The organism is Mycobacterium sp. URHB0044 (assembly GCF_000620625.1).
GTDB lineage: Bacteria > Actinomycetota > Actinomycetes > Mycobacteriales > Mycobacteriaceae > Mycobacterium.
The window spans coordinates 1-89406 of the sequence record NZ_JIAW01000027.1 but is presented as its reverse complement, the minus strand read 5'-3'; the positions used below and the strand labels follow the sequence as shown (position 1 = coordinate 89406).

Annotated in this window: 93 protein-coding genes; 42 read left to right on the top strand and 51 right to left on the bottom strand. The window is 67.9% G+C overall.

The window, feature by feature from the left end; translation table 11 throughout:
- From N536_RS0133395 to N536_RS40240, 6 genes are all read left to right on the top strand, one after another.
- Positions 1-526 (top strand): GntR family transcriptional regulator (locus tag N536_RS0133395; protein WP_029117587.1); only part of this gene is annotated, 526 nt, incomplete at its 5' end.
- Complete coding sequence (locus N536_RS0133390; RefSeq protein ID WP_029117586.1) at positions 523-960, top strand: heme-binding protein; 438 nt, start codon at positions 523-525, stop codon at positions 958-960. The genes N536_RS0133395 and N536_RS0133390, both read left to right, overlap by 4 nt.
- Positions 961-2688 (top strand): CocE/NonD family hydrolase, encoded by a 1728-nt coding sequence (locus tag N536_RS40245; protein WP_036438505.1) that lies wholly within the window; start codon positions 961-963, stop codon positions 2686-2688. It begins immediately after the preceding gene.
- A 68-nt stretch (positions 2689-2756) separates the two neighbouring features.
- Positions 2757-3866 (top strand): LLM class flavin-dependent oxidoreductase, encoded by a 1110-nt coding sequence (locus N536_RS0133380; protein WP_029117585.1) that lies wholly within the window; start codon positions 2757-2759, stop codon positions 3864-3866.
- A 66-nt stretch (positions 3867-3932) separates the two neighbouring features.
- Positions 3933-5003 (top strand): alkene reductase, encoded by a 1071-nt coding sequence (locus N536_RS0133375; RefSeq protein WP_029117584.1) that lies wholly within the window; start codon positions 3933-3935, stop codon positions 5001-5003.
- The gene (locus tag N536_RS40240) at positions 5000-5899 is read left to right on the top strand and encodes an NAD-dependent epimerase/dehydratase family protein (protein ID WP_197040288.1); all 900 of its coding nucleotides are present in this window, start codon (positions 5000-5002) and stop codon (positions 5897-5899) included. The genes N536_RS0133375 and N536_RS40240 overlap by 4 nt, the downstream gene beginning before the upstream one ends.
- A 44-nt stretch (positions 5900-5943) precedes the next feature.
- Here N536_RS40240 and N536_RS0133365 read toward each other — a convergent pair whose 3' ends face one another.
- Both N536_RS0133365 and N536_RS0133360 read right to left on the bottom strand, forming a co-directional pair.
- Entirely contained in the window at positions 5944-6858 is a 915-nt protein-coding gene (locus N536_RS0133365; RefSeq protein WP_029117582.1) for a fumarylacetoacetate hydrolase family protein, read from the bottom strand.
- On the bottom strand, positions 6855-8459 hold the full coding sequence (locus tag N536_RS0133360; protein ID WP_029117581.1) for a long-chain fatty acid--CoA ligase: 1605 nt from the start codon (positions 8457-8459) through the stop codon (positions 6855-6857). Before N536_RS0133360 ends, N536_RS0133365 begins: the two co-directional genes overlap by 4 nt.
- Positions 8460-8580: 121 nt before the next feature.
- Here N536_RS0133360 and N536_RS0133355 point away from each other — a divergent pair, with 121 nt between their 5' ends.
- Genes N536_RS0133355 through N536_RS0133345 form a run of 3 tightly spaced genes read left to right on the top strand, consistent with a single transcriptional unit; the run spans position 8581 to position 11061 of the window.
- Positions 8581-10209 carry an FAD-dependent monooxygenase gene (locus N536_RS0133355; protein ID WP_051574953.1) on the top strand — a complete coding sequence of 543 codons (1629 nt, stop codon included), beginning with the start codon at positions 8581-8583 and terminating at the stop codon, positions 10207-10209.
- A gap of 35 nt (positions 10210-10244) precedes the next feature.
- Positions 10245-10595: a DoxX family protein gene (locus N536_RS0133350; RefSeq protein ID WP_029117579.1), complete on the top strand. Its 351-nt coding sequence runs from the start codon at positions 10245-10247 to the stop codon at positions 10593-10595.
- A gap of 13 nt (positions 10596-10608) precedes the next feature.
- Complete coding sequence (locus N536_RS0133345) at positions 10609-11061, top strand: MaoC family dehydratase (RefSeq protein WP_029117578.1); 453 nt, start codon at positions 10609-10611, stop codon at positions 11059-11061.
- A gap of 51 nt (positions 11062-11112) precedes the next feature.
- On the opposite strand, the gene N536_RS43210 is transcribed toward N536_RS0133345, so the two are convergent.
- Together N536_RS43210 and N536_RS0133335 are read right to left on the bottom strand one after the other, a co-directional pair.
- Entirely contained in the window at positions 11113-12279 is a 1167-nt protein-coding gene (locus tag N536_RS43210; protein ID WP_029117577.1) for a hypothetical protein, read from the bottom strand.
- A gap of 154 nt (positions 12280-12433) precedes the next feature.
- A complete protein-coding gene (locus N536_RS0133335; protein ID WP_197040290.1) occupies positions 12434-12985 on the bottom strand; it encodes a helix-turn-helix domain-containing protein in 552 nt (183 codons plus the stop codon).
- Positions 12986-13092: 107 nt separating this feature from the next.
- On the opposite strand from N536_RS0133335, the gene N536_RS0133330 reads away from it, so the two are divergent.
- Both N536_RS0133330 and N536_RS0133325 read left to right on the top strand, forming a co-directional pair.
- The gene (locus tag N536_RS0133330) at positions 13093-13524 is read left to right on the top strand and encodes a tautomerase family protein (RefSeq protein WP_029117575.1); all 432 of its coding nucleotides are present in this window, start codon (positions 13093-13095) and stop codon (positions 13522-13524) included.
- Positions 13517-14650, top strand: coding sequence for a zinc-binding dehydrogenase (locus N536_RS0133325; protein WP_029117574.1), 1134 nt, complete (start codon positions 13517-13519; stop codon positions 14648-14650). Before N536_RS0133330 ends, N536_RS0133325 begins: the two co-directional genes overlap by 8 nt.
- Positions 14651-14663: 13 nt before the next feature.
- Here N536_RS0133325 and N536_RS0133320 read toward each other — a convergent pair whose 3' ends face one another.
- From N536_RS0133320 to N536_RS0133310, 3 genes are read right to left on the bottom strand one after another with little or no spacing between them, the layout of a single operon-like run.
- A complete protein-coding gene (locus N536_RS0133320) occupies positions 14664-15482 on the bottom strand; it encodes an acyl-CoA thioesterase domain-containing protein (RefSeq protein WP_029117573.1) in 819 nt (272 codons plus the stop codon).
- A gap of 20 nt (positions 15483-15502) precedes the next feature.
- On the bottom strand, positions 15503-16114 hold the full coding sequence (locus tag N536_RS0133315) for a TetR/AcrR family transcriptional regulator (protein WP_029117572.1): 612 nt from the start codon (positions 16112-16114) through the stop codon (positions 15503-15505).
- A 17-nt stretch (positions 16115-16131) separates the two neighbouring features.
- The gene (locus N536_RS0133310) at positions 16132-16902 is read right to left on the bottom strand and encodes an SDR family NAD(P)-dependent oxidoreductase (RefSeq protein WP_029117571.1); all 771 of its coding nucleotides are present in this window, start codon (positions 16900-16902) and stop codon (positions 16132-16134) included.
- 106 nt (positions 16903-17008) lie between these two features.
- Between N536_RS0133310 and N536_RS0133305 the strand changes: the two genes are divergently transcribed.
- Both N536_RS0133305 and N536_RS0133300 read left to right on the top strand, forming a co-directional pair.
- Positions 17009-18028 (top strand): zinc-binding dehydrogenase, encoded by a 1020-nt coding sequence (locus tag N536_RS0133305; RefSeq protein WP_029117570.1) that lies wholly within the window; start codon positions 17009-17011, stop codon positions 18026-18028.
- A gap of 93 nt (positions 18029-18121) precedes the next feature.
- Entirely contained in the window at positions 18122-19060 is a 939-nt protein-coding gene (locus N536_RS0133300; protein ID WP_369798499.1) for a Gfo/Idh/MocA family protein, read from the top strand.
- Here the strand turns inward: N536_RS0133300 and arcC are convergent.
- Genes arcC through arcD form a run of 4 tightly spaced genes read right to left on the bottom strand, consistent with a single transcriptional unit; the run spans position 19021 to position 23761 of the window.
- A complete protein-coding gene (gene arcC, locus N536_RS0133295; RefSeq protein ID WP_029117568.1) occupies positions 19021-19956 on the bottom strand; it encodes a carbamate kinase in 936 nt (311 codons plus the stop codon). The genes N536_RS0133300 and arcC overlap by 40 nt on opposite strands.
- Positions 19957-19968: 12 nt before the next feature.
- Positions 19969-20973, bottom strand: coding sequence for an ornithine carbamoyltransferase (locus tag N536_RS0133290; RefSeq protein WP_029117567.1), 1005 nt, complete (start codon positions 20971-20973; stop codon positions 19969-19971).
- Between the two features lie 26 nt (positions 20974-20999).
- Complete coding sequence (locus tag N536_RS0133285; protein ID WP_029117566.1) at positions 21000-22259, bottom strand: arginine deiminase; 1260 nt, start codon at positions 22257-22259, stop codon at positions 21000-21002.
- Between the two features lie 20 nt (positions 22260-22279).
- Positions 22280-23761 (bottom strand): arginine-ornithine antiporter, encoded by a 1482-nt coding sequence (gene arcD, locus N536_RS0133280; protein ID WP_081809492.1) that lies wholly within the window; start codon positions 23759-23761, stop codon positions 22280-22282.
- Positions 23762-23938: 177 nt separating this feature from the next.
- Here arcD and N536_RS40235 point away from each other — a divergent pair, with 177 nt between their 5' ends.
- Complete coding sequence (locus tag N536_RS40235) at positions 23939-24772, top strand: MBL fold metallo-hydrolase (RefSeq protein ID WP_051574951.1); 834 nt, start codon at positions 23939-23941, stop codon at positions 24770-24772.
- A gap of 14 nt (positions 24773-24786) precedes the next feature.
- On the opposite strand, the gene N536_RS0133270 is transcribed toward N536_RS40235, so the two are convergent.
- Complete coding sequence (locus tag N536_RS0133270) at positions 24787-25224, bottom strand: VOC family protein (protein WP_197040289.1); 438 nt, start codon at positions 25222-25224, stop codon at positions 24787-24789.
- A 156-nt stretch (positions 25225-25380) separates the two neighbouring features.
- On the opposite strand from N536_RS0133270, the gene N536_RS0133265 reads away from it, so the two are divergent.
- Positions 25381-26316: a VWA domain-containing protein gene (locus N536_RS0133265; RefSeq protein WP_029117563.1), complete on the top strand. Its 936-nt coding sequence runs from the start codon at positions 25381-25383 to the stop codon at positions 26314-26316.
- An 11-nt stretch (positions 26317-26327) separates the two neighbouring features.
- Here the strand turns inward: N536_RS0133265 and N536_RS0133260 are convergent, their stop codons facing one another.
- Entirely contained in the window at positions 26328-26576 is a 249-nt protein-coding gene (locus tag N536_RS0133260; RefSeq protein ID WP_029117562.1) for a DUF1918 domain-containing protein, read from the bottom strand.
- Between the two features lie 243 nt (positions 26577-26819).
- On the opposite strand from N536_RS0133260, the gene N536_RS0133255 reads away from it, so the two are divergent.
- A complete protein-coding gene (locus tag N536_RS0133255; RefSeq protein ID WP_029117561.1) occupies positions 26820-27734 on the top strand; it encodes a LysR family transcriptional regulator in 915 nt (304 codons plus the stop codon).
- Here the strand turns inward: N536_RS0133255 and N536_RS0133250 are convergent.
- A complete protein-coding gene (locus tag N536_RS0133250) occupies positions 27721-28602 on the bottom strand; it encodes an NmrA/HSCARG family protein (RefSeq protein ID WP_029117560.1) in 882 nt (293 codons plus the stop codon). The genes N536_RS0133255 and N536_RS0133250 overlap by 14 nt on opposite strands.
- 97 nt (positions 28603-28699) lie before the next feature.
- Between N536_RS0133250 and N536_RS40230 the strand changes: the two genes are divergently transcribed.
- Complete coding sequence (locus N536_RS40230; protein ID WP_036438473.1) at positions 28700-29170, top strand: MarR family winged helix-turn-helix transcriptional regulator; 471 nt, start codon at positions 28700-28702, stop codon at positions 29168-29170.
- A gap of 28 nt (positions 29171-29198) precedes the next feature.
- Here N536_RS40230 and N536_RS0133240 read toward each other — a convergent pair whose 3' ends face one another.
- A complete protein-coding gene (locus N536_RS0133240; protein WP_029117559.1) occupies positions 29199-30596 on the bottom strand; it encodes a xylulokinase in 1398 nt (465 codons plus the stop codon).
- Between the two features lie 79 nt (positions 30597-30675).
- Between N536_RS0133240 and N536_RS0133235 the strand changes: the two genes are divergently transcribed.
- Genes N536_RS0133235 through N536_RS0133225 form a run of 3 tightly spaced genes read left to right on the top strand, consistent with a single transcriptional unit; the run spans position 30676 to position 32933 of the window.
- Positions 30676-31488, top strand: coding sequence for a serine hydrolase (locus tag N536_RS0133235; protein WP_369798498.1), 813 nt, complete (start codon positions 30676-30678; stop codon positions 31486-31488).
- A gap of 58 nt (positions 31489-31546) precedes the next feature.
- Positions 31547-32428 carry a DoxX family protein gene (locus N536_RS40225; RefSeq protein WP_036438470.1) on the top strand — a complete coding sequence of 294 codons (882 nt, stop codon included), beginning with the start codon at positions 31547-31549 and terminating at the stop codon, positions 32426-32428.
- A 25-nt stretch (positions 32429-32453) separates the two neighbouring features.
- Positions 32454-32933, top strand: a complete 480-nt coding sequence (locus N536_RS0133225) for an RDD family protein (RefSeq protein WP_029117557.1) — start codon at positions 32454-32456, stop codon at positions 32931-32933.
- Positions 32934-32954: 21 nt separating this feature from the next.
- On the opposite strand, the gene N536_RS0133220 is transcribed toward N536_RS0133225, so the two are convergent.
- Together N536_RS0133220 and N536_RS0133215 are read right to left on the bottom strand one after the other, a co-directional pair.
- Entirely contained in the window at positions 32955-34352 is a 1398-nt protein-coding gene (locus N536_RS0133220; protein WP_029117556.1) for a GntP family permease, read from the bottom strand.
- Complete coding sequence (locus N536_RS0133215; RefSeq protein ID WP_029117555.1) at positions 34349-34849, bottom strand: gluconokinase; 501 nt, start codon at positions 34847-34849, stop codon at positions 34349-34351. Before N536_RS0133215 ends, N536_RS0133220 begins: the two co-directional genes overlap by 4 nt.
- Positions 34850-35005: 156 nt before the next feature.
- On the opposite strand from N536_RS0133215, the gene N536_RS0133210 reads away from it, so the two are divergent.
- Positions 35006-35713: a FadR/GntR family transcriptional regulator gene (locus N536_RS0133210; RefSeq protein ID WP_029117554.1), complete on the top strand. Its 708-nt coding sequence runs from the start codon at positions 35006-35008 to the stop codon at positions 35711-35713.
- Here the strand turns inward: N536_RS0133210 and N536_RS40220 are convergent.
- Positions 35694-36209, bottom strand: a complete 516-nt coding sequence (locus N536_RS40220) for a DUF4333 domain-containing protein (RefSeq protein WP_051574950.1) — start codon at positions 36207-36209, stop codon at positions 35694-35696. The genes N536_RS0133210 and N536_RS40220 overlap by 20 nt on opposite strands.
- A 49-nt stretch (positions 36210-36258) precedes the next feature.
- Here N536_RS40220 and N536_RS0133200 point away from each other — a divergent pair, with 49 nt between their 5' ends.
- Positions 36259-37143, top strand: a complete 885-nt coding sequence (locus N536_RS0133200) for a hypothetical protein (RefSeq protein WP_029117553.1) — start codon at positions 36259-36261, stop codon at positions 37141-37143.
- Positions 37144-37152: 9 nt separating this feature from the next.
- Here N536_RS0133200 and N536_RS0133195 read toward each other — a convergent pair whose 3' ends face one another.
- The 3 genes from N536_RS0133195 to N536_RS0133185 all read right to left on the bottom strand — a co-directional run bounded on the left by N536_RS0133195 (position 37153) and on the right by N536_RS0133185 (position 41052).
- Entirely contained in the window at positions 37153-37482 is a 330-nt protein-coding gene (locus N536_RS0133195) for a YnfA family protein (RefSeq protein ID WP_029117552.1), read from the bottom strand.
- Positions 37479-39404, bottom strand: coding sequence for a phosphotransferase (locus N536_RS0133190; RefSeq protein ID WP_081809494.1), 1926 nt, complete (start codon positions 39402-39404; stop codon positions 37479-37481). The genes N536_RS0133195 and N536_RS0133190 overlap by 4 nt, the downstream gene beginning before the upstream one ends.
- A gap of 139 nt (positions 39405-39543) precedes the next feature.
- Complete coding sequence (locus tag N536_RS0133185) at positions 39544-41052, bottom strand: carboxylesterase/lipase family protein (protein ID WP_029117550.1); 1509 nt, start codon at positions 41050-41052, stop codon at positions 39544-39546.
- A gap of 78 nt (positions 41053-41130) precedes the next feature.
- On the opposite strand from N536_RS0133185, the gene N536_RS0133180 reads away from it, so the two are divergent.
- Positions 41131-41820, top strand: coding sequence for a hypothetical protein (locus tag N536_RS0133180; protein WP_029117549.1), 690 nt, complete (start codon positions 41131-41133; stop codon positions 41818-41820).
- Here N536_RS0133180 and N536_RS0133175 read toward each other — a convergent pair.
- From N536_RS0133175 to N536_RS40215, 8 genes are all read right to left on the bottom strand, one after another.
- The gene (locus N536_RS0133175; RefSeq protein WP_029117548.1) at positions 41810-42400 is read right to left on the bottom strand and encodes a hypothetical protein; all 591 of its coding nucleotides are present in this window, start codon (positions 42398-42400) and stop codon (positions 41810-41812) included. The two genes, N536_RS0133180 and N536_RS0133175, sit on opposite strands and share 11 nt — an antisense overlap.
- Before the next feature lie 32 nt (positions 42401-42432).
- Positions 42433-43524, bottom strand: a complete 1092-nt coding sequence (locus N536_RS0133170) for an LLM class flavin-dependent oxidoreductase (RefSeq protein WP_029117547.1) — start codon at positions 43522-43524, stop codon at positions 42433-42435.
- Between the two features lie 8 nt (positions 43525-43532).
- Positions 43533-44558 (bottom strand): ABC transporter substrate-binding protein, encoded by a 1026-nt coding sequence (locus tag N536_RS0133165; RefSeq protein WP_036438467.1) that lies wholly within the window; start codon positions 44556-44558, stop codon positions 43533-43535.
- 30 nt (positions 44559-44588) lie between these two features.
- Positions 44589-45326, bottom strand: coding sequence for an ABC transporter ATP-binding protein (locus N536_RS0133160; protein WP_029117545.1), 738 nt, complete (start codon positions 45324-45326; stop codon positions 44589-44591).
- Complete coding sequence (locus N536_RS0133155; protein ID WP_369798497.1) at positions 45323-46051, bottom strand: ABC transporter permease; 729 nt, start codon at positions 46049-46051, stop codon at positions 45323-45325. The genes N536_RS0133160 and N536_RS0133155 overlap by 4 nt, the downstream gene beginning before the upstream one ends.
- A 203-nt stretch (positions 46052-46254) precedes the next feature.
- Positions 46255-46962, bottom strand: a complete 708-nt coding sequence (locus N536_RS0133150) for a hypothetical protein (RefSeq protein ID WP_029117543.1) — start codon at positions 46960-46962, stop codon at positions 46255-46257.
- A gap of 78 nt (positions 46963-47040) precedes the next feature.
- Entirely contained in the window at positions 47041-48279 is a 1239-nt protein-coding gene (locus N536_RS0133145; RefSeq protein WP_369798496.1) for an alpha/beta fold hydrolase, read from the bottom strand.
- A 75-nt stretch (positions 48280-48354) separates the two neighbouring features.
- Positions 48355-48696 carry a hypothetical protein gene (locus tag N536_RS40215; RefSeq protein ID WP_036438465.1) on the bottom strand — a complete coding sequence of 114 codons (342 nt, stop codon included), beginning with the start codon at positions 48694-48696 and terminating at the stop codon, positions 48355-48357.
- Between the two features lie 122 nt (positions 48697-48818).
- Here N536_RS40215 and N536_RS0133135 point away from each other — a divergent pair, with 122 nt between their 5' ends.
- Complete coding sequence (locus N536_RS0133135; RefSeq protein WP_029117540.1) at positions 48819-49154, top strand: RNA polymerase-binding protein RbpA; 336 nt, start codon at positions 48819-48821, stop codon at positions 49152-49154.
- On the opposite strand, the gene N536_RS43670 is transcribed toward N536_RS0133135, so the two are convergent.
- From N536_RS43670 to cobN, 7 genes are all read right to left on the bottom strand, one after another.
- Positions 49151-49912, bottom strand: a complete 762-nt coding sequence (locus N536_RS43670) for a polyprenol monophosphomannose synthase (protein ID WP_029117539.1) — start codon at positions 49910-49912, stop codon at positions 49151-49153. The genes N536_RS0133135 and N536_RS43670 overlap by 4 nt on opposite strands.
- A complete protein-coding gene (gene lnt, locus N536_RS40210; protein WP_081809491.1) occupies positions 49909-51657 on the bottom strand; it encodes an apolipoprotein N-acyltransferase in 1749 nt (582 codons plus the stop codon). Before lnt ends, N536_RS43670 begins: the two co-directional genes overlap by 4 nt.
- Positions 51650-53254, bottom strand: a complete 1605-nt coding sequence (locus N536_RS0133120; protein WP_029117538.1) for an amidohydrolase — start codon at positions 53252-53254, stop codon at positions 51650-51652. Before N536_RS0133120 ends, lnt begins: the two co-directional genes overlap by 8 nt.
- Before the next feature lies 1 nt (position 53255).
- Complete coding sequence (locus tag N536_RS0133115; RefSeq protein WP_029117537.1) at positions 53256-53741, bottom strand: FxsA family protein; 486 nt, start codon at positions 53739-53741, stop codon at positions 53256-53258.
- Between the two features lie 49 nt (positions 53742-53790).
- Positions 53791-54174, bottom strand: coding sequence for a PPOX class F420-dependent oxidoreductase (locus tag N536_RS0133110; RefSeq protein WP_029117536.1), 384 nt, complete (start codon positions 54172-54174; stop codon positions 53791-53793).
- Positions 54175-54347: 173 nt separating this feature from the next.
- Positions 54348-55115, bottom strand: a complete 768-nt coding sequence (locus N536_RS0133105; RefSeq protein WP_036438488.1) for an ABC transporter permease — start codon at positions 55113-55115, stop codon at positions 54348-54350.
- On the bottom strand, positions 55112-58684 hold the full coding sequence (gene cobN / locus N536_RS0133100; protein WP_197040287.1) for a cobaltochelatase subunit CobN: 3573 nt from the start codon (positions 58682-58684) through the stop codon (positions 55112-55114). Before cobN ends, N536_RS0133105 begins: the two co-directional genes overlap by 4 nt.
- A 52-nt stretch (positions 58685-58736) precedes the next feature.
- On the opposite strand from cobN, the gene N536_RS0133095 reads away from it, so the two are divergent.
- From N536_RS0133095 to N536_RS0133080, 3 genes are all read left to right on the top strand, one after another.
- Positions 58737-59552 (top strand): helix-turn-helix domain-containing protein, encoded by an 816-nt coding sequence (locus tag N536_RS0133095; protein WP_029117533.1) that lies wholly within the window; start codon positions 58737-58739, stop codon positions 59550-59552.
- A 10-nt stretch (positions 59553-59562) separates the two neighbouring features.
- Positions 59563-59967, top strand: coding sequence for a VOC family protein (locus N536_RS0133090; protein ID WP_029117532.1), 405 nt, complete (start codon positions 59563-59565; stop codon positions 59965-59967).
- A 291-nt stretch (positions 59968-60258) separates the two neighbouring features.
- Positions 60259-61179, top strand: a complete 921-nt coding sequence (locus N536_RS0133080) for a TauD/TfdA family dioxygenase (protein WP_029117531.1) — start codon at positions 60259-60261, stop codon at positions 61177-61179.
- 10 nt (positions 61180-61189) lie between these two features.
- Here the strand turns inward: N536_RS0133080 and N536_RS40205 are convergent, their stop codons facing one another.
- The gene (locus N536_RS40205) at positions 61190-61489 is read right to left on the bottom strand and encodes a hypothetical protein (RefSeq protein ID WP_036438461.1); all 300 of its coding nucleotides are present in this window, start codon (positions 61487-61489) and stop codon (positions 61190-61192) included.
- A gap of 155 nt (positions 61490-61644) precedes the next feature.
- Between N536_RS40205 and cobG the strand changes: the two genes are divergently transcribed.
- The 4 genes from cobG to N536_RS0133055 all read left to right on the top strand — a co-directional run bounded on the left by cobG (position 61645) and on the right by N536_RS0133055 (position 66001).
- Complete coding sequence (gene cobG / locus N536_RS0133070; RefSeq protein ID WP_029117530.1) at positions 61645-62760, top strand: precorrin-3B synthase; 1116 nt, start codon at positions 61645-61647, stop codon at positions 62758-62760.
- A 9-nt stretch (positions 62761-62769) separates the two neighbouring features.
- Positions 62770-63396, top strand: a complete 627-nt coding sequence (locus tag N536_RS0133065) for a precorrin-8X methylmutase (protein ID WP_029117529.1) — start codon at positions 62770-62772, stop codon at positions 63394-63396.
- Entirely contained in the window at positions 63393-64868 is a 1476-nt protein-coding gene (locus tag N536_RS0133060) for a precorrin-2 C(20)-methyltransferase (protein ID WP_036438459.1), read from the top strand. Before N536_RS0133065 ends, N536_RS0133060 begins: the two co-directional genes overlap by 4 nt.
- A gap of 65 nt (positions 64869-64933) precedes the next feature.
- The gene (locus N536_RS0133055) at positions 64934-66001 is read left to right on the top strand and encodes a phosphotransferase family protein (RefSeq protein ID WP_029117527.1); all 1068 of its coding nucleotides are present in this window, start codon (positions 64934-64936) and stop codon (positions 65999-66001) included.
- Here the strand turns inward: N536_RS0133055 and N536_RS0133050 are convergent.
- Genes N536_RS0133050 through N536_RS0133035 form a run of 4 tightly spaced genes read right to left on the bottom strand, consistent with a single transcriptional unit; the run spans position 65988 to position 69434 of the window.
- Positions 65988-66722 carry a cobalt-precorrin-6A reductase gene (locus N536_RS0133050; RefSeq protein ID WP_029117526.1) on the bottom strand — a complete coding sequence of 245 codons (735 nt, stop codon included), beginning with the start codon at positions 66720-66722 and terminating at the stop codon, positions 65988-65990. The two genes, N536_RS0133055 and N536_RS0133050, sit on opposite strands and share 14 nt — an antisense overlap.
- Positions 66722-67477, bottom strand: coding sequence for a precorrin-4 C(11)-methyltransferase (gene cobM / locus N536_RS0133045; RefSeq protein WP_029117525.1), 756 nt, complete (start codon positions 67475-67477; stop codon positions 66722-66724). The genes N536_RS0133050 and cobM overlap by 1 nt, the downstream gene beginning before the upstream one ends.
- A complete protein-coding gene (locus tag N536_RS0133040) occupies positions 67474-68682 on the bottom strand; it encodes a bifunctional cobalt-precorrin-7 (C(5))-methyltransferase/cobalt-precorrin-6B (C(15))-methyltransferase (RefSeq protein WP_029117524.1) in 1209 nt (402 codons plus the stop codon). Before N536_RS0133040 ends, cobM begins: the two co-directional genes overlap by 4 nt.
- Positions 68682-69434 carry an SDR family NAD(P)-dependent oxidoreductase gene (locus tag N536_RS0133035; RefSeq protein WP_029117523.1) on the bottom strand — a complete coding sequence of 251 codons (753 nt, stop codon included), beginning with the start codon at positions 69432-69434 and terminating at the stop codon, positions 68682-68684. The genes N536_RS0133040 and N536_RS0133035 overlap by 1 nt, the downstream gene beginning before the upstream one ends.
- Before the next feature lie 35 nt (positions 69435-69469).
- On the opposite strand from N536_RS0133035, the gene N536_RS0133030 reads away from it, so the two are divergent.
- Positions 69470-69880: a F420-dependent biliverdin reductase gene (locus N536_RS0133030; protein WP_029117522.1), complete on the top strand. Its 411-nt coding sequence runs from the start codon at positions 69470-69472 to the stop codon at positions 69878-69880.
- 6 nt (positions 69881-69886) lie between these two features.
- Here N536_RS0133030 and N536_RS0133025 read toward each other — a convergent pair whose 3' ends face one another.
- Positions 69887-71026 (bottom strand): Xaa-Pro peptidase family protein, encoded by a 1140-nt coding sequence (locus N536_RS0133025; protein WP_029117521.1) that lies wholly within the window; start codon positions 71024-71026, stop codon positions 69887-69889.
- Positions 71027-71036: 10 nt separating this feature from the next.
- Positions 71037-71432, bottom strand: coding sequence for a VOC family protein (locus N536_RS0133020; protein ID WP_029117520.1), 396 nt, complete (start codon positions 71430-71432; stop codon positions 71037-71039).
- Positions 71433-71454: 22 nt separating this feature from the next.
- Here N536_RS0133020 and N536_RS0133015 point away from each other — a divergent pair, with 22 nt between their 5' ends.
- From N536_RS0133015 to N536_RS41025, 3 genes are read left to right on the top strand one after another with little or no spacing between them, the layout of a single operon-like run.
- Complete coding sequence (locus N536_RS0133015; RefSeq protein WP_029117519.1) at positions 71455-72306, top strand: hypothetical protein; 852 nt, start codon at positions 71455-71457, stop codon at positions 72304-72306.
- A complete protein-coding gene (locus N536_RS0133010) occupies positions 72303-73256 on the top strand; it encodes a 5'-3' exonuclease (protein ID WP_029117518.1) in 954 nt (317 codons plus the stop codon). Before N536_RS0133015 ends, N536_RS0133010 begins: the two co-directional genes overlap by 4 nt.
- A gap of 5 nt (positions 73257-73261) precedes the next feature.
- On the top strand, positions 73262-73747 hold the full coding sequence (locus tag N536_RS41025) for a hypothetical protein (protein ID WP_155948851.1): 486 nt from the start codon (positions 73262-73264) through the stop codon (positions 73745-73747).
- Positions 73748-73759: 12 nt separating this feature from the next.
- Here N536_RS41025 and N536_RS0133000 read toward each other — a convergent pair whose 3' ends face one another.
- The 7 genes from N536_RS0133000 to pafA form a co-directional block, all read right to left on the bottom strand.
- Entirely contained in the window at positions 73760-74530 is a 771-nt protein-coding gene (locus N536_RS0133000) for a DUF4333 domain-containing protein (RefSeq protein ID WP_029117517.1), read from the bottom strand.
- Between the two features lie 49 nt (positions 74531-74579).
- Entirely contained in the window at positions 74580-77345 is a 2766-nt protein-coding gene (locus N536_RS0132995) for an RNA helicase (protein ID WP_029117516.1), read from the bottom strand.
- A complete protein-coding gene (tatC, locus tag N536_RS0132990) occupies positions 77329-78279 on the bottom strand; it encodes a twin-arginine translocase subunit TatC (RefSeq protein ID WP_029117515.1) in 951 nt (316 codons plus the stop codon). Before tatC ends, N536_RS0132995 begins: the two co-directional genes overlap by 17 nt.
- 62 nt (positions 78280-78341) lie before the next feature.
- Entirely contained in the window at positions 78342-78596 is a 255-nt protein-coding gene (tatA, locus tag N536_RS0132985) for a Sec-independent protein translocase subunit TatA (protein WP_029117514.1), read from the bottom strand.
- A 30-nt stretch (positions 78597-78626) separates the two neighbouring features.
- On the bottom strand, positions 78627-79601 hold the full coding sequence (locus N536_RS0132980) for a YafY family protein (RefSeq protein ID WP_029117513.1): 975 nt from the start codon (positions 79599-79601) through the stop codon (positions 78627-78629).
- The gene (locus tag N536_RS0132975; protein ID WP_029117512.1) at positions 79598-80587 is read right to left on the bottom strand and encodes a YafY family protein; all 990 of its coding nucleotides are present in this window, start codon (positions 80585-80587) and stop codon (positions 79598-79600) included. Before N536_RS0132975 ends, N536_RS0132980 begins: the two co-directional genes overlap by 4 nt.
- A 55-nt stretch (positions 80588-80642) precedes the next feature.
- Positions 80643-82001, bottom strand: a complete 1359-nt coding sequence (pafA, locus tag N536_RS0132970) for a Pup--protein ligase (protein ID WP_029117511.1) — start codon at positions 81999-82001, stop codon at positions 80643-80645.
- 170 nt (positions 82002-82171) lie between these two features.
- On the opposite strand from pafA, the gene N536_RS0132965 reads away from it, so the two are divergent.
- Both N536_RS0132965 and N536_RS0132960 read left to right on the top strand, forming a co-directional pair.
- Positions 82172-82450 (top strand): hypothetical protein, encoded by a 279-nt coding sequence (locus N536_RS0132965; protein WP_029117510.1) that lies wholly within the window; start codon positions 82172-82174, stop codon positions 82448-82450.
- Positions 82447-84078 carry an alpha/beta hydrolase gene (locus tag N536_RS0132960; RefSeq protein WP_029117509.1) on the top strand — a complete coding sequence of 544 codons (1632 nt, stop codon included), beginning with the start codon at positions 82447-82449 and terminating at the stop codon, positions 84076-84078. Before N536_RS0132965 ends, N536_RS0132960 begins: the two co-directional genes overlap by 4 nt.
- On the opposite strand, the gene N536_RS0132955 is transcribed toward N536_RS0132960, so the two are convergent.
- Complete coding sequence (locus tag N536_RS0132955) at positions 84063-84839, bottom strand: IclR family transcriptional regulator (protein WP_029117508.1); 777 nt, start codon at positions 84837-84839, stop codon at positions 84063-84065. The two genes, N536_RS0132960 and N536_RS0132955, sit on opposite strands and share 16 nt — an antisense overlap.
- Before the next feature lie 67 nt (positions 84840-84906).
- Here N536_RS0132955 and N536_RS0132950 point away from each other — a divergent pair, with 67 nt between their 5' ends.
- The 5 genes from N536_RS0132950 to N536_RS40190 all read left to right on the top strand — a co-directional run.
- Positions 84907-85887 (top strand): 2-dehydro-3-deoxygalactonokinase, encoded by a 981-nt coding sequence (locus N536_RS0132950; protein ID WP_029117507.1) that lies wholly within the window; start codon positions 84907-84909, stop codon positions 85885-85887.
- The gene (locus N536_RS0132945) at positions 85884-86528 is read left to right on the top strand and encodes a 2-dehydro-3-deoxy-6-phosphogalactonate aldolase (protein WP_029117506.1); all 645 of its coding nucleotides are present in this window, start codon (positions 85884-85886) and stop codon (positions 86526-86528) included. The genes N536_RS0132950 and N536_RS0132945 overlap by 4 nt, the downstream gene beginning before the upstream one ends.
- Complete coding sequence (gene dgoD / locus N536_RS0132940; RefSeq protein WP_029117505.1) at positions 86525-87673, top strand: galactonate dehydratase; 1149 nt, start codon at positions 86525-86527, stop codon at positions 87671-87673. The genes N536_RS0132945 and dgoD overlap by 4 nt, the downstream gene beginning before the upstream one ends.
- 5 nt (positions 87674-87678) lie before the next feature.
- Positions 87679-89025: an MFS transporter gene (locus N536_RS40195; RefSeq protein ID WP_051574954.1), complete on the top strand. Its 1347-nt coding sequence runs from the start codon at positions 87679-87681 to the stop codon at positions 89023-89025.
- A 61-nt stretch (positions 89026-89086) separates the two neighbouring features.
- Positions 89087-89406: DUF222 domain-containing protein (locus tag N536_RS40190; protein WP_036436964.1), on the top strand; the 320-nt coding region annotated here is incomplete at its 3' end.

Sequence of the window (89406 nt, the reverse complement as noted above, 5' to 3'; positions counted from 1 at the left end):
CAATCACCGCATCCAGGTGGCCGACTTCTCTTCCAGCGACCTCGAACAGCTCTACGCCACCCGACTGGTCTTGGAACCGCTGGCGCTGACCGTGCGGGTGCCGTTGCTGACCGCGGCCGAACTCGACGAGATGACCAGTGTGCTCGACGAGATGCGCCGCGCCGCCGACGCGCGGGACTACGACCGCTTCACCGTCCCGCACGAACGGTTCCACGAGTTCTTCCGCCCCGACGCCGACGGCGGCCGCCTGGAGTTACTGATCCGCCAACTGTCCGATCACGCCCGCCGCTACCGACGCGTCTACACCACCCAAACCCCCAGCGCCTGGGACGTCGTCATCGGACACGACACCAAGATCCTGCAAGCCGTCCTACGCGGCGACACCACCACCGCCGGCGCCGAACTCGCCCGCCACCTCGCCGGCACCGCCCTCTCCATGATCGCCCTCATGGACCCCCTCCACGACCCACGCCTGCTGCGCACCGCACTACACCAGGCCTGCCACACCGACGAAGGAATCAGATGACTCAAACGGAACCGACCACCTACGAACGGTCGACGCTGAGCTACGAGACGGCTCGCCGACTGCTCGAGGCCGCCGTCGGGACCGCCGGCGAGGCGGGCATGCCGGCGGCCATCGTCGTCAGCGACGTCGCCGGTGAGCCGATCGCGATGGCCCGCACGGACGGAGCGGGCCTGTTGCCGTTGAAGGTGGCGGCCGACAAAGCCTGGACTGCGGCCAATGCCGGTGCTCCCACCGAACAGGTGCACGCCTTCGTCGCTTCGGATCCGGCGGCGCTGGCGTACATGCCCACTGTGCCCAGGTTCACCACGGTTGCCGGCGGTCTTCCCATCGTTGGTGGCGGTCACGTCATCGGTGCGATCGGAGTGAGCGGCGGGACCGGCGCTCAGGATGCCGCCGTTGCCGGCGCCGCCCTTGCTGCCCTCGGAGAGCTGTAGATGTTCGGCGTCAACTGGCGAACATCGCCGCGGCAGTACGACGTTCGCGTCGATCGGCACGTCCGCATCACGATGGACGACGGTGTCGAGATCGACGCGCAGATATACCGGCCAGACTGCGACGACGCCCAATTCCCTGCCCTGCTCGGAGTGCACGCCTACGACGCGGCCATGCAGTCGACGCCGTCGAGCCCTCGCGCGATGAATCCGGTGAATGCTCAGGCCGAGGCCGGCGATCCCTACTTCTACGCTCGGCGCGGGTATGCCCATGTGATCGTCAACGCGCGAGGGACGGGCGCCTCGGGCGGCCGCTACAGCCACTATGGACCGCGCGATGTCGACGACACGGTCGCCGTCATCGAGTGGATGGCGAAGCAGCCGTGGTGTTCCGGCGCGGTCGGGATGTTCGGCGTGTCCTATTTCTCCGTTGCGGCGAAACAGGTCGCAGCCCGCAACCCGAAACCGCTCAAGGCCGTGTTCGCACCGTTCGGCTACACCGACTTCTATCGCGACAAGTTCTATCACGGAGGCATCCTCGCCCGGTTCTTCCTCACGTCGTGGACCAAGCACGTGGCGAACGCCCGGGTCGATGGATGGAGCAAAAGGGCACTGGGAGAACAGGAGTACGTCCGCCGGTTGGAGCAGCTGCGCGCCGACCCGGACATCATGGCCGTGCCCGAGCTCGCCGCTGCGGTGGCCGCCCCGGACTACAAAGCGCACCCGTTGGTCATCGACGTGCTGATGAACCCGGAAGATGGCCCGTATTGGCACGAACGCAACCCCGACCTCGCAGCGATCCGGGTGCCCATCTTGCTGGGCGCGTGCTGGGGTATGTACGGACTGCATCTGCCCGGCGAGTTCCGGGCATGGAAGCAGATCAGTGCGCCGAAGAAGCTCATCGTCGGGCCACCGATCTACCTCGATCGACCGGTCTACCAATACGCGGAGCAATCCTTGCGCTGGTTCGACCACTGGCTCAAGGGAAATGACACCGGTTACCTCGACGAGCCGAGCGTGCAGCTGTTCGTTCCCGGCGACAGTGGCAAGGGCGCCTGGCTCGACGCCGACGAGTGGCCGCTGCCGCAAACCGCGTGGCACAGCTTCTACCTGCACCGCGAAGGGCTGCTGTCCGAACACGAGCATTGGCCCTACGAAGGGGCATCCAGCTACGAGGACAACACGTACAACGGCCGTGGCGCCGTCACCTTCACCACGCCTCCCTTGGTCGAACGCACCGAATTGATCGGGCCTGCAACGGCGACGGTGTACGCCGCCACTACCGACGAGGAATTGTTGCTGTTCCTCTCGCTGTGGGTGGTCGAGGTCGACGGCAACCGGCATCTGCTCACTCGCGGCTGGCTGCGCGGAAGCCTGCGCGAGGTCGACGAGGCTCGATCTGAACCGTGGCTACCCGAGCACCCCTACACCAACCCCAAACCCGTGACACCCGACGAAATCCACCGTTACGAGATCTCGTTGGCGCCGACGGCCTACGTGTTCACACCCGGCCAGCGGATCGAACTTCAGGTCAGTTCCGCCGATCTCGAACGACCCGAGAAATTCATCGATCTGGTGGGTCAGGGCCATCTGCTCCGGCAGAGCCCGTCGTGGGTCAGCATCCTGCACGATGCCGAACATCCTTCTGAGCTAACGCTTCCCATCACGAATGGCAACCGCATCGGCACGTATCTGTCGGGCGGAACCGACGACTTCACGGCGCCAGGGTGAGGAGCCGCGTCGACGTCCAACCTGCAGCATTCTCTTGATCCCACGAAACCCCCAACGACGGAGGCAAAATGATCACCCCTTGGCTGTTCGACATCTTCAACTACCCCTGGGCCCCTGACGCCGCAAAGTTCGACGCCGAGGCCACGCAAGAGCTCTACGACTGGCACCTCGAGTCGTGGGAGCTGGCCGAGAAGGTCGGATTCGAGGGCCTGTTCCTCAGCGAGCACCATTACACCCCCTACGCTCTGAGCCCCTCGCCCAACCTGCTGATCGCCGCAATCGCCCAGCGAACCCAGCGGCTGAAGCTCGGCGTCATGGCGAACATCCTGCCGATGCACAACCCGCGACGGCTGGCCGAAGAGTTCGCGATGCTGGACTATCTCACCCACGGGCGGCTCGAGATCGGCGTTGGCAGAGGTGTCGACGAGAACGAGTTCTCCCGTGAAGGCATTCCGCTGAAGGAAACGCGACCCCGATTCCAAGAAGGGCTGCGTCTGATCGAAGAAGCACTCTCGAAACCGGTCTTCACCCATTCCGGTGAGTACGCGAACTTCGAGGAGACGTCGCTGTGGCCGCAACCGCTGCAGCCCATGTCGAAGCGGCCGCCGATCTGGATTACCGCGCTCAGCCCTGAGACCATCGACTGGTGTGCCCAGCAGGGTTATCACATCTCTACCGCGTTCCAGCCGACAGAGAAACTGCGGGAAGCGCACGACAGGTATCGGGCCGGGGCACGCAAGGCGGGCCACGCCGCGGGGCCGGACACCGTGATGGCGCTGCGGAACGTCTACGTCGCGGAAACCGACGAAGAAGCCCGCGCCATAGCGGAACCCGCCCTCAATTACATGTTCGGGCTGTACAAGGAGTCGGTCGTCTGGAAGGACATCGAAAACACCGTCCCCGAGGGCTACAACACCGAGTTCTACCAGTCGTTCTTCCGGCCCTTCGCCGGCTCCGGGCCGGTTGATTGGCAGACCCTCATCGACCTCGGAATCTTCATCGTCGGATCGCCGAGCACGGTCCGCGACACACTGCTGAAGCAGGCGCACGAGCTCGGCTGCTCGAACATCCTGATGTGGGCCTCGTTCGGGACATTGACGAAGGAGGAGACGATGAGCTCCTTCGAATTGATTGGGCGCGAGGTCATTCCCGCGCTGCGCGAGGAGTCCATCGAGTAGCACGGCCGCCTCGATTCGATGACACAGCCAGCCATCCTGGCAACGTACTAGTAAGGAAATTAACGAATGACTTCCCTGTGGTCCCAGTACAAGCTGGGACAGATCACGCTGGACCACCGGCTCGCGATGGCGCCGATGACCCGCAGCCGCGCGCTCCCCGATGGCACGCCCGCGCCGCTGGCGGCCGAGTACTACGCCCAGCGCGCGTCGCTCGGACTGCTCATCACCGAGGGAACGCAGCCGAGTGCGGACGGCCAGGGCTACCTGACGACGCCCGGCATCCATACCGACGCGCACGTCGAAGGCTGGCGGACGGTGACCGATGCCGTCAACGCGGCAGGCGCGCACCTCTTCATCCAGCTGATGCACGTCGGCCGGGTCAGTCACCCCGACAACACGCCCCACGGCCGGCAGCCGGTCGCACCGTCGGCGATCGCGCCGGGTGCGCCGATGTTCACCGCGTCCGGCATGCAGGACATCCCGACGCCGCGTGCGCTGACCACCGAGGAGGTCGTGGCCACGGTGGACGACTTCCGCACCGCGGCGGCACGGGCGGTCGAGGCCGGCGCCACGGGCGTCGAGATCCACGGCGCGAACGGTTACCTCATTCAACAGTTCCTGTCCCCGAACGCGAACCACCGCACGGACGCCTACGGCGGTTCCGTGGCGGGCCGCATCCGGTTCGCGGTGGATGTCGCCAAGGCGGTCGCCAATGAGATCGGGCCCGAACGTACGGGCATGCGCATCTCGCCGGGATCGCCGTTGAACGGCATCGACGAGGGGTCTCACACCGCAGAGACATACCGCGCTTTGGTCACCGAGTTGGCTCCGCTCGGCCTGGCCTATCTGCACGTAATGCACGGCGGGGACGACGACCTGCTACGGGAGATCCGGGACCTCTGGCCGACGGCGCTGTTGGTCAACCGCGGCAACCGCACTCGGGAAGAGCTCGCAGGCGACTTGGACGGCGGGCTCGCCGACGTCATCCCCGTCGGACGCTGGGCACTGGCGAACCCAGATCTGGTCGAGCGGCTGCGCCGTGACGCACCACTGAACGAGGCGGACCCGGCCACCTTCTATGCCGGTGGCGCACAGGGATACACCGACTACCCCGCGCTCAACGGGAGCCAATCATGACCATGAAGATGAGCGGGACCCCCGACCACAGCGTGATTTTGAAGCCGGTTCCCTTCGAACGGCTGGATCTGTCGGGCGAGCGATTGGCCGTGATTGGTGGCACCGGCGGACTGGGGCGTGCCATCGCTGAGCACGCGTTGGACAAAGGCGCCGAGGTCACGGTCGTCGGCCGAACGTTCCGCGGCGCCCCGTCGAGTCGCCTCACGTTCGTGGCGGCTGATTTGTCGTCCATGCGCGAAGCGGCGCGACTGGGCCGCGAGCTGCCGGCCGAGTCGCTCGACGTCGCCCTCTTCACCGCCGGGATCATGGCCGCCAAGTCTCGTGAAGAGACCAGCGAGGGCATCGAACGGGACCTTGCGGTCAGCTACCTGAACCGGTACGCAATATTGCAAGGGCTCAGTAGTCGGATCGGGACCGCGCGACCGAGCGGCGCACCACCGGCGCGGGTATTCATCATGGCCGCTCCCGGAACCGGAGCCCTCGGAAATCCCGACGATCTCAACGCCGAGCAGAAGTACGGCACTCTCAGCGCGCATATGAACACCGTCGCCGCCAACGAGGCGTTGATCCTCGCAGGGGCCGACATCCTGCCTGGACCGGACTACTTCGGGCTCAACCCCGGACTCATCAAGACTGACATTCGGTCGAACACCCTTGGAGCTGGCAGTCTTTCACACAGGTTGACCGAAACCGTCATCGGTCTGTTCTCGCAGTCGCCTCAGCAGTATGCGAAACGCATCGTGCCCCTGTTGTTCGCCAAGGAACTCGACGGGCGGACGGGTATTCACTTCAACAACAAGGCCAGGCCCATCCTGCCGTCGGCTGGCATGACAGGAGACTTCGTCGATCGATTCATCGCGGCATCGGACAAGCTTCTGCAACGCGCGGTCTCATGAGGGCCTAGCGCTACTTGCCGTGGCGACCACCACGGCAAGTAGCGCTAGGCGGCGGCTTCCGCCACCACCGGGTTGTCGATCGTCCCGATGCCCTCGATCTCGACGCGCACGCGCTGACCTGGCCGCAACATGTTGCCCGAGAACACACCTACTCCACCAGGGGTGCCCGTCGCGACGAGATCACCAGGCTCGAGCGTGCAGATGCGTGACAGCGCAGCAATCATCTCACCGACCCCGGTCACCATCTCCTTCGTCGAGCCGTCCTGACGCAGTTCGTCGTCCACCCACGTGCGGATCCTGAGGTCGGCCGGATCCACTTCGTCGGCGGTGACGACCCACGGACCGATCGGCCCATGGGTGTCAAAACTCTTGCCCGGCCACATCGTTGGCGTGTCCTGTTGCCAGTCGCGCACCGACACGTCGTTGCCGACCGTGTAGCCGGCGACCGACGCCAGCGCAGTCGCGACATCTGCACGTCGCACACGCCGACCGATGACGGCCACCAGCTCGCCTTCGTAGTCGAGCATCTGCGAGTCGTGAGGGGCAAGAATCGGGTCGTACGGCCCGGTGATGCAGGAAACCTGCTTGTTGAAGAAGGTCGGAATCTTCTGGTCCGGGAAGGCCTGACGCAAGTGAGCGAAGCGTTCCATCGCCTCGGCGTACTCCGGCTGCTCCGCGGCCCTGCGGATCTCGTCAAGGTGTGAGCTGAAGTTGAAGCCGATGGCCAGGTACTTCGAGGGTCGCGGGACAGGCGCCTGCAATGTCACCTCGGACAGCGGTGTGCGTGCCGAGACGCCGGCGCTCTTGCGCGCGATGTCGGCGAGTACCGCCGGGCCGGCGGCCAGCAGTTGTGTGACATCGGTTGGTGCGCCATCGATTGCGTGCAACGGCACGACGTCTTCATCGACCACGACACCGGCCGCAACATTGTCACCGTGGCGGTAATTGACGAGCTTCATGGTGTGTCCTTCCCTGCGTAGAGCGCTTCGATGTGCGCGGCATACTTGGACTCGATGGAGCCGCGCTTGAGCTTCATGGTTGGTGTGAGTTCATCGGAGTTCGGCACCCACGGATCGGGCAGGATCGCGAAGCGCTTGATCTGTTCCACCCGTGACATCCGGGCGTTCGCGATCTCCACGCAGCCCTGTACGGCCTGCCGCAACTCCGCGGCCGTGCGGTAACTACTTGCGAGCCCTGCCTCCGGCACGATCAGCGCAACGTTGTACGGCCGCGCATTCCCGACGACGCACGCCTCTGCGATCAATGGTCCGCTTTCCTTCAGACACGCCTCTATATTGTTGGGCGACATGTTCTTTCCGGATGCGTTGATGATGAGTTCTTTCTTGCGACCCACGATCTGCAGCTGGCCATCGGGGGCGATGCGCGCGATGTCGCCGGTGTGCAGCCAGCCGTCGGCATCGATCGCCTCTGCCGTCGCTTCCGGGCGGTTCCGGTATCCGGCCATCACCATCGGCCCGCGCACCAAGAGTTCGTCGTCGTCGGCCAAGCGGACCTCGTAACTGTCCAGCGGCCGACCTGCCGCGCCCGGTCGATTGTCCTGAGCGGTGGACTGCGATATCACACCGACGGTCTCCGAAAGCCCGTAAACCTCGAGCAACGGGATCCCGACGTCAGCGTAGAACTCGGCCAGCTCGGGCGAGCAGGGCGCGGCGCCTACGACTGCGACCTCGAGATTGCCGAATCCCAGTCGTCGCAGCACCTCGTGACGGTCTCCCCCGTCCTCGAGCTCCGCAGCGATCAGATTGCGCAGCTTTTCCCACAGGCGTGGGGGCGAGAAGAACACTTCCGGCTGCACCCGCGGCAGAAGCTCGATCACTTGGCTCGGTTGCGGGCAACACACCACGCTGTTACCGACGGCCAGCGGAAGGTAGTGCGAGCAGAGGCGATCGGCGATGTGCGCCAACGGCAGATGCGAGATCACGCGGTAATGGGGCTGCACCTCGAGGCGGACCGCCACCTCGGTGGTCATCGCAAGGATGTTCCCGTGGGTCAACTGAACGCCCTTCGGCGGTCCGGTCGTGCCAGAGGTGTAGATCAGGGTCGCCAGATCATCGGGTCCCACGGCGGCAGCCTGGTCGATCTGCCCGGAGGCGAAGAGTTCCGACCATGACGGCGAATCGACGACCACGACGTGTTCGACGGCGCCTTGCCGCTGTTCGAGGGCGGCAGCCAGTGCGGGCAGTAGAGCGGCCTCGGTCACGATGATTCGGCAGCCGGCGTCGGACAGCAGGTGAACGAGCTGCTCCGGCGCCGAGGTGTTGTACATCGAGAACGGCACCGCGCCCAAGAGCAATGCGGCGGTATCGACGAGGTAGAACTCGGGCCGATTGGCCAGCAGCAATCCGATCGTCTGCTGGTGGCCGAGCCCCAGCGCCGACAATCCCGCTGCCGCGCGGCGTGCCTGTTCGCCGTATTCGTGCCAAGAGAGCACCGTCTGCCCGTCGGCGTTGCAGATCGCCGGGGCGGCGCCACGAGTGGCGACGGTTGCCAGGAACGTTTCCCCGAGGGTGGTTGCGGTCCGCGCATCGACGCTGCTCATGGAAGACAGCGTACGAATATAATGTGTCGTCCGTCAAGATAATTCTTGACATTCATCACAGTTAGTCGATATCGTCGGCGCATCGTCGCGGTGCCGCGACACCGCAGGAGGAGTCCGGGCCATGACACAACTGATCGAGACCCCCGTCCTGATCGCAGGCGGCGGGCCGACGGGCTTGGTGCTTGCTGCAGTGCTCGCAAATGAAGGCATCAAAAGCGTTCTCGCCGAGCGCAATACGCACACCACGCAGTTTCCGAAGATGGACATCACCAACGGCGTGAGCATGGAGTTGTTGCGCCGGCTAGGCATCGACGAAGAGCTACGGCAGGTGGGCGTTGCGTCGCAGCACTCTTTCGACGTCATCTTCGCCCCCAGCCTCGACGGGCCCGAGATCGCCCGCTGGTCGCTTCCGTCCGCCGATGACCAGCGCACGATTCTGCGCGGCCTGACCGACGGGTCGCGCCCCGGTCAACCGTGGCAGCGCTGTTCCCAGGCGTTGTTCGAGGCGATGATGATGGACCGCTGCAAACGGGACCCGCTGATCGATGTGAGGCAGGGCTGGCGACTGGAGACGTGCGAGCAGGTCGACGACGCCGTCGAGACAACCCTGGTCGACGATCGCGGCGAGGCTTTACACGTCCGGTCGGACTATCTCGTCGGATGTGACGGCGCGTCGAGTCGGGTCCGCGATGCGCTGGGCATCGGCATGGAGGGCCTGCGGGACGTCGTTTGCTTCGGGCTGGTGCACTTTCGGTCTACCGATTTGGCGAACCTACATGCGCTGGGACAGTTCTGGCACATCTACACGCCTGGAGGATCGATCCTGATCGCCCAGGACGAGGTCGACACCTGGACCGTGCACAGTGGCCTGGGGTCCGAGGTCACCGATCCCGATCCGATCGGAGACCCGCGGGAATTCGTCGCCCGCGCGCTGGGACGGCCGATCGCCATCAGCGAGATCCTTGCGTCGAGCGCATGGTGGCCCAACGCGCTGCTTGCCGACGGTTACGGTCACGGCCGCATCCTGTTGGCGGGCGACGCCGTCCACACGATGCCCCCAACTGGCGGCCACGGCATGAATACCGGTCTCGGTGACGCGTTCAACCTCGGCTGGAAGCTGGCGGCCATGCTCCACGGATGGGGAGGGCCAAACCTCGCGGCCAGTTATGAGGCCGAACGCCGCCCGGTCGGTGAACGCAGTCGCAATGCGGCCCTGGAAAACATGGGCGTCATCTTGCAATACCACGGCATGGTCGACCACGACTTGGTCGGCCAGTCCAGCGCTGAAGCCGCCGCACACCGCGCCGCGGTGGCAGACTTCCTCACCGCCAATGACGCCGAAAACCTCAGCCTCGGCATCGAACTCGACGTGCGCTACGACGACTCCCCCATCGTGTGGCCTCCCAGCACCGAGGCGCCCCCGTGGAATCGCCGCACCTTCGTGCCCGCGGTCCGCGCCGGGCACCGCGCCCCCAATGTCGTTGTTTCCGAGGACGAGACGTTGTTCGACCGGTTCGGTCCAGGCTTCACGTTGATCGATGCGATCGGCGGGGCAAGCGACGCCAAGCGGTTGTTGGATGAAGCCGATCTTGTCGGCCTGCCGATACACCATCTTCCGCTCGACGACCCGCGGTTGCGCCAGCTCTACCGTCATCAGCTCGTCCTGGTACGGCCCGATCTGCACATCGCGTGGAGCGGAACATCGGTCAGCGACGCCGCCGACATCATCGGCCGCGTCCGCGGCGCGTAAACCAAGCACTTCCAGTCATTTTCGAAAGGATCACCATGTACATCGCAACCATCGTCCTGAGCGCCCTGCTGGCGCTAACCTTCCTCGGAGCGGGCGTCCCCAAGGTCATTGGCGCCAAACAGTCGCTGCAAATGCGTGACCAACTGCGCCTCGGCACTGACCTCTTTCGTGTCATCGGTGCACTCGAGATCGCGGGAGCTGTCGGGCTTGTCGCGGGAATAGCGGTGCCCGTGCTGGGCATCGCGGCCGCGATAGGGTTGGCCTTGCTTCTCATCGGTGCGGTCGTGACCCATGCGCGCGTCGACGATCTGAAGGGCGCCGCGCCGGCCGCCATTCTGTTTGTCGTCGCGGTAGCGACGGCAGTCGTCCGCTTCCTGTCGATGTGACGCCGTGACCCCGGTGAAGATCTTCAACGGGTTGGGCGAGTTCGTCGCAGCCGAAGGCACGGAGCTGGGTCCCACCGAGTGGCTGGAGGTTGCGCAGGACAGGGTGGACTTGTTCGCCGACGCCACCGAAGACCATCAGTGGATCCACGTCGACCCCGAGCGGGCAGCCGATGGCCCATTCGGCGGCACGATTGCTCACGGCCTGTTGACTCTGTCGTTGCTGCCGTACTTCATGCAGGAGCTCTACCGCGTCGACGATGTCGCGATGGCGATCAACTACGGCTACAACAAGGTTCGCTTCATCACGCCGGTTCACGTCGGCGCCCGGATGAGGGCGCGGGCCGTCATCGGCGCGATCACGAAGCTTGACGGAGCGGTGCAGGCGGTGGTGACCATCAGCGTGGAGGTCGCGGGATCCGAGAAGCCAGCAGCGGTCGCAGAGGCCATAGTGCGCTACCTCCCTTGACGGCCCACCATCGAGGACCAAGGCGACGGTGGTCGACTCCAGACGTACGGGTCAAACCGCGTCGGCCGCCTTCCGGCAGATGACGAGGGCCTCGACGTAGTCCCAGCGATAGCGGTCGGGTGCCTGCGCGACGCGGTCCTCGAGCTCTCCGAGGAAGTCGGCAAGCAGACCGGCAGCGCGCGCCTCGCCCTCGCGCGCGAAGGCGCGGAGGAGGAGCGGCGTTCCCCAGGCTGTCACGCTCCGCACGTAGTTCCGCGCGAACACCGCGGGATCGTCGTGCCAGTAGGGATTGTCGAGACGGAAGAGCTCGGCGCTCTCGAGCTCGAGGCCGGCGAAGCACCCGCCGCCCGCGTCGAAGGGAGCCCTCAGCTCGCCGATTGTCCGCGACCACACCGGAACGACGGCCGCGGCCACCGTGGCGCCGCCGATGCGCCCTGCGCGTTGCCAGTCGGCGAGCAACAGGTTCATGTCCCCCACGATCTCGACGTACAGCCCGGTCCTGTCCGGGCACGGAGCGGGAGACGCCGGGATGGCCGCGACGAACCACCCGCCCGGCGCCAGCTCGACGGCGCGCATCTCCAGCATTCGCTCCCACTGCCGCTCCGCGGCGACGCTCCAGGCGCGTCGCTCGTCGGCGTCCACGTGATCCGGGTATCCGGGAAACACCGAGCCGCTCGAGGCCAGTCCGGCAGCGTCGGCGATCCAGTGCATGGTCGTCCCAGTCACCGCGATGTGCACCGTGCCTCGTGGCAGGGCGGGCGCTTGATGAAGCGGGATACCGGCCATGGAGACGACCGTGGCGGGAGGCGGGTCGAGATCGAGCGCTCGCCGGCACGCCTCACCATGGGCCTCCGGCGAGACGTAGTGAGCGCCCGTGCCGACGTCGGCGACCCCGGGTCCTGACTCGGCCGGCCCGGGGATCACGACCATCGCGCCACCATCCACCGTTGGGCCGAACGCATCCCGCACGTGGGCGGCGGCGACCCGCCACACGTTCGTCGGAAGGTCAACGAGTGCGTAGATCATCGGGCGGCCGGCGCGTTGCGCCACGAGATCGCGGATGAGGCCATGTGAGTTGACGCCGTCGGCGGCTCCCAGATCGACCACCCGGAGCACGGGCTCGCTCGCCAGCTGCTCCGCGGCAGCCATGACGGCCGGGTGCGTCGCCTCGAAGGCGGCGCGCTGAGAGAGGGCGTTCCGCGCGTAGTCGTCCGCCATGCTCAACAGTTCCGAGCGACGTGACGGCGTGATGCTCCCCTCCCGGGCAGCGCCGCCGAGTGCGGACGGCGTTACCTGGGCTCATGGTCCCACAGCAGGGACGTCCTCGAGCCAAGCGCGACAAATCAGCGGCCAGGGCGAGCACTGCGCCGGGTCAGCGTGGGCCGACGAGGTCACCAACCAATCGACTGAGCTCCACCGCAACCCGGTCGAGCGGTTCGATGCTCCGCTCGGCGCGGCACATCGCCACAGTCCCCTCCACCGCAGCGACGACGAGCGTGGCGACTCGGCCGGCAGCGTCATCGGCTGCGCCGTGCTCGCGGAACGACTCCGCGAGGATCGCGGTCCAGCCTTTGAAGGCCGCGGCGGCGGCCTCGCGCGGGGCGGCCTCGTTCTCGGGTAGATCCTCGACCGAGACGGCCAGCACTGGGCATCCTGCATGAAAGTCGCTGTCGACAACGACTTTTCGCCACATCTGGAGGAATCCCTCCAGGCCGGCTAGCGGTCCGGCACCCAATTCGCGGGAAAGTGTGCGGGCGGTGATGTCGTCGGCCCAGCGCACCGCTTCGGCGGCAAGCTCGTACTTGCCGCCGGGAAAGTAGTGATACGTGGAGCCCAGGGGCGCCGATGTGTGCTTGGCCAGCTCGCGCACGCTGGTGGCGTTCAGCCCGCGGCGGCGGATCATGTCGGCGGCGCCCATCACCATTTGCTTGCGCGAATCCGTCGTGTCCTTCGGCACCGTGCGACCTCCTTGCTATGACGATTGTTATAGCATACGGTTCGTTTTATAACAGTCGTCATAAGGAGTTCTTCATGCCAATGATTCAGCTGACCGTGCCTGCAGGCGTGCTCACCGTGGAAGCCCGCCGCGGTCTACAGAAAGCACTCGCCGCGACATTGTTGAAATGGGAGGGCGCGCCCGATACGGCATTCTTCCGTGCCCAGGCGTGGAGCCGCATCGACGAGGTGAGCGGGGACGGGTTCACTGCCCTCGAGGATGATGCGCCGCGCTTCCGACTCGACGTCACGGTGCCCGAGGGCGGACTGTCGCAGCGCCGCAAGGACGGACTGGTCAAGGAAGCCACCGAGCAGGTGCTGGCCGCCGCGGGACTGGCGGAAAGCGACGCGCTGCGAGTGTGGGTGCTGATCCACGAGCAGCCCGAAGGGACGTGGGGTGCGGGAGGCAACGTGATCCGATTCCAGGAACTCGCCGCGCTGGCCAAGGCGGAACGCGCCAATGCGTGAGCTGCACGTGATCCGCGCGGGCCACCTCGACTGGCGGGAACGGCCCGCGCCCACGTTGCAGGACCCCCGCGATGCGCTGGTGCGCCCGTTCATCGCCAGCCGTTGCGACGGCGACACCATGCCCATCCACCGGCACGTCTCACGCGCCATGCAGATCGGCCTGCGCGTCGGGCTGATCGATCCGGTCGTGGGCAGCATCTGCGGGTCGGTTCCCTTCAAGGGGCCCTTCGCCATTGGCCACGAATGCATCGCCGAGGTCGTTGAGGTGGGTCCCGAGATCACCGGTCTGCGCCGTGGAGACGCCGTCGTGGTGCCGTGGTCGGTGTCGTGCGGTGACTGCCTCGAATGCCGGCGCGGGCTTACCGCAAAGTGCACCACCACTCGGGAAGGCACGTTGGCAGCCTTTGGTTTCGGTCCATCGAGCGGCCCGTGGGGAGGGATGGTTGCCGACCTGCTGCGGGTCCCGTTTGCCGACCACATGCTGGCGCGCGTTCCCGATCGCGTCGACCCGCTGCGCGTGGCCGCAGCGAGTGACAACCTGTCGGATGCCTGGCGATGTATCGTGCCCGGACTTCAGCGTCGGCCCGGTGGTCGCGTGCTGATTCTCGGCGGCGTTGCCCAGAGCATCGGTTTGTACGCGGCGGGCCTCGCCGTCTGGCACGGGGCCGAAGTGGTCGACTACGTCGACGATCGGCCCGAAAGACTGGCCATCGCCGAGCAGCTCGGCGCGCGTGTGCATGCCGTCAAGAAGGGCAAGCGGAGTGCCACCGACATTCCGCGGCGTGACTACGACATCGCGGTGGAGGGCACCTCGAGCGCTGCCGGCGTCGATGCGGCACTGCGGTCGCTCGCTCCCGGCGGCGTGTGTCGACCCGTCGGCTACTACCTTCCGCCGGGAACCAAGGTGCCGCTCATGCACATGTACGCCAACGACGCTGCGCTCGAGATCGGCGTCTCCAGCGTTCGACCGATTCTTCCCGAACTGCTCGACTACGTTGCCCGCGAGGACTTTCCGGCTGAGGTCGTCACCACCATGCTGGCGGATTGGGACGACGCCCCCGAGGCGTACAAGGCGCACACCACCAAACTCGTGCTGCGCCGGCCACGACTAGACATCACTTCATGAGCCGCCCGCCCCGTCACGCCGTTGGCGTACGCGTGGGAAACGGATCGTTGGCGAAGTCGATCTGCGCCGCGGGATTGCTGACGGCCGTCACCGTGCCGGTGCCGAACGCGCCGGCGTGATCGAAAAGCGTTGCCGTGCCCACTGAGACGCCGTCGGCCACCCAGTGCGAATCGCCTTGCGCGCCCACCCACTCGTCCAGCGGCAACCGCGCCAATGCCACGGTCAAGTCGCCGTTGATGTAGCCCACCCCCGCCGAGCCGAGATTGGTGACGAGGCTAGTGCCCTCGGCGGCCATCGCCGCGTTCACGAACGGGGTGTTCTTGACGCCCGCAACGACGTCGACGGAGCGGTTGATGAACCGCTTGCGGGAGGTGTTCTGGTGATCTGCGATCGATTGGGACCAGCCGCCGTCGTCACTGCCGATGTACATGTGGCGGGCATCGTCGACGTTGGGTGGCGGCGTGAAATCCATGGTGGCCGACCACTCTTCGCCCCGGGGGGACTCCGAGCGCCGGTACTGCACAAGTACGGCCCTGGCCACGACGACGCCGTCCTGGATCAGTTCGCACTCCGAGTTGCGGACGCGCCTGCCGTCGCGCACCAGCCGCATCTGGGCGACGGTCTCGACGCCGCGGGCGGCCTTGAACAGATCGACCGTCAGACGTGCGGGCATGAACTCGTCGAGGCCATATTGCTCCTCGAGCGCCCGCGCCACCAGACCGACCACCGCGGGGCCATTCAGATGGTCCTCGCCCCAATGGCTTTGCGCGTTCGACGTCGGCAGGAACCGGTCGGGAGCAAGCTGGGTGAAGTGTGCCGGGCGCGCGGTCATTCTCGCATCGTCGCACAGCGCTAATCGCAAGCGTGCACCGCCGTGGCGACCGCCTGCAATAGCCGCGCGAGTTGGTCGGCGTCGTTGATGGTGCGGTCGCCCACCAGGAGCCGAGTGAAGACACCGGCGATGAAGGTGGTGACGGCGGTCGTCTGTGCTGCGAGCAGAGCGCTATCGGTGACGCTGGGGTTCAGGTAGGTGATGGCGTCTTGGGCCATGGCGAGGATCCGCCCGACGAACTCCTGCGATGTCTCAGCGAGATCCGGATCGCGTGCAATGCCCAGCAGCAGCTCGTGTCGCGCCCTGTTGAGCGCCAAGCCTTCGCCGTCAGCCTGCATCATCACCAGTCGGGCTAGGTGCGCGAACGGCGACCGTGGATCGAGCGGCTCGTCGCTCACCGAGTGGAGGTTGGCCATGTCGATCTCGGCGACGCGCTGACCGACGCCGCGCAGCAGGGCGGCGCGGGTGCGGTAGTAGTACGACGTGGTGCCATTGGGCACTCCGGCGTAGCGGTCGACCTTGGCGTGTGTCAGCCCGCGGGAACCATGTTCGGCCAGCACCCGGATTCCCGCGTCGCACAGGTCACGTCGCCGTTCGTCGCCATTGCGTTTGCGCGGCGAGGAAATGGCCATGACGTCGTCGGTGCGGGTCATCGCAGGATGGTGCCGCCGTCGACGTTGACGACCTGGCCGTTGATCCACTCGCCCTCGTCCGAGAGCAGAAACGCCACCAGCGCCGCGACGTCGTCGGGTGCGCCGACACGGGGTCCGCGGATGCGCTTCAGTGCGGCGGCTTCCAACTCTGGCCATTGCGGCGCGGATTGAATGGCCTCGGTGGCGGTGAAGCCCGGTGCGACGGCGTTGCACCTGATGCCGTCCTTGCCCCATCGTGATGCGACATGCCTTGTGAGAGCGCCGATTCCGGCCTTGGCGGTGGCGTAGGCCGGTCGCGTGGGCTCACCCTGAAATGCCGCCGCCGACGACATGTTGACGATCGCCCCACCGCCGCCGTCGAGCATTCTCGGGATGGCGTGCTTCATGGCGGCGACGTAGCCGCGCAGGTTCACGGTCATCACGCGGTCCCACACGTCGAGGTCGATGTCGACCACGTCGGAGTCCGCCCGAATGGCCCTCATGTCCGCACCGACGTTGAACAGCGCATCGACGCGGCCGTACGCGTCGGTTGCGGAGCCCATGAGCGCGGCGATCGAGTCGGGTTCCGCGAGATCGCATGCGACGGCGACCGCCGTGCCGCCGGCGGCAACGATGCGCTGGGCCGTCGACTGGGCGGCCTCGGCCGCCAGGTCGCCGACCACCACGTGACAGCCTTCCTCGCCTAGCCGTACTGCGGTCGCTGCGCCGATACCGGTCGCACCCCCCACCACGACCGCAACCCTTCCGGCCAAGCCACGCAAACCCATGAGCTCCTCTTCCACGGACACATTGACATCAGCTCTACGGCCGTAGAGTATCACCTCTAGAACTCTAGAGTTCGAGTCGAAACCCGTACCCGACAAGGAGACTTCGATGAAGGTGTCCATGGTGACGGGGCCCGACCAGGCCGAAGTCGTCGACGCACCGAGACCCGACGTTGGTGCCAACGACGTCTTGATCCGCGTACGGGCGTGCGGGATCTGTGGATCCGACGCCTTCTACATCGCCATCGGCGGCATTCCGCCCCGCCAGAATCACACGCCGCTTGGCCACGAACCCGCCGGCGAAGTCGTCGAAGTCGGCGCCGCCGTCACCGGCATAGAGGTTGGTGACCACGTCGTCGTCAATCCGATGGCGGCACCCAGCGGCATCATCGGCAACGGCGGTGCAACGGGCGCCCTCGCCGACTACCTGTTGATCGAAGATGCCGTCCGTGGAACCAGTTTGGAGGTCATCCCCGACCACATCCCGTTCAAAGTCGCCGCACTGAACGAGCCGATGGCGGTCGCCCGCCACGGCGTCAACCGCTGCAAGCCACGACGTGGCGACAAGGTCGTCGTGTTCGGCGCTGGCCCGATCGGGCTTGGCGCGGTCTTGGCGTTCCGGTCGCTGGGGGCGAGCCACGTGGTGGTGGTCGACCTGGTCGCTGCCCGCCTCGAGAAGGCGCTGAAGATCGGCGCCGACGCCGTCATCAACTCCGCGGAGGAAGACGTCGTCGCCCGGCTCGTCGAACTGCACGGCAATGGAGACTCCATGCACCCCGGCAGGTCCGGCACCGACGTCTACCTCGACGCCGCCGGCGCAAAGGCCGTCATCGACACCGTGCTCGGTGCGGCCAAGAAGGGCGCCACCCTCGGCGTCGTCGGCGTGCACAAGGAACCGGTCCCCGTGGATTTCGTCAACGTCATGAGCAACGAAATCACGGTCGTGGGATCCATGGGTTATCCCGACGAGATCTTCGAAGTGACAAAGGATTTGGTCGACGACTGGGAGAAGTACGCGCTGATCATCAGCCACGCCATCCCCTTCGCCGACGTCGGCCACGCACTCGAGCTGGCCAGCACGCCCGGTGCTGCCGACAAGGTCGTCGTCGTGTTCCCCGACCTCGATTGACCGAGCATGTTTGAGTGCTAGCGTCCAGGGGTGACTGGAAGTCCCGCCGCGCCCGTGCGGATCGGCATCCTCGGGGCAGCTCGCATCACCCCGATGGCGCTCCTCAATCCGGCCAAGACGAACGGCGAGGTCGTCGTCGCCGCCGTCGCGGCGCGCGACGCTTCGCGTGCACGGGCCTTCGCGGCCAAGCACGACATCGCGCGGGTACATACGGGCTACGAGGCGCTCATCGCCGACCCGGAGGTGGATGCCATCTACAACCCGCTGCCGAACAGCCTGCACGGGCGCTGGACCCGGGCCGCATTGGCCGCCGGCAAGCACGTCCTCTGCGAAAAGCCGTTCACCGCCAACGCCGCCGAAGCGCGCGAGGTGGCCGAGGTTGCCGCGAAGTCCGGCCGGGTCGTGATGGAGGCGTTCCACTACCGGTACCACCCGCTGGCGCTCCGAATCGAGGAGATCATCGGCTCGGGTGAGCTGGGCAAGCTCGAACGGGTCGAGACGGCCCTGTGTTTTCCGTTGCCCAAGTTCTCCGACATCCGCTACGACTATTCGCTCGCTGGCGGCGCGACGATGGACGCCGGCTGTTATGCGGTCCACATGGCCCGCACGTTCGGCCAAGGCACCCCCGAAGTCGTTTCTGCGCAGGCGAAACTACGCAATTCGAGAATCGACAGGGCCATGACGGCGGAGTTGCGATTTCCGGGCGGGCACACGGGCCGGGTGCGGTGCTCGATGTGGTCGGCGAACCTACTCCAGATGAGCGCAAGAGTGGTTGGCGACCGCGGCGAACTCCGAGTGCTCAACCCCGTCATGCCGCAGTTGTACCACCGGCTGTCGGTCCGATCCGCCGACGGCAGGCGGGTGGAGCGGTTGTCGCGCCGCGCGTCCTACGCATATCAACTCGACGCATTCGCCGCCGCCGTCCTACGCGGTGAACCGGTGAAGACGACGCCCGCGGACGCCGTCGAGAACATGACCGTCATCGATGCGATCTATCGGGCTGCCGGACTCCCACTCCGCGAGCCCAGCTGAACGCGAGTGCCCGCCGTTCCGCCGACGATGTCGGCGATGTCGGATAGCGCCCCGATGACGGCCGCCCTCCCGGTGTGACGAGCGAAGCGTGATGCGGCGTCGACCTTCGGCCCCATCGAGCCTGCCGGCAAATCCAGCCCGGCAAGCTCGTCGGGAGTGACACGGCCCAACCGGGCCTGCTCGGCAGTTCCCCAGTCCGTGTAGACGCCGTCGACGTCCGTGGCGATGACGAGTAGATCGGCGTCCAGTTGCTCGGCCAGCAGAGCCGATGCGAGATCCTTGTCGATGACGGCCTCCACACCATGCAGCTGGCCCTGTTCGTCATAGACCGTGGGTATCCCGCCACCACCGGCACAGATCACGATGGTGCCGTCCTCCACGAGGCGCCGGATGGGTCCAATCTCGAAGATTCGCTTGGGTTCTGGGCTCGCCACCACCCTGCGGAACTTGTCGCCGTCGGGAGCGATGACCCAGCCGCCGGCGGCCCCGAGGCGCTCCGCGGTCTCCCGGTCGTACACCGGCCCGATCGGTTTGGTGGGGTGCCCGAATGCGGGGTCGTGTCGATCCACCTCGATCATCGTGAGCAGTGTGGCGATGTGCTGTTCGCGTGGCAGAAGGTTGCCCAATTCCTGCTCGATGACGTAGCCGATCATCGCCTCGGTCTGAGCACCGAGCACGTCGAGTGGATACGGTGCGACGTCGACGTAGGCCGCCGACTGCAGCGCCAACAGTCCCACTTGAGGGCCGTTGCCGTGGGCGACGACGATTTCATTGCCAGGTGTCACCGCGGCGATGCACTCGGCGGCCGTTCGGATGTTGGCGCGCTGGTTTTCCGCCGTCATCGGTTGCCCGCGCCGCAACAATGCGTTGCCGCCCAAGGCGATTACGATCCGCATGGTGGTCTTGATTCAGCTCAGAGCGGCCACGAGGACGGCCTTGATTGTGTGCATTCGGTTCTCCGCCTGATCGAAGGCGATGTTGGCCGGACTCTCGAAGACGTCGTCGGTGACCTCGATGCCGTTGGCGAGGTGCGGGTACTGCTCCGCGATCCGTGCACCGATCGTGGTCTCCGAGTTGTGGAATGCCGGCAGGCAGTGCATGAACTTCACTCGCGGGTTGCCGACGGCCGCGATCAGCTCGGCGTTGACCTGGAAGGGCAGCAGCATGTCGACCCGTGCCCCCCAGGTCTCCAGCGGCTCCCCCATCGACACCCACACATCGGTGTATACGAAGTCGACGCCGCTGACCGCCTTGACCGGATCGTCGGTGACGGTGATCCGCGCGCCGGCCGACGCGCCGAAGTCCTGGCACATCGCCACGTGCTCATCACTGGGCCAAAGCTCTTGAGGGGCACCGATCCGGACGTCCATGCCGAGTTTGGCGCCCACCAGCAGCAGCGAGTTGGCAACGTTGTTGCGTCCGTCGCCGACGAACGCGAAGGATATGTCGGTCAGCGGTTTTGGGCAGTGCTCGGTCATGGTGAGGACGTCGGCCAGCATCTGCGTGGGATGGAACTCGTCCGTCAGCCCGTTGAACACCGGCACACCGGCGTAGGTGGCCAACTCTTCGACGATCTCCTGCCCCGCGCCACGGTATTCGATTGCGTCATACATCCGGCCCAGCACGCGCGCCGTGTCCTTCATCGACTCCTTGTGGCCGATTTGCGATGACGTCGGGTCGATGTAGGTCACGTGCGCGCCCTCGTCGAACGCCGCCACTTCGAACGCGCAGCGGGTTCGAGTGGAGCTCTTTTCGAAGATGAGGGCGATGTTCTTGCCCGCCAGGCTATTCCGACCGAGACCCGAGTACTTCGCCCTCTTGAGGTCGCGGGATAGGTCGAGCAGGTAATGCAAATCGCGATCGGTGTGATGGACCAGACTGAGCAGGCTGCGGTTGCGGTTGTTGAAGGCCACGATGAGGATTCCCTTCGTCGTCCGGATCAGGTGTAGAGCGGGTCGCGCAGGATTGGACAGGTCATGCATCGTCCGCCGCCCCGACCGCGCCCCAGCTCGCTGGCATCGATCGTGACGACTTCGACGCCTGCTTTCCGCAGCGCCGTGTTGGTGAGGATGTTGCGGTCATAACCGATGACCACCCCCGGTTCGAGCGCGACAACGTTGTTCCCGTCGTCCCACTGCTCACGCTGAACGCCGTAAACATCGCCGGCGGTGGTGATCACGCGGAAGTCCACGCCGAGGGCCTCACCGAGGGTGGGAACCAGTCCCTTCGGTTCCCGCTGGATGTCCAGACCGGTGGGCGATGTGTCGTCGGGACGCAGACTGAACGGCACGATCCCGTCGACGATCGGTGCATACGCCGTCACGACGTCGTAGTCGCAGAAGGTGAACACGGTGTCCAGGTGCATCGCGGCACGACTCTTCGGCAGGCTGGCGATGATCACTCGCTCAGCAGCGCCTGCTTCGAACAGGTTTCGCGCCACCTGCGTGATGGCCTGATGCGATGACCGTTCCCCCATGCCGATCACCACGATTCCCCTTCCGATCGGCATGACGTCGCCGCCTTCGAGGGTGGCCGCGCCGTTGTCCCGGGCAGCACCTTCCGCATCGCCCAGCCAGACATCGAATTTCTGATCGGCGAAGGCAGGGTGGAACTTGTACACCGCCGTGGTCAGCAGGGTCTCCTGACGCCGGGCAGGCCAGTACATCGGGTTCAGCGTGACACCGCCGAAGATCCACGACGAATTGTCGCGCATGAACTGGGTATTGGGCAGCGGACGGATCACGAACCCGGCCGCGTCGAGCTCCCGGAACGCCGACAGGAAGCCGCCACCGAGCTCACTGGGCACGTCCTGGTACGCCACCCCACCAATGAGGAACTCCGCCAAGCGATCCGGCGGCAGCTCCGTCAACCAGGCCCGGATCTCGTGGCGCAGGCCCAAGCCGACCAGGTCGTCGGTGATCTTGCGGTCCAGCAGCCAGTCCCGGCCCTCGGGCACGGCCACCACGTCGGCGAGCAGATCCTGCAGCTCGAGTACCTCGACGCCACGATCGACCATCTTGGCCACGAAGTCGAAGTGATCGCGCCGCGCCTGCTGCAGCCAGACGACGTCGTCGAACAGCAGCTCCTTGCACGTCTCGGGAGTCAGCCGTTGATGCGCAAGTCCGGGCGCGCACACCAGGACTCGTCGCAGCCGACCCGCCTCGGACCACACCCCCAGCCCGGGTTCGTTCGTACTCACGAGCTCACCTCTTCGATCGGTCACAGGACGGACAGGTTGCCGGTCGCCATCAACGCCACCGCGACCACGGAGGCCGCCGTGATGACGGCGAAGACTGCCCACTCGGGCTTGGTGAAGGCCGGTAGGCGGTTTTCCCTGCGCGCCCAGAGGTAGAGGGTGGTCCCGGCGAGGTAGAACACCGCAGCGATCAGCAGGTACTCCAAGCCGCCGGCGTAGACCAGCCAGATCGCGTAGGCCAGGCCCACCAGTCCGACGAGGGCGTCGCGCGTCCGACCGTGCCCCGATTCGTAGGTTTCGCCACGCACCGCGAGCAACACCTGGTACGCCGCCGACCAGAGGTAGGGCAGCAGGATCAGAGAGGTCGCCAGATAGACCAGATTGAGGTAGGTGCTGTCATTGACGAGGGTCCACAAGAGCATCGCCTGGACGCAGATGTTGGTCAGCCACAGCGCGTTCGCGGGTGCGCCGTGGGCGTTTTCCCGGGCGAGCGCCTTCGGCATCACGTTCTCCAGTGCGGGCAGGCGCAGGATCTCGGCGCACAGCATCACCCATGCGATCAGAGCGCCGAGCAGGGACACGATCAGCCCGATCGAGATGAAGCCCGCACCCCAGCTGCCCACCTGGCTCTCCAGCACACCCGCCATGGAGGGGTCGGCCACACCGGCGAGTTCCGCCTGCGACATCAGGCCGTACGACAGGAGATTGACCAACAGCAGAAGGGCGAGCACTCCGGCGAACCCGAGCACGGTGGCCCGTCCGACGTTCTTGCGTTTGGCCGCGCGGCGCGAGTAGACCGCGGCACCCTCGATGCCGATGAAGACCCATACGGTGACCAGCATCATGTTCTTGACCTGAGACATGGTGTCGCCGAGCGGAACCCCGTCGATCTGCGTAGTCCGGCCCCAGAAGTCGGCGGTGAAGAGACCCGCCTTGAAACCGACCACGGCGATCGCGATGAACACTAGGATCGGCACGATCTTGGCGATGGTCACCAAGGCGTTGACCAACGCCGCGGTCTTGACGCCGCGCAGAGTCATCGCGTGCACGATCCACAGCAGGATCGATGCGCCGATGATCGCGGGCACGGTCGCACCGCCCTCGAAGGGACCGAAGAAGTAGCCGAGCGTCGAGAACAGCAGCACCAGATACGCGACGTTGCCCACCCATGCCGACACCCAATAGCCAAAGGCGGACGTGAAGCCGACGTAGTCGCCGAAACCTGCCCTCGCGTAGCCGTATACGCCACCGTCGACCTGCGGCTTGCGTGACGCCAGCGTCTGGAAGACGAAGGCCAGCATCAACATGCCCACGCCCGTGATCGCCCAGCCGATGAGTAGGGGCCCGGGAGCGGCGCTCCCCGCCATCTGCGACGGCAGCGCGAAGATGCCGCTGCCGATCATCGACCCGACCACGATCGCCGTCAGGGCGCCAAGGCCAAGCCCCGCCTTCGCTCCCACGGGAGGCGGCTCGGTTGGGTGCGGCGAAATAACCGTATTCGACATCGTTGTCTCCCAGGTCGAAGGGCACGACGGTGATCGTGTGCCCTGCGAAACTGACGCTATGGGCACTTCTCGTCGCGCTGAGGAGGCTTTAGTCCTCAGTCACACGCCGTAAGACCTTCAATCCCCATCGGCACAGCGGACCTGACAGCGAGCGCCTCTGCCTGGAATATTGGCGTCATGATCGAAAGTGCCTCCCAGGAACGCATCAGCGCGGCTCGCCACACCTTCGCCGTCGGAGTGGTCGGTGGTCCCACCGTCGTCATCGACTACGCGGGAACGCGTTTCGTCACCGACCCGACGTTCGACGAACCTCGCGACTACGGCAACATGGCGAAGCTGACAGCGCCTGCCGTCGCCCCGGCCGAACTTGGAGACGTCGACGCCGTTCTGCTCAGCCACGACGATCACAACGACAACCTCGACGTGGCCGGTCGGCAATGGGCCACGACCGCGGCGCCCCGCATCCTCACCGGACCGGGCGCCGCCGAACGGCTCGGTGAGCGCGCCGTCGGACTGCCATCCTGGCAAGCCACCCAGCTCGACCGGCACGACGGCGCTGGGCACATCTCCGTCACCGCCGTTCCCGCGGTGCACGGCCCGCTCGACGGCACCCGCGACGCCTCCGGACACGTCAATGCCGAGGTCACCGGATTCGTCCTGCAAGCCGACGCGCTTCCCACGGTGTACGTCAGCGGCGACAACGCCTCGATGGTGCCCGTCGCGCAGATCGCGCAGCGGTTCCCGACCATCGACGTCGCGGTGCTGTTCGCAGGCGCATCACGCCTGTCCACCAAGAACCGTGGCCGCCCACTGACCCTGACCGGACAGCGAGCCGCCGACGTCACCGCCGTGTTGGGCGTCCCACGGGTCGTGGTCGCGCACATCGAAGGATGGTCGATCTACAGCGAAACCATCAACGACGTCCGGACGGCGTTCGACGAGGCGGGCATCGCCGACCGCCTCGTCGCCACCGATGCCGGATTCTGGGCACAGGTCGACGCGGACGGCTGAGACGACCGTGCCCGTCAGCGCCCCGGCAGGCGGCTCGTGATCTCCTGCAGCACCCAGCCGTTGCCATCCGGGTCGCTGAACGAGGCGAATGAGCCATAGCTGGTGCGTTGTGGATCCGGCCCGGGTTCGCGGCCGGTGGTGCCGGCACGGTGGAACACCCCGCCGGCATCGTGGAAGACCTCACTCACCTCGACGCCCCGACTGGCCACTTCGGCGCGGGCGGCCTCGATGTCGGTCACCACGAGGTGTAAACCCTCGACGGAACCCGGTGTCGCGGAGGATATTCCGGTACCGAAGATGACGGAGCACGGCGACCCGGGAGGCGTCAGTTGGATTACCCGAAAGTCGTCCCCGGTGGCGAAATCCGCGTCCAGCCGCCAGCCCAGCGTCTCGTAGAACGCCTTGGCTCGATCCACATCGGAGACGGGTATCACCACGACTTCCAGCTTCATGTCCACCACATCGGCTCCCTTGTCTCTCTTTGAATGTCGACCACATCAAACCCCACGGCGACGCGGGGCGGGCGCGAGACGACGAAGTCGGCGTAGCGGCGCCAGAGTTCGTGGACAATAGCGAGGAATACGAAACCAGCAGATGACGAGGCGCCCATGGCGTTGCCGTGGCTCGGGCCAATGACGGTGTCGGGATTCCAACATCCCGGGTACTTCCTGTTCCTATTCGTCGTCATCGGGGTGATCGGGCTGTACGTCGTCGTGCAGATGGCACGGCGCAGCCGGGCGACGCGGCCGACGCGCTGGCGCCACGTGCCGGCGAGCCTGCTGGTGCTATCGCTGGTGTTGTTCACGATCGCGATGGCAGGCCCGACGCACGACGTCCAGGTTCCGCGCGACCGCGCCGTCGTCATGCTCGCGATCGACGTGTCGCAGTCGATGCGCACCACCGACGTGTCCCCCAGCCGGCTGGCCGCTGCGCAAGAGGCCGCCAAGCAGTTCGCTTCCCAGCTCGCGCCAGGCATCGATCTGGGCCTCGTCTCCTACGCAGGCTCGGCCACGGTGTTGGTGTCGCCGACGACCGACCGCGACGCCACCAAGCACGCGATCGACGAGCTCGAACTGGCCGATCGCACCGCGACGGGTGAGGCCATCTTCACCGCGCTGCAGGCCATCGGTGACGAGGCGCCCGCTCGCATCGTGGTGTTGTCCGACGGCGACACAGTCCCGGCCGACCCGAACGATCCGAAGGGCGCCTACACCGCGGCGCGCGCCGCCAGGGATGAGGGCGTGCCGATCTCGACCATCTCGTTTGGCATGACGTACGGCTTCGTCGAGGTCAACAACGAGCGCCAGCCGGTACCCGTCGGCGGCGACGAGATGCTTCCCAAGATCGCCGAATTGTCGGGCGGCGAGTCGTATTCCGCGTCGAACCTCGGGCAGCTCGAGGGGGCCTTCAGCGACATCCAGGAGCAGTTCGGCTACGAAACCATCAAGGCGGATGCCAGCGCGGGCTGGCTGCGGCTCGGCGCGGTGGTGCTCGCGGTGGCGGCACTGGCCGCACTGCTAATCAACCGGCGGTTGCCCAACTGAGGTGCCGGCCGCTAGCCCTTGGCGTGCGCCGACCCGAAGTGATGCTCCGCCCGCTTGTCGGCTTCCTTCTGCTCCTCGGGCGTGTTGACGATCGCATCCGGGCCGGGAAACACGGTCGCGACGTGGTCGCTGTTCAGCCACTTGACCACGTACGGCGGTGAACCGTCCGACGAGTGCACCTCGGTGATCACGCCCCGCTGATCGTGCCTGTCTACCGTCGTCCCCTTGACTACCAACCAATCGCCGACCTTGGCCTTCATTGCCCACTCCCTTCGTCGACCTCCTCCAATCGTGCGCGCGAAGCCCAATCGAGGGAAGGGCGGCGGGGCAACGATTCTGCAGAACTCGCGAAGATTCCGCCGAGATCTGCACGCGCGTCGTGACTCTGGCCCGAGCGCAACGCTCACGCACACGTCGGCGCACGAGACGCGAGATCTGCACCACCGTCGCACGATCTTGATCGATCACAAGCCATTCGTTCAGCGATCGCGGACAATGCCTGAGTGGACACCCGACGGCTGCAACTCCTGCTCGCGCTATCCCGGATGGGATCGATGCGCGCGGTCGGCGAGGCGTACCACCTGACCACCTCGACGGTGTCACAGCAGATCGCGGCACTGGCAAAGGAAACTGGTACGCCACTGATCGAGCCCGAAGGCCGGCGCGTGCGGCTGACCCCCGCTGGACGCCGGTTGGCCGATCACGCCGTCACCATCCTCGCCGCCGTCGACGCCGCGCGCCTCGACCTGAACCCGGACGCCGAGCCCGCCGGCACGCTACGCGTCGGTGGGTTCGCCACCGGTATCCGGGTCTCGCTGCTGCCGATCCTCGCCGAGCTGGCAGCCACCCATCCCAAGGTCGACGTCGTGATCAGTGAGTACGAACCGATCGAGGCATTCCGGCTGTTGACCGACGACGATCTCGACCTCGCTCTGACCTACGACTACAACCTGGCACCCGCCGCCCCCGGCCCGCTACTGGAAAGCGTTCCGCTATGGGCCATTCCATGGGGTCTCGGCGTGCGCAGCGAGGAACCCGACCGGCCACCCGGCGTCTCGGCCTACGCCGACCGCACCTGGATCGTCAACTCGCGCAACACCGCTGACGAAGACGCGGTCCGCACGCTGGGCGCACTCGCCGGCTTCGCGCCGCGCATCGCGCACCAGATCGACAGCCTCGAGCTGGTCGAGGACCTCATCGTCGCCGAATACGGCGTGGGGCTGCTGCCGGTGGGCAGGCCCACCGGCAGCGGCGTGAAGGTCGTCCCACTGGCCGATCCCACGGTGGTCCTCACCGCATATGCCGTCACTCGTACCGGTCGTGCGACGTGGTCGCCGCTACGTGTGGTGCTGGACCGACTCCGACCACTGCCGGGACCCCTGCCCCGGCCGAGCTGGCCGCGCCCTACCCCTGGCTAACGCTGTAGTTCGTTTCCTTCAACCACGCCTGCAGATTCCAGAGATCCGGATCGATCTTGCGCACGGCGGCGATGTCGGCTTGATATGCGGGCGTATCCGCGAACCAGCGAAACATCTTCTGCAGGTCGTCCTGACCGTCGAGCACCTCGACCGGCAAGGCCTCATACCGCGCCGACAAACCCACGTGTGCGCCGAAGGTGGCGGCGATCTCACCGCCCGTCAGCTCGTCGCCGGCGATCTCGATCGTCGCAGGAACCGCCGCAGGGTCGAGAAGCGCCGCAGCCACGACGACGCCGATGTCGCGGACGGCGACCGTCTGCAACTTGATGCCGTCCGGAACCGGAAGCCGCAGGACGAGTTCGTCACCTTCGACCGTGGGAGCCATCGACAAGAAGTTGTCCATGAAGAACACCGGACGAACGATCGTCACCGACAGGCCACGCCCCAGTAGGTGCTCCTCGACCCGGCGCTTGGAGTCGAAGTGCGGCACGCCGGAGCTGCGCTCGGCGCCTCCGACGGAACTGAACACCACGTGCGGGACCCCGGCAGCAGCTGCTGCGTCGGCGAAATCGACGCCTTGCTGGATCTCACCGTCGATATCGGGGTTCTGCGAGACGCCATACGGGGTCGTCATGAAGAAGAAGGCGTCGACCCCTTGCAGCGCATTGCCAAGCGACGCCGGATTTTTCACATCGATCTGCACGAGTTCCACCCCGCGACTCGCGAGGTTGCGGGCACGTTCCGACCCGGTGTCGCGGACCAGCGCACGCACCGATGCGCCGTGCTCGCGCAGCGCGTCGACGACTGCGCCACCCTGGGCACCCGTCGCCCCGGCGACCGCGATCGTCCTCGTCGTCGATGAAGTCATGTCAAAGTCCTTCCGGTGAATGTACGGTTTAGCCTTAGCCGGCTAACTATCGCCCCGTACAACCCTTAGCCGGCTAAAGGTATTCCGGAAGGTGCGAATGAACCCCCAAAAGACCGGACCAGCCGGGCAGGACCGCGCCCGGTCGGCAACGATCAGCCTGCGGATCTCTGCCGTGGCGCGACTGCATCGCCAACATGCCGGGGCGCTACTCCACGGGCTCGGGCTTTCCGCGGGGCAGGAACTGTTGCTGATGCTCCTCTGGGACAAGGAGCCGCGCACCCAGGCGGAACTGACGCGCGAGATGTCCATAGAGGCGCCAACGACGTCCAAGATGATCTCGCGCTTGGAAAGAGCGGGGGTGATCGTCCGCAATCGATCCGAGGCGGATCGTCGGACCGTCCTCGTGACCCTGACAGACGCGGGCCGGGCTCTGGAGGGTCCCGTCAACGCCGCGTGGCGCACACTCGAGGAGGACACGGTCGGCGATCTCACGGCGAAGGAACAGGACACCCTTCTGGACCTGCTCGGACGAATTCTCGAATCCCTCGCAGCCAAACGCCGGACGTGAATCGCCACCCCCGGCTAGCGCGAAATCCTCACTGCCCCACGGTCAGCGACTGCACGCTGTGGTACCGCTCGACGACATCGGGGGTCGGGTCGGCGGTGTAGGACGCCGTCACCCCGAACGACCACGCCGGCGGCGCATCGGCTCCGGACAGCGTCCACGCCGCCTGCCGCGCCGCACCGAGCGCGACGTACTCGGCGGGTGTCGGCACGTGCACGGGCATGCCGAGAATCGCCGGGGCGATGCGCCGGATCGCCTCCGAGCGGGCGCCGCCACCGACGAGGATCACGCGCTCGACGTTCACGCCCTGCTCGGCGATCCGGTCGATGCAGTAGGCCATCGAGCTCAGCAGGCCCTCTACCGCGGCGCGGGCCACGTTGGCGGGCAGCAGGTTTCGCGTCGTCACACCGTGCAGCGCACCCGCAGCATCGGGCAGGTTCGGCGACCGCTCCCCGTCGAAGTACGGCACCAGCACCAGCCCGTCGGCACCCACGGACGCCGACAGCGCCAGCCTGTCGAGCTCGTCGAAGTCCACCGACAACATCGCCGCGACGGCCGCCAGCACCGGAGCGCCGTTGAGCGTGCACACCAGCGGCAGCTGCCTGCCCGTCGCATCCGCGAACCCCGCCACCAACCCCGATGCGTCGTGCGCGGCGGCGTCCCCGACCGCACTGACCACTCCGGAGGTTCCCAGCGACACGATGCAATCCCCCGGCCCAGCGCCGATGCCCAGCGCCGCAGCGGCGTTGTCGCCGGCACCGGGTCCCAGAACGGCCCCGCCGGCGGTATGTCCAGCCGCCTGATTCGGGCCCAACACCGTCGGCAGATGCGGGTTGCGGCCCCGCAGCGCGAGCATCAGCAGGTCGGGGTGATAGTCGCCGGCCTCGGCGTCGAAGTACCCGGTGCCACTGGCGTCGCTGCGGTCGGTGCGTAGGTCCGCGAGATCGCCGGCGCCGGCCAGCCGCCAGGTGAGCCAATCGTGCGGCAGACACACCGCGGCCGTCGCATCGGCGTTCCTCGGTTCGTTGTCGGCAAGCCAGCGCAACTTCGCGGCGGTGATCGATGCGACCGGCACCACGCCGACCCGCTTGGCCCACTCGTCGGGCCCGCCGAGTTCGGTGACCAGGTCGGCTGCCGCCCCGCTCGACCGCGTGTCGTTCCACAGCAGGGCGTCGCGCACCACGGAACCGCCCGCGTCGAGGCAGATCATGCCGTGCTGCTGGGCCCCGACGGAGATGGCCTCGACGTCGTCCAGGCCACCGGCCGCGGTGATGGCGGCCTGCAGCGCCGACCACCACAGCCTGGGGTCGACCTCGGTGCCCGCCGGATGCGGTGTCGATCCCGAACGCACCGTCTCGCCGGTGTCGGCGTCGCAGACCACCACCTTGCACGATTGGGTGGACGAATCGATTCCCGCGACGAGAGCCACGCTGACCTCCTCGGATGCCTGAGTCGTCTCAGCTTAATGCGAAGCTGGTGCGGTGAGATGCCGGCTCGTCGTCGCCCTGATGGTCGCCGTTGTCGTGACTGCCGCGGTTCCGACGCCCCTCGCGGGGGCGGACTGCGCACCAGAACTGGCACCGTCGGACTGCGACCTACAGAACCGCGTCGCGGCCGCCGACGCGTACCTCGGTACCCGCCCCGGCACGGTGGGCTACGTGCTCCGGGACCGCAAAACCGGTGCGACTTACCGCAATTCGCACGCCGGCGAGCTCGTCTGGACGGCCTCGACCATCAAGCTGGCCATGGTGGTCGACCTGCTCACCCGCCAGCGGGCCGGGACGGTGTCGCTCAGCGCGGACGACCGAAGCCTGATGGCAGCGATGCTGCATTCGTCCGACGACGATGCCGCCGACGCGCTGTGGGCGCGCTACGGAGGTCGCGACCACCAGGCCTTCAACGCCGACTTTCCGCGGTACGGAATGACGGACCTGACACCGCAGCGCGGATTCAGCAACATCTTCCCGTACTGGGGTTTCCAGAAGTCGACGGCCAACGACCTCGACCGGCTGATCAACTACGTGCTCACCGCGCTGGATCCCAGCGACACCGCCGCCATCGTCGATGCGCTGCAACACGTTGCGCCCAATCAGCAATGGGGGGTCTGGGGTGCGGGCCCCGCGATGACGCCGGGCAACAAGGACGGCTGGTCACTGGAGCAGGGCGGCTGGGTGGTGAATTCGGTCGGTTTCGCGGGAGGAGGCCAGCGGTACACGCTGGCGGTGATGAACTCACTCGGCGGCGCCGGCGGCTACGACGACGGCGTGGCCACCACCACCCGGTTGAGCCAACTGCTGCTGCAGGGCCGCGACGCCGGGTAGCCGAGTACGCCCATCGGTGATGGGTTTGTGACCACGTAGGCCTGGGAATCCTGGCGCCATGTTGATCAGACGAATCGCCCGTCCCATGCTGGCCGCCACCTTCATCGGGCGCGGCGTGGAGGCGTTGCGCAGCCCCAAGCCGGCTGCGGACGCTGCGCGCCCCACGCTCGAAGGTCTGGCCAAACTACCCGACCCCGTGGGGACGAACGTTCCCACCAACGCCGAAACCGTGGCACGCGTGAACGGCGCCGTGCAGATCGGTGCGGGACTGTTGCTCGCAACCGGCCGCCTGCCCCGGTTCGCCTCCGCGGCACTCGCCGTCAGCGTCGTACCAGGAGGCCTTGGCGGACATACCTTCTGGACTGAGACGGATCCCGCGCGCAAGGCAGACCAGAGACGTGCCTTCATGGCCGACGTCAGCCTGATCGGCGGGTTGATCATCGCGGCGGTGGACACCGAGGGCAAACCCTCGCTGGGCTGGCGCGGACGCCGGGCCGCCCGCAAGGTGTCCGGCGCAGTGGTCACCGCACTGCCCGTCGGCGCCGCGTCGGGTGGCGCGCTGGCCGACAGCGCCCTTGCCGAAAAACTCGGGCACGGACTACAGGTCGGAGCCGAACGAGGCCGTGAGTTCGCGCATCTCGCGCTGGAACGGGGCAGCGAGCTCGCCGAAGTGGCCCGCGAGAGGGGCTCCGAGTTGGCCGACGTCGCGCTCGAGCGAGGCTCGGAGTTGGCCGAGGTAGCACGCGAACGCGGACCTGAGATTGCCAAGCTCGCACGCGAACGCAGCGCCGAACTGGCCAGCGTCGCACGCGAACGCGGGCCCGAATTCGCTGACGCCGCCCGCGAACGTGGACCCGCGATTGCCAAGTTGGCGCGCGAACGCAGCGCCGAGCTGGCCGACACGGCCAAGGGCGAAGTGCGCAAACGCCGCTCGCGGTAGCCTGTCGCCAGCGTAGATTGACCGCATGACTGCTGGCGGTTACGACCCACAACCCGGTCCGATCGATGGGCCCTACTCAACGCACGCCGAGCCGGGCGGCCTTCTCCCCCGGTTCCTCGCTCGCCTGATCGACGGAATCATCGTCGGGATCGTGGGCTACATCGTGGTGTTCGCACTGCACTTCCAGTCGAACATCATGATCACCGGATTGTTCACCGGGCTTCTGACCTTCGCCTACTTCCTTGCGTTCGAGGTGACCCAGGGCTGGACGCCCGGCAAGAAGATCCTCGGCCTCAGCGTGCACGGACCGGGCGGCTCCGCCAAACCCGATGCGCGCCAGTCGGCCATCCGCAATGCCTTCACGCTGTTGTCGATCATCCCCTTCGTCGGTGGCCTGCTTGCCTTCGTCGCGATGATCGTGATCGCCGTGACGATCAACGGCAGCCCCACCAAGCAGGGCAAGCACGACGAACTCGCCGGCGGCACCCAGGTCCTCAAGGGCTGAGCAGGCCCGGCGCGAGCCGGGTCAGATCACCAAGTCCAGGAGCAGGACGACGATCAGTCCGCTCACGGATAGCACCGTCTCCATGATCGACCAGGTCTTGATGGTCTGACCGACGCTGAGGCGGAAGTACTGGTTCACCAACCAGAAGCCGGCGTCGTTGACATGGGAGAAGAACAGCGACCCGGCGCCGACGGCCAGCACGACGAGTGACGTCTGCCCGGTGCTCATACCTTCGACGAGACCGACCACGAGCGACGATGCGGTGATGGTCGCGACCGTCGCCGAACCCGTGGCGAGGCGGATGAGCACGGCCAGCAGCCATGCCAGCACCAGCACCGAGATGCTGACGTCCTCGGCCCACCGGGCGAGCAGCGTGCCGATGCCGCTATCCACCAGGACCTGCTTGAAACCGCCGCCGGCAGCGACGATGAGGATGATGCCGGCGATCGGCGGCAGCCCCGACTCGACGCACTTGGTGATCTGGTCGCGGTTCATGCCCGCGCCACGGCCGAGCGTGAACAGGCCGACGATGACCGCGATCAGCAGCGCGACGATTGGCGTACCGAGACCGTCGAAAATTACCCGGAACCACTGGTTTTCGTCCTCGATGAAGATGTCGACCAGCGCCTTGCCCAACATCAGGACCACGGGCAGCAGCACGCTGAACAGCGTGACGGGGAACGACGGCCTGCGGAGGTTCTCGGCGTTGGCGAACTCATCGGCGTCGAAGGTGTCGGGGGCACCGACGACGACCCATCGTCCCGCCAGCTTTCCGAACAGCGGGCCGGCCACCACGATCGTCGGTATCGCTACCGCCACGCCCAGCGCGAGGGTGATGCCCAGGTCGGCACCCAGCAGGTCGATCGCGGTCAGCGGGCCGGGGTGCGGTGGGACGAAGCCGTGCATGGCCGAAAGGCCTGCAAGAGCGGGGATTCCGACGGTGATGAGCGACAACTGCGACCGGCGCGCGACGAGGTAGATGACCGGCATGAGGAGAACGAGGCCGATCTCGAAGAACATCGGCAGACCGATGATCGCGCCGACCAAGGCCATTGCCCATGGCAACGCCCGCGGTGACGCGTGACCGACGATGGTGTCGACGATCTCGTCGGCACCGCCTGAGTCGGCGAGGAGTTTGGCGAACATCGCACCGAGCGCGATGAGAATGCCGACACCCGCTGCCGTCGTACCGAATCCGGACGTGAACGACTTCAACACCGTGGTGAGGTTCTCGCCCGCTGCGAAACCGACCGTCAGGCCACCGAAGATGAGCGCGAGGAACGGATGCAGCTTGACCACCGTGATCAGCACAACGATCACGGCTATGCCTGCGAGGAACGCCAGGATCAGCTGCCAACCGGCGGCTACCGGCTCCGCGAGTTCGGGGGCATCCGCCAGGAAGGCGACTCCGGTGTTCATTCGTTCTCCTGTTCGGTCAGCGAAACATATTGGTCCACAATGGAATCGATGTTCTGATCGACGTCGATGGCGACGCCGTTCTCGTCGGCCGCCAGGGGCTCCAGCGTCTCGAACTGCGACGCGAGCAGCGAGGCCGGCATGAAGTGTCCTGGCCTGCTGGCCTGCCGCCTGCCGATCACCTCGGGCGTTCCCGAAAGGTGGAGGAACTCGACGTCGGGGCAGTGCTCACGCAGCTGGTCGCGGTAGGCGCGCTTGAGGGCCGAACAACTCATCACGCCACCGCCGGGATGCTGGGCCAGCCACTTGCCGATCGACTCCAGCCAGGGACGCCGGTCGTCGTCGTTCAACGGGTGACCGGCGGTCATCTTCGCGATGTTCGCGGGAGGATGGAAGTCGTCGGCGTCGGCGAATGGGACACGCAGACGCTGCGCCAGCGCCGCGCCGACGGTCGACTTGCCCGAGCCGGACACGCCCATCACGACCACTGGTGACGCCACCGCTCCACCTCCCCGGCATGCCTACCCACTTGGCGGACGCCTTACCCGCTTGTGCTTGCCGTCACATAGTTTGCATCAATGATCTGATCATTGCAAGCAGATCCCACAAAGATATGTTTTTAATAACGTTAGCTGCGGGTATGACAGGATGTATGCGTGGTGCCGCAAGCAAACGTCAGCGCTCTGCACGAGAACGTGCTGACTGCGCTCGGCGCCCAGATCGTGTCTGGCGGCCTACTGCCGGGCCAGGTGATCACGCTCGACGACGTCAGCGTCCAGCACGGCGTGTCCCGCAGCGTCGCGCGCGAGGCCATCCGGGTGCTCGAATCGATGGGCATGATCGCCTCGCGGCGCCGCGTCGGCATCACCATCCAGCCGTCCGCGCAATGGAACGTTTTCGATCCCAGGGTGATTCGCTGGCGCCTCGAATCCGGCGACCGAGCGGCCCAGTTGATCTCGCTTTCCGAGCTGCGCCGCGGCTTCGAACCGGCCGCCGCGGCCTTGGCCGCGCAGCGTGCCGACCCGCACCAGTGCCGCATCATGGCAGCCGCGGTGTCGGACATGGTGATGCATGGTCGGTCAGGTGACCTCGAGTCGTATCTCTTGGCCGACAAGGTCTTCCACCAGACCCTGCTCGAAGCCAGCGGCAACGAGATGTTTCGCGCCCTCAACGGTGTGGTGGCCGAGGTTCTGACCGGCCGCACCCATCACGGGTTGATGCCGGAGACCCCGAACCCGGTGGCCATCGCGCTGCACGACGAGGTCGCCCGCGCGATCCGGCTGCGTGACGACGCCGGTGCAGAACGGGCGATGCGCGCCATCATCGACGAAGCGAAGGACGGCGTCACTCAGACGACAGATTGAAGTTCATCGTTAGCCCCGACACGTCGGTCACCCGCACGGTGCGGCGGGCCTTCCCTCCGCCCGCGTCGACGTCGCAGCGCGCCGTCGCATCGACCTTGCCCTCCAGGCCCGACTCGCACGCGACCGAATCGACCCGGTCCCCCACGTTCTCGGCGACGAGACCGGCGACCGCCTTCTCGAGCTGCGCCTGCGAGAGCGCCGGCGTCAGTTCGTAGTCCACCGTGATGCCATCCACCCGGGTGACGGTCGCGACCGGCTGGAAGCCGTTGGCCGCACTCATCGCGACGTCGCACCGGGCCGTCCTTCCGATCTCGCCGACCAGATCCTCCTGACAGACAACCGATTGCGGTGGATCACCCGCCTTGGCGAGCCGGTCGGCGACGTCGGTCTGCAACGTCTGCCGGGACACGACCGGTGTGCCGGGACTGTCCGTGGATGCGCTGCATCCGGCGACCGCCGCGACGACCATCACCGCGCCGATCACCGTCCACCTCATGGACCGGACCCTAACAATCCAGCGGCGCGCGTGATGATTGACTGCAGAAGTGACCAGGACACCGACGACCGCGCGGCGACTCTTCGACCGCTTCGAGCCGGTCCATGCACTCACCTACTTCTCCCCGGAGGCCCGGGCGGCCTACGAAGCCGCCGGCTTTCGTGGTTTCTGGGGCGGTTACTTCGCCGCCCGCTCCGCCCCGCTCGGGTTGGTGCCGCCCGAGGTGGTCGCCGCGATCTTCTACAACTTCTCGGCGTCCCACGTCGCGCAGGCCCTCCCGGCGGCGTGGGAATTCGCCTCGCCCGCCGATGCCCTGCGGGCGCGCGAGACGTCGGCCGTCGCGGCGTTGCGCCGCTGCGGCGTGACCGACGGCAACGTCGAGACGGCCGCAGCGCTGTTGGCGAAGGCCGCCCGCAGCGCGACGCTGGACGGCCGCCCCCTGTTCGCAGCGAACCGGGCCCTGCCGTGGCCGGACGAGCCGTTGGCCGCGTTGTGGCATGCCACCACCCTGCTGCGCGAACAGCGCGGTGATGCTCACGTCGCAGTCCTCGCGTCGTTGGGGGTCAGCGGTCGCGAGTGCAACGTGCTGCATGTCGTCGCCGACCGGGTGCCACGGGACTTCATCATGCGCAGCCGTCGGTACGACGAGGACGAATGGGCCTCGTGCACAGCGAAGTTGGCGGCCCGCGGCGTTCTGGACGACACCGGGGCACTGACCGACGCGGGCGTAGCGCTCAAGCAGGACATCGAGGACACCACCGACCGGCTGGCGTTGGCAGCCTTCGACGCACTCGACGACGCGGAACTCGAAGCGCTGTTCCGCAGCCTGACGCCGATCACCCGCACGGTGATCGCGGCAGGAGACATCCCCGCCACCACGCCGATGGGTTTGCGGCGCGACGAGCTCGACGACGACAGCGCGCACTTGGGCTGACCGGCCCCGTCAACGCGGCGCGTACATGATCAGGCCGACGCCGACCAAGCACACCACTGCTCCCGCGACGTCCCAGCGGTCGGGCCGGAAGCCGTCGGCGACCATGCCCCACAACAACGAACCCACGATGAACACCCCGCCGTAGGCCGCCAACACACGGCCGAAGTGCGCGTCGGGCTGGAATGCGGCGACGAAGCCGTACGCGCCGAGCGCGAGCACCCCGACGCCCGCCCACAACCAGCCGCGGTGTTCCCGGATGCCCTGCCACACCAGCCAGGCGCCGCCGATCTCGAACACTGCGGCGAGCACGAACAGCGCGATCGACTTGACCAGCGTCACGACTGGTGGCGATTCCACTCGACCCACCCGACACCGCTGCGGCCATCGCCGGTGGTCACCGTCGCCCAGGCCCGTGGGAAGTGGCTGACCTTGCCGTCCCGCGAGACGAGCCGAACCGGTGCGTGCCCGCGGACGTCGATCGTGGCAGTGAGCCCACCCGGCTCGAGTTGGAGGACGGTGCCCAGCGGTAAGTCGTTGTCGCCAAACGTCTCCCGCGCAGTCACCGCCTCGAGTTCGACGAGCGGCTCCCCCGCCCGCTGCACGTACCCGATGCCCATCGGCGGTATGCCGGGAATGCGCATGTCGACGGCGTGCACGTGCGTGCCGTCGTCGAGGTGCAGCGCGCTCCACACCCATTCCATGCCCCACCAGTCCCTAGACGCCCACGAATGGTCGCGCTGGCCGGGCACGCCGTCGAATGCGTACGTACGGTCGTCGACGGTTACGGTGCCCGTGACCGTGCACGGGATCTCGTAGCGCGTGGTGATGCGGTACTGGTACGGCGTACCCGCGGTGGTCCAGGTGAGGTCCATCGTCACGTCGACCGGACGGCCGGATTCGCCGTGCAACAAGCCGGCCGGGTCGTCGAAGGCCTGCCCGCGCCCACGCAGCGCGACGCGGTAGGTCCGTAGCGGTTCGGACGCGTCGAGGCTGAGATCGATCTCGTCGGTGCTGACGTGGGTGTGGCTCTCGGGCAGGTCGGCCTCCCAATCCAGCACGGCGACGGTGGGCATGTCCGGGCCGCACAGCAAGGCGTTGATCCAGGTGTGACCCTCATTGGGGATCAGCCCGAGCCGGAACCACCCCCCGACGCCTTGACGCTGATCGGCGAAGTCGAAGTACCAGCTCTCACTCCAGAGCGGTTCGCCCGACGCAAGATGCGCACCTTCGTCTTCTGCGTTGGGCTGCAAGGGTTCCGGGGCCGTCGGAGCGGGCAGGATGGTCATCGCGTCGGTGTCGATGACGTGTTGGCAGTGCCGCTCGAGCATCGTCATGAACATCTGGTCGCCACGCTCGGTGCGCGCGACGAGCATCGGCGACACGATCGCCATCACGACGCCGAAGAAGGTCGCCCGGCGCACGCCTTCGCGGACGTCGTCCAAGCTGAGCGGCGAGTCGGGCCCCAGCGCAACGTGATACGCGCGCAGCAGGTCGTCGTAGTGGTCGCGGCGGAGCTGCACCGGTAGTGCGCAGCCGAGGAAGTAGGCGACGTCGGTCTGCGCGGGACCCCAGGTGACCGTCTGCCAGTCGACGACGGTCAGCGGCCGATCGGCGCCCGGCTGCCCGAACAGCATGTTGTCCAGGCGGTAGTCGCCGTGGACGAGGCCCTGCGCGCGACCGGACTCCGCCTCCTGCGCGAGGTAGGCGTCGAGCGTGGCGACGAGGCGTTCACACACGTCACGGTGAGCCGGCGCGATCTGCTCGGAGTAGCGGTCCACGAACCCGGCGTACAGCGCGGCCATCAGTCCTTGATTGAGCGGCGATTCTCCATTGAGCCACGGCGTGTCCGCCAGGGCCGGATCGCCAAGCAGCGGCCCGTGCACGTGTCCCAGCTGGGTGAGCGCGAGAGTGGCCTGTTCGACTGTGGCGCCTCGGATCTCGTCGCCGACCTCTGCCGGCGCGGCGTCGCCCAGCAGCAGGTCGAACGCGCCCGTCTCGGGGTCGTAGGCCGCGTGCCGACACGGCGGGAGGGGCCCCGCGAGGCGTGGCGCAATCTCGGCGTAGAACCGGACCTCGCGTTCGTAGAGGCCCATGGCGAGCCCGGTCTGTCTGCTGCTCTGGTCGGCGGCGGCGACCTTGAGCACGACCGACGCCGGGCCCGTGCCACCGTCTGCGTAGGTCAAGCGCACGCGGTAGCACTCGCTCATCTGTCCGGTGCCGATGCGCTCGACCGTGAAGTCGGTGACGGTGCCCGTTCCCATGACGGACGTCAGCCAGTCGGCGGTCAGGTCGGCAGGGCGTTCGATGAGCGTGGTCGTCTGCGGCACGCGACCAACGTAAGTCACAGCGGCGCGCGATTCCGCGTTTTCGGCCGGCGAGTTGACGGGTGTCAACTCGCGGTCAGTGCGCGGCGAGCGAGAAGCCCTCCCAGGCTTGGCGGCGCTCGGCGTGCGGGTCGTGCTCCAGATGCGAGCGACGGTCGAACACCATGACCGCGCGTTCCGCGGCGGTGTACGCGGGCCAACCCTCACCCGGTACGCCGCTGCGGCTGAAGGCCCGCCACCGGCGTTGTACGTCGTTGCTCACCCGCCGAGCCGAGCGCCGATCGGCCGCCGCAGTGAGCACCGACCCGAACCGGGTTCGGTACACGTCGAAGACGGCGAAGAGTTCGGTGCCGTGGGTGGCGCCCAGCCCCGACCAGTGAAAGGTGCGCGGCGCGTAGTCATATCGGTAGACGTATGTCGGCGCGTGCCGGCCGTGCGCGTCGGCGATCTGCCATGCTGCGGTGCCGAACGCGAAGTCGCCGCCCAGCTGGACGCACGCACTCGGACTCGGATACCCGGGATAGGCCTGCGTGATCCGGTTGCGCATCTCGACATCAGTGTCGGCGAGTAGCGCTTCGATCATCGGCTCCGACGTCGGCAGCAGCTGCAGGAACCGGGTGAACAGCCGCCCTTCGTCCGCATTCGTGCCCACGATCAGAGGGACCCGGTGTGCGGAACCGTCGCGCATGGCCTGAAGCGGATCTTGCGGCAGGTATTCGGTGTCGAAAGTCGGCCCCACGACGAACGCGCCACGCATTTCCTTCATGCCGCGGCGCATCACCTTCTCGAGCGCGTCGACCAACTCCGCGGGTCGCGCCGCCATCACCGCGGCGGCGGCGTCCTGCTGCGCCACGCCGAGGACGCGCGCGAGGTCGGTGGCGAACGCCGCCGCTACTTGCGGGGGCCCCGACATGCCGCTTGCCGGACTCTCCGAAATTGCCCGCGTGAAAAGACCTTTGGCCTCGGGCACGGCGAGCAGTGTGGCGACGGCGTGCGCACCCGCGCTCTCGCCGAAGATCGTCACGTTGTCCGGGTCGCCGCCGAACACCGCCGCGTTGTCGCGGACCCATTTCAGCGCCATCACGAGATCGCGCAAGAACAGGTTGTCCTCGATGGGATTCTCGGGGGTCGACAGCGACGACAGGTCCATGCAGCCCAGCGCGCCGAGCCGGTAGTTCACCGAGACGTAGACGCAACCCCGCCGGGCGAGTGCCGCCCCGTCGAAGATCGGTGTCGCCGAGCTGCCCAGGATGTAGCCGCCACCGTGGATGAAGAACATCACCGGCAGCGGGCCGTCGGACGGCTTCTCCGGTGCCACGACGTTCAGCGTCAGGCAGTCCTCGCCCATCGGCTGGTATTTGCCAACACCCACGAGCGTGTACTTGCGCTGCTGCGGCGCACAGTAGGTATATCCGTGGCAGTACCGGACGCCCGGCCATGGTTGGACCGGCTGCGGCGCGCGCAAGCGCAGCTTGCCCACCGGCGGGCGCGCATACGGCACGGAGCGCCAGCGATGCACACCATCACGGGTGAAACCCTCAATCGTTCCGCTGTCGACGGTGACGCGAATGGTGCGATCGTGCATGAACCAGACGGTAGCGAAGAATGCCCATGCTCGACGCGCCTGACGGAATGTCACCGGTTCGACCGCTAGCCTGGCCGGATGCGGATGGTTCTGATCGTGGCGACGTCTGCGCTGGTGGCGGGCTGTTCGGCGACCGCGGGAGACGAGCAACGGCCCTCGTCGGCGCCCACCACGTCCTCGCCCTCCGCCACGGTCTCGACGATCTCGAAGGCGCCGGGCACGCGCACGTCCGCACCCAATACGCCGCCGGCCACGGGGACGGCGATCGCCGACGTCATCCGCTGGATCGAGGCGGCCCGGCCCGCCGACGTCGGCGCCTACCACTCGGTGACGCGCGACGGCGTGACGACGGACCTTGGCGATCAGGTCGCGTTCATCACCGCGGGCACCGAGACCAACTGCCTCACCAACCGCTACCAGGACGGCGCACTTTCGTGCCTCGTGAAACTGACCAACCCACCGCCCCGTCCGCCCGGCATCGAAACCGGATGGAAGAACAACTGGGTGGACTTCGTAGGCACCAGCGTCGACGTCGGATCGCCACACGGTGATCCCGGGCCGTTCGGCGACGGCACGGGCGCCGAACTTCCGTCCGGCCAGTCCCTGGCGTTCGGCGACTACCGCTGCCGCGCCGACGCGGGCGCGGTGTTCTGCGTCAACTATGCGCACCAGACGGCGGTGAAGCTGTCCGCGGCGGGTGTCGGGGGTTTCGGATGCCTTCGGGAGGCCACACCGCCGGCCGGCATCGGCCTGCGGCTCAGCTGCTGACGGCCCCGTCGGTCGGGTGGATGCGTGCGCGGACCCGCGCCGGGTAGGACTGCGTCATCCCCACCGCGCCGACGAGCACGACGATCGGGACCACCCAGTTGGTCCAGTCCCGGGTCTCCGGAGCCTTGGCGGCCGCGAAGCCGAGCACAGCGATCAGGGCGAACACCAGCGCCCACATCAGCGTCAGCACACGATTGGTCTGCCTGAATGCTGGCTTCTCCCAGTCCTCCAACGGCGGCGACAGCCGGGCGTACTGCTCGGTGAACGGCGTGAACGCGAGCGAACCGAGGGCCATCGCCGCCAGCACGCCGCTGGACAGGGTCGTGGAGTACGTGTCCATCCAGTCCCGGTCCACGGCGCCGACGATCATGGCCACGGCCGTCACGCCGACGAAGAATATGACCGTCACCATCTCCAGCAGCCGCGGCCCACCGAAGCCCATCGACACGCCGAGGATCACCGCCGACAGCACCGCGCACAGCGAGCCGTACAGCCACGTGCTCGGCCCCTCTGCCACCACCCAGTAGATGATCCACGGGGCGAATCCCACCACGGGGCTGCGCTCGAACCAGTCGTCCACGCCTCAGCTTGACATCCAGACCGCCCAGTTGGTTAGGCGACACCCTTCTGCTTGAGCAGCGGGAGCACGCCCTCGGCGAACCAGTACGCCTCCTCGAGGTGCGGGTAGCCAGACAGGATGAACTCGTCGAATCCGACCGAGTGGTATTCGTAGATCAAATTGGCCACCTCTTCGTGGCTGCCGACCAGCGCGGTGCCCGCGCCGCCGCGCACCAAGCCGACACCGGCCCAGAGGTTGGGGTAGATCTCGAGTTTGTCCAGCCGCCCGCCGTGCAGCGCCGTCATCCGACGTTGTCCCTCGGATTCCGACTTCGAGTGCAGCGCAGTCGCCTTCGCCACCTGATCTTCGGTGAGCTCCCCCACCAAGTCGTTCGCGACGGCCCACGCAGCGGCCGACGTGTCGCGACTGATGGTGTGCAGCCGGATGCCGAACCGCACCGTGCGGCCGCGCGCTTCGGCGAGCTTGCGCACCTGGTCGATCTTCGCCTTGGCGGCCTGCGGCGGCTCGCCCCAGGTCAGGTACACGTCCACGTACTCCGCCGCGACGGGCAATGCGGCCGGCGACGAGCCACCAAAGTAAATGGCGGGCAACGGATCCGGCGGCGCCGACACGCGGGCGTCCTCCACCGTGTAGTGGTCGCCCTTGAAATCGACGGAGTCCTGGCGCCACACCGAGTTCACGACGTGTAGGAACTCGGCCGTGCGGGCGTACCGCTCGTCGTGGCCCAGCCAGTCGCCGAAGCGCCGCTGCTCCACGTCGTCGCCGCCGCTGACGATGTTGAGCAGCACCCGCCCCTCCGAGAAGCGTTGCAGCGTCGCGGTCTGCTGCGCGGCCAGCGTCGGCGGCACCAGACCGGGCCGGAACGCGACGAGGAACTTCAGCCGCTCGGTCTCGGCCAGCAGCGCCGCCGCGGTCAACCAAGCGTCCTCGCACCAGGTTCCGGTGGGCGTCAGCACGCCCTCGTACCCCAGCCGGTCGGCAGCGCGGGCGACCTCCGCGAGGTAGCGCCGGGTGGGAGCGCGGTAGTTGTCGGGCAGGGTGTGGTGCGACGAGGCGTGTGACGCGCCGACGATCGATCGGCTGTCACCGTTGGTGGGCAGGAACCAGAAAAATTTGGCAGGCACGAATACTCCTAGTTGGCGCTGATCAGCAGGGGACGCAGTGCGTCGTTGTAGCGGCGGTCGACCCAGTCGGCGAATTTCGGCGCTGCGGCGATCTGACCGGACTCGGCGAACAGGTCGGCGATCTTCTGCTCCGAGGCCACCACCGCGTCGTTGAGTTCGGTGGGCTTGCGCAAGCTGCGGGACTGAGCCACCTGGGCCACCTTGAGGTCAAGACCCACGGCGGCCGCATAGCTCTTGGCCCACTCGTCGGGATGGTCCTGAGCCCACCGGGCGGCCTTCTCGAACCGAATCAGGAAGTCCTCCAACGCGGTGTTGCGCTTGGCGTCGGCAAGCGCCTGGTCCGACGCGATGCCGAACCAGTAGCCGTTGGTGACGTCCTTGGCCTGCCCGATGCTGCGCACCGGGAGCTGCGCGGCGGCCTGGGCGGTGTAGGGATCCCAGATGGCCCAGGCGTCGGCCTCCCGCTGGGTGAACGCCGACAACGCGTCGGCGGGCTGCAGGAACACCAACTGGACGTCGGCGGGAGTGAGTCCCGCGTTCTTCAGTTGGGCCAGGATGTGGCCGTGCGCGGAACTGCCCTTGCCGACCGCGATGCGCTTGCCACGCAGTTCGGCGATGGACGTGATGGGTGAATCGGCGTGCACCAGCACCTGGTCGCCGTTGCCCCCGCCGTTGTAGGCGGCGACGACCTTTACCTTCGCGTTGGACGCGGCGCCGAAGATCGGCGGCGTGTTGCCGGTGATCGCGAAGTCGATCTTGCCCGCAGTTGCGGCCTCGACCTGGGGCGGGCCGGAGGTGAACGTCGAGAACGCCACCTTGTAGGGCAGACCGTCCAACGCCCCGGCGGCGCGCAGCAGCGCTTCCGTTCCGCCCTTCTGATCACCGACTTGCAGTGTCAGGTCGGACAATTCGGTCAACGGCACGGTCGCCGGCGCCTCCTTGGCGCCCGAACTGTCCTGCCGTGACACACATCCGGTCAACAGCAGGGCGAGCACGGCGATTACGGCGGCGAAGGTTCGCCACATTCGGGGCATGACTGTCCTCGTGGGTCTTGTTATCTCGGTTTAAATCTGGACGCCGAGCTTGTCGAGTAGTTCGGCGCGGTAGCGGCCGGTGTCGGCCGACGGATCCGATGGCGAGCGGCGCGGATCGTCGATGGTCAGCGTATGCACGACACGGCCTTCGTCGAGCACCACCACCCGGTCGGCAAGTGCGACCGCTTCGTCGACGTCGTGGGTGACGAGCAGCACGCCGAACCCGTGTTCCCGCCACAGCTCGAGCAGCAGCGCCCGCATGCTCAGCCGGGTCAGCGCGTCGAGCGCACCGAACGGCTCGTCGAGCAGCAGCAGTTCCGGCTCGGCGACCAACGCCCGGGCCAACGAAACACGTTGAGCCTGACCGCCGGACAACGTGAGCGGCCAGGCATTCGCGCGGTCGGCCAGACCCACGTCGGCCAGTGCACGGTCCGCGCGGGCCACGGCTTCCGACTTCGACAGGCGAATGCGGGTCAAGCCGTAGACGACGTTGGTCCGCACGTCGCGCCACGGAAACAGCCGCGGCTCCTGGAACGCCAGTGCGGGCGACCCGGCCACCACCCGTTCGCCGGTGTGGTCGGTCGACAGGCCAGACAGCACCCGCAGCACCGTCGACTTGCCCGAGCCGCTGCGGCCGATGAGCGCGACGATCTCGCCCTTGCCGATCTGCACGGACACGTCGTCCAGGACGTGATGCCCGCCGTACCACTTGTCGACGTGGCGCAGCTCGCCCGCGGAAGCGGTCCGGCGTTCGGAGGTGATCGTCATGAGCGGTACCTCAGGGCTCGTCGTTCCAGGGACCTGACGACGGCGTCGGTGCCGATGCCCAGCAGGGCGTACACGATCAGGCCGAAGATGATGACGTCGATGCGCAGGAAGTCGCGGGCGTTGTTGATCAGGAAGCCAATCCCCTTGTCGGCGTTGATCTGCTCGGCGACGATCAGCGTGAGCCACGCGATGGCCAGCGACTGACGCAGCCCGACCAGGACCTGCGGCGCGGCACTCGGCACGATGATGGTGCGGAACCGCTGCCAGAACGAGAAGCCAAGTACCTGAGCGGTTTCGAACAGCTTGGGATCGACCTGGCGGATCGCCGAGAACGTATTCAGGTACAGCGGAAAGCTCACCCCGAGCGCCACCAGCAATACCTTCGGCAGCTCGCCGATGCCGAACCACAGGATGAACAACGGAATCAGGCCGAGGTGCGGTAGCGCGCGAACCATCTGCATCGGCGGGTCGACGGTCGCCTCGAACCAGCGGGACAACCCCACCGCCGTGCCGAGCGCGACGCCGATCAGTCCGCCGAGGACCAGGCCTTCGACGACGCGGACACCCGACACGCCCAGCGCGTCGGCGAGTTGGCCGTTCTCGATGAGCTCGACTCCAGCCGCCGCGATGAGCGACGGGGCGGGCAGGACGTCTTGTGAGATCAGACCGATCGCGCTGCCCAGCTGCCACAGTGCTAGCAGCACGATCGGCGACGCCAGTCGGATCAGGGCCCACTTGCGATGCCGCAGGCCGACTTTGGCCGTCGGCGAGGCCACCGTGGTCACGGCGGCGGATTCGACGGGAGTGGTCACGATGCAGCGACGCTACGCAGCGGGGCGCAGGGCGGGAAGGGTTCGACTCTCGCTGATGCAAACGGAACAGCCCTGCCGGCGTAGCGCCGGCAGGGCCGTTTGTGGTGCGGTGGTGGTTAGCCGAACCGCGTGTTGCCCGTCACCAGGTCAGCGGTCACCTGCTTGCCGTTGATCTTCGATGTGAGCTTGCGGTTGGAGAGATTGACCGACTGGTCGGCCTGCTGCAGGATCCGCTTGTTGCGGATCTGGTTCTGGAACTGAATCGCGTTGAGCTGCTGGAGTTCGGCCTGCTCGAAGTCGCGGCCGGTGATGCCGCCGTTGAACTGCACGCCGGTGACGGAGCCGTCAGGCCGCACGATCCAAGAGGCGCGCACGCCGTCGAGGGCAGCGGTGTACATGCCCGCAGGATCGGAGACGGCCGAGGCGGTGAAGGTGTAGTCGACACCGTTCATCGTCAAGTCGCCCTTGACGTCCGAGCCGGTGAACGAGGCCTTCAGGTTGTCGCGGAACTTCGAGGTGATGTCGATCGCGCCGTCGGCCTGGTTGCCGAAGAACCACGCCTCGTCGTCGACGCCGTTGCAGGCGTAGGCGGTGATCTTGTCGCCGTCGACGGAGATGCCGATCGTCATCTTCTTGCCGTCCTTCTCCGTGTCGGCCATGTAGCGGGCCGTCTCGGGGAAGGGCGCAGCCGTCGCGGGCGCCTCCGAGGACGACGCCTGCGATGACGTCGCCTCGGTGGACGTGCCACTCGAGCAAGCGGAGAGGGCGCCCAACGCGATCATCGCGCTAGCACCGATGAGCAGGGTGCGGAGGTGTTTTCTCATGTGACCAGCATGGATGGCGGCAAGCCCCGGCACATGAAGATTGTGTGGAGATTGCATGGAGATCCGAAGTGCGCGCGCTCAGGCGGAGAGGAACGTCTCGAGTTCGGCGGAGAAGACCTGCCACGCCGGCTCGACCTCGGTGAGCAGATGGTTGTTGCTGGACAACGCCACCAGCCGGGAATCGGGGATCAAGGCGGCCAGCTCCTCGCCGTACCGCATCGGAACCCGGTGATCGTCACGCGAATGCATGATCAGCGTGGGGCACGCCACCTGTTCGGCGAGATCGCGCACGTCGATGCGCGCGAACTCCTCGAGGAACCGGACCGCGTTCTCCGGGGACGTGGTGCGGCGCTGCAGATGATCGAACGCCTCCCAATCCGCGCGGGTGCCGTCGGGCAGGAACTGTGCGGCGAACACCTGCCGGAACGCGGGATCGTCGCGACCCCACCCGACTCGGGCGAGGTCGAGATCCAATGCGGCAGCACGCTTTTCTGCGTCGTCGACGGCGCGCACCAGGCGCCCCCGGGCATACGCGCCGCACAGGATCAGCTTCGTCACCCGTTCGGGGTGGCGCGCCGCGTACGCGACCGCGACCGCTCCGCCCTGCGAAACCCCCAGCAGCGGGAAGCGATCGAGTCCCAGTGCCTCGACCACCGACTCCAGGTCGGTCACCCAGTCGTCGAACGTGAAATCGTTTGCTTCCCAATCGGATAGCCCGCAGCCGCGCTCGTCGTAGCGGATGAACGTGTGGTTGGCGGCCAGGTCGCGGACCCAGTGCCGCCAGACGGGACTCTCGATGTCGTAGCCGAGGTGGGTCATCCAGTTCGCGGCGCGCACCAGCGGCGGCCCCTCCCCCGCGACCGCGTACGCCAACCGCACGCCGTCGGCCGCCCGGCAGAAGGCGATGTGCTGACGTGGCAGCGGCGCGGGTTCCGGCACCGTGGGCGGCGGCGGCGGGGCGTCGGCGGCCAGGGTGCCGACGAATTGGTAGCCGCGGCCGCGGACGGTCCGGATGTAGCGCTGCAACTCGCCGTCGTCCCCCAGCGCGTGCCGCACCGCCTTGATGCGGCTCGTCAGCGCCGCCTCGCCGACGAACCGGCCGCCCCACACCGTGTCGAACAATTCTTCCTTGGTGACGAAACGGTCGTGGTTGCTGACGAGGTGGGTCAGCACGTCGAAGACCTGCGGCTCCACCCGGATCGTCTCGCCGTCGCGACGTAGTTCGTAGCGGGCGGTGTCCAGCACGAAGTCGTCGAACCGCCACACCCGTCCCGACGGGGCGCGTTCGGGGGTTGACTCCGTGGGCGACAGGGTCACGTCGTTCCGATCTCGTCGGTTGGCTTGGCCATCATCCTAGCTGTGAGGGCACTGTGCAGCGGCGATCCCGGCAGGTCAGCGCCAGCCGTCGGCCGCCTTGGCCGCACGGATCAGCGCGTCGCACAGTTTCTCGAGTTCCTGACCGTCGGCGCCCTCGGTGACGGCCGTCGCGACGTCCTCGGCGGCGCACCGGACCTCGAAGACCCGGTCGGACAGCGCGGCCGCCTCTTCGGCGCTGAGCACCACGGAATCGGGTGCCAGTGACGTGCCCTTGACCACGGCCCGCTGCTCGTAGGCGCGCTGCCGACACGATTGGCGGCAGTACTGCCGCCGCCTGCCCACGCCTGCGTCGGATACGTCGCGGCCGCACCAGCGGCAGGGCTGCGTCCGACTGCGTCGTCTGGTTCCGGCTTCCACGGGACCCGACTCTAAACCGCTGGCAGCGTCGTTCCCGGTATCATGGGGTTCGAGTCGGGAACTTCGCGTGGATCGAACGCGTTGTTTCCCCGGACCAATCGCATGACGAGGAGATGTTGACGATGGCTGATCGTGTCTTGAGGGGTAGTCGCCTCGGAGCCGTGAGCTACGAGACCGACCGCAACCACGACTTGGCGCCGCGTCAGGTCGCCCGCTACCGCACCGACAACGGGGAGATCTTCGAGGTTCCGTTCGCCGACGACGCGGAGATCCCGGGTACGTGGCCGTGCCGCAACGGCATGGAGGGCGCCCTCATCGACGGTGACGTGCCCGAGCCCAAGAAGGCGAAGCCGCCGCGCACCCACTGGGACATGCTGCTGGAGCGCCGTTCGGTCGAGGAGCTCGACGAGCTGCTCAAGGAGCGCCTCGACATCATCAAGACGCGCCGTCGCGGCTAGCGGACCACGCCGCGGGCGCGATCGAGGCGCCCGCGGACACCCCACTCCGCGACCTTGAAGATCGCCTCGCGGATGTTGGATCCACTCATCTTGGATTGACCAAGCTCACGCTCGGTGAACGTGATGGGCACCTCGGCGACGACGAACCCGGCGCTGATGGTTCGCCAGGTCAGGTCGACCTGGAAGCAGTAACCCTTCGAATCCACGGCGCTCAGGTCGATCTTCTCGAGCACCTCGCGCCGGTAGGCGCGGTAGCCCGCGGTGATGTCGTTGACCTTCACGCCGAGCAGGATCCGCGAATATCCGTTGGCCGTACGCGAGAGCACCATCCGCCGCCTCGGCCAGTTGCGGACCGCGCCGCCCGAGACGTAGCGCGAACCGATCGCCAAGTCGGCACCCGCGTCGACGGCGTCGAGCAGCCGGTACAGCTCCTCAGGGGCGTGTGAGCCGTCCGCGTCCATCTCCACCAGCACGGTGTAGCCGCGGCCCAGCCCCCAGGTGAACCCGGCGAGGTAGGCGGCGCCGAGACCGGCCTTGCTGACGCGGTGCATCACGTGCACCCGGTCCGGGTCGGCCAGCGACAGTTCGTCGGCCAGTTCACCCGTGCCGTCGGGGCTGCCGTCGTCGACGATCAGGACGTGGACGTCTGGGCGCGCGGCGTGCACGCGGCCGACGATCAGCGGCAGATTGTCCCGCTCGTTGTAGGTCGGAATGATGACCAGCGTGCGCTGACTCGGGCAGTCGCCACCCATGGTCATGTCGCTCCTTCGTCGCAGCCATCGCCGTTGGTCGCCTTCTTCCGGCGACGCACGAAGCTCCCATTGTGCAGCATCGCCGCGAACACGGACGCAACACCGATGCCGACGAGTAGTCCTTGCACGATCGGACCCCACTTCGTTGCCGGGGTCAGCCCGGACTTCAGCCGGACCTGATTGTCCAGGTAGGCGGGTTCGAAGAACGCGGTTCGGGCCAGCTCGTGGCCGTCCGGTGCGATCACCGCGCTGATGCCTGTGGTACCCGCCACCACGGTGTAACGGTCGTGCTCGACGGCGCGCAACCGCGCGAAGGCGAGCTGCTGCGCGCTCATCGCCTCATCGAAGGTGGCGTTGTTGCTCGGGACCGCGAGCAATTGCGCACCGTTGAGAACGGATTCCCGCGCGGCCCGGTCGAAGATGACCTCCCAGCACGTGGTGACCCCGATCGGGACGTCGGCGGCGGTCACCACGCCACTGCCGGTGCCAGGCACGAAGTAACCCGCCCGGTCCGCGTACGACGACAGGTGCTTGAAGAAGCTGCGCCACGGCAGGTACTCGCCGAACGGCTGCACGATCTGCTTGTCGTGCCGCTCGCCAGGGCCGTTCTGGCCGTCCCACACGATCACCGAGTTGGTCGACACCGGGTTGTCCGGGCTGTATCCGGGTGCGGCGAGCACCGCACCGACGAGGATCGGCGCATGCACCGCGGCGGCGGCCCCCGAGATCAGCTCGGCCGCGTCGCGGTTGCGGATCGGGTCGATGTCCGACGAGTTCTCCGGCCAGATCACGACCGCGGGTTGCGGCGCCCGCCCCGCCCGCACGTCCTCGGCCAGCCGCATGGTCTCGCGAACGTGGTTGTCGAGCACCGCCCGCCGCTGGGCGTTGAACTCCAGCCCCAGCCGCGGCACGTTGCCCTGCACCACCGCGATGGTGACGCCCGGGTCGTCGCCCGCTCCCAGCCCCGACCGACGCACCGCGGGGCCCGCCAGCGCCACCGTCAGCAGGACGACCACGATGCACACGCCGGGCACGACGACGGCGGGCGGCGCGTGGGTGTGGGCAGGCCGGCCCCACCAGCGCACGACCTCCATCACGATCGCCGTCGCGCTGAACCCGATCAGCACCACGGCGAACGACACCAACGGGGCGCCGCCGAAGTGTGCGATGGACAGCAACGGCCCGTCCGCCTGACTGAATCCGACTACGCCCCAAGGGAATCCACCGAACGGCACCGTCGACTTCAGCCATTCCGCGAGCGCCCACACTCCCGCGAACCACAGCGGCCAGCCGGGCAGCCGCCGCACGGCGACGGCCGCGATACCGAACAGGCCGGGGAAGAGGGCTTCCATGGCCGAAAGGGCGAGCCACGGGAACGCCCCGACCAGCCCGCTGATCCAGGGCAACAACGGAACGTAGAACGCCAGACCGAAGAGGAACCCGTAACCGAAGCCGCCCGCCGGCCGGGTGTCCGGGTGGGTGAACACCCACGCCAGCAACGCGAAGGCGACGAACGACAGGTACCACCAGCCGAACGGAGGAAAGCTGAGGCACAGCAGCAGGCCCGCGCCGATCGCTGCCGACAGGCGCAGTGCCCGGGGCTCCAACACCTTCCGCAGCCGTGCGGTCACCCGAGCGGCCCGGCTGGCGGGCACCGCGGCGTCGGTCTCGGCGGCGTCGGTCTCGGTGGCGTCGGTCTCGTCCGCGTCGGGCTCCTCGACGTCGGAGCGGTGGTGCTTCGCGTCAGCCATGGACGACGGCACCCCGGTGCACCGTCTGGCGGCACGTCGGCAGCGCATCGTCGGCGCCGAGTCGGGGCAGTGCGGGTACCCGGGACCGCGGATCGGTGGACCAGCGCTGCACGGTGTCGGCCGGTGCGGCGACCTCGAGGCCCTCGGGGCCGCCGGGAAGATCCCACACCGCGTAGGAGGCCGGCGCGCCCGGCGCCAGGGTGCCGGTGACGCCGTCGTGCACGCCGGCGGCGCGCCAGGAGCCGCGGGTGGCGGCCGCGAACGCCGCCCGCGCCGAGATCGCGCTGCCCGTGGTCTGGTGCCGTATCGCCGCGCGCACGGTTGCCCACGGATTCATGCTGGTCACGGGGCTGTCCGAACCGAAGGCGAGTGGCACGCCTTGGGATGCTAACAGGGCGAACGGGTTGAGCAGCCGAGCTCGGTCGACACCCAGGCGCTGGGCGTACATGCCGCCCGCGCCGCCCCACGTCGCGTCGAAGTTCGGTTGCATGCTGGCCACCACGCCCAGCGCGCCGAGGCGGGCGGCCTGTTCGGCGGTCACCATCTCCAGATGCTCCAGCCGGTGGCCACACCGGGCGATCGCGGGTGGGCCGAACCGTTCGGCGACGCGGTCCAGCGCGTCGACCACCGCCGCTGCGGCGGCGTCGCCGATGACGTGGAATCCGGCCGTGATCCCGGCCTCCGTGCACGCGCCGAGGTGCGCCTCGACGGCGTCGCCGTCCAGATAGGCGTTTCCGCACGTGTTCGGGGCGTCGGCGTAGGGCTGGTGCAGCCACGCGGTGCGCGAGCCGAGCGCACCGTCGACGAAGAGATCGCCCGCCAACCCGTGCGCGCCGGTCTCGGCGAGCAGGGCCCGCGCGTCGTCGGCCGTGCGCACCGCCTCGCCCCAGTAGCCGACGATCTCGACGCCGTGCTCGAGGGTACGCAGCGCGTGCCAGTCCTCGATGCCGCCGATGTCGGGGCCGGCACACTCGTGCACCGCGACGATTCCCGAACGCGCCGCGAGGTCCAGCGCGGCGACACGCGCTTGACGTAACTGATTGGGCGTCAACATCTCTCGAGCCGCGGCCCGGACCAGGTGATGGGCATCCGCGGTCAGCGGAAGCTGGTCGACGTAACCGCTCGCGCTCGCCAGGCCCGGTACCAGCCGCCGCAGGCCGGTCGACGCGACCGCGGAGTGGACGTCGATGCGGGCCAGGTAGGCAGGCCGCCCGCCGAGCACCGCATCGAGCTCGTCGGTGGTCGGGGGCACGCGCCGCGGCCAGTCGGTTTCGTCCCAACCGTGCGCCCAGACGGGGCCGTCGGGATGGCGTCGCGCGTAGTCGGCGACGAGGCTCAGCAGATCCTCCAGCGAGGCGGCGGCGCGCAGGTCGAGGCCGACCACGGACAACCCCGTCGCGGTGACGTGGACGTGGCTGTCGACGAATGCGGGGGCGACGAAGCCGCCTTCGAGGTCGACCACGTCGGCGTCGGGAAACTGCGCCCGCCCGACGTCGTCGCTGCCGAGCCACGCCACGACGCCATCTCTGACGGCCATTGCCGTCGCATCGGGCATGGCCGGACTGTGTATCCGGCCGTTGGCCAGCAGCGTCGTCAAGCTAGTCGGTGTGCCGCGGCAAGGGGCGCGGGTCGACCTCGGTGACGTCGTCCGTCACGTCCAGGACTTCGCCGTCGATGTAGTCGCCCCGCCCGGGCCGGTTCGGCATGGCGCCCACGGTCGTGACGACCATCGGCATCCGGAGCAGTCCGCGGGCGGCCAGCGCCGCAACCGCAGGCCGTGCCAGCGCGCGGGTGGGCGGCAGCAGCAGCACGACGCCAAGCGCGGAGGTCACCAACCCGGGGACGACGGTCAGGACGGTGCCCAGCGCGACGAGGAAACCGTCGGACAGGGCGCCGCGGGGCGTGGCCAGCCCCGACTGCAGCCGTTGGACCTGCCGCTTCACCTGCGAACCGGCCAACGCCAACCCGAGGGCAAACGTGCCAACCAGAAGCAGCACGGTCCAGCCGAAGCCGAGGGTGGACGCGAGTGCCACCACCACCGCCAGTTCGACGAGGACGTAGACGAGGAACAGCCGCATAGCCATGTGGTTTCAACGCTCGAGGGGGCGCACGGGTTCCTAAGACCCCGATCGCTCAGCTCACCGGCTCGAGCTGCACCGTCACGTTCTTCTCCATCCCGCCGCGGAGCTTCGAGAAGAGGTTGAACGTCTTGCCGAGCAGGCCGTAGCGCTTGCCGATCGCGTCGTAGGTGGCGCCGTTGGCGGACTTGTCCAAGATCGTTGCCTTCGCCTCGACCGCCTCGCCGGTGGGCTTGCCGGCTCGAGTGCACGTCGCGATGGTGACGCGTGGAGTGTTGCGGATCCGCTTGACCTTCCAGGACCCCTCCTGGGTGATGGCCACCAGCCGGTCACCGTCGGGGGCGGCCCAAATGGCGGTCGGCTTGGGCCTGCCATCCTTGGTGAACGTGGTCAACAGGATGTACTCGGACTTCGCGACCTCGGCGAACGTGACGGGCATGCGGCCCAATGTAGCGTCCACGGGCGGCGTCCCAGTAGCGGCCGGATGACCATGGTTGAAATTGCCCGGCTCTCAGCGACTTTCCCAGATGTCGCGGGTTCGCGACGCGAGAAGTCGCGGCAAGGTGGGCAAACGTGGGTGCCTCTGCTCGGGTGACGGGTGTGGCGCCAGCCTCAATCTCGCGACGATGCACCCCGGGCGGCACGGGCGATACGGCCCCGGGCAACCAGTTCGCCGGTCACCGCGACACCGCAGACCTGAGCCAACAGCAGCGAGGCGAGCACCAAGACCTGTACCGCCCCGGCCTGCGCCGCCGACCCCGTTGCCAGCAGCACCCCGACGAACGCACCCGGCAGGGTGACGAGACCGGCGGTGCGGGTTTGGTCGAGGTTGGGCAGCAGCGCGTCGGACAGCGGGCGTTCGATCACCTCCATCCGCGCGTCGCGGTCGGAGAACCCAAGGCTCAGCGCGGCTTCGACCTCGCCGGCGCGAAGGCTCAGTTCATCGAGGGCACGCCGGGCGGCGATGGCCGCGGCCGTCATCGTTCCCCCGAGGACGATGCCAAACACCGGTACCAGCGCGACACCGGTCATCGGCACGACGCGGGACAACAGCAGCAACGGTATGACGGCGACCATCCCGACCGCGAGAGCCGCGGCCAACCAATACGCGCCACGCGTGGCCTGACTGCGGCGGCCCGCGGTCAGCGCTGCCACCGCGAACATCACGGCGAGCACCAGGGCAGACGACCACAGCCGCGACATCGCCGCAGCGAGCACCGTGGCGATCGCCGCCAGTTGAACGGCCGCGCGAATGGCCGCCACGGGGGCCGGCCACAGCGAGCCCCTCAGGGCGAAACGCGAGACGAGGCCCGCCGCCACGGCCATGACCACACAGACGACGACGAGCGTCGGGCTCAGCAGTGGTTCGGAGTTGGTCAGCCTTCCAGGTCCCCTTCCGTTTCCAGCAGGACCTGACGCAATCCGTCCAGCGTCGCCGGGTCCGGCTCGGCCCACATGCCGCGGCCCGATGCCTCGAGCAGTCGCTCGGCCATACCGTGCAGCGCCCACGGATTGGATTCGGCCATGAACTTGCGGTTCTCGTCGTCCAGCACGTACTCACCGGCCAGCCGCTCGTACATCCAGTCGGCCATCACGCCCGCCGTCGCGTCGTAGCCGAAGAGGTAGTCGACGGTGGCGGCCATCTCGAACGCACCCTTGTAGCCGTGCCTGCGCATGGCGGCCATCCACCGCGGGTTGACCACGCGCGCACGGAACACCCGGGTGGTCTCCTCGGACAGCGTGCGGGTGCGCACAGCGTCAGGACGCGTGTTGTCACCGATGTAGGCGGCCGGGTCGCGGCCGGTCAGCGCGCGCACGGTCGCCACCATGCCGCCGTGGTACTGGTAGTAGTCGTCGGAGTCGGCGATGTCGTGCTCGCGCGTGTCGGTGTTCTTGGCCGCCACGGCAATTCGGCGATATTGCCGGTTCATGTCGTCGGTCGCTGCCGCGCCGTCGAGGCCGCGACCGTAGGCGAAGCCACCCCACGCCGTGTACACCTGCGCCAGGTCGGCGTCGTCGCGCCAGTTGCGGCTGTCGATGAGCTGCAGCAGCCCGGCCCCGTACGTGCCGGGTTTGGACCCGAAGATCCTCGTGGTCGAGCGCCGCTCATCGCCATGCTCGGCGAGGTCGACGTGAGCGTGCGCGCGGACGTAGTTGACGTCGTCGGGTTCGTCGAGTCCGGCGACGAGGCGAACCGCGTCGTCGAGCATCGTCACCACGTGCGGGAAGGCGTCGCGGAAGAAGCCGGAGATCCGCACCGTCACGTCGATGCGGGGGCGGCCAAGTTCGGCCGGTTCGATGGCCTCGAGGTCGACGACGCGGCGCGACGCTTCGTCCCACACCGGCCGAACACCCAGCAGTGCAAGGACTTCGGCGATGTCGTCACCGGCGGTCCGCATCGCCGACGTGCCCCACACCGACAGTCCGACCGAGGCCGGCCACTCACCGTGATCGGCACGGTACCGCTCGAGCAGCGAATCAGCCAGGGCCACACCGGTTTCCCACGCAAGCCGGGACGGCACCGCCTTGGGGTCGACGGAGTAGAAGTTGCGTCCCGTGGGTAGCACGTTGACCAGACCGCGCAACGGCGAGCCCGACGGGCCCGAGGCGATGAAGCCACCGTCGAGGGCCCGCAGAATCTGGTCGATCTCGCACGAGGTACCCCGAAGTCGCGGCACCACCTCGTCGGCGGCGAAGCGCAACACCGACGCCACTGCGGGATCGGCGGTGATGCGGTCGACGGCCGCGGCGTCCCACCCGCTGTCCTGCAGGGCGGCGACCAGCGCACGGGCACTCTCCTCCGCGGCGTCGACGGCACCCCGGGCGTCCGAGCCGTCCTCCACCAGGCCCAGCGCCTGCCGCAGACCCGGCACCGACTGTTCACCACCGAAGAGCTGGCGCGCCCGCAGAATGGCCAGCACCAGGTCCAGTTCGACGTCATCGCGAGGCGCCTGACCCAGGACGTGCAGCCCATCGCGGATCTGGACGTCCTTGATCTCGCAGAGCCACCCGTCGACGTGCAGGAGCATGTCGTCGAACGTGTCCTCGTCGGGACGGTCCTCGAGGCCGAGGTCGTGGTCCATCTTGGCGGCGCGCATGAGCGTCCAGATCTGCTGACGGATCGCGGGCAGCTTGCCGGGATCGAGCGCGGCGATGTTGGCGTGCTCGTCGAGCAGCTGTTCCAATCGTGCGATGTCGCCGTAGGTTTCGGCGCGCGCCATCGGCGGGATGAGGTGGTCGACGAGGATGGCGTGCGCCCGCCGCTTGGCCTGCGTGCCCTCACCGGGGTCGTTGACGAGGAACGGGTAGATCAGCGGCAGGTCTCCGAGCGCCGCGTCGGTGCCGCAGCTTGCGGACATGCCGAGGGTCTTGCCGGGCAACCACTCCAGGTTGCCGTGCTTGCCGAGGTGCACCACGGCGTCGGCCCCGAATCCGGCGTTCAGCCAGCGGTAGGCGGCCAGGTAATGGTGACTCGGCGGCAGGTCCGGATCGTGATAGATCGCGACGGGATTCTCGCCGAAGCCGCGCGGCGGCTGGACGAGGATCACGACGTTGCCGGATTGCATTGCGGCGATGACGATCTCGCCGTCGGGGTCACGGCTGCGGTCGACGAACAGCTCCCCCGGCGGCGGCCCCCAGTGCTTCACCACCGCGTCGGTGAAGTCGCCGGGCAGCGTCGCGAACCACGCCCGGTAATCCTTGGCCGACATCCTGATCGGGTTTCCGGTCAGCTGACCCTCGGTCAGCCAGTCGGGATCCTGACCGCCGCGTTCGATCAGCGCGTGCACCAGAGCGTCACCGTCCTCGGCGTCGACGCCCGGGACGTCACCGATCACGTAGCCGGCGTCGCGCATCGCCCGCAGCAGCGCCACCGCGCTGGCAGGGGTGTCGAGGCCCACGGCGTTGCCGATCCTGGCATGCTTGGTGGGATAGGCCGAAAACACCAGGGCGACACGCTTGTTGGGGGCAGCGATCTGCCGCAGGCGGGCGTGCCGGACCGCGAGGCCGGCCACCCGTGCGCAGCGCTCCGGGTCGGCAACGTACGCGATCAACCCTTCGTCGTCGATCTCCTTGAACGAGAACGGCACCGTGATGATTCGGCCGTCGAACTCCGGAACCGCCACCTGGGTGGCGACGTCGAGCGGACTCATGCCGTCGTCGTTGTCGCTCCACTGGGCGCGTGAACTGGTCAGGCACAGCCCCTGCAGGATCGGGATGTCCAGCGCCGCGAGATGCGCGACGTTCCAGGTGTCGTCGGCTCCGCCTGCCCCCACCGCGGCCGGTGTGGCACCGCCCGCCGCCAGCACGGTGGTCACCATCGCGTCGACGGTGCCGAGAAGCTCGAGGAGTTCGGGCTCGGCGGTGCGCAACGACGCGCAGTACACCGGAACCGCGACGCCCCCCGCGTGCTCGATGGCCCGGCACAGCTCCTCGACGTAGCCCGTATTGCCCGCGAGGTGCTGAGCGCGGTAGAAGAGCACCGCGATGCGCGGTCCGTCCGTGCCGCCCCCGGCGCGCTCCAGCACACCCCACGTCGGGGTCGTCACCGGCGGACCGAAACCGAAGCCGGTCATGAGCAGGGTGTCGCAGAGGAAGCCGTAGAGCTGACTCAGGTTCGTCACGCCGCCCTGCGCCAGATAGACGTGCGTCTGCAGTGCCACGCCTGCCGGGATCGTGGAATGGCTCATCAGCTCGGCGTCCGGCGTCACCTCGCCGCTGACGACGACGGTCGGCATGCCGGAGGCGACCACGGCGTCGATGCCGTCCTGCCAGGCCCGGTAGCCGCCGAGGATGCGCACGACGGCGACGTCGGCCCCGTCCAGCAGCTCCTCGAGTTCGCCGGGCACCAGCCGCGACGGGTTCGCCCACCGGTAGCCAGTCCCGGCAGCGCGGGCGGTGATCAGGTCGGTGTCGGACGTCGACAGCAGCAGGACGGTGGGATCTGGCACCCACCATTCGTACCGCACCCGCGATGCGGCGCCGCGGACTAGCGTCGGGACGGTGAGCGCGACGTTCGCAGCGGGCACACCTCACCCGTCGCTACGCGACGTGGTGCTGCGCTACGTGGGCTTCGAGGAACGGACCGCCCAGCCCGTCGTCATGCGCGAGCTGCCGTGTACGTTCGTGCCGATCATCATCGACCTCGATGCGGGCTGGACCGTCGACCACGGGCCGCAGCCGATGCGACTCCGGTCGTTCATCGCGGGCATCACCGATGGGCCGGTGCTCGTCGGTCACGACGGTTCGGCGCGCTGCCTGCAGGTCGACCTGACGCCGCTCGGTGCCCGCAGGCTGGTCGGGATTCCGATGAGCGAACTGGCGAACCGGACCGTGCCGATCGACGACGTCCTCGGCAGGTTCGGTCGTGAACTCGTGCAGCGGGTCGGCGAGGCGCCCGACTGGCCGACCCGGTTCGCGTTGCTCGACGACGCGCTCCTGGCGCGCCTCGACGAGGTGCCGGCCGTCGACCCCGGTGTCGCATGGTCGCTGCGCCGGATCACCGACAGCGGCGGCGCGGCGACGATCGGCGACCTCGCCGACGAACTGGGGTGGAGTCACCGACGGCTGATCGCGCGCTACCGCGACACGGTGGGACTACCGCCGAAGCTCGTCGCACGGATCGTGCGGTTCGAGCGGCTGACCGCTCGACTGACGGCGAGCCCGGCGATCGACTGGGCCACGGCCGCCGCCACGTGCGGCTACTTCGACCAGGCCCACCTGGCCCGTGAGGTGCGCGAACTGGCCCGCATCACGCCAACCGAGTTGCGCGCGCAGAGAGTAAATTCCGTCCAAGACAGCCGAGTGCCGTCGGCCTAGCGTCGACCGCATGACCGAGACAGTGACGCTCAACGGAGCGGTACCGATACTCCCCTACTCCGAACCCCGCACGGCGATCGGCTGGCTGGAGCGCGCCTTTGGGGCCGTCGCGACGGCCGTCCATCCTCCCGACCCCGACCAACCGCTGAAGCACGCCGAGGTCAGGATTGGCAACGGCCTGGTGATGATCAACGACGCCGACCGCGACGCCGGCAGTCCCTTCGCGTTGCCCGGGCCGGTGTTGTTGTACGTCGTGGTCGACGACCCCGACGCGTTGCACGACCGCGCCGTCGCGGCGGGCGCCGAGATCGTCATGGGACTCACCGATCAGGACTACGGCTCCCGCGAGTTCGCCGCACGGGATCCGCACGGCAACGTGTGGAGCTTCGGCACGTACCGGCCGAGCCTTGGCTAGTTGGAGCCCCAGCGGTCGTGCCAGGTCTGCGGGTAGGGCAGGCCGGCTGCCGCGATGAGCAGCGCCACCAGAACGGTGAATGCGATCAAGGTGAACATCGTCGTTCCCTTCTTGTGGTGTCTTGTTTGACACACGTCGAGTAGTCCTGAAGCTACGTCCGAACGGTCCCGCTGTGATCGATTCGTGTGACAAGGAACACTGTGGTGCGCAGTGTGACGCCGGTCACTCTGGTTCGAATCGCAGGCATTTAAACCGTGGTTGCGGGCCCGCCGATGCTCCACCATGCAATTCGTGGCCAACTTCCCCAGCATCGTGAAACTCGGCGCGAACATCGGCGCCCGGATCGACGGAGTACGCCTCGGCGGCGACCTCACGGACGCGACCGTCAAGGTGATCAATGACGCCCTGCTGACGCACAAGGTGATCTTCTTCCGCGACCAGGACCATCTCGACGACGACGGGCAGGTCGCGTTCGCCAGACGCCTCGGCATCCCGACCACCGCACACCCCACGGTGACGTCGCGGGGCGACCGGGTGCTGCCCATCGACTCCAGCTACGACAAGGCGAACAGCTGGCACACCGACGTGACGTTCGTCGACCGGATCCCGAAGGCATCGCTGCTGCGCGCGGTGACCCTGCCCGAGTACGGCGGCACCACCACGTGGGCGTCGACCGAGGCCGCGTACGACCAGCTGCCCGCGCCGCTGCGCGCGCTCACCGAGAACCTGTGGGCGGTGCACACCAATCAGTACGACTACGCAGGCGGCTACTACGACGAGAAACTCGCGGATCTGACCGCGGAGGAACGCAAGTACCGCGACGAGTTCGTCTCGGAGTACTACGAGACCGAGCACCCCGTGGTGCGCGTGCACCCCGAGACCGGCAGGCGGGTCCTGCTGCTCGGCCACTTCATCAAGCGGTTCGTCGGACTGGGGAGCACCGAGTCGACGGCGCTGTTCCAGCTGCTGCAGAGCCGGGTCACCAAGCTGGAGAACACCATTCGATGGTCCTGGCTGCCCGGCGACCTGGCGATCTGGGACAACCGCGCCACCCAGCACTACGCCGTGGCCGACTACGACGACCAGTACCGCAGGCTCAGCCGCGTCACGCTGGCTGGCGACGTTCCCGTCGACGTCTACGGCACGCCGAGCCGCGTGATCGCGGGCGACGCGTCCCACTACTCCGACGTCGTCGTGCCGTTGGCGGGTTGACCGCCGGACATCACAGCCGGGACATCTCGCGACTCATCGCGGCGTACTCCATGAAGGAGTTGCGCCGCTGCGGGTAGTGCCGCGGCGTGCGCCGGTCGTCGCCGGAGGTGTCCGCGTCCTTCGCGGTCGCGAAGATCCGCCCGATCGCCGTCCACCACCGCGTAGCGCTCCGTCGCGGCAGTACGGCGGCGGCGGTCGCGAACATGACCTCTTGCTCAGTGATCAGAACGGGTGCGGCCCCCTCGACTTCCGCACCCGTTCTGATCACGTCTTGGTGCGCCAGTTCCGGCGACAGGATCAGTTCAGTCATCGTTCTCTCCTTGCCCTCGTGTCGATCACGTGACCGCTGGAGCTGCTGTCCGACTGATCACGGAGCAAACGTATTTCTAGGGCTGCGCCCGGGCACGCGTAGTGCGCTACTCGAATCACGGGTAGGCGACTACTACTCCTATGCTCGGAGACGACATGACGAGGGTTCGCGACGACGACGCCTGCCCTGGCGCACTTCAGGTGCACCAGGCGGCCGACGGGGCGCTGGCGCGGATCCGGCTGCCCGGCGGAATGATCTCGGCAGGCCAGCTGAGCGCGCTGGCCGTTGCTGCGACCCGGTTCGGTTCGCAGGCAATGGAACTCACCTCCCGTGGCAACGTCCAGATCCGCGGCCTGACCGATCCTGACGCGCTGGCCGACGCGGTGGCGACCGCGGGGCTGCTGCCGTCGCCGAGTCACGAACGGGTGCGCAACGTCGTCGCCTCCCCACTGACGGGGCGTTCGGGCGGCAACGCGGACGTGCGGGATGCGGTGCTCGGCCTCGACGCGGCAATCCAGGCCAGCCCGAAGCTGGCCCACCTCCCTGGCCGCTTCTGGTTCGCCGTCGACGACGGCCGCGGTGACGTGTCCGGGATGGGCGCCGACGTCGGTGCCCACCTGCTCACCGCTGACCGGGCCGCCCTGCTGGTGGCCGGCGTCGACACCGGTGTCCGGGTGCCTTCGGCGGACGTCGTCGAAACCCTCATCGGCATCGCCGAGACCTTCGTGGACATTCGCGGAAGCGCCTGGCGGACCACCGAACTCGCCGACGTGGAGCCGCTGCTGACCGGATTGACCCGCTCCGCCGACCCCGGAACCCGGTGGCCGGCGGTGACGACGCCTCCAGTCGGCTGGATCGAGCAGGACGACGGCCGGGTGTCGCTCGGCGCTGCGGTGCGACTCGGCGTGCTCGAGGCCCGCGTCGCCGAGTTCCTCGCCGCCATCGAGGCGCCGCTGGTGATCACGCCGTGGCGTTCGGTGCTGGTCTGCGACCTCGACGAGGGCGTCGCCGACGTCGCCCTTCGCGTACTGGCGCCACTGGGGCTGATCTTCGACGCGGGCTCGCCGTGGCTGTCGATCAGCGCCTGCACCGGAAGCCCCGGCTGCCAGCACGCCGTCGCCGACGTCAGGGCCGACGCGGCGCGCGCGGCCACCGACGGAGCCGCGTCGGGACACCGCCACTTCGTCGGGTGTGAGCGGGCGTGCGGCAGCCCGCCCGACGGCGAGGTGCTGGTGGCGACCCCGGACGGCTACCGGCCACGTCACCCGTAGGGTGATCGCGTGCTCGACTACATCCGCGACGCCGCCGAGATCTACCGGCAGTCGTTCGCGACGATCCGCGCGGAGGCGGATCTGACGCGCTTCCCCGGCGACGTCGCCCAGGTCGTGGTCCGGCTGATCCACACGTGCGGGCAGGTCGACGTCGCCGAACACGTCGCCTACACCGACGACGTGGTCGCCAAGGCACGTGCCGCACTGGACGCGGGGGCACCAATCCTGTGTGACTCGTCGATGGTGGCTTCGGGCATCACCCGCTCCCGTCTGCCCGCCGACAACGAGGTGGTCTCGCTCGTCGCCGACCCCCGCGCGGCTGACCTCGCCGTCCGGTTGGGCAGCACCCGGTCGGCCGCCGGCGTCGATCTGTGGGCCGACCGCCTCGGCGGCGCGGTGCTGGCGATCGGCAACGCACCGACCGCACTGTTCCGGCTACTGGAACTGCTCGACGACGGCGCGCCGGCCCCGGCCGCCGTACTCGGCGGCCCGGTCGGCTTCGTCGGATCCGCCCAGTCCAAGGAGGAGCTCATCGCCCGGCCGCGCGGAATGTCGTATCTGGTGGTGACCGGCAGGCGCGGGGGCAGCGCGATGGCCGCCGCGGCCGTCAATGCGATTGCGAGCGAACAGGAATGATGTCTCGAGGCACGCTATGGGGCGTCGGGCTGGGGCCTGGTGACCCCGAATTGGTGACGGTCAAGGCCGCGCGGCTGATCGGCGCGGCCGACGTCGTGGCCTATCACAGCGCTCGGCACGGACGCAGCATCGCCCGCACCATCGCCGAGCCCTATCTGCGGTCCGGCCAACTCGAAGAGCACCTCGTCTATCCGGTGACCACCGAGACCACCGACCATCCCGGCGGCTACGCCGGCGCGCTCGAGGACTTCTACCGCGAGGCAGCGGACCGCATCGCCGTCCATCTCGAGGCCGGCCGCAACGTGGCCCTGCTCGCCGAGGGTGACCCGCTGTTCTACAGCTCCTACATGCACATGCACAACCGGTTGACGTCTCGGTTCGACGCGGTCATCGTGCCGGGGGTGACGTCGGTGAGCGCGGCGTCGGCCGCCACCGGGACGCCGCTGGTGCAGGGCGACGAGGTGCTGACGATCCTGCCGGGGACGCTGCCGCCCGACGAGCTCCGGCGCAGGCTCGCCGATACCGACGCGGCGGTGGTGCTCAAACTCGGCCGCTCCTATCCCGCCGTGCGAGAAGCACTTTCCGCCGCCGGACGGTTGGATCAGACGTTCTACGTAGAGCGCGCCAGCACGGCCGCGCAGCGGGTGCTGCCCGCAGCCGACGTCGACGACGCCTCAGTGCCCTACTTCTCGCTGGCGATGCTGCCCGGCATGACGCAACGTCGTGCAGAGTCCGTCGGCAGCGTCGCCGTCGTCGGCCTCGGCCCCGGCGACGTCGAATGGATGACGCCGCAGTCCCGCCGAGAGCTCGCCGCCGCCACCGACCTGATCGGGTACGGCCCGTACCTCGACCGGGTCGGCGCCCGCGACGGCCAGACCCGGCACCCGAGCGACAACACCGATGAGCCTGCCCGCGCACGGCTGGCCTGCACGCTGGCACAGCAGGGGCATGCGGTGGCGGTGGTGTCATCGGGTGATCCCGGCGTGTTCGCCATGGCGACGGCCGTGCTAGAGGAGGCCAAGCAGTGGCCCGGCGTCGACGTGCGGGTGATCCCCGCGATGACCGCCGCGCAGGCCGTCGCAAGCCGCGTCGGCGCGCCGCTCGGCCATGACTACGCGGTGATCTCGCTGTCCGACCGGCTCAAGCCGTGGGACGTCATCGCCGCCCGGCTGACTGCGGCCGCCACCGCCGACATGGTGCTGGCGATCTACAACCCCGCGTCGAAGACCCGAACCTGGCAGGTCGGCGCCATGCGCGACCTACTGCTGGAACACCGCGACGCCAGCACGCCGGTGGTCATCGGCCGCGACGTGGCGGGCCCCGGCGAGCGGGTCGAGGTGGTGCGCCTGGCCGATCTCGATCCCGCCAAGGTCGACATGCGCTGCCTGCTGATCGTCGGCTCGTCGCAGACGCAGTGGCACTCGAGTGACGGCGGCGACCGCGTCTTCACCCCGCGCCACTACCCCGGCTGAGCGTTGCTCTGACCGCCGTCGAACATCGTTGACAGGTGTCAGCACGGCGGTTAGCGTTCCGCCTCATGACTGCGGCCGTGTCAATCCCCCGAAGCCCGGCGGATGTGACACCTCAATGGTTGAGCACCGTGCTGGGCACCGAAGTTCGGGCCGTCGACGCCGCGCCCATCGGCACCGGCCAAACCGGCGCCACCTACCGGTTGACGGTGAGCTACGCGAGCGACCGCACAGACCTGCCCGCGACATTCGCGGTCAAGCTGCCCTCACAGGATGAGACCGTTCGGGAGCGCGTTGCACTGGGCTACCGGTCCGAACACGCCTTCTACACGCACGTCGCGAACTTGGTCCGCGTGCCGATACCCGAGCACTTCTACTGCGAGATCTCCGAGGACGGCGGCGATTTCGTGCTGCTGCTCGCCGACATGGCGCCAGCTGTCCAGGGTGACCAGATCGGGGGCTGTACCCCCATCGAGGCGGAGCTGGCCGTCCGGGCGCTCGCGGGCCTGCATGCCCCGACGTGGTGTGACTCGAAGTGGGCGAACTTCCCCGGCCTGGCCATGTCGATGCCGAACGAGGACGCGGCCAAGGGATTCGGCGACGTCGCGGTGATGGCCACGCAGATCACGCTCGACCGGCTCGGCGACCGGATGACCGCAGCGGATCGCGATACCGCGACCGAGTCCATGTCGATGGTGACGCCATGGCTGCTGGCCGAGCCGGGCCGGTTCGCGCTCATGCACGGTGACTACCGCCTCGACAACATGCTGTTCGACCCCGACCGGACGAGGATCACCGTCGTGGACTGGCAGACGCTCGGATCGGGGCTGCCGGCTCGCGACCTCGCGTACTTCACCGCGACGAGCCTGCTTCCCGAGGTCCGGGCCGCGGCCGACGACGCTCTGGTCGACGCCTATCACGCCGAACTGCTCTCCTATGGCATCACCAGTTACGACCGCGAAACCTGTTGGCGTGACTACCGTCTCGGCATGTTGCAGGCACCGCTGCTCACCACCCTCGGATGCGCGTTCGCCAGCACGACGGAACGCGGTGACGACATGATGCTGGTGATGTTGCAGCGCGGCTGCCAGGCGATCCGCGACCTGGACAGCCTCGATCTCGTCAAGCGTCTCTGAACCCAGCGCGTACCCAGGCGACGGCCCCGTCGACGCTAGCCACGGTCGCAACCCCCTGCGGTAGCGGCGGCCGGTCCACCATGACCACCGGCACGCCGAGCGCGTCGGCGGCCTCCACCTTGGCCCGCGTCATGTCACCACCGCTGTTCTTCGTCACCAGCGCGTCGATGTGATGCTCCCGCAAGAGATTCAACTCATCGTCGTACCGGTACGGACCCCGCGACAGCAGCAGTTCGTGCCGCAGTGGCAGGGCATTGCCGTCGGGGGGCGTCACCGCGCGGATCAGAAACCACGCATCGAGACCGGCGAACGCGCCGACCCCGGTTCGGCCGGTGGTCAGAAAGACACGGGAATAGCCGTTCGCGGCAACCACTTTCGCGGCCATCGTGTCGGAGCCGACCACGATCGCGCTACCGTGCGGCCAGGCGGGCCGGGCCACCACGACGTGCGGTAGACCTAGTTCTCGACACGCGCTGGCGGCGTTGGCGGTGATCGTCGCGGCGAACGGGTGCGTCGCGTCGACCACGGCGTCGACACCGGACTCGGCCAGCCACCGCCGCAAGCCGTCGACGCCGCCGAAGCCGCCGATGCGCACTGCACCGACGGGCAGCGCCGGATTGGGCACCCGTCCCGCCAACGAACTGATCACTTCGACGTCCGGGTGCAGCCGAGCCGCCAGCGCGCGTGCCTCGGCGGTCCCGCCCAGCAGCAGCACACGCATTAGTGCCTGCTCCCCCGGCGCCGACCGGCCGAGTACAGATAGCTGTCGGTGAACCCCTCCGCCGCCAGCACGTCACCGACGACGATGACGGCGGTACGCGTGACACCCGCCTCCTGCATCCGCTCGGCCAGCTCGCCGAGGGCGCACTTCAGCACCGTCTCCTGCGGCCAACTGGCGAATGCCACCACAGCACAAGGCGTTTCGGCCCGGTAGCCGCCCGCGATCAGTTCGGGAACCATGGCGTCGACCTGCGCGGCCGCCAAGTGCAGCACCAGTGTGGCACCCGGCGCGGACAGCGTGCGCAGATCTTCACCGGCGGGCATGGCCGTCGACAACGTCGCCACGCGCGTCAGAGTCACCGTCTGCGCCACCCCGGGAACGGTCAACTCGCGGCCGAGCACGGCGGCCGCGGCAGCAAAGGCCGGTACGCCGGGCACGATCTGATAGTCCACGCCGAGCGCGTCGAGGTGGCGACACTGTTCGGCCAGTGCGCTGTAGATGGACGGGTCGCCGGAATGCAGCCGCGCGACGTCCAAGCCGGCGGCATGGGCCTCGGCGAGCTCGGCGATGATCTGTTCGAGCGTCAGGGGTCCGGTGTCGATCACCTTGGCGCCGTCCGGACACAGGGCCAGGAGGTCATCGGGCATGATCGAGCCGGCGTACAGGCAGACCGGGCATCGCTCGAGCAACCGTTGTCCGCGCACCGTGATCAGGTCGGCGGCACCTGGCCCGGCGCCGATGAAGTAGACGGTCACGGCTTGGTCACCGCCCACTGCGTGACAGGCATCGCGGGGCGCCACCCGGTGAAGCCGCCGACCGGCTCACCGAGATAGTGCTGGTAGCGCCGGAGTCTGCCACCGAGACGCGAATAGTAATCCAAGACAACGGCTTCCGACTCAGCGGTGACTGCGTTGGCGACCAGCCGGCCACCGCTGGGTAGCCTCCGCAAGCAATCGTCGACCAGTCCGGCGTGCGTCAGGCCGCCGCCGATGAAGATCACCGACGGCGACGGTACGCCGGTGACACCGCCGTCGGTCAGTTCCGCATCGCCGAAGGCGTCCGGTGCGGCGCCGCGGACGTCGACGTGAGCGCCGAAGGCCAGAGCGTTGGCGGCGATCCGCTCACGGCGGTGCTCGTCGCGTTCGAATGCCACTGCCGTGCAGCCGGATCCGCTGCGGCACCACTCGATCGCGATGCTGCCCGAGCCGGAACCGACGTCCCACAGCAGTTCCCCGGGTCGTGGCGCCAGCGCCGCCAGCGTCACCGCCCGCATGGCTTGCTTGGTGATCTGCCCGTCGTGGTAGAACGCATCGTCGGGCAGCACCTGCAAGACCCGGTCGTCGGGCAGATAGCGCACCGCGACGACGTTCAGGTCGTCGACGTCGGTGGACGGATTCGCCGCCCAGTCACGGGCCGTCGAGTCCCGGCGTCGCTCGCCAGGACCGCCGAGCTGCTCGAGCACCGACATCTCGGAGTCGCCGCGGCCCGCGTCGGTGAGCAATCTGGCCAGCACCGCAGGCTCGGAACCGTTTCGACACAACACGATTCCCCGGCCGCCACGGCGCACCGCCGTCTGCGGTCCGGCCGTCATCAGGCTGATCACCTCGGTGTCCTGCACCGCCCAGCCGAGCCGGGCACACGCCAGCGTCACCGACGACACGTGCGGCAGCACCGTCACCCGGTCGGGCCCACATACCCTCATCAGGGAGCCACCGACGCCGTGCAGCATCGGGTCACCGCTGGCGACCACGTGCACGTCGCCGGAGGAGTCGCGGATCGCGTGCAGGGCGTCGAGCATCGGCGACGGCCACTCCCGGCGCTGCCCGCTCACCGTATCGTCCAACAGCTCGAGCTGCCGGCGCGAGCCGTAAATCACGGTGGCGCGCTGCAATTCGGCCTTCGAGGCGGGCGCCAACCCGCCCATTCCGTCGGCCCCGATGCCGACCACGAAGATGCTCATCACCGCGGCATCCTGCGCCATACCGCCCGCGGCAGCAGCCGCAGCCCGAACACCAGCGGTCCGAGCAGGCCCGGCACCCAGATCTCCGTACGACCCTTGGCCAGTGCCTTCGCTGTCGCGTCGGCCACCTGCGCCGGTGTGCTCGACAACGGTGCCGGCGACATCCCCTCCGTCATGCGGCCGATGACGAAGCCGGGCCGGACCAACAACAGCTGGACCCCCGAACCGTGCAACGCGTCGGCAAGCCCGCAGGCGAAGCCGTCCAGCCCGGCCTTGGCCGAGCCGTACACGTAGTTCGCCCGGCGCACCCGGGCGCCTGCCACCGACGAGAACACCACGATGGCGCCCCGCCCCGCCGAGCGCATGGTGGCGGCCAGGACGGTCAGCAGGCTCACCTGGGCGGTGAAGTCGGTGTGCACGATGGCGGCAGCGTGCGCGGGGTCGGATTCCGCCCTGGCCTGGTCGCCGAGGATGCCGAACGCGAGCACAGCGGTGCGGATCGGGCCGTGGTCGGCCTCGATGGACGCAACCAACGGGGCGTGGGAGGCGAGGTCGTCGGCGTCGAATTCGCGCACGTGCACGGCGGCCGCACCTGCGGCGGCGACGGCGGCGACTTCGTCGGCGAGGCGGTCGGCTCCCCGCGCCGCGAGCACCACGGTCGCGCCGCGCGCCAGCCGCGTCGCCAGTTCGACGCCGATTTCGCTGCGTCCGCCGAAAATCACCACCGGCGGAGTGTCAGCCGTGTCCTTCATGGCTGCGATTATGTCCTGCGCTAGGTTGGGCCTTGATGGCGAAGGCAACCACACGGCTCACCAACGACGCGCTCGCGTTCCTCACCGAGCGCCATCTCGCCATGCTGACCACGCTGCGGTCGGACAATTCGCCGCACGTCGTCGCGGTCGGCTTCACCTTCGATCCCAAGACGCACCTGGCGCGGGTGATCACGACGGGCGGCTCGCAGAAGGCCGTCAACGCGGGGGAACGCGGCGTGGCCGTGCTCAGCCAGGTCGACGGCGCCCGCTGGCTCTCACTCGAGGGCAGCGCGACCGTGAACACCGACATCGATGCCGTGCGCGACGCCGAGCTGCGCTACGCCCAGCGCTACCGGACGCCACGGGTCAACCCACGGCGGGTGGTCATCGAGGTCCGGATCGAGCGTGTGCTCGGGTCATCCGATCTGCTGGACCGCGGCGACTGACGACCGTCACCCGACCGGAACCACGACCAGGTCGTGCGGCCGCTGGTTGACCGACATCGACCCGTCACCGGTCACGACGACGATGTCCTCGATGCGCGCACCCCAGTGGCCGGGGAAGTAGATGCCCGGCTCGACGCTGAACGCCATGCCCTCCTCGAGCGGCAGATCGTTGCCCGCCACGATGTAGGGCTCCTCGTGCACCGAGAGACCGATGCCGTGGCCGGTGCGGTGCACGAATGCCTCGGCGAGACCCTCGGCGGCCAGCACGTCGCGCGCGGCTGCGTCGACCTGCTCGGCGGTGACGCCGGGCCGGACCGCGGCGACGCCCGCTTGTTGCGCCCGTTGAAGGACCGAATAGCGCCGCGCCACTTCAGGATCCGGCTCACCGATGCTGTAGGTCCTGGTGGAGTCCGAGTTGTAGCCGGGCTCGTACGGCCCGCCGATGTCGACGACGACAACGTCACCGGCCCGTAGTTCCCGATCGGAGCACTCGTGGTGGGGATCGGCGCCGTTGGGCCCGGATCCGACGATGATGAACGCCGCCTCCGAATGGCCTTCCGCCACAATCGCTTGCGCGATATCTGCTGCCACCTCGGCTTCGGTCCGGCCGGGCACCAGGAACCCTGGCACGCGGGCGTGCACCCGGTCGATCGCGGCTCCGGCCTTGCTCAGCGCGTCGATCTCCGCGGCGTCCTTGACCATCCGGAGCCGGCGCAGCACGTCGGTGGCGAGCACCGGCACGACGCCGAAGACGTCGGCAAGGGGCAGCAGATGCAGAGCAGGCATCGAATCGGTGACGGCGGTGGCGACGGGCGCCGAACCCAGCGCGTCGAGCACCATCCGGTACGGGTCCTCGCCGTCCACCCAATCCCGCACGGCCAGCCCAAGATCCGGCACAGCGGACTCCTTGAGCGTCGCCAGTTCCATCCGCGGCACGACGACGGTGGGCTCGCCGTCCGCGGGTAGCACCAGCGCGGTGAGGCGTTCGAAGGTCTGCGCCCGCGACCCCAATAGATAACGCAGGTCGTAGCCGGGGGTGATCACCAGGCCGGCCAGCCCGGCCGTCGCGGTGGCCTCGGCTGCGGCCTTCAGGCGGTGGGCATAGACGTCGGTGCCGAAGCGGCCGTTCTCGGTGGCGGAACCCATGGCGTCGAGGCTAATCCGCGCGCCGGTAGCTGGCGACCTCGACCAGGTTGCCGTCCGGATCGCGGCAGTAGTGCGACGTCATCGGGCCTCGTGCACCCGTCTTCTCAACCGGCCCCTCGGTGACCTCCACACCGCACGCCCGCAAGTGGGCACCGATCGCGTCGGGTTCGGCGTCGGCGATGAAGCACAGGTCGAGTGAGCCGGGCGCGTCGACCGCGCCGGTCACCCAGTTGGGCGCACCGGTGGGACGCACGTTGATCTTCTGGTCGCCGAACGCCAGAGCGTGGCGGCCACCGCCGAACACGTCGTGCCTCATTCCCAGCACCCGCACGTACCAGCCGACCGTGGCGTCGACGTCTCTGCAGTTGAGCACCACGTGGTCGATGTGATCGATCGCAAACGGCATACCTCACGCTACTGTCACTCGAATGTTGCGCGATATTCGCGATCTCGCCGACCAGCAAGAGGCCTATGCCGACGAACTGCGGCGGCGGTGGGGCGGCCTGCTGAGTTACCGCTACATCGGGCGCAGGTACGCGTCCATGGACCCACGTTCGGTCGAGGACACCGTGACGCTGCGCCACGACATGCGCAATCCGACGGGTGGCCTGCTGCTCTCCGTGCTGGGCATCTCGGCACCCGAGAGCGGACACATGTCGGACCTGGAAGCGGTGCCCAACCCGGTCATCCACTCCTGCCAGATCCTCGACCCCGGCCACGACGTGCGCTGCATCCGGATCGTGTCCGAGGAACTCAAACGCGGCAGGCAGATGGGGTACAGCCGAGCCAAGATCGTCGATGCCGATCGACCGGACCGGGTGCTGGCGCTGATCGAGGGGCAGGGCGTCAGCATCGGGACGCCGCCCGGCGGGCTGCCGAAGATGGAGGTCGACAACATCGACGTAGTCGATTCACCGGATCTGCCTCCGCTGTGGCAGGTGTTCGGCGGCCATCGCCGACCCGACGGACAGTGGGCACTGCCGGAACTGTCCGCCGAGGTGGCCTCACCGGATGCGGCACTGCACATCGGGCCGCAGTTCGTCGTCCTGGAGACGGCCGCCGCCGACTCGGCCGCCGAGGCCGCAGGCACCGACGCGTTGCAGGGCGTGTCGTCGCACGTCATGTTCCTGGCGCGCGGCAAGGTCGGCCCGTTCCGGGTGGAAGCCGAACCGATCACCGGTGCGGACGGTCGCTACGCCGCCCGGGTGGTGCTGCACGACGAGGGCAACGACGACAAGGCCATCACCGCCGGTTCGTACGTGTTCACGAGCCGCCGATGACCGCCCCGGTACTGCTACTCGACGGCGCCAGCATGTGGTTCCGTTCCTACTTCGGGGTGCCGTCGTCCATCACCGCGCCGGACGGCAGGCCGGTCAACGCCCTGCGCGGCTTCCTGGACACCGTCGCCACGCTGGTCACCCGGGAGCGGCCGACCCGCCTGGTGGTCTGCCTGGACCTAGACTGGCGGCCGCAGTGGCGGGTGGATCTGATCCCGTCGTACAAGGCGCACCGCGTCGAGCAGCCGAACCCGGACGGCGTGCCGGACGTCGAGGAGGTTCCCGACGAGCTCACCCCGCAGGTCGACATGATCATGGAGATGCTCGACGCGTTCGGCATCGCCACCGCCGGCGCTCCCGGCTACGAGGCCGACGACGTGCTCGGCACGCTCGCGGTCCGGGAACGGCGGGATCCCGTCGTGGTCGTCAGTGGTGACCGCGACCTGTTGCAGCTCGTCGGGGACGAGCACGTTCCCGTTCGGGTGTTCTACATGGGCCGCGGACTGTCCAAGGCGACGCTCTACGGTCCCGCCGAGGTGGCCGAGCAGTACGGCGTGCCCGTCGACCGTGCTGGAGACGCCTACGCCGAGCTGGCGTTGCTGCGCGGTGACCCGTCCGACGGGCTGCCCGGCGTGCCGGGCATCGGCGAGAAGACGGCGGCGACGTTGCTCGCGCGGTACGGCTCGTTGGAGCAGATCCTCGCCGCGGCCGACGACAAGGCGTCGAAGTTGCCCCTCGCACAACGCAAGAAGCTGCTGGCGGCCACCGATTACATCGCCGCCGCGCAACCCGTGATCCGGGTGGCCAGGGATGCACCGGTGACCATGTCGACGGATTCGGATGCGCTGCCGTTGGCCGCACGCCATCCCCGAAAGGTGGTCGAGTTGGCCGGAACCTATGGCGTGACGTCGTCGATCGCACGCCTGCAGAAGGCACTGGACGGTCTACCGTGAATTTCTTGAGAACGATCGTCGTCGCCGTCGCGGCGGTAGTCCTGGCGGTCGCGGTTCCGTCGTGCGGAGACATTCGGGCGGGCTCGGCCACCGCCAAGACGGCGGCCTCCGGGCCCGATGTGCCGGAGACGCTTTCGGCGGCCACCGCCGCTGCCCAGGCGGACATCGACCGCTTCACCTCGGGCGACTTCGCCGGCGTTTGGCAAAACATGTCCCGCGACGTCCGCGATGCGATCTCCGAGAAGGACTTCGTGACGTTGTACGAGACGTGCAAGACGGTGGGCCCCAAGATCAGCGTCGCGCCAGTGAGCTTCGCCGACGGTGAGGCCACCGTGCGCATCCGGATGCCCGGCGGGGACCGATATCGGACGATGCGCTACGAGGACGACCACTGGGTCATGGCGCCCACCCCCGAGTTCGCGGCGCGTCTCGGCAAGCCCGTGGGTCAGATCATCGCCGAGGAGAAGGCCGCGGGGCTCTGCTCCCGTTGACGGGAACGCCGGTTACTTGGGCCTGCCGACCTCGTAGGTGCCGTTGTCGTCCTGGAAGGTGACAGTGACCTGACGCTTGGTGCCGTCGATGCTCACCTCGCAGTCGAAGGTGTCACCCTTCTTCACGGTCGGGCTGGCACCGTCGTTGCACTTGACGTCCTTGACGTTCTTGGCGCCGTAACCGTTGGCCTCGTCGGACAGGATCTTCGCGACACCGGTCTGCGCCGCGTTGACGTCGAGCTTGGTGGTGACGAAGAAGCCGGGCTTCCAGAAGCCGAGCACCAGGACCACGGCGATGACGATGACGGCGAGTAGGCCGACGATGCCGCCGATGAGCGCCATCGACTTCTTGGAACCCTCCTCGGTGCCCGACGAGCCGTACGGCGAGAACTGCTGGCCGGGTTGCTGGCCGTACTGACCCGGCTGGCCGTACTGGCCCGGTTGTCCGGGCTGGCCGTACTGACCGGGCTGCCCGTACTGGCCCGGCTGTCCCGGTTGCCCGTACTGGCCAGGCTGGCCGTACTGACCCGGCTGGCCATACTGTGCGGGCTGCTGCCCGTACTGGTCGCCCTGCGGGTACTGCGGCGGCGTGTACGTCGGCGGCTGCTGGCCCGGCTGCTGGTAGCCCGGGTACTGCGGCGGGGAGTATGCGGGCGGCGCCCCCCAGGCCGGCGTCTCGGTGGTGGGCTGATCGGGCGCCGACGGCTGCTGCCACGCCGGCTGATCGCTCGGCGGCTGACCGCTCCACGGCTGCGTGGGGTCGGATCCCTGCGGTCCGCTCATGGTCTCTCCTTTGGTGCTCGTTCGCTGTAACCGAAGCGCTGGGGCCACACTACCCTGCGTCAACTGCCACGACGCCGCGCCGAATCTCCCCGATTGCGCGTTTCGCGGCGGCCCGCAACGCGGGTGTGGGCGCGGCGATGCGGACCTGATCCAGCAGGTCGAGGACCTGACGGCACCAGCGCACGAAATCACCGGCCGACAAAGGAGTTCCGCTGCCCGTGGCGTCGGACGCGGCCAACGCGGAGGTCAGGTCACCAGCCGTCGCCCAGCGGTGCACGGCGGCGACGAAACCGGGGTCGGGTTCACGGCTTGCCGGCAGCCGGTGGCGTTGCTCGTCGGCCCTGATCTCGGTCCAGAGCCTGCGGGTCTGGGTCAATGCCTTCCGCAGCGGCGGGGTCACGGCGTCGACACCCGGTGCCGGACCGGGCGTGTCGCCGCGCGACTCGTACAGCACGGACGAGACCACCGCCGCGAGCTCCGCGGCCTGCAGGCCGTCCCACGCGCCGCGGCGCAGGCATTCGGCCACCAACAGGTCGCTCTCGCTGTAGATCCGCGCGAGCACGCGCCCGTCGTCGGTCGCCGCCGGGCTTCCGTCGTGCTCCTCGATGAAGCCACGCTCGGTGAGCAGCACCACGATTCGGTCGAAGGTCCGGGCCAGCGAGTTGGTGGCCGACGCCACCTTCTTCTGAATCTGCGCGTTGTCGCGTTCGATGCGCAGATACCGCTCGGCGGTCCGCACCCGCTCCTCCCTGTCGGGCTCCTTGTGGCCCCGGTGGTTTCGCATCTGCTCGCGCAGCACGGCCAACTCGGGATCGACGTCCGGTTCCTCGGCGGTGCCGCTTCGCTTTCGCGACGGCACGTCGAGGCCGGCCGCTGCAGACCGCAGCGCTGAGGCGAGGTCCCTGCGCACCCGTGGTTGGCGATGCTCGACGCGCTTCGGCAGCGTCATCGAACCCAGCTTCCCCGAAGCGCCCGAGTAGTCGGCCGAGGAAATCCTTCCGGCCCAACGATGTTCGGTCAGGACGAGCGGCCGCGGCTCGTCGCTGTCGTCGGCGGGCTCGAGCACGACGGCCAACCCGCCGCGCCTGCCCTGACCGATGTTGATGATGTCGCCTCGACGCAATGCGGCCAGCGCGTCGTTGATGGCGCGGCGGCGCTGCACCCTGGACGCGCGGGACTGCGCGCGCTCGCGGTCGGAGATCGCCGCGCGCAACCGCGCGTAATCCAGGATGGCCGCGTCCTTGCCGCCGAGTTCGTCGGCGATCTCGGCGAGCATCTTCTCGCCGCGCGCGACGCCCTTGACCAGGCTGACGACGGACCGGTCGGCCTGGTACTGGGCGAAGGACCGCTCCAGTAGCCGGTGCGCCTGTTCCGGTCCCATGTGCTGGACCAGGTTGATCGTCATGTTGTACGACGGTGCGAACGAACTGCGCAACGGGAACGTGCGGGTGGACGCCAACCCGGCCACGTCGGCGGGATCCACGGACGTGTCGTTGGGTTGCCACAACACGACGGCGTGCCCCTCGACGTCGATGCCCCGACGCCCAGCCCGGCCGGTCAACTGGGTGTACTCCCCCGGCGTCAGCGGCGCATGCTCTTCACCGTTGTACTTCACCAACCGCTCCAGCACGACGGTGCGGGCGGGCATGTTGATCCCCAAAGCCAGTGTCTCGGTGGCGAACACGGCCTTCACCAGACCGGCGGTGAAGAGCTCCTCGACGGTGTGACGGAACACCGGTAGCAGCCCGGCGTGGTGGGCCGCGAGACCACGGAGCAGACCTTCGCGCCATTCGTGGTAGCCGAGTACGACGAGATCGGACTCCGGCAAGTCCGCGCAGCGCCGGTCGATCACCTCGGCGATGCGGGCGCGTTCGGCGTCGCTGGTGAGCCGCAACGGTGACCGCAGGCACTGCCGGACCGCGGCGTCACACCCGGCCCGCGAAAACACGAACGTGATGGCAGGAAGCAGACCCTCGGAGTCCAGCGTGCCGATCACGTCGGGACGCGACGGCGGCCGGTAGATGGTCGGCCTGCCACCCCCCTGATCCCGACGGCCGGGCCGACCCCGTCCCCTTGGTTGCCAATCGGCCAGCCGGTCGGCCTCCTTGCGCAGCGAGATGTGCCGCAGCAGTTCGCGATCCACCAGCACGCGATTGTCTGCCCTCTGGTCACCCTCGAACAGATCGAACAGACGCTTGCCGACCATCATGTGCTGCCAGAGCGGCACCGGCCGATGCTCGTCGACGACGACGGTGGTGTCACCCCGCACCGTCTGGATCCAGCCGCCGAACTCCTCGGCGTTGCTCACCGTCGCCGACAGGCTGACCAGCCGCACGTCCTCGGACAGGTGCAGGATCACCTCCTCCCACACCGCGCCACGCATCCGGTCGGCGAGGAAGTGCACCTCGTCCATCACGACGTGCGAAAGACCGTGCAAGGCATGAGAGTTCGCGTACAACATGTTCCGCAACACCTCGGTGGTCATCACCACCACGGGGGCGTCGCCGTTGATCGACTGGTCGCCGGTGAGCAGCCCGACGCGCTCAGGGCCGTAGCGGCGGACGAGGTCGGTGTGCTTCTGGTTGCTCAACGCCTTGATGGGTGTGGTGTAGAAGCACTTTCGGCCCGCCGTCAGCGCCAGGTGGACGGCGAATTCGCCGACCACGGTCTTGCCGGCCCCTGTCGGCGCGCATACCAGGACGCCGTGGCCGTTCTCCAGGGCGGTGCAGGCGCGCAGCTGGAACTCGTCGAGGGTGAATGGGAGCTCTCCGGCGAAGCGGGTCAGCTCGGCAGGCAGGTCAGGTGGCTTGGTCATCGACCGTCAGTCGCGACGGAGTGGGCACGGCGGTGGGTGCCTCGACGGGCTCGGCGGTCCCGATCGGGGCGGCCTCGTCGTCGGGCACGTCTTCCAGCGCAGCCCGGCGGGCCTTGCGCCGGTCGTTCATCCTGGCCACCTGGATGGCGAACTCCAGCAGCACGGTCAGCGCCATCGCCAGCGCCAACATGGAGAACGGGTCCGAGCCGGGGGTGGCGAACGCCGCAAAGACGAAGAGACCCATGATCAACCCGCGCCGCCAGCTCTTCAGCCGCTCATAGGTGAGCATGCCGACCAGGTTCAGCATGATGATCAGCAGCGGGAACTCGAAGCTGATGCCGAACACCAGCAGCAGGTTGATCAGGAAACCGAAGTATTGGTCACCCGACAGTGCGGTGATCTGCACGTCGCTGCCGACGGTGAGCAGGAAGCTCAACGCCTTCGACAGCACCACGTAGGCCAGCACGGTGCCACCGATGAACAGCGCCGCCCCGAACACGACGAACACCGATGCGAACCGGCGCTCCTTCTTGTACAGACCCGGTGTGATGAACGCCCACAGCTGATGCAGCCACACCGGGCAGGCCATCACGACACCGGCGACGAGGGCGACCTTCAGCCGCAGCATGAACTGGTCGAACGGCGCCGTGGCAAGCAGTCGGCATTCCCCGTCGGGCGCGATGGTGGCCCGCGCCGACGCCGGCAGCGAGCAGTACGGACCACGCAGCCAGTCGCCGAGGCTGGGCAGTCCGAAAGCGCCATGGGTGTACCAGAAGAATCCGACGGTCGTGGTGACGACGATCGCCGCCACCGCGACGAGCAGCCGGTTGCGCAGCTCGTGCAGATGGTCGACGAGCGACATGGTGCCGTCGGGATTGACCCGCGACCGTCGACGGCGCGGGTTCAGCTTCTTGAGGATTCCGGGGGTCTGCACGGGTTCTTCTGCGGGCGCCACTCAGCGACGCGACAGCGTGTCGCGGTCGGTGAATGCGTTGATCAGGCCGGGTGCTTGTCGGACGACTGCTCCGGCGCGGGGGCCGGCGGGGCCGGGTCGACGCGCTCCGAGGCGATCTGAGTCGGCGGCGTGGTGCCTTCCGGCTTCCCGTCGGCCTGCATCTCCTTGATCTCGGATTTGAAGATGCGCATCGACTTGCCCAGTGAACGCGCCGCATCCGGGAGCTTCTTGGCTCCGAACAACAGCACGAACACGGCGATCACGATCAACCAATGCCAGGGTTGTAGACCACCCAATTCGGTCACCTCCAGAAGTCTCGCCCGAGTCTACCCGTCGCGGGCGCCGTCACCGTCCTCGTAGGCCTTCAGCGCCGCCACGGCGATGTCGCGCACCCGGTCGGCAAGCGACTGCGGCTCGAGCACCCGCACCGCGGCGCCGAATCCCAGCACGAACCGCGCCATCCACTCCTCCGACGCAAAGGTCATGGCCGCTTCGCACGCACCGTCGCCCAGCTCACGCACGACGCGCAGCGGGTAGTAGTCGAACATCCATGCCGCCGTCCGATCGATCAGCAGCGTCGCCGACGGCAACGACGGATCCGCGTCGAACAGCGATGTGTCCGGTCCCGCCTCGACGGCGGGCTCCGGCGGCACCGACGGCTCGTCCAGCACCTGCGCGTCGACGATGCGGTCGAACCGGAACAGCCGTACCGCTTCCGCCGTGCGACACCATGCCTCGAGGTAGCTGTGGTCGGCGACCAGCAACACCCGGATCGGGTCCACGGTCCGCGTCGACAGCGTGTCGTGGGATGCGGAGTAGTAGTCGATGCTCAGCGCGCGGCCGTCTCGCACCGCGGCGCGTACCGCAGCGGCCGCCCGGCTCTCCACCGGCGCAGGCTCGTCGACAGCGGTCCCTGCACCTTCCTTGGCCGTTCCCGCCGCGGATTCGATCTTGGCGATCGCACTTCGCGCGGCCTCGGGGTCGACCATGCCCGGCACGTCGAGCAAAGCCCGCAACGCGACCGAGATGCCCGTCGCCTCGGGCGACGTCAGCCGCAGCGGATGGTCCATGCCTGCCGAGAAGGTCACTTCGATTGTCTTGCCGGACATCTCGAAGTCGATCAGGTCACCGGGGCTGTAGCCCGGAAGGCCGCACATCCACAACTGTTCGAGATCCTCGCGCAGTTGCTTGACGCTGACGCCGAGGTCGGTGGCGGCCTCGTCGAACGTGATCCTGGGATTGGCTTGGAAGTACGGCACCATGTTCAGCAGCCGGACCAGCCGGGTCGAAACGCTACTCACGAACCCTCCACCTGAGCACGATGCCTGGCCACCACGTCGTCACGCAGCGACTGCGGCTCGAGCACCACGGCGTCCGCCCCGTAGCCGGCGATCTCGCGGGCCAGCCGGTCGTGCCATCCGATGTCGATGGCGATCTCGTCGCCCGCTCGACCCGCCAGCGTTCGTGCCGCCATGACCGTCGACTGACGTCGCAGCGCGGTGGCGCGGCCCTCGGCCACCCACACCCGGGCCTGCGCACCCTGCGGCCACTCGGACACCACGCGGCGCACGATCTCGCGCAGGTCGACGCCCTCGGGCCGCCGCACCGCGCCGCGCGGACCGACCGTCGCGACGTCCGCCCCGATTCGCGACAACCTGAAGGTCCGCACGTCGTCGCGGTCACGATCGTGACCGACGAGGTACCACCGGCCGCGGTGCGTCACCACACCCCACGGCTCGACCGTCCTGGTGGTGTACGGATCGCTGCGCGACGGGCGATGCTGGAATTGGACGGCCTGGCCGGAGTCGATGGCGGACAGCAGGATGCCGAGCACCTCCTCCGAGCCGCGCACGCCGGGCATGGCGGCGGCCGTGGAGATGGTGACACCGGATTCGGGAGTGTCGACGTCGATGCCCGCGGCGCGCAGCTTGAGTAGCGCGCCCTGGGTGGCGGTGACGAGTTCCGGGGACTGCCACAGCTGCGTGGCCACGGCGACCGCCGCCGCCTCGTCGGCCGTCAGCTCCACCGGCGGCAGCGCGTAGGCATCCCGGTTGATCCGGTAGCCCTCGGTCGGGTCCAGCGACGAAACGCGGCCCGTCTCCAACGGGATGCCGAGGTCGCGCAACTCGTTCTTGTCTCGCTCGAACATGCGCGAGAACGCCTCGTCGCTGGGGCTGTCGGCGTAGCCATAGACGGTGGCACGGATTCGCTCGGCGGTGATGAACGTGCGGGTGGACAGGAGTGCGATGACCAAGTTCATCAAGCGCTCGACTTTGGAGATCCCCACTGCCCAACCTTAATCCCGAGTCGCTTCGCTCCTGCCCGCCGGAGAAGCTTAAGCGCTACATGCTCGCGATCAGCCGCTTGACCCTCTCGTCGACCGCACGGAACGGGTCCTTGCACAACACCGTTCGCTGCGCTTGATCGTTCAGCTTGAGATGCACCCAGTCCACGGTGAAGTCGCGGCCAGCGGCCTGCGCGGCGCTGATGAACTCGCCGCGCAGCTTGGCGCGGGTGGTCTGCGGCGGTTCGTCGACCGCGGCCTCGATTTCCTCGTCGGTGGTGATGCGTGCTGCCAGACCCTTGCGCTGCAGCAGATCGAACACTCCTCGGCCACGCTTGATGTCGTGGTAGGCGAGGTCCAGCTGCGCGATCTTGGGGTCGGAGAGTTCCATGTCGTAGCGATCCTGGTAGCGCTGGAACAGCTTGCGCTTGATCACCCAGTCGACCTCGGTGTCGACCTTGGCGAAGTCCTGGCTCTCGACCGCATCTAGTTGGCGGCCCCAGAGGTCGACGACCTGCTCTATCTGCGCGTTGGGTTCCCGCGTCTGTAGATGCTCGACCGCGCGGCTGTAGTACTCGCGCTGAATGTCCAGTGCGCTGGCTTGCCGTCCGCCTGCCAGTCGCACCGGGCGGCGGCCGGTCAGATCGTGGCTGACCTCGCGGATGGCGCGGATCGGGTTGTCCAACGAGAAGTCGCGGAACGGTACGCCGGCCTCGATCATCTCCAGCACCAGCGCCGCCGTGCCGACCTTGAGCATCGTGGTGGACTCGCACATATTGGAGTCCCCGACGATGACGTGCAGCCTGCGGTACTTCTCGGCGTCGGCGTGCGGTTCGTCGCGGGTGTTGATGATGGGCCTGCTGCGGGTGGTGGCGCTGGAGACGCCCTCCCAGATGTGCTCCGCACGCTGGCTCAGGCAGAACGTCGCCGCCTTCGGCGTTTGCAGCACCTTGCCCGCGCCGCAGATCAACTGGCGCGTGACCAGGAACGGCAACAGGACGTCGGAGATTCGGGAGAACTCCCCCGCCCGCACGATCAGGTAGTTCTCGTGGCAGCCGTAGGAGTTGCCCGCCGAGTCGGTGTTGTTCTTGAACAGGTAGATGTCGCCGCCGATGCCCTCGTCCGCGAGTCGCTGCTCAGCATCGATCAGCAGATCCTCCAGCACGCGTTCGCCGGCCCGGTCATGGGTGACCAACTGGATCAGGCTGTCGCATTCGGCCGTCGCGTACTCGGGGTGGGACCCGACGTCGAGGTAGAGACGCGCACCATTGCGGAGGAACACGTTGGAGCTACGCCCCCACGACACCACCCGTCGGAACAGATAACGCGCCACCTCGTCCGGACTCAGCCTTCGGTGACCGTGAAAAGTGCACGTCACACCGAATTCGGTCTCGATGCCCATGATTCGTCGTTGCACGTCACCGAGCTTACGGGGTGTCCGACCGCCGCGTATTGACACGCGGAAGCCCCTCCGTAACGGTTTGGGCATGGCCGCGGCCGCGCGGGGGCCGGACCCGGCCGCAACGCCGCGACCTCGGGCTGTGGATAACTTCCGCACGAGTCGCAGCCGGCCTGTCAGCGTGGGGCATGGGAGCGAACACCGAAGTAGACCTGACCCGACTGCGGTCGGTTGCTGATCAAGTCACGTCAGCCGCCGACGGGATCGCCGAAATGCGGTGGCCGGAGTTGGATCCTCACGACTTGCCTGGCTCTGCCGTCGGCCGTGTCGCCGCGGCGGACCTGATCGCGGTGCGGCTCGACGACGTCGTCGCCAACATGCGTGGCTGGGCGGTTGCGGCGCACCTCGCTGCCGATGCCCTCGAGCGGGCCGATCGCGGCAACGCCAGCCGGTTCGGCGTGCCGTGACGCAACCGACCGTCGGGCAGGCGCAGGCCTGGCGGCCGGACGCGTTGCGCCGGATCGCGGACGGCTGGGCGGATGCGGCCATCGATCTGCAGGCGCGGATCGACGGTGCCACGAGGTCGGTGATCGGCAGCCGCGACTTCTGGACCGGCTCTGCCGCGGACGCGGCCCGCGAAGGCGCCGTGACGTTGTGCGCATCCGGTGCCGCGCTGACGGGGGCGCTGGCCCGTGCGGTACTGGCGGCCCGCGAAGGCGCCGACCGGATCGCCCGCGCCCAAGCCGATGTGGCCGCCGGGGTCGGCGCGGCCCTGGCCGAGGGGTTCGAGGTTTCCGACGACGGCAGCGTTTCCGCGACGGATCCAGTGCCACTTCTCGTCGCCTTGTCCGGCGGAAGTGACAGCGTTGCAAGGGAATTCGTCGCCGTGCGGGCGAACGAGTTGAGCCGCAGGATTATGGGCGGGCTCGAGACCTTGGGTAGCGCCGATGGCGATGCGGCTCGCGGCATCGGTGACGCCTTCGCCGCAACGCCTGCCGACGGCACCGTGCCGACGACGCCCGCAGCGGCATGGCCGGTACGGGCGGACGACATCCTCGCGGGTTGGCCCGCCATGACCCAGCTCCGGATCGCCGATCAGATCGCGGCGATGACGCCGGAACAACGTCAGGAATTTATCGGCGTGGCACCGGCGATCGTCGGCAATACGGACGGGGTGCCGTGGGACATGCGCGTCGCGGCCAACCGGATCAACATCGCTCGCGCGATCGTCGAGGAGACCGGTACTGATCCAGATGCCAAGCGGCGCATCGGTTTCTATCAGGACCTTCTGGCCGAAGTCGAAGATCCGGCCACCGGCCGGCGCGTCCACCGGCAGATTCTGGGGTTCGACCCCGCACGATCCACGCTGATCGAGTTGAACGGCGATCTCGACACCGCCAAGAGCGTCGCGGTGCTGGTGCCCGGCATGAACACCACGCTCGAGGGATCGGCCGCCGATACGACTGACGCGCGTCGCTTCGTCACCGCAACCCACGGCGAAGTCGCCGCCATCACGTATCTCGGTGGACCGTTTCCGGCGGGTGGCAACGTCCTTGCGTCACTCCTGGAGGCGACCGATACGCACTTCGCGCTCGAGATGGCGCCCCGGCTGGCGGCTTTCAGCGCCGACGTCGACCGCACGGTCGACGCGATGGACCGTCAGGTCGCCGTGACGTACGTCGGCCATTCCTACGGCGGGTCCATCCTCGGCACCGCCGAGGCGTTGGGATTGACGGCCGACCGCACGCTGTACCTCGCGGCCGCGGGTGCGGGTGTCGGCGTCGACGATCCCGGTGACTGGCACAACCGCAACCCCGACGTGCTGCGGTTCTCGATGACTGCTCCGGGCGACGTCATCCAGCTCGTGCAGGGCTTGCCTGGCGGCCTGTATGGCGCCGATCCCGACGAGATGCCCGGCGTCATCCGGTTGGCCACCGGGTACTACGACGACGGCAGGCTGATGGCCGGACCGCGGGCGCATACCGACGTCATCGACTGTCCGGCGTCCGACTCGTGGCGCACCATCCTGGGCGTCATCACCGGCAACAGGGAACTCATTCAGGTGGCGCGCCAGGCCGCTCAGTCCTCACGGTAGCCCAGCGCCGCCGAGATTCGGCCTGCCGCGCGACGGACGACCGGTACGAGGCCACGCATGCGCGCGGCAGGCATGTAGGGGCTGGTTGCCGACACACTGATCGCGCCGACGATGGCTTGGGACATGTCGCGCACGGGCGCGGCAACGCACCGGATGCCGGGTTCGTTGTCCTCTACGTCCATTGCCGCGCCGGTTCGCGCATAGCTTCGCATCCGGGTGCAGAACTGCTCCACGTCGGCCTTCTTCGCGCCGGGCGACAGCTTGGGGATCGACTCGTCGACCGCGTAGAGGGCCTCCCAGCGGTCGGGCGAATCCAGCAGCAAGGCCTTGCCCACCCCGGTGCGGGTCATCGGCATGCGATGGCCGATGCGCGATCGCATCTCAGCGCCTCGCGATCCTGGCAACTTGTCGAGATAGAGGACGGAGTCGCCGTCCTCGACGGCCAGATGCACCGTGTCATGTACGTGTGCTGAAAGGTCCTCGAGGATCGGGCGCGCGACGACCGGCAGCGGATTGCCATGCAGCGCTTTGAATCCGAGCTCGATCAGCGCCGGACCCAGGGTATATCCGTCGCCTCCGACACGCAGAAACCCTTCGCGCAACAAGAGTTGGATCAACCGGTGTGCCGTGCTGCGCCCCACGCCGGTCCGATCGACCACTGCACGCAGATCGCGCGCATCGTCGGCGACCGCGCGGATCACCGCAAGCCCGCGTGCGAGCGTCTGGGTCCCGGCGGGAGTTTCTTCGGCGGAGCCAACCATGCCGCAACTATCCCACATATAGGGACATGAGTTGTGAATGTGGGACGACGGGATCACAGTGATTTTCGTGATCGCCGTCACCCCTGACACCCCGCAACCCGGGCTAGTGGCGCTCGACTGGGGCACCACGTCGCAGCGTGCCTGGCTGCTCGGCGACGACGGCCGGATACTCGAAACCCGACGACGCGACCGGGGACTGCTGAGCACGGCCGGCTCGGAGCGGACCCGGGACCACGAGATCGCGTTCATCGACGCGTGCGGCGATTGGCTGCGCGCGAACCCCGCGCTGCCAGCCATCGCGTGCGGAATGGTTGGGAGCGCGCAAGGTTGGGAGGAGGCCGGATACCTCACGGTGCCAACCGATCTCGTCATCGACGCCGTGGATCTGAGCACGGTTCCCCATGACCTCGGGACATTGCATCTCGTGCCCGGCTTGCGGATGCCTCCCCACGGCACATTTCCCGGTGACCTCATGCGAGGTGAGGAGACGCAGCTCATCGGGGTACTCGACCTCCTGCCGGAGGCCGACGGCCCGCTCACCGTGGTCCTGCCAGGAACCCACACCAAGTGGGTGCGAATGGACAACCGCAAGGTGATCTCCTTCACCACCGCCATATCAGGCGAGCTGTACGCGCTGGTGCTGCGGCACGGCATCCTCGCCCTGACCGCAGCCCAGGGCGAGCCGGACGACGTTGCCTTCGCGCGTGGGCTCGCTGCGGGGTACGCCGACGACGCACGGGGGTTGCCCGTGGAACTGTTCGGGGCGCGGGTACTCGTCCTCGAAGGGCGTCTCGCTCCGGCGTCCGTGCCGGACTACGTATCGGGCGTGATCATCGCCGACGAGGTGCGCCACCAGCTACCTCGCCATCCCAAGCCCGGCCGAATCATCCTGTGCGGCACCGCAGATCTGTGCCGGCGCTACGCCTCCGCGTTGGGGCAACAAGGCGTGCAGACGCACGTCGTCTCCGAGGAAGCGACTGCACGCGGACTGTGGGCGATCGCCACCCGCGCGGGCCTGATCGAAACAGCAGAAAGGACGACCTCGTGAGCACCGCATGCACCCGCGGCACCGGCTTGGTGGCCATCCTGCGGGGCATCACCCCGCCCGAGATCGTTGCCGTCGGCAGCGCTTTGGCCGAGGAGGGCTTCCCCGCCATCGAGATACCGCTGAACTCGCCGGACCCGTACCGCTCCATCGAACTGTTGGCCGCCGCGGTCGGCGACGTCTGTGCCGTCGGGGCCGGCACGGTGCTCAGCGTCGACGACGTGATCCGCTCCGACGCCGCTGGAGCACGGATCATCGTGGCACCCAACACCGACACCGACGTCATCTCCTGCGCCGTCAGCCGGAATCTGCGGCCCTATCCCGGAGTGGCGACGGTGACCGAGGCATTCCAGGCAGTGAATGCGGGAGCACGCAGCCTCAAGTTGTTCCCATCCGACGCGGTCGGCATTGCCGGGATGAAGGCGTGGCGGTCCGTCCTGCCACCCGACGTCGAACTGCTACCCGTCGGTGGTGTTGGCCGGTCCAACCTCGCCGAATGGGCGGACGCGGGCGCGGGCGGTGCAGGGCTCGGCACGTCGCTGTACCGACCGGGAGATTCCGCCGACAAGGTGCGCGCCGAAGCCCGCATCCTGCTGGACATCTGGGCCTCTGATCACGTTGACACAGAAAAGGACGCGCCATGAAAATCACCTCGCTGACGACCTACGCCGTCCCGCCACGATGGCTCTTCCTGCGCATCGAGACCGACGACGGCATCGTCGGCTGGGGCGAACCGGTCCTCGAGGGCCGTGCCTCGACCGTCGCCGCAGCCGTCGAGGAACTCTCCGACTACCTGATCGGACGCGACCCCACCCAGATCGAAGACCTGTGGGCGGTGATGTACCGCGGCGGCTTCTACCGCGGCGGAGGCATCCACATGAGCGCATTGGCCGGAATCGACCAAGCGTTGTGGGACATCAAGGGCAAGGCGCTCGGGATGCCCGCGTACGAGCTGCTCGGCGGTCGGGTCCGCGACCGGATCAAGGTCTACTCCTGGGTCGGCGGCGATCGACCCGCCGACACCGCCAAGGCCGCAAGCGAAGTGGTTGAACGCGGCTTCACGGCCGTGAAGATGAACGGCACCGAGGAACTCCAGTACCTCGACAGCTGGGACAAGGTCGACCGCTGCCTGGCCAACGTTGCCGCGGTGCGCGACGCGGTGGGCCCGGACATCGGTATCGGGGTCGACTTTCACGGTCGCGTGCACAAGCCGATGGCCAAGGTGCTACTCAACGAGCTCGTGCCGTTTCGGCTGATGTTCGTCGAGGAACCGGTGCTCTCCGAGCACGTGGACGGATTCGTCGACGTGCTGCGACAGTCGCCGATTCCGATCGCACTTGGTGAAAGACTGTTTTCCCGTTGGGATTTCAAGACGGTCATCGCCAGTGGCGCGGTCGACATCATCCAGCCCGACCCGTCGCACTGCGGCGGCATCACCGAAGCCCGCAAGATCGCGCACATGGCCGAGGCCTACGACGTCGCGCTGGCATTGCACTGTCCGCTCGGGCCGATCGCCCTGGCCAGCTGCTTGCAGATCGATGCCGGCTGCTACAACGCCGTCATCCAGGAGCAGAGCCTTGGCATCCACTACAACACCACCAACGAGTTGCTCGACTATCTCGTCGACCCGTCGGTATTCGACTACACCGACGGACTCGTCCAGATCCCGTCGGGCCCCGGCCTCGGCATCGAGATCAACGAGGCGTACGTGACCGAGCGCGCAGCAGAAGGACATCGCTGGCGAAACCCGCTCTGGCGACACAGTGACGGATCAATAGCGGAGTGGTGAACGACATGAATTCGATCAGACAAACCAAATCAGCGCCGACCCTCGCCACCCAGGCGTCCCGGGCGCGACTGCTCATTGCGGTGATGCTGTTCATCACCGTCGTCATCAACTACATGGACCGGGCCAACCTGTCGATCGCCATGCCGGCGATCGCCGATGAGATGGATCTGTCGAAGGCTCAACAAGGTCTGCTGCTGTCCGCGTTCGGATGGACCTACGCCGCGTTGCAACTGCCGGGCGGCTGGCTCGTCGACCGGGTGCCTCCGCGAGTGCTCTACCCCGCGTGCCTGGTGCTCTGGTCGGTCGCGACGATGTTCATGGGCGTCATCGGTGGCTTCGTGGCGCTCATCGCCCTGCGCCTGCTCGTCGGTGTGTTCGAGGCGCCCGCGTACCCCATCAACAACCGGGTCGCGACCGCATGGTTCCCCGAGCGCGAGCGCGCGTCGGTGATCGGGTTCTACACGTCCGGCCAATTCATCGGCCTGGCCTTGCTCACCCCGGTGCTGTCCTGGCTGCAGTCGGTGCTGTCCTGGCATTGGGTCTTCATCGCGACCGGCGCCGTCGGCGTGGTCTGGGGCCTCGTTTGGTACGCCCGCTATCGCGAGCCCAAGGACTCGAACGCCAACGACGCCGAGATCGCGATGATCCGCGACGGCGGCGGACTCGTCGACATCGACGAATCGCGTCCGAAGCGAGCCGCCGTGACCCGCGGGGACGTCGCGACCGTACTGGGGCGCCGCAAGCTGTGGGGCATCTACCTCGGCCAGTTCTGCCTCACCTCGACGCTGTGGTTCTTCCTCACCTGGTTCCCGACCTACCTCGTGAAGTACCGCGACATGGACTACATCAAGTCAGGCTTCCTGGCGTCACTCCCCTTCATTGCCGCCCTGATCGGAGTGTTGTTCTCGGGCGCCTTGTCCGATTTCCTGCTGCGACGCGGAGTTTCCCTGGGTGCCGCGCGCAAGGGACCGATCATCGCGGGCCTGCTGCTCACCACCGCGATGCTCGGCGCGAACTTCACCGATTCGACGGCGATGGTGATCGTGTTCCTGTCGATCGCCTTCTTCGGGAACGGATTGGCCTCCATCACTTGGTCTTTGGTGTCCGCACTCGCACCCGAGCGTCTGATCGGGCTCACCGGAGGCATGTTCAACTTCATCGGCAACCTCTCGTCGATCGCCACGCCGATCATCATCGGGCTGCTCGTCACCGACGCCAGTTTCGCTCCTGGCTTCGTCTACATGACGGTCGTGACGGCGATCGGGATCTTGTCCTATGTGTTCCTGGTGGGAAGAGTCGAGCGCGTGTCGGACCCCGAAACGCGCAGTCCGTCGAGCACGAACGCGAGGTGACGGCGCCACACCGCGGTCTAACTCGGCAATCGTGTCGGACCCGGCTGGCATAATCGCACATGTGTTCGATGGTTCGGAGTGTGAGCTCATCGAGGTGATGGGTGAGGCGACGCGTGATGAGTCGACGGCGACCGCGCAGCGGTTGCTGGCGGTGGGCAGGTTGTATGCCCGTCGGGCGGTGGAGTTGGCGCAGTGGAATACGTGGCGTACCGATGTGACCGCCGAGGTGGCTGCGGAGGTGTCGGCGGCGCAGAACGTCAGCCATGCCCGCGCGGTGGGCCAGATCAACTATGGGCGCACCTTGTGTGAGCGGCTACCGATGGTGGCGACGGTGTTCCTGCGGGGCACGATCGACTTTCGGATGGTCTCGACGATCATCGC

Coding starts and splice junctions, on each gene's coding strand:
- N536_RS0132995 (WP_029117516.1), bottom strand. CDS start 77,345: ATGACCAAGCCACCTGACCTGCCTGCCGAGCTGACCCGCTTCGCCGGA.
- N536_RS0133090 (WP_029117532.1), top strand. CDS start 59,563: ATGACCGAGACAGTGACGCTCAACGGAGCGGTACCGATACTCCCCTAC.
- N536_RS0133375 (WP_029117584.1), top strand. CDS start 3,933: ATGACTTCCCTGTGGTCCCAGTACAAGCTGGGACAGATCACGCTGGAC.
- N536_RS0133180 (WP_029117549.1), top strand. CDS start 41,131: ATGCGGATGGTTCTGATCGTGGCGACGTCTGCGCTGGTGGCGGGCTGT.
- N536_RS0133325 (WP_029117574.1), top strand. CDS start 13,517: ATGCGTGAGCTGCACGTGATCCGCGCGGGCCACCTCGACTGGCGGGAA.
- N536_RS0133360 (WP_029117581.1), bottom strand. CDS start 8,459: ATGAGCAGCGTCGATGCGCGGACCGCAACCACCCTCGGGGAAACGTTC.
- N536_RS0133265 (WP_029117563.1), top strand. CDS start 25,381: ATGGCGTTGCCGTGGCTCGGGCCAATGACGGTGTCGGGATTCCAACAT.
- N536_RS0133220 (WP_029117556.1), bottom strand. CDS start 34,352: ATGAACACCGGAGTCGCCTTCCTGGCGGATGCCCCCGAACTCGCGGAG.
- N536_RS0133380 (WP_029117585.1), top strand. CDS start 2,757: ATGATCACCCCTTGGCTGTTCGACATCTTCAACTACCCCTGGGCCCCT.
- N536_RS0133335 (WP_197040290.1), bottom strand. CDS start 12,985: ATGGTGATGGGCGCCGCCGACATGATCCGCCGCCGCGGGCTGAACGCC.
- N536_RS0133040 (WP_029117524.1), bottom strand. CDS start 68,682: ATGAGCATCTTCGTGGTCGGCATCGGGGCCGACGGAATGGGCGGGTTG.
- N536_RS0133000 (WP_029117517.1), bottom strand. CDS start 74,530: ATGAGCGGACCGCAGGGATCCGACCCCACGCAGCCGTGGAGCGGTCAG.
- N536_RS0133020 (WP_029117520.1), bottom strand. CDS start 71,432: ATGCCGTTTGCGATCGATCACATCGACCACGTGGTGCTCAACTGCAGA.
- N536_RS0133315 (WP_029117572.1), bottom strand. CDS start 16,114: ATGGCCATTTCCTCGCCGCGCAAACGCAATGGCGACGAACGGCGACGT.
- N536_RS0133270 (WP_197040289.1), bottom strand. CDS start 25,224: ATGAAGCTGGAAGTCGTGGTGATACCCGTCTCCGATGTGGATCGAGCC.
- N536_RS0133165 (WP_036438467.1), bottom strand. CDS start 44,558: ATGCCCCGAATGTGGCGAACCTTCGCCGCCGTAATCGCCGTGCTCGCC.
- N536_RS0133055 (WP_029117527.1), top strand. CDS start 64,934: ATGACTGCGGCCGTGTCAATCCCCCGAAGCCCGGCGGATGTGACACCT.
- N536_RS0132955 (WP_029117508.1), bottom strand. CDS start 84,839: ATGGTTGGCTCCGCCGAAGAAACTCCCGCCGGGACCCAGACGCTCGCA.
- N536_RS0133115 (WP_029117537.1), bottom strand. CDS start 53,741: ATGGCTATGCGGCTGTTCCTCGTCTACGTCCTCGTCGAACTGGCGGTG.
- dgoD (WP_029117505.1), top strand. CDS start 86,525: ATGAAAATCACCTCGCTGACGACCTACGCCGTCCCGCCACGATGGCTC.
- N536_RS0133260 (WP_029117562.1), bottom strand. CDS start 26,576: ATGAAGGCCAAGGTCGGCGATTGGTTGGTAGTCAAGGGGACGACGGTA.
- N536_RS0133030 (WP_029117522.1), top strand. CDS start 69,470: ATGGCGAAGGCAACCACACGGCTCACCAACGACGCGCTCGCGTTCCTC.
- N536_RS0133305 (WP_029117570.1), top strand. CDS start 17,009: ATGAAGGTGTCCATGGTGACGGGGCCCGACCAGGCCGAAGTCGTCGAC.
- N536_RS0133365 (WP_029117582.1), bottom strand. CDS start 6,858: ATGAAGCTCGTCAATTACCGCCACGGTGACAATGTTGCGGCCGGTGTC.
- N536_RS0133110 (WP_029117536.1), bottom strand. CDS start 54,174: ATGCCCGTCACGTTCGCCGAGGTCGCGAAGTCCGAGTACATCCTGTTG.
- N536_RS0133135 (WP_029117540.1), top strand. CDS start 48,819: ATGGCTGATCGTGTCTTGAGGGGTAGTCGCCTCGGAGCCGTGAGCTAC.
- N536_RS0133160 (WP_029117545.1), bottom strand. CDS start 45,326: ATGACGATCACCTCCGAACGCCGGACCGCTTCCGCGGGCGAGCTGCGC.
- N536_RS40240 (WP_197040288.1), top strand. CDS start 5,000: ATGACCATGAAGATGAGCGGGACCCCCGACCACAGCGTGATTTTGAAG.
- N536_RS0133330 (WP_029117575.1), top strand. CDS start 13,093: ATGCCAATGATTCAGCTGACCGTGCCTGCAGGCGTGCTCACCGTGGAA.
- N536_RS43210 (WP_029117577.1), bottom strand. CDS start 12,279: ATGGCGGACGACTACGCGCGGAACGCCCTCTCTCAGCGCGCCGCCTTC.
- N536_RS0133225 (WP_029117557.1), top strand. CDS start 32,454: ATGACTGCTGGCGGTTACGACCCACAACCCGGTCCGATCGATGGGCCC.
- N536_RS0133310 (WP_029117571.1), bottom strand. CDS start 16,902: ATGGGTTTGCGTGGCTTGGCCGGAAGGGTTGCGGTCGTGGTGGGGGGT.
- N536_RS40205 (WP_036438461.1), bottom strand. CDS start 61,489: ATGACTGAACTGATCCTGTCGCCGGAACTGGCGCACCAAGACGTGATC.
- N536_RS0133060 (WP_036438459.1), top strand. CDS start 63,393: ATGATGTCTCGAGGCACGCTATGGGGCGTCGGGCTGGGGCCTGGTGAC.
- N536_RS0133050 (WP_029117526.1), bottom strand. CDS start 66,722: ATGCGTGTGCTGCTGCTGGGCGGGACCGCCGAGGCACGCGCGCTGGCG.
- arcC (WP_029117568.1), bottom strand. CDS start 19,956: ATGCGGATCGTAATCGCCTTGGGCGGCAACGCATTGTTGCGGCGCGGG.
- N536_RS0133300 (WP_369798499.1), top strand. CDS start 18,122: ATGGCGCTCCTCAATCCGGCCAAGACGAACGGCGAGGTCGTCGTCGCC.
- N536_RS0133320 (WP_029117573.1), bottom strand. CDS start 15,482: ATGACCGCGCGCCCGGCACACTTCACCCAGCTTGCTCCCGACCGGTTC.
- N536_RS40195 (WP_051574954.1), top strand. CDS start 87,679: ATGAATTCGATCAGACAAACCAAATCAGCGCCGACCCTCGCCACCCAG.
- N536_RS0133355 (WP_051574953.1), top strand. CDS start 8,581: ATGACACAACTGATCGAGACCCCCGTCCTGATCGCAGGCGGCGGGCCG.
- N536_RS40225 (WP_036438470.1), top strand. CDS start 31,547: ATGTTGATCAGACGAATCGCCCGTCCCATGCTGGCCGCCACCTTCATC.
- N536_RS0133390 (WP_029117586.1), top strand. CDS start 523: ATGACTCAAACGGAACCGACCACCTACGAACGGTCGACGCTGAGCTAC.
- N536_RS0133235 (WP_369798498.1), top strand. CDS start 30,676: ATGGTCGCCGTTGTCGTGACTGCCGCGGTTCCGACGCCCCTCGCGGGG.
- N536_RS0133015 (WP_029117519.1), top strand. CDS start 71,455: ATGTTGCGCGATATTCGCGATCTCGCCGACCAGCAAGAGGCCTATGCC.
- N536_RS43670 (WP_029117539.1), bottom strand. CDS start 49,912: ATGACCATGGGTGGCGACTGCCCGAGTCAGCGCACGCTGGTCATCATT.
- N536_RS0132965 (WP_029117510.1), top strand. CDS start 82,172: ATGGGAGCGAACACCGAAGTAGACCTGACCCGACTGCGGTCGGTTGCT.
- N536_RS0133185 (WP_029117550.1), bottom strand. CDS start 41,052: ATGCACGATCGCACCATTCGCGTCACCGTCGACAGCGGAACGATTGAG.
- N536_RS40220 (WP_051574950.1), bottom strand. CDS start 36,209: ATGAGGTGGACGGTGATCGGCGCGGTGATGGTCGTCGCGGCGGTCGCC.
- N536_RS40235 (WP_051574951.1), top strand. CDS start 23,939: ATGATCGAAAGTGCCTCCCAGGAACGCATCAGCGCGGCTCGCCACACC.
- N536_RS0133150 (WP_029117543.1), bottom strand. CDS start 46,962: ATGAGAAAACACCTCCGCACCCTGCTCATCGGTGCTAGCGCGATGATC.
- N536_RS0133190 (WP_081809494.1), bottom strand. CDS start 39,404: ATGGGAACGGGCACCGTCACCGACTTCACGGTCGAGCGCATCGGCACC.
- N536_RS0133250 (WP_029117560.1), bottom strand. CDS start 28,602: ATGACTTCATCGACGACGAGGACGATCGCGGTCGCCGGGGCGACGGGT.
- N536_RS0133035 (WP_029117523.1), bottom strand. CDS start 69,434: ATGAAGGACACGGCTGACACTCCGCCGGTGGTGATTTTCGGCGGACGC.
- arcD (WP_081809492.1), bottom strand. CDS start 23,761: ATGTCGAATACGGTTATTTCGCCGCACCCAACCGAGCCGCCTCCCGTG.
- cobG (WP_029117530.1), top strand. CDS start 61,645: ATGACGAGGGTTCGCGACGACGACGCCTGCCCTGGCGCACTTCAGGTG.
- N536_RS0133025 (WP_029117521.1), bottom strand. CDS start 71,026: ATGGGTTCCGCCACCGAGAACGGCCGCTTCGGCACCGACGTCTATGCC.
- N536_RS40245 (WP_036438505.1), top strand. CDS start 961: ATGTTCGGCGTCAACTGGCGAACATCGCCGCGGCAGTACGACGTTCGC.
- lnt (WP_081809491.1), bottom strand. CDS start 51,657: ATGGCTGACGCGAAGCACCACCGCTCCGACGTCGAGGAGCCCGACGCG.
- N536_RS40230 (WP_036438473.1), top strand. CDS start 28,700: ATGAACCCCCAAAAGACCGGACCAGCCGGGCAGGACCGCGCCCGGTCG.
- N536_RS0133350 (WP_029117579.1), top strand. CDS start 10,245: ATGTACATCGCAACCATCGTCCTGAGCGCCCTGCTGGCGCTAACCTTC.
- N536_RS0133010 (WP_029117518.1), top strand. CDS start 72,303: ATGACCGCCCCGGTACTGCTACTCGACGGCGCCAGCATGTGGTTCCGT.